The sequence below is a fragment of the Niveispirillum sp. GW835-FHT14G11 genome, from assembly GCF_058793615.1.
Genome location: NZ_JBXAFZ010000007.1, coordinates 57,672 through 166,940, shown reverse-complemented (window position 1 = coordinate 166,940; position 109,269 = coordinate 57,672). Strand labels below are relative to the sequence as shown.

Below are 109,269 nucleotides of genomic sequence, written 5' to 3'. Positions count from 1 at the left end.
CCCCCCCCCCCCCCCCCCCCCCCGCCCTACGGCACCAGCGCCAGCAGCCGCCCTACCCTGTACCGCTCCCACAGCGTCAGGAAATTCGTCAGCATGTGAAGCTGGACCCGCGCCGTCTCGTTCTGCCGGAAACAGGCATCGAACCGGTCGACGGACGGGTTCAGGTCGGGCAGTTCGCGGCAGATCAGGGCCGGGGCATCCATGAGCCAGGCCAGGCCCATGAGGGAGACATAGAGCAGCATCTGCTCCCGCAGCGCCGGCACTTCGATCTGCCCGCCCCCCGCTGCCGAAAATTCCGTCACGAACAAGTCCAGCAGGCCATCCAGATGGTCGGTGATCATGTCCGGTTCGGCGGCACTCAAGGCGCCCCACAGCGCCTGTGCCACCGGCATCCGCCCCACCCGCCCCCAATCCATCAGGCCGCAGCGCAAGCTTCCGGCATCGTCGTGCCAGAACCAGGCATTGTCGATATTGCCATTCCAGTGGCACAGCGCCACATGGGCCCCGTCAGCGTAGAGGACCCGCCGGACGTCCCCCTGTCGCGCCACGAAAGCCGGCATGTCCAGGTAGAACCAACAGAGGAAGGCCGGCGACACGACCCGCCCCGGCAATAATTTTGGATATTTGCGGGCAAAGGCCGCCAGCTTCTCGATCCGTCGTCGCAGCTGGGGGGCATCATACCGGATCGGGTCTCCGGCCACCGTCTCATAATAGGGAAACGCCGCCGCCACGGCATCGGCCAGCGGTGCCGCCCGCGACGCGCCCGCCAGCCGGGCCAGGGCCGTGATGATCGCCCGGTAATGCCCCGGCGCATCCGGAACCAGATAATCCAGGCACTTGTCATAATGCGGCTCGATCCCGCCAGTACCGAACCCGATGCGCTCGGTGATCAGCAGCCCCGTGCCGGATGCCCCCTGATAATCCGCGAACAGGGTGCGGGGCACCGCGATGGGAAAGGCCGGATGGCGCGACAGGGCCGCCAGCCGCACCTCCGGCAGAAGCTGGTCGCGGTTGCGATCCCGGATCGGATCGTTGAAATCCCGGGAGAATTTAACGAACAGGTCGTTCGGCAGCCCCGCCTCCGGCCGCTCATAGGCCAGTGTCAGGAACAGCTTGGCGCCCGTGCTGCCGCCGGGGCAATCCGTGATCGCCTCCACCAGCATCACCATATTGTCGGGCGAAAGGGTGCCGGCGGCGTGGAAGGCGCGGGTCAGGAAGCCGGCCCCGCCTTCAACCAGGGCTTGTGGATGGGCGGGAATGGACAGGCCGGTCTGGTCGCCAACAACCCAGCCCGGACCGCCATCCATCCCCGCCACCACCCGACCCATCACGCACGGGTCAGTTCATAATCGCCGGCATCGTCAACAATGGCCTGCCAGCCGGGATAAACCACGATGGTGGTGAAGGTCTCGTCGATGATGGCGGGACCCGTCACCACGCTGCCGGGCTGCAGGTCCGCGCCCAGGAACACGTCCGTGACCTGGAACCCGTGACCCAGATTGGCCCGGCGGCTCTTGGCCGGCACCGGCACCACGCGCAGGGCCGTGAAGCCCTGCGCCGCAACCGGCGACGGTGTCGCCACATGGGTTGCCAGCCGCACGCCGATCACCTCCGGCACCTCGTGCGCGCGGATATGGTTGTATTCCTGCATGTGGCGTTCATTGAACAGGGCGATGGCATGCGCTCCCAGACCGTCATCCACGAAGGACAGGTCGCCCAGCCGGCCATCCGGCTTCACATCGAAGGTGAGGGCGAAATTCTGGCCCGGATAGCGCATGTTGAACTGGTAGCTGGCCACCACATCGTCGCGCCTGAACCCGGCATCGGCGAAATATTTCTCCGCCCGGCCCGCCAGATCCGCCCATAGCGTCTTCAGCCGTTCCAGGTCCAGCGCCGTGGCCGGGGCCATACAGGACCGTTCCTCATCAATGCTGGGATTGGCAACCAGCGTGCCCAGGGCGGAGAAGGTGGGCGAGGCCTTGGGCACGAGCACGCGGGCAATGCCCAGATCCTCCGCCTGGATGCCGGCGAAGGCCGCACCATTGCCGCCATAGGCCAGCATCACCAGATCGTCGGGTGCGATGCCCTTGCCGGCCGTGGTGCGGCGCACCCCCTGGCTCATATTGGCATTGACCACACGCCAGCAATCAAACGCCGCCTCTTCCGCCGAATAGCCCAGCGCCGAACCGATCTCCGCAAACGCCTCCTCCACGCCGGCCCGGCTCAGGCGGAAGCTGCCGCCCGCGAAGCCTTCATCGGTGGACAGAATGCCCAGCATGACCAGCGCGTCCGTTACGGTGGGGCGAGAACCGCCACGGCCATAGCAGATCGGCCCCGGTTCCGACCCGGCCGATTCCGGGCCGACCTGCAGCACCCCGTCCTTGACATGGCAAATGGAACCACCACCCGCACCCAGCGTCTCCACCTTCACCATCGGCACACCCACCAGATAGCGATGGTGCATGTTCCAACCGGCCTCGGCCGGGGCGGCGCCGTTGATCACCAGCGACATGTCATAGGACGTGCCACCCATATCGACGCAGAGCAGGTTGGGACAGCCCTTGGCCGCCCCAACATGGGCAGAGCTGACCACGCCCCCGGCCGGGCCGGAGGCCAGGACGCGGATGGGCGAGCCCTCGATATATTCCTTGGTCATGACGCCGCCCGACGCCTGCATGACCATCAACTGGTTGCGGTATCCGGCCGCTTTCAGCCGGGTTACCAGGCTTTCCAGATAGGCGGTCACGCGCGGCGCCACATAGGCGTTCACCACGCAGGTGCTGGTCCGATCATATTCCGGGGAACGCGGCAGTACCTGGTGTGATAGGGAAACGGGCACGCCCGGCAGTTCCTCCGCCACGATCTCGGCCGCCCGCTTCTCATGCGCCGGATTGACGAAGGAGAACAGGAAGGAGATGGCGATGGACTCCACCCCCTGCTTGCCCAGCTGGCGGCAGGCCGCGCGCACCGCCTCCTCATCCAGCGGCTTGTGCACCGAGCCATCATGCAGCACACGTTCCGGCACGGTCAGGCGGCGACGGCGCGGCGTGATCTGCTTCGGCGGCTCCAGCCGCACATCCCAGATGCTTTCCTTGAAACCGCGGCGATATTCCAGCTCGTCCCGGAACCCCTCGGTGGTGATCAGGCCGGTGACGGCGCCGTTCATCTCGATCAGCGTATTGTCGGCCACGGTCGTGCCATGGACGATGGCATCGCAGCGGGACAGGAAGTCGGACAGTTCCAGCCCTTCCTTCGTCGCCAGGGTGGAAAGCCCGTTCATGACGCCGACGGACCGGTCCTCCGGGGTGGACAGGTTCTTGTGCAGCACCACCTCCGCCCCCTTCAGCAGGGCGAAGTCGGTGAAGGTGCCGCCAATGTCGATACCCACGCGATAAGTCATTTTGTATCCCCTCAGGCGGCACGCATCTGGGCGCGCAGCGCCTGGGTGGCGGCCGCATCGACTGCCAGGTCGTAATTTTCCAAGCTGCCGGTCAACACGACGCCGTACTTCTCCCGCGCGGCAGACAGGCTGACATATTCGTCAAGCACATCCTCCTTCACCGCGTCAGGATCACGGTCCAGCGCGGGGCCGAAGCCCGCACCGCCACCATGCTGGTAAGCGATGGTGGCACCGGGCGGCAGCTGTGCCTGGGCCGTGCGCTCGATCTTGTATTCCTCTGGCGAACCGACCAGGAACCGGTTGGCATAGGGGATGGCGTCATCACCGCCGCACATGCCGCGCAAGGGGTGGTCGGCCGACACCATCCAGGCCATGGCCATGGTCGGCGCCAGCACCTGCTTGACGTTCAGGCTGCCCGGCGCGCCGCGCCATTGCCCGGCCCCGCCACCATCAATGGTCATCTCGCGGCTGATATTCAGGATGGGGAACCGAGCCTCGGCATCCTCCGCCTCCGACAGGATCAGGTTGCCCAGTGCCACCGGGCATGACCCCCAGCCGTCGATCCCTTCCACCGCCGACACATCCATGGACCGGCAATCCACGCCCTGGTCCATCCACATGGCCCCGTTCTGGTCAAAGCCAATGACGGCGTTGGGCATGCCGATCTTGTAGAGCTGCGGGGCCGACCGCGCCGGCACCACCTTGGACAGCGCCAGACAGACGGCCTCGGTGATCTCGCAGGCCGGGTGGAACGACCCCAGTGCGGCCGGCTTGTTGGGCGGCGGCTGGGCAATGCAGCCCTCGGGGATGATGATCTCCACCGCGTTGAACATACCTTCGTTCTTCACGATGTCGGGGCTGACGGCCACGCAGACCTGGATCATCACGTAGGATCGGCTGTTGGCGAAGGTGTTCCAGACGCCGACCAGATTGGGCCGGTCGTCCGTGCCCGTCAGGTCCACGGTCAGCTGGTCGCCCTGCACGATGCATTTGGCATGCACCTTCACGTCGCGTGTGCCGACCGTGTCATGGTCGATCAGGACGGTGGCCTCATAGGTGCCGTCGGGCCAGGCGGCAACCTCTTCGCGCACCTGCCGTTCGGTCTGGTCGATGGACAGGTTGATGGCGGCTTTGACCTTGTCGGAACCATAGCGGCCGATCAGGTTCTGCAATGACAATGCCGCCTTCTGTACCCCGCCCACCATGGCGGCCAGATCACCGGCAAAGGTGGCGAAGCGGTTGTTGCGCTCCACCATGCGGATAATGTCCATCCGCTTGACGCCCCGATGCACCAGCTTCACGCAGGGGAACGACACGCCTTCGGTAAAGATGTCGGTGGCTTCCAGCGTGAAGCCGCCGGGATCCTTGCCGCCTGTGTCGCCCTGGTGGGCCTGAAGGGTCTGGAAAAGGATCAGTTCACCCTCGTCATCGAAGACCGGGGTATAGACGCAATAGTCGGGCAGGTGCCCGCCGCCATGGTCGGGATCGTTCGACAGCAGCACGTCGCCGGGGCCGATATCGTACTCCTCCATGTTCATCAGCGCCCAGCGCACCATCATCTGGTTGACGAAGGTCAGATGCGGCGTACCGATGGACCCCATGGCCAGGCGGCCATTGGCATCGACGATGGCGGCATTGCGCTCGTTCGACTGGTTGATGATGGGGGAGGAGGCGGCCCGGCCCAGATATGTAGCGGCCTCGAAGCACACCGTCTCGAATGCGCCACGGATGATGGCGGCGGTGACAGGATCGATCTCCACCTTGGTGGGCAGCGGCGGCCGCCTCGCGGCGAGCTTCCGGTTCAGCTCAAAGGACATGGGCTTGCCTCCACTTCGCTCTATCGCATCAATGTTCGGTCACGTCGGGATCGGCCAGGGACAAGGCGGCCGGCTCGGCGCAGGGCGGGCGGCGATGGGTGGGATAGACCGTGACGGCCATGCCGACATCCATCTCCTGCCCGTCGCGGACGACCCCGTCGCCGGCCTTGCTGGTGATGCGCGGGGGCCCCGCATCGGGGCGCACGGGGCGCTGTCGCATCACTTCCTCCAATCGCCCCTTGGCGTCCTGTTTCGCGAACCTGTTCCCTATTGGCTAGGCGCGCCGGTCCGCACCCGCAAGCGCCCCTGGGCCCTACTGCAACTCGCGTCAATCATCGGATCATCAAGAGCACAGAGGCCCCTCGCACCGGATCGCCCGCGCGATATCGACAGGAAAGGACAGCGATCGCCCGGATCGATACAGTGAATTATGATACACAATAGATCATAAATTCACCCCGATCCGGAGAATTGAGCCCGTGAATGGCCGCCCATCCCTGCTGATTGCCTGCACCGCCCTGATGCTGCCCCTCGTCACCGCACTATCCGCCCTGGCCGGCGGCAAGGTGGGCGCGGGTGCCGACTGGCCCCACCATGGCGGCGGGGCGGATGAAAGCGGCCATAGCCGGCTGGACCGCATCACCACCCGCACGATCGGCAAGCTGGGGCTGGCCTGGTGGTTCGACCTGGGCGAGGAGGTGACGCTGGAAGCCACGCCGCTGGCCGTGGACGGCGTGCTCTATTTCACGGGTAGCCGTTCCGCCGTCTATGCCGTGGAGGGGGGATCAGGCCGGCTGCTCTGGAAATACGATCCGGAGATCTGGAAGCTCAACCCCGCAAAGCTGGGCCACGGTCTCAATGTCAACCGGGGTGTCGCCTATGACAAGGGCAAGGTGTTCGTCGGCGTGCTGGACGGGCGGCTGGTGGCGCTGGATGCGAGGACCGGCGTTGCGGTCTGGAGCGTGCAGACCCTGCCGCCCAATACCATCCACACCATCACCGGCGCGCCCCGCACCTTCAACGGCAAGGTGATCATCGGCAATGGCGGGGCCGACGCCAATATGCGCGGCTTTGTCACCGCCTATGACCAGGAAACCGGCCAGCAGGTCTGGCGCTTCCACACGACACCCGGCAAACCGGCGGAGAATGCCGGCGACCCCGTCATGGAGATGGCGGCGAAGACCTGGGGCGGAGAATATTGGAAGGCTGGCGGCGGTGGCGGCACCGTCTGGAACGACATGACCTTCGATCCGGAACTGAACCGGATCTACCTGGGTACCGGCAATGGCGGCCCCTACAATCCCCGCCTGCGCAGCCCCGGCGGCGGCGACAACCTGTTCCTGGCCTCCATCGTGGCCTTGGACGCCGATACCGGCAAATATCTCTGGCACTATCAGCAGAATCCCGGCGAGGGCTGGGATTACAAGTCCACGGCCAACATGATCGCGGCCACCATCCGCATCGATGGCACGCCGCGCAAGGTACTGATGCAAGCCCCCACCAACGGCTTCTTCTACGTGCTGGACCGGGAGACGGGAAAACTGATCTCTGCCGAGAAAACGGGCAAGGTGACCTGGGCAGACCGCATCGACCTGTCCACCGGGCGCCCGGTGGAAGCGCCTGACATCCGGTATGAGAAGGGCGAGAGTATCCTTTATCCCAGCATGTTGGGGGCCCATAACTGGCAGGACATGTCATACAGTCCGGATACCGGGCTGGTCTATATCCCCCACATGCAGATGGGTGCCCGTTATTCCGCCAAACCGGACCCTAACGGGGTTTTCGTCGGAGGTGTCTCCATCCAGCCTTATCTGGCCGACAAGGATGATGGCAAGGGCGCCTTGCTGGCGTGGGACCCGGTGCGGCAGAAGCCGCGCTGGAAGGTACCGCAGGATACGATCTGGAATGGCGGCGTGCTGTCCACGGCCGGCGGACTGGTGTTCCAGGGCACCGGCGACGGCTGGTTCAGCGCCTATGACGCCAAATCCGGCAAGCGTCTCTGGCGCTTCAATGCCGGGCTGGGCATCGTCGGTGCCCCCATCAGCTACGCCATCGGCAACCGGCAATATGTCTCTGTCCTGACGGGATATGGCGGGACCACGGCGGCGCTGTCCTCCGTGCTGAATGCCGGCTGGAAATATGGCGGGCAGACGCGCCGCCTGCTGACCTTCGCGCTGGGCGGACGCCAGCTTCTTCCCCCCTCCCCACCCGCCGATTTCACGGTCAATGCCGTGGACGACCCATCCTTCATGCTGGACGAAAAGGCGGTGGCCAAGGGCAAGGCGTTGTCGATCATGTGCATGGCCTGCCATGGCGCCGGCATGAAGGGCGCCGGCTCCCCCGGCCCGGACCTGCGCGAAAGCCAGGTGCCGCTGTCGGAAGATGCGCTGTGGGCCGTGGTGCATGACGGCGTCCTGGCCGAGCGCGGCATGCCCCCCTTCCCGCATCTGACCCGCGACCAGGTACGCAGCCTGCAGGCCTATATCCGTGCCACCGCGCGCGAAGCACTGGGCGGCCGGCCCGCCGATACCGCCCCTGCCCGTTTCTGACCCCATCCCAACCTTGAAGGATGATTTCGAGATGAAGAAGATTCTGTCAGCCATGATCCTGGCTTTCATCCTTGCCGTTCCGGCGCTGGCCGGCCAGGCCTTTTCGACGGCGGAGACCGATATCGGCACCCTGCTGGACAATCCGGAGACCAAGGCCGTGCTGGTGAAATACATCCCCGACACGGTGGCCGACCCGCAATTCGATCTGGCTCGCGCCATGACCCTGAAGCAGGTGCAACCCTATGCGCCGGAGAAGTTCCCCGACGAACTGCTGGCCAGGATCGATGCGGAACTGGCCAAGGTGCCGGCGGCGAAGTGAGGCGCCCGCCATGCCGACCCGCTTCCGCGTGAATGGCAAGCCGGTGAGTGTGGAGGCCGATCCCTCCACGCCGCTGCTCTGGGCCTTGCGTGACCATCTGGGCCTGACGGGCACCAAATATGGCTGCGGCGTCGCGCAATGCGGGGCCTGCACCGTCCATCGGGATGGGGAAGCCGTGCGTTCCTGCCAGGTACCGCTGTCCGAGCTGGAGGGGGCAAAGGTCACCACCATCGAGGGCCTGTCCCCCGACGGCGATCATGTCCTGCAGCGGCTCTGGGCCGACCTGAATGTGCCCCAATGCGGCTATTGCCAGTCGGGCATGCTGATGGCGGCGGCGGACCTGCTGGCCAAGGTGCCCGACCCGACCGACGCCGATATCGACGCGGCCATCACCAATCTCTGCCGCTGCGGCACCTATCCGCGCGTGCGGGCCGCCATCCACCGCGCAGCTGGGGCCAAGGGAGCGAAACATGGTTGAACAGACCCGCCGCGCCTTCCTGCTGTCCGTCGCGGCCACAGGCGGCGGCATGGCGTTGGGCATCCGGCCGGCCGGGGCAGGGTCGCGCGACGGAGCGGAGCTTTCCGCCTGGATCGAGATCACCCATGACGACCACGTCATCCTGCGCGTACCGACGCCGGAGATCGGCAATGGCGCCATGACCCAGATGGCCATGAATATCGTGGAGGAACTGGCCTGCGCCTGGGGCCAGGTGCAGGTGGAATGGGGTTCCATCCAGCGCGACGTCCTGGAAAAGGGCGTGTACAGCGCCGGCATGTTGCCTTTTTTCGGCGGCCATTCCACCAACAAGGCCCGGATGCAGCACGCCCTGCAACTGGGCGCCAGTGCGCGGGAACGCCTGAAACAGGCCGCCGCCGAACGCTGGAAGGTGCCGGCGATGGAGATCGTGGCGGCCAATAGTGTCCTGACCCATGGCCGCCGCCGCCTTCGCTACGGTCAGGTGGCGGCGCAAGCCGCCAAGCTGGTGCTGGCCACCGAACCGGCGCCGAAGCCGGAAGCCGAATGGAACCTCATTGGCAAGGCCACGCCGGCAAAGCTGACCATTCCCGATATCGTGACCGGCCGCCTGACCTATGGCATCGACATGAAGCTGCCGGGCATGCTGCATGCCGCGTTGGTGCAGTCGCCCGTACAGGGCGGGCGGCTGAAAAGCCTGGATGCCGACGCCGTGCGTCATATGCCGGGCGTGCGGGCCATCGTCATGATCGACCCGGCGCGAACCAAGGGCGCGCCGGTGAAGCCGCGCGCCACCTTTGGCCTGGGGGACAGCACCGCGCAATGGGGCGTGGCGGTCATCGCCGACCATTACTGGCAGGCGAAACTGGCCCTGGATGCCCTGCCCGTCACCTGGGAGGACACGGCCCCATTGCGAAGCCTTGACCAGATCGGCACCGCCGTGGCGGCGGAGCTGGACAAGGGGGCGGGCCGCACCCTGCGCAAGGCAGGCGACCTGGCTGTCGCCAGGGGAGGTCGCGCCGTGGCGGGTGAGTATGGCACGCCTTATTGCGAGAACGCCGCCCTGGAGCCGCTGAACGCAACGGCGCTGGTCATGGACGATGGCGCGGAGATCTGGTGTCCCACCCAGGACCGGCAGCAGGCCTTCTGGGTCGCCGTCGATGAGACCGGCCTGCCCCCGGAAAAGGTGGTGCTGCACCAGACCTATGTGGGCGGCGGTTTCGGCCGGCGCACGCAGGGGGATGATGTGCGCATGGCGGTGGCGATCGCCCGCGCCATGCCCGGCGTGCCGGTAAAGACCATCTGGTCGCGGGAGGAATGTTTCCGTCAGGGCCGCTACCGCACCCCCATCACCACCCGGCTGCGCGCCGTGCTGGATGATGTGACGGGCCTACCGGCCGCCGTGGAAGGGGAAGCCTGCTTCACGGGATCAAAGCCTGCCTTCCACCTGACGTTCGGCTTCGACGACATGCCCTATTTCACCAGCGGCATCATCCCCAACCTGCATCTGCGGGCCAGCAAACTGCCTGTGCATGTGCTGAACGGCGCCTGGCGCGGCCCCTGCTACAATTCCCATGCCGTCATCGTGGAAACGTTCATCGATGAATGCGCCCATGCGGCCGGGATCGATCCGCTGGAATACCGGCTGCAACTGCTTAGCCGCTGGGAAAAGCCCTGGGCCGACTGCCTGCGCGTGGCCGCCACCCATGCCGGCTGGGGTCGTACCCTGCCGGCGGGCGAAGGGTTGGGCATCGCCATTTCCGCCTGGCCGCAGGCAGCCCAGCGCAATGTCGGTACCATTGTCGCCACCGCCGCCCATGTCGCCGTCGGTCGCGATGGCATGATCCGGGTGAAGAAGCTGGACGTGGCCTTCGACTGCGGCCGCGTCGCCAACCGCGATGCCGTGGCGGCCCAAATGGAGGGTGGCACCCTGTTCGGCCTCAGCGCCGCCCTGCATGAGGGTTTGACCCTGGAGGATGGAAGGATCGCGGAGACGAATTTCGACACGTATCCGCTGCTGCGCCTGGCCGATACCCCGCCCGTCGCGGTGCATTTCGAGGCCCTGTCCGGCCATGCACGGATGGACATCGTGGGCGAGGCACCGGTCGGTCCCGTAGCGGCTGCCGTGGGCAACGCCATCTTCCAGGCCACGGGCAAGCGTCTGCGCACCACCCCGTTCATCCGGCATGATCTGCGCTGGAACTGACCAGACAAGCCCGACTGCGCGTGGCGTCATTCAGCGTCCGGCGCGGCGATGCTACCAACGATCCGGTCGCCAGCAGCAAGGATGACAAGCGATGAGTGCAGCAGGTTTCGTCCGCGCCCTGCCGGTCGATGACGTGACGCCCGGTATGAAGAAATCGGTGGAGGTCGGGGGCAGATCCATCCTGATCTGCCATTCGAACGGCATGCTGCATGCGGTGTCCAATATCTGCTCACACGCGGACGAGAAGCTGGAATGCGGGCGCATGGGTAATGGCTGGATCGCCTGCCCGGTGCATGGGGCACGATTCGACCTTGCCACCGGCAAAGCCAAGAACCCACCCGCCAAGCAGCCCATCGCCGTCTATGCCACCCGCATCGTGGATGGCTGGATCGAGGTGGAAGTTTGAGGCGGTAACGGTCCCGCAGCCGTTACATATCGCCTTGGCGATTCCGCTGTTCCCCACCACCGATCCGGCTTGTCCGGGCCGGCCTTACCCCTAATCTGCCAGGGACCGGAAAGGTTCCCGTAGAGGAGAGGGGGAGGATATGCCTGTACTGGCCTTCGACATGACCACGGCGAACCACGAGGTCCGCCGCCATGAATTCCGCGGCAAGAACAACGCCAATTATTATGAGGGCGAGTTGCGCCCCCTGTCGACGCGTGAGGTCGACATGCGGATCGAGAAGAGCGGGGCCGGTGAATATGGGCTCTACAAGCTGACCTCCCGATCCGGCCTGGCCTTCCGTCGGTCCTGGGCGCATATCCGCAGCGACAAGACCAATGTCACGGTCTTCTGGTTCGTGCGGCGCGGGCAGCTCATCGTCTCCTATCCCGGTGCCAAGCACTTGATCAGCCGGGATGAATGCACCATCACCCGGTCCTGCCGCCCCTTCTATATGGAACTGATACCCGACGAGGGCGGGGTGCTGGAGGTGATGCATGTCGTCATCCCCTCCCACCAGCTCTACGCCCTGATCCCGGAAGGGGTGGAGGCCGGCAAGCCGTTCCCCGCATCCAAGGGCGACCTGTTCCTGGCCGAACGCATCCTCTCGCTGCTGTTCGAGGAGGATGACCAGATCGATCCCCAGATCGCCGAGCAGCTGGTCCAGACCCTGTTGACCGGGGCCGGCCGCAACATCACGCGCGCCGCCGGCGACACCGCCCAGCGTTCCTCGATCGCGGAAAAGCGGGTGTCCGACATCACCCGCTATATCAATCAGCATTTCGCCAACCCGGATCTGAATGCCAAGATGGTGGCGGATCGTTGCGGCATCTCGCTGCGTTATTTTTGCCAGATCCTGAAGAAGAACGACCTGTCCTTTTCCAATCTGGTCTGGGAGCGAAGGGTGGAGATGGCCCATGCCTGGCTGCGGGATCCGGCCATGAAGAGCTATCTGGTGTGCGAGATCGCCTATCTGGTGGGCTTCAAGAGCAGCGCCCATTTCAGCCGCATGTTCAAAACCCGCTTCGGTGTGGCCCCCCGCGAATATCGCGAGCAGCACTTGGGCAAGGCGGCGTGATCGTTTCCCACAGGACCCACGGGCCGGGAGGCAGACGCTTCCCGGCCCGCAGCCTTCTGTTCAGGAAAACGCGGTCAGCGCGGCAAGATTGGCAGCCACCTGGCGCGTGAAACGCGCCGCATCCGCGCCATTAATGACCCGGTGATCGTAGCTGAGTGACAGCGGCAGCGTCGGCCGCCAGTCGATGCCGCCATCTGCCCCCCTGGCCGGCCGCTCCACCAGTCGCGTCACGCCCAGAATGGCCACTTCCGGAGCATTGATGATGGGCGTGAAATTGGTACCGCCGATATGGCCCAGCGAGGTGATGGTGAAGCAGCCGCCCGTCATCTCGCTCATCGGCAGGCCCTTGGTCCGGGCCTTTTCGGACAGAAGCGTCAGTTCGGCGGCGATCTGCGACCAGGGCTTGGTGTCACAGTCGCGGATGACGGGCACCAGCAGGCCATTGGGCGTGTCGACAGCGACGCCGATATGGACATATTTCTTCAAGATCAGCGCCTTGCCACCCGGCTCCAACGAAGCGTTGAACTGCGGGAAGGTTGTCAGCGCTTCCGCCACCGCCTTGATCACCGGCACCAGCAGCGTCAGCTTGACCGTCGGATGGTCGGCGTTCCAGGCCTTGCGCGCCGCCTCCACCGATGTCACGTCCGCCTCATCATGATGCGTGACATGGGGAATGGCGACCCAGTTGCGGCCCAGAAAACTGCCTGTCAGTTGCTGGATGCGGTTCAACGGCCGGCGCTCCACCGGGCCGAATGCGCCGAAATCCACCTCCGGCCAGGGGGCCAGGCCATCCAGCAGACCGGGTTTACCATCACTCATCATTGTCATCCTCGCTCTGGATATAAATCGGGCCGGCCAACATCGCTGGCCGGCCCGTCAGGGAGTTGCTTGGGGGTGGCGTGGAACGGATCAGCGCGATCCGAACGCGTAGCGCAGATTGATGCCGAACACGCGCGGCTGCGTGGTCGTGACGCTGGTATAGGTGCTGTTGGCCACCGATGCCTGGGTCCCGAAGGGGACACCGGTGGTGGTGGTTTTCAGCAGGGTGTAGGACGTCGCCAACGGACCATTGCTGCGCGACAGAACCGTGTTCTCCTTGGTCAGGTTCTTGGCGAACAGCGACAATTCCCAGGCCCCATCGGGATCGCGCAGGCCGAGATAGACATCCAGCAGCGCATAGGAACCGACATCGTCATAGGCGTTGGTCGGATCGTTCCGCGACTTTCCCTTCCAGGTGACCAGGCCCCGGACAAAGCCGTCGAAATTGCCGACTTCCTGGGAATATTCGGACTGGATGGTGCCGTTGAACGGGGCCGCGAAGGAGGAACGGTAGCTGACATTGCACGAGGCAACGTTATTGGCACCAACCGCGGCCTGCAACTGCGCCAGGGTCGGGGCAGCGGTCAGGTTGGCGTCCGGCACACCGTCCTTGTTCAGATCATTGCAGGGGATGGCGCCATCGCGGATTTCACCCTTGGCATAGTTCAATGTACCGGCCAGGAACCAGTTCTCCACCGGGCGGTAAACCACTTCGGTTTCCAGGCCATAGACGCGGACAGGAACGGCACCGGCGAAGTTGAACTGCGCCACGGCTTGGGCCAGACGCGGGGCCGTCGCCGTGCCGACATTGCTGGTATTGATGAAATACACACCATCACCGGCAACACGGTACGGATAATTGTCGAAATCCTGACGATAGGCCGAGGCATTGAAGGTCAGTCGCCGCTTCAACAGGTCGGACTTGAACCCGACCTCATAGGATGTGGACGTCTCCGGCGCCAGACGGACAAAGCTCTGTTCCAGGGCCGAGGGTGCCAGGTTGAAATCACCCACCACGAATACGCCGGGGCGCCAGGAGCTGGCGACACTGGCATAGGCCATGAACTCCTGGTTGAAGCGGTGCTTGGCCGAGGCGCTGAAGATGGTCTTGGTGAAATCCTCGTCACGATTGGCGAACGGGATCAAGGTCCCGCCGACATTCATCGTGGCCTGGTCCTCGTATTTGATCCGACGCAGACCGCCGGCCAGTTCAGTACCCTGACCCAGATGCGCCGTCAGATTGCCGAAGAAGGATGTTTCCTGGTTTTGGCTGGTGCGGATGATGGTGGTGGGAACCAGGCGCGAGCCGCCATTGATGAAGGCGGTACCGGTCGTGACCGGATAGACGCCGACAACCAGCGCTGTGGAACGGACAACGGTGGTCGGCGCATTGCTGCTGCGGGTGAAGTAGCCGGCGACATAGTCGAACATGTCGAAGAGACGTTCTTCGTTCTGCAGGCGGAATTCGTGGCTTTCGTTCTTCTGACGCGCCGCGACGGTCTGACCAAAGGTCAGATCGCCGACCGGTGCATTGTTGATGCCCAGCGTGTTCTTGCCGTCGAAGAAGTTCGCATAATCGTAATTCTCGACATTATCCAGCTCCTGCTTCACCCAGGAGCCGACATAGCTCAGGCGCTGTTCCGACAGTACGGCCGAGGCCTGCCAGTTGAAGATGTCGGTGGTCTGGTCGATATCGTAGGGCGCGTCGTAAATGGAACGGCGGTCGGACCCTTTAAGGGCCACCGGGCTGGCGGCGGCCGTGGCGGAGACGACGTTGAAGCTCTCATTCTGGATGAAATTGACCGTCTTATTTTCCATCCGCTGGTAACTGCCGTTCAGCTCCAGGAAATCCGTCGGTTCGGCCCGCAGGCTGACGCGGCCGCTTTCGGTGCGCGATTTCGGCTTGACCGAACTGTTCAGGCTGGTGACCTCGTTGGCGTCATTATCGTCATAGACACCGGCCACGCGCAGGGCCAGCTTATCCTCGATCAGTGGAACGCTGACACCGCCCTGGGCATTGTAGCTGTCACCCGTTGTGGCCGTCATGTTGACATAGCCGCCAACCTCGCTCAGGTCCGGCTTACGGGTGGCGATGGTGATGGAACCCGAAGGGGAGGCACGACCGCGCAGCGTGCCCTGCGGCCCGCGCAGCACCTCCACCTGCTGGATATCATACATCGACGCAAAGATGATGTTGGACGAGACCGGCGCATCGTTGAGATAGAATTCGACGGTGCCGTTATTGCCGCTGGCCACAAGATCATAGTTGACGCCGCGCATGGAAGCGGCAGCGCCCAGACCGTTAACGCTCTGGGTCATGGTCAGACCGGGTACGACCTTCTGAATGTCCGCTAGGTTGGTGACATTCAGCTTGTCCAGCGTTTCAGAGGTCAGCGCTTCCACCACCAGGGGGACGTCCTGGAGGGATTCGAACTTGCGCCGAGCCGTGACAACAATCTCTTCCAACGTGAAGGCGTCACTGTCGGCCGGCGGCGGGGCCGGCGTGTCGGCGGCATGGGCGATATCGGAATGGGCCAGCGCGATCAGGCTGACGCCCAGGCAAGCTTGGCGAAGATGACTTCCCCTCACGTTTTCCTCCCCCTAGAAGGCAATGATTTTGCAGAGGCCGTGACGGCGCTCTTGTTTTGTTGGCCAGTGAAGCATTGGCCCGGCGACCCTGCCCGGGTCAAACCCAATTGCCGGCTTCGCGGCAGCACCGCCTGGATATCGCGACCGCGATTTAAAGGCTTTGAATGCCCCGCACAGGTCCAGTCAAGCGGGCCTGCACCTGGAGGAATGCCGGACCATTTCCGACATATCGGGGCAGCGATATAAGGATGCCGGCGCGCCCGCCGGTCCCTTGGCAGGTGATACGGATGGGGCACGATGCTATGACGATGCAGCAACGGATATCGTGGCCAGCGACAGCCCGGCCACCGGAAAGGGAGAGTTTGGAGTGCCGACCCTGATTGTCACCACGCTCGACGGCACGAACCATTGTGTGGAGGCCGCGGCCGGCCGGCCTGTCATGGAGATCATCCGAGACAACGGGTTCGATGAGATGCTGGCCCTGTGCGGCGGCGCCCGGTCATGTGCGACCTGCCATGTGCATGTCGATCCCGCCAAACTGCCCCTGCTGCCACCCATGTCGCCGGACGAGGATGAGTTGCTGGACAGTTCCAGCCACCGACAGCCCAATTCCAGGCTTTCCTGCCAGATCATCTTCAAGGATGCGCTGGACGGTCTGCGCGTCGCCATCGCGCCGGAAGATTGACCATGACCCGGACCTTCGACACCATCATCGTGGGCGGCGGCCATGGTGGTGCCCAGGCAGCGGCGCTGCTGCGCCAGCAGGGTTTCACCGGCTCCATCGCCATCATCGGTGACGAACCCGAACTTCCCTATGAGCGGCCGCCGCTTTCCAAGGAATATCTGTCGGGGGAGAAGACCTTTGCCCGCATCCTGTTGCGGCCAGAAACCTTCTGGACGGAGCGCGACATCACCCTGCTGACCGGCACGCGGGTAACATCCATCGATCCGGTGGCCAGGAGCGTTACCGCCAATGGGGAGGCCATCTTCTATACCCACCTGATCTGGGCCGCCGGCGGCCGGCCACGCCGGCTGACCTGTGCCGGCCATGATCTGGCCGGCGTGATGACGGTGCGTACCAAGGCGGATGCCGATGCGATGAAGGCGGCGCTGGAGCGGATCGATGCCGCCGTCGTGGTGGGTGGCGGCTATATCGGGCTGGAGGCGGCGGCCGTCCTGACCAAGAATGGCAGGAAAGTGACGGTGCTGGAGGCAATGCCCCGCGTCCTGGCGCGCGTGGCGGGTGAACCCTTGTCCCGCTTTTACGAGGCCGAACACCGGGCCCATGGCGTGGATATTCGCCTGAACGCGCGCATGGACCATATCCTGGGCACTAATGGCCACGTGACGGGCGTGCAGATGGCCGACGGCGAGGTCATCGCCTGCCAGCTGGTCATTGTCGGCATCGGCATTATCCCGTCCGTGGAGCCGTTGATAATGGCCAGAGCGGCGGGGTCAAATGGTGTCGATGTCGATGCCTTCTGCCGGACCAGCCTGCCCGGCATCTACGCTATCGGTGACTGCGCCGCGCATGAAAACCCGCATCTGGACGGGCAGCGTATCCGCCTGGAGTCGGTACAAAATGCGAATGACCAAGCGGCGGTAGCCGTGAAGGCCATCCTCGGCAATCCTGTACCATACGAGGCAACACCATGGTTCTGGTCCAATCAATATGATCTAAGGCTGCAGACTATGGGCCTGTCCAGCGGCCATGACGATCTGGTGGTACGGGGCGAACCGGCAAGCCGCAGTTTCTCCATTGTCTATTTCCGACAGGGTCGGGTGGCAGCGCTGGATTGCGTGAATGCCACCCGCGACTATGTTCAGGGCCGGAAGCTTGTGGAATCACGGGCCAAGCTGAACAAGTCTGCCATTGCGGACGCTCGCATCGCTCTCAAGGACATCGCCGTCGCACCCTAATTCAGACGAACCGGCTACGCAATCAGGCAAAATTAGTGCCGAAGAGAGATAGAAAATTCTGGCAGAAGAACCAAACCCCCGCGAGTAATTACCTTGCATTGGTTTGGACCAGTGGCTTATCATTGTATTGTAAGTGGATTGATGTTTAATGATTGCGAACAAATACTTGAAATGCTCGCCTCGACCGATGGCATGACAATTTATCCATGAACATCTAACTTCGCAATTCCCTACGGCAAGGGACGCTTCTTCCCGTCCTATGGCCGAGAAGGGCTGGAAGCGGACGGGCGGTTTCCCCCAGGTCGCGGACAAACCAGCCGTGTTGTCACCTGTCCATCAACTCTTTGACTCCCCTCCCTTGGAGTGGTTTAGGAGCGCTTTCGTCAACCTGGCCGGTTCAGGTCGAGCCCACGTGAATTGTCGTCCGACTTGCGGTCCAGCATCATGCCGTGGGGATCGACCGCGACGCGACTGGGACGCGACCTGACATGGACAATGATGCGCTGCTCACCGTCGGTCAGCCAATGCCTGTCGGCATGCAATGTCCGGCCATCCTCGCCATAGACGACGATATCGAACGGCGCGTGCAAGGGGGCAGCGAATTCCAGGCCCGCGTCATCGACATGGAATTTGCGCCCGTTCACATTGATCCCCAACGCATAGCCGTCGGCCGTCCTGTGACTTTCCACCTTGGTCACTGCGACATCGTAAAACGTGATCTTCTCGAACAGATCGGTGATCAGTGGCTGATATTCGGGGCCTGCGACGGCTCGTAGTTCGCTGACCAGGGCCCGGGTCGTCGGCAAGGGTGGAGGGCGATTTCCATACTTGATGAGAAAGGCCTTGAGGGCGCTGTTCACGGGAGCCGCCCCGATGACGTGGCGCAGCGTGTAAAGCGCGATGCTGGCCTTGCCATAGGCGTCCAGCGAGGATTCGGCCCGGATCACGGGGCGGGCTTGTGGCACTGCGCGGCTGTAGCCGTCGAGATACTGGTCCCGTTGACGCGCCACATAGGATAGGGCGGCCTCCCTTCCCTGCATATGTTCGACGAGCATGAAGGATGAGAAGGTAGCCAGGCCTTCATTGATCACCTGCTGACCCTGGATACGCGGGCTACGGACCTGGCCGCCCCACCACATATGGGCCAGTTCATGGCCGGTGACGATGTCGGCTTGACCAGGCTGGAAAGCCAGCGTGAAGCCGGCCGTTTCAGGGTAGGAGACTGCGGCCGCCATGGCATGGACACGCTTGGAGTGACGAGGGTACTCAGAGATCCTGAACGTATCCGCAGGATAGGGGCCATATTCCCGGCTGTAATAATCGAGCCCGCGCTTCATCGTGTCCATGATCGTGGCCGCCGACCCGCCATGCCCGGGATCGTGGAACAGCTCCAGAGTTACCCCGTTCACCATGTCGCGCAGCACCTGATAGCGGGCCGAGGCAAAGGCGAGATAAATCGGGAAGAAACCTTCGTACCGGAAATAACGCCGGTCATCGGCCCGCCATTCGCCGGTCAGTCTGCCGGATGTCACCGCTGTCTGGTCGTCGGATGTGCTCAGCACGGCGGTGAAGTGCGCGGGAGCAAAGGCGTTTCCCGGATCATCCTGCGCCGCCCTGTCGTCAAGCGATGGTAGCGGCCTGGCCGGCGGCAGACCCTGCCGGGCGCGGGCGTCGGGATCGTCAAGCTCCCGCGCATGCAGATAACCCAGCATGGGCAGGATGTCTTCCCCTTCCACATTGCTGCCGTTCCCGGCGACGGCATTGCTGTCGATCGCGTTCACGAACCCGTCATTGCGCCAGGTAAAGTGCCATCTCCCGGTGATCGTCCCGCCAGCGGGCAGCGGCGTATCGAGTTGATAGCGCCGCACGCCAAGCACTTCGTCGCTTTCAATCAGTCGCGCGCCGTCCAGGTCCAGGCTGTCGACCGTGAGCAGGGGGTTGAAGGACAGGAACAACGTGGAGATCGGCGTTGCAGAGCGGTTCTGGAGTTCCATCGTTCCCCGGCTTTCAACGCGCCGCCTTGCTGGGAAGAAATCCACCGCGACGTCCAGGACGGTCAGCGTCGGGGAGGGCAGATCGGCATAGTGCCGGTATTTCCGCTCATGGTCGGCCGCCCGGACCTCCATGTCCTGGCTCGTCCGGTAGGGGTTAAGGATGTGGGTATTATAATAAATCCAGCTGCCACTGAGAAAGACGCCTGCCAGGACCAGGCCCCCGGCCAGCCGAAGGAGCCGCGTCAGCCGCGCCATACCGTCACCAAACCATCCGTTGTGGTGGCCGCGCGGTGCGACCATGACCGCGACGATCGCCAGAAGCGTCATGATGGCGGTCCAGTAGGCCATGAGCGACAGATGCCGTAAGGCAAAATGCCCGAACCCGTTCATGTCGGAATAAACGGGCATGGCAAGCCGCACATTGTAGAGGATGTTCTCCAGGCCCAAGGGCCGCAGGGAGACGCTGGCCACCACGGCGAAAAGGAACAGCAGCATGCCCAGCCAGCGGTTCGCCACCAACAGATGGATCAGCAGCGCCGGCACGATCAGCGTATAATGGTTGAAGCCATAGACGAAGAGGCCCTGCAGATAGAGGCTGGGCTGCAGGTCGGTAAACCCCTGTGCCAGTTGCAGGACCATAAAGGTACCGATCGCCGTGGTGAGCAACGCCGTGACCATCAGCACCATGGCCGCCAGCTTGGCGAACAACAGGGTCCCGGTCCGCACCGGGGAGGCATCGATAATGTCCGCCGCACGGGCCTGACGGTCGCGATGGGTCAGCAGGCCGGCATAATAGGCGATGGCCAGCACCATCTGCATGAACAGCCCCGTATCGAGAAAACCCACCAGATTGCTGGTCAAGGGGAGCTGCGGCCTGTCATAGGCGAGGGGCGACGGCGCCTGGAACCTGTCGACACAAGCGGCGATGATCAGAAGGGCTACGGCATGGAAGGGGGCTGAGCGCAGGATCGCGCCCATATCCATGCGCACCTGTGACAGGAACTGTCCCCAGGTTCCCGCGGCATCGAACGACCGCGTGAGGGGGACGGGTTTTATGGCGGGCAGGTTCGTGGGTCGGGAGCGTGGGGCCCGTTGCCACTGCCGGCCACCCGTTGAAAAGCGGAAGCGGATCAACGCCACCGTCAGCGCGCAACCTGCCAAGCCCAGCCACAGCAACCGGTTGATCCAGAAATCGCCGCCGGGAAGCCCGGACACCAGTTCCTGACGCGTCCAGAAGCGGGTGATATCCACGATGGCCACGGCACCGAACGGATCCAGCAGGCCGGGCCAGCCGGTGCCATCGGGTCCTGAATGCTGCAGACCGGTGATCGGGACCAGCAGCATGACCAGAGCCACGCAATAGGCGGCTGCCATGGACCGCGCGACCAAGGCGGTCGCACAGATCAGCGCGCCGACGATCAGCATGTTCGCCATGGCAATGGCAAACAGCGCATAGAGCCAGGGGGCGGCGGAAAATGGCAGAAGGCGCGCACCATCGACACCGGGCAGGACCAGACCGGCCAGAGCACCTGCCAGACCCGCCAGGATGGTGACCAGGGCCAGCATCATGCCCCCGGCGAAGCGTCCGCCGGCATAGGCGACAGGCGGGATGGGTTGCGTATGGAAGAGAGGGACCATCCTGCGTTCCCGGTCGCGCGTCACCGCACCGGCGACCAGTGCGATGGCAGGAAAGATCGAGAACAGGCTCAATGTCAGCGCGTTCTGGATGATGGCCAAGGCCGAATTATATTCCAGACCAGCCGCATCCTTGGCGGTCCCCAGGCCAATATCGATACCCCACTTGCGCGCGGTACAGAAATGAATGAAGGCCGTAATCACGGTCAGGCCCGCGAACAGGGCGGAGCGCCCCTGGAACCGCATCTCGAAAGCGGCGATGTCGATGAAGGCTCGCATGGGTCTACTCCGCCTGGATATCGAAGCCATGGTCGATCAGGGTCTTGAAATAAACATCCTCCAGCGTGGGCGCTGCCGCCGTGAAGCCGGCCGGCGCCTGGCCTGCCAGGATCCGCATCTCTGTGCGGCCCGCGAAGCGGCGGGTGGTGATGACCTGATGGCTGGCGCCCGGAAGGTCGGTCCCACCCTTGTCGACGATGCCGCTCCACAGGCTCCCCCGCAGTTCCGCCGTCAGGTCGCGCGGGTCACCCGTCTTTAGGATGCGGCCGCCGGCCATGATGGCGACGCGGGGGCACAGGGCCGCGACATCCTCCACAATATGCGTGGACAGGATCACGACCACATTCTCCCCCACTTCGGAAAGCAGGTTCTGAAACCGGCGGCGCTCCACCGGGTCAAGTCCCGCCGTGGGTTCGTCCACGATCAGGAGGTCCGGATTGCCCAACAAGGCCTGGGCGATGCCAAAACGTTGCCGCATGCCGCCGGAGAATGTATCGACGCTGCGCGTGCGCGCCTCCCACAGGTTGGTGCGCATCAGCAAATCATCGACGATGGCGCGGTTTGCTGCACCATGGATACCCTTCAGGGCCGCGAAATGGCGCAGCATCACCTGGGCCGATATCTTTGGATAGGTGCCGAATTCCTGCGGCAGATATCCCAGACGCCGCCGCAGGGCCATCCTGTCCTTGAACGCGTCGATGCCATCGAACCGGATCGTCCCGGCATCGGCATCCTGCAGGGTGGCAATCGTGCGCATCAGTGTCGATTTGCCGGCACCATTGGGGCCCAGCAGACCGAACAGGCCCCGCGGAATGTCGATGTCGATGCCATCAAGCGCGCGCACGCCTCCGGCATAGGTCTTTGACAGACCCGTGATGGTCAACATGGGGATGGTCCCTTCAGAGTGTGAGGATGAAGCCCGCCTGGGCTGCCGCCGCCAGCAGCGCAGTTATCCCAAAGGCAAGCCGCGCGGCGCCTTCTCTTCGCGGCACATAATGCAGCCACAAGACCAGGATGCTGCCCGCCGCGACAATGACACCCAGAACGGGGACCATCGGCCACAGGACCCGTTCATCCAGGTGATCGGGCGACCAGCCGGTCAGCGTCAACATCACGGACAGGATGATCGCGTTCAACAAAGCCACCGCCAGTCCCAGAACGCCGGCATCAAGCAATCGTGTTGTCAGGGCAGCGACAGCGATGATCGGCAACGCCATGATGACCGCCCTGCCGTGATCGTTGAGGAGCGGCGGCAGAAGGGCGCTAGGCCCGACACCAGCGATCACGCCGTGAAGTAGCTCGACGGCCATCGATGGCAGCAGCAGGCAAACAGCCAGGAAGCCCAGCTTACCGACCAGCAGCGTGGCGGGCGCGATGGGCCGTGTCCGCCAGTCGAGACGGATACCCGATGGCGCATCCAGTTGAATGGCCACGACGATCAGGATGATGTTCGCCCCGATGGAAAGGGTTTCCACAAGCCGGCCTGCCGGTCCCGGCAGACCCGCCCGCAGGAGAAACAGGGCGGCGCAGACCAGCATGAGTGGCCAGAGCAGCCGCACATCCTTGATGAAAATCGCCCGCATGGCGATGAACGGTCTGATCATTGCGCGAAATCCCCCCGTTGCGCCCGTATCAGGGGCACGGCCATATCACGCAGTGCCAGGGGGCGGATATCCAGCCCACCGATGCCGATGCCGCAGGCCGCCAATTGCTCCCGGAGAACCACCTCCGACACGAAACCACTGTCGATGAAACCCAGCGTGCGACCGGTACGGGTCGGTGTCAGCCAGCTTTCCGGCAGATTGCCCGGCATGTCCTGCATCTCACCCACCTGGACGCGCACATCGCGCATCCGGGCGGCAAGCGCGCCGGTTTCCTCCTCAAACAACAGCCGGCCATCGGCCATGAAGGCGACATGGGTGGCGAAACGGTCGATATCCGTGATCTCCTGCGTCGCCATCAGGATCGTGGTGTCGCCCGCCCGGTCGATCAGGATGTCCAGTACCTGTTCCCGGACATCCTGATCAAGCCCGCCCAGCGGCTCGTCGAGAATGAGCAGGGCGGGACGGAAAGCCAATGCCGCTGCAAGCTTCAGCTTCATGGCCGCACCATGGGACAGATGGTCGATCCGCTGTTCCATTGGCAATCCGAAATGCCGGCGAAGTTGCTGCTCCAACGCCCCGTCCCATCGCCCATAAAGGGGGCGGAGATAGTCGAAATAGGCCGAGACGCTCAGCCGGCCCGGCAGTATCTGGCTTTCTGCGGCATAGCCGATCCTCTGGAAATCCGCGGGCCCCAGGCACCGGCTGTCACGACCGAGTAATCGGGCCTCGCCCTTTGACGGCCGCAGGATATTGAGCAGCAACCGCAGCAAGGTGGTCTTGCCGGCACCATTGGCCCCCAGGAGGACCATGGCGGCGCCCGAGGGTACCTGCAGGCTGAAATCGCGAACCACCTCGCGTCCCGCGAAAGAGTGCGACAGGGCTGTTGTCTCCACGATCATCAGCGGACCTCCGTCTTGTCCAGTGCCGCCCAGCGCTCCGCGAGCACGCGTTGCAGATCATCCAGGGAAATCCCGGCACTCCTGGCCTCGACGACCAGGGGGTCGACCTTGTCGTTCAGCAGCCGCCAGGGATCGCCACCGGCCGGGGCCACGCGATGCGCGACAATGGTTCCGATACCCGGATGCACCTCAAGCCATCCCTCCCGGATAAGGGTCTGCACCGCCTTGTGCGCCGTGTTGGGGTGGATGCGCAGCGCCGCCGCCAGGGCGCGCACCGATGGAAAGGCGTCCCCTGGCAATATCTGCCCGCCGACAAACGCCCGGGTCGCGGCAAACACGACCTGATCGACGATGGGCTGGCCCGGTTGGAATTCAATTTGAAATGGTGTCATAAGCGAAATGTGACACATGTGACACCGAAGTCAAGAGATGAAATGGCGGTGCCAACTGGCCTACTTGGTTGGCGCCTTATGATGTTCGCGCACCCACGCGCGCATGGGCTTTCCGGACAAAGCGTTCGGCGAAATGGAAGGTTGGTTGTACCTTAGCCGTGGTCATCGACCTCTACTCCCGTCGTGTCGTTGGCTGGGCGGCCAGCGACCGAATGAAGAAAGATCCGGCGATAACAGCTTTGCTGCGCGCCATCGCCACTCGCAGACCAAATCCCGATCTGCTTCAGCATTTGGACATAAATGGACAATACCGTAATGATTAAGATCAAGAGCGAGATATTATTCAGTATATTGAAATCTTAACTGATCTTGAGAGCAGTTTTTTATCGAGATAACAGGCCGAATGTGCGATTGGCACTGTTATCCGGCGTGGAAAAGTGCCTCCACTAACGGGGCCACTTTTCCACGCCGGATAACACCACCCAACATGGTAAGCCTCAGAAACGGACCTTCGCGCCTGCCGTGAAGTAGCGGCCCCTGGGATCATCGCCCAGTGCGAAACCGTCACGCAGACCGGCGCGCGTCCCGTTGCCGGAGAAGGCACCGATCGGCGGCTTGGCATCGAACAGATTCTGGACATTACCGTAGATCTGCAGATTGCCGAACGCAGCCTTGGTATCCCAAGCCACATTGAGGCCAGTGGTGGCGAAGGAGCCGATATGGTTCTTCACCCAGAACTGGCTGGCATCGCCACCCAGCTTCATGGCATTGCGCCAGCGCTGAGAAATATCCAGGGTGACATTCTCCACCGGCTGGAACCGGAAGAAGGCGGAGAGGCGTATTGATGGCGTAGCCGCCATGCCCAGCGGACCAAAGGCAACCCCGCCCTGATCCAACGTCGCCACGTTGGGCTGCCGATAATAGACATGCGGCTGCCAAGCGGCCAAAACCCGGAACATCATCGGCCGCTCAAACAGTTCGGCCAAATAGTTCAGCTCCGTGTCGATGCCCCAGGTCTCGATCTCCGACAGGTTGATGTTCTTGGTCAGCCAACGGGTGACCGCATTGGCGGCAGAGCGGTCGGAGAAGCCATTGGGCCGTTCCTGCAGCAGGCAATAGGGCGAGGTGCCTCCACTGGCATAGCAGGCCTGTTGGTAGGCTGGGGTGGAGCCGGCGATTTGCGTCACTGCATCGGAAATGCGGATGCGGTAACCGTCCACCGCGATGTTCAGATCGGAACTAGGCTGCCAGACGATGCCGGCCGTCACGGTATTGCCGATCTCCGCCGTCAGGTCCGGATTGCCTTCATCCACCTGCGGCGTCGTCGGGCTGAGCCCCGTCAGCAGGTCGGTAGGGCGCACAGGAATGATCGTGGTGGGGGAGAACAGGTCGTAAAGGGTGGGTGCCCGGATATCGCGCGACCGCGTTCCACGCAAACGGACCTCATCCGTCACATGCCAGTCGATGCCCAGCTTCCAGGTCCAGTAGGTGCCGCTTGTATCATAATGGGTGTAGCGGGCAGCACCATTGACGTTCAGTGATTTCGCCAGCACGCTGTCCACCAGTAGCGGTGCATCGAACTCCACCGCGGCCTCATACACGGTCTGGCTGACGCCTGCCGTTTCGCCGAACACGGATTCCGTCAATTGTGTACCGGCGGTACAGTTGAAGCGGACACCGGTACAGTCCACCACATCGCCGGGCGTGGCGCCGCTTTCGGAACTGAAGGAAACCTTGCGCCATTCCGCCGACAGGGCGGCATTGAAGGGGCCGGCCCAGGTATCAAGGGGGCTTCCACCCACCTGACCGGCAATGTCGTCCATCACTGTTTTGGAATGGTATGCGATCGTATCGGTGACATAGCCGATTGCCTCCGCCGACGCCGCATTGGGGCCGAAGACATTCAATGGCACACACCCATTGGCCAAGGCCGGATTGGTCAATGTAATATTGCAAACCGTCTGGCCATTGGCTGGATTGACGACAGCATCCAGCGCCGACCAGAGCTTCTGTCGGTTAATGACATTGTTCAGGCTGGTGTCCAGCACCGCCTCGCCATGGGTATAGTCGACGGCCCAGTTGAAGCCCCCGGCCCGGCCATCGAAACCGCTCGCAGCGATAATTTGTTCCGAATCCGAAACGGCCTGGATACGCGGCACATCCGCCATGAACTTGCTGAAACGGAAGGTTGGCTGGCTGGCCGGGATCAAAGCCTGGATCTGGGGCGACAGGAAGGCATTGGTCCGGCTGATGGCAACGCCATTCAACTGGTTCGTTTCGGCATAAGAACTATTGGTCTTGAACGTCCCGGACAATTGCGCATAAGCATGGATGTCGCCGGTGACGTCGTAATCCAGACGGCCGAAAAGCTGATGACCTTCCAACTGCGCAATCAGGCCGCTATCCCAATAGCCACCATCGCCACCGATCTGGATGGCGGAAGTGCCGGTCGCCGTTCCGGCGACGAAAGGCGACAGAGTACCGTTGGTCTTGAACACCTGGCCCGCCAGAGCACCCGTGGTGATCAGACCGCCGAAGGGAAAATCCTTCTGCCGCAGGTTGGTCTGCAAGACATAGGGGCTGGCTGCGGTGCCCGCCCCCGTAACACCGACCTGATTCAGCCAGTCACGGTCGGTCCGGTTGTCGATCCCGCCCTCGTCGCGATACTCGTAACTGAACTCGACATGGGCTCTGTCGTTGATATCGGTGCCATAGGCCATGGCCGCGTTGAACTTTGTAGCGTCACCCTGTTCGGACACGCCATAGGAGACATCGGCGCGCAGCCCCTGGAGCTTGCGGTTGATGACATAGTTGACGACGCCGGTCATGGCATCGGAGCCATAGACGGCGGATACGCCGCCGGTCATCACATCCACCCGTTCCACCAGCAATTGCGGGATGATGTCGACATCCACCACACCATTGAACAGCGTTGGCGGCACGCGCTTGCCGTCCATTAGTACCAGCGTACGGGTGGGGCCGATATTGCGCAGGTTCAACTGATTGGCGGAACCATTGCCACCGGCGGCACTGCCAACCGTGGTCGGATTGCTGGCCGATCCGCGTGAGCCGGAGAAGACCGGCAGGCTGTTCAGCGCTTCTGCCAGGGTGGCCCCGGGCTGCGTGGTCAACAGATCGTCGGTACCGATTACAGTCACCGGCGACGGGCTGTTGGCGCCATCCTTGATGACGCGGGAGCCGGTGACGATCACCTCTTCCAGAATCTCAGCTGGACTGGTTGCCGTCTGGGCCGCGACGGCTTGAGTGATAATGAGCGCGCTTGCACCGGACAGCAGCGCAGAGGCCAGGAACCGCATCGACATCTCCTCCAGGATATTTGTTTTATCCGCCAATCATCTGTCATCATGCAGAGGCGGTTATGCGAATACGGCCTTATTATTTTCTCTGGCCGTTTCATCAGCTGTAACTTTATCTAATCCTAAAAATCAGCTTTGGCTGATCGATTTGGTTGTACAGCTTATTGGTTTAGTGACATCGGGGATGGCAGCCCATACCCGATGTCACCTTACGTCAAATGCACCGGTCCCTCGCCTGGGATCCGGGGCGCCCATTCAGCGCGCAGCAGGAAAACCACCGTCAGCGCGCCTAAGACCAGAAAGGCGAAGATCAGGGTCATGGGGGCCGCAAAAGATCCAGTCGCGTGCAGCAGCCAACCCGTCATCAAGGGGGAAACGATGCCCGCCAGAGCAACCGCAACATTCTGGATACCCTTCACCCGCCCCACAATGGGAGCCGGAATCAGGGTCAGGCTGCACAGGGCCAGATTATTGGCCGTCGTCAGGCCCAGGCCGGACAGGGAGGCCACATTCCAAAACAGCGCCTCCTCGACACTGTCGGCATGGGCACCCAGCAGAACCGTACTGGCCATGGCAAAGCCAGCGACGACAAAGACCTTGCGGATCAGAACTGTACGCCCATACCGCTTGATCAACTGGTCGGCGGCCCAACCCGACACCAGGGCCACAATGGCAATGCCCATGAAACTGAAGAAAGTGTAAAGCCCCATCTCCTTCAGCGACAGGCCCCTCTGTTCAACAAGATAGGCCGGCATCCAGGTCATGCAGAAGAAGGTAAAGTAATTGTAGCAGAAATAGACGACCAGCGTGCTCCAGATCAGAGGACTGGACAGGATGGATCGGAAGGGAACATCGGGGCCCTTCTTCTGCGACGGCGTCGCCGCCTCCGCCTTCCTGCCATCACGGGCCAGCAGCAGCCAGGGCGCCAGCCATAGCAGACCGCTCAGGCCGGTGATGATAAACATCAGTTCCCAATTGAAAGTAACGATCAGCCAAGCCGCCAGCGGCGCCCCGATGGCCGGCCCGAATTTCGCCCCCAGCATATAGAGCCCGACGGCCGTCCCGCTGTTTTCCGCCGCGAAATTCGTGCGGATCCAACGATAAGAAGCCGGGACCACCACCGCCTCCGCCGCCCCGATGATCAGGCGCATCAGGATCAATCCCCAGAGGGCCGGCATCAACCCGATCAGGGCCGAGGCCACGCACCAGACGGCGAAGCAGATCGCATAAGGCTTCTTCACGCCAAACCGGTCCACCACCCAGCCCATCGGTACCTGAAACAGGGCGTAGGACCAGAAGAAGGCGGAATTTATCCAGCCGCGATCCACGTCGGAAAGCTGAAAATGCTGTTTGAACGGCTCTATCGTCAGAGCAGCCGAAATGTTGATGCGGTCAACAAACGCAATCAAGGCGCCAAAGGCCAGAAGAGCCAGAATTATCCACTGCCGCATTGGGAACGCCTCGCCCTTGCCGGGTGGGGTCCTCTTTATATCTTCCAATTTCCTTCTCCCTGAACTGCTGGTGCAATCCTCCCACGAACCGGCGGAACAGGTCATCAGGCCTGTCCCGCCATCACGCCAAGCAATGATCAGAAATCCGCGCCGATGGTCAGACCAAAGGTGCGCGGTGCGCCGGGCGTGCCATTGTCGCCGGAATTGGTGGCGCCGATCTGGGCGAAATAGTGGGAGTTGGTCAGGTTCTGGGCCCAGAGCTTCACGAAATAGGATTTCGTGGGGTTGTGCCAGGTCACAGAACCACTGATCAAATCATAGCTGTCCTGGACGACACGCTCGTCGGCGGTCCCGACATAGCCGTCATTGTAATAATAATTGCCCGAGAAGGTGAAGGATCCGATCTCCGTCGGGATCTCAAGCGATCCGCCGAAATTGGCCGTGATCGCGGGCGTATTCTGCAACTTGTTGCCACTGGCATCACCGATGATCAGACAGTTGCCGCCCAGCTGAGTCCGGGGGTTGCCGAACGTACCGCGGCAGGTCTGACCAGAGGGAATGACGAAACTGGATGCCAGTGGATAGGGTACGGAGATGATGGCGTTGGTGAAATCCGTGTAGCGCGCATGGGTATAGCCCAGACCGCCAAAGACACGGAAATTGTCTGTGACCTGTACCGTCAGGTCAGCATCCACGCCATAGGTCTCAGCCCCATCGGCGTTATAGATGCTGTTGGTACCGGAAATGACCTGCTGAACCTGCACGTTCGTCTGATCATAGAAATAGGCGGCGACGTTCAGGCGGGCGATACCGTCGAACAGATCGGTCTTCAACCCAACCTCATAGGCATCGACCACTTCCGGTTCCAACACGATGATCGGGTTGGCCTGCGGAACGAAGGTACCGCTGCGGAAACCGCGATTATAGCTGACATAGCCCATGACATCGGGCGTGAACTGGTGATCCAGCGCCAAGCGCCAGGTCACCTTGGAGAAGGTGCGGCTGTCCGATTGGAGGGCACCGCGCGTCGTGGTCCGCGTATTGCCGTTATATTCGACGCTATAGGCTTCGAACGTGCGCTCATCATGGGTATACCGCAGCCCCCCCGTAATCTTGGTATCGTCGCTCACGGCGTAGGAAGTCTGGGCGAAACCGGAGATCGAGTTGAGGCGCACATCGGTCATCACATCGCTATAGCCGTTGCCGCCGAAGGTCAGCAGCCCGGTGGTCCGTCCCGGCTCCTGCCCCGCCGAGTTCCACATGTAGAATCCACCCAGCACCCAGGTCAGCGGGCCATCATCTGTGGACAGCAGATCCAGTTCTTGGGTGAACTGCTCATCAAAATTGTGATTGTCGATGCGAAGGCGGGCCAGCGCCGTGCCATCGGGATCGAACAGGGTGCGCAGCTTTGTGTCGCGGTAGGCCGTGATACTCTTCAACTCCACACCACCGAAATCATGGTTGATGGTGACGCTGCCGCCCTTCTGACGGGCCGTCAACAACGGGTCCATATCGCTGTAAGTGTCATTGGCAGGGTCACCACCCGCATTGATGATCAATTGCGGGATGTTCTGCCCCAGCGTATTGAGCCCGAAATTGCGGAACGCGGGCTCAGAGGCGTCGCGCCCCATGAAATCGGCCGACAAAAGCACCGTCGTATCCTCGGTTGCCAGCCATTTCAGCTTGAGGCGTCCGGCCCAAGTATCACCATCCTGCACTTCATTGCCGGTCACGACATTGGTGCCAAAGCCTTTATCACGCTTTTCGTACTGGCCCGACAGGCTGATGGCCAGCGTATCGGTGATGCCGCCCGTCACGAAGGCTGCACCGCGCTTCGTGTCATAGTTGCCATATTCCAGGATGGCCTTGCCATGCGGGTCGAAGCCAGGCTCATAGGTGGTGACCTGGATGACGCCGCCGGTGGCGTTGCGGCCGAACAGCGTGCCTTGCGGGCCCTTCAGCACAGCCACCTGGGCTGTGTCGAACAGTGATTGCAGCACGCCGAAGGCCGCGCCGTGATAGACGCCATCAACCACGACGGCTACCGGATTCTCGATGCCCGGCCCCTGGCCGGAGGCGCCGATGCCGCGGATACGCGGCAATCCGAAGCCACCAACGCCTGTGGTAATGTTGAGCGCCGGAACGACATTCTTCAGTTCCACCGTGCCGGAGGCGCCGGCATCCCCCAACATGTCGGTGCCGATCACACTGATGGCAATGGGGACTTCCTGCACATTCTCGGCGCGCTTCTGCGCCGTGACCACGATTTCCTCCAGCACGCCGGGGGCAGCCTCTGCATTGCTGCTGGTATCGGCCAGGGAAGGCGACATCCAGCCCGACGTCAGGCACGCACCGGCCAGCATCAGGAAACGGTATGACGTGCGCGCGGCGACGCGGCGCCGACGATGCTGCGAATTCATTACTTTCCTCCCGATTGTCTTTTCTTGAAGACTTCATGTCGGGCTGTGGAACCTGCGTCCCGCGCCGACCCTTGCTGATCGCTCCCATGAAAATGGTCTGTGGGAAATCCGGGCTACGGTGGTTGAAACCCGCCCCTTGCGACGTCTTGACCATAGCTGGCGGGCAGGCCAGCAAGGGTCATCAATCCATGTTCGGTATGATAAGTTTTAGGACGGCGGGTGAACGGTTCGGGTGTGCAAAAGTCCCTGGAGCCACTGTCCACAGACAGCCCGAAAGCAAACCGCCCTCCCGATCGAATGCCGGGAGGGCGGGGCGATAAGTTCAGCGATGCCAGAACGTTAACGTGGCTGTGTAATCGTGCCGTTGGGCACGTATAGCGGCATGCTGTCCTCCCACTTGCTGTCCGTCACGATCTTCTTGTCAGTACCATCGGCGTTCATCACGTAGATTTGGCCATACTGCTGGAACGTATTGTCGTAAAGCGGGGCTTCGTCGCGGAAACCATGCTGCGAACCGCTCCAAAGGATACGACCATCATTGGACCAGACAGCGTGGCCATCGCTGGAACCGTGCGTGGTGGCACGGAACAAATCGCTGCCGTCGGGGCGGATGGTGTAGATATCGAAATTGCCGTCATCTCCCTTACGGGTAAACACGATCCGCTTGCCGTCGGGCGACCAGCCGGGCAGGTTGTCATAACCTTCGGTCAGCAACCGGATTTGGCGCGTCTCCAGGTTCAGGATACGCAGGCCCTTTTCCTTCTCACTCCACACCCGGAAAACGATCTCCTTGCCATCCGCCGAATAGCTGGGAAAGCCGGAATGGATGGAACCGTCAGTCAGTTGTTCAGCACCCGATCCATCGCGGCGCACACGCCAGATGGCAGCCGTTTCCCGGTCACGCTGTGCGAACCAATAGCCAAGGCCGAAGGCAATCCATTCACCATCCGGCGACCAGCAGGGCTGAAACGCCCCGGCAAGGCCCTTGCGCACCCGGTCCGCATCCAGGCCACGGTTGCGGCTGTCAAAGACCATGCGCTTTTCCGACCCGTCGGGCCGCATGATCAGAACAGCACTTTCGCCCAACTGCTTCTCTGTAAAGACGATCCAGCCGTCACGCGACATCAGGGGGAAGACGTCAACATGGCGGTATTCCCAATCCTTGTCCCAACTGTAGAGCGGCTTGAACAGGGGTCGGACAGGATTGAAGCTGGTTTTTTCATAGAGGACGGACTTGCCATCAGGCGACCAATGGGGCGCACGCAGGAAGCGCTTGAGGCGCGGACGGTCGGACGTATAGGCCAGCCCCTCCTCCTGCGTACCCTTGATCAGGTAACCGATCTCCCTGCTCGACAGGAATTGTGGGTTCAGTTTCAGGCCATTGCCCGTGGTATGCTCCACCCGCTCACCGGTTGCCACATCGACAGAGACGATCTGGGAATGCACCTTTCCGGTATATTCCGGGCGGCGGGCGCCCCAGGTGTCCTCTGTCGTCATTTCATAGAACACGACGCGCCGACCGTCCGGCGACCATTTCGGCGATCCCAGACAGAAGTCCGGCTTCGTTGCCAATTGGCGCAAGCCGGTACCATCGGCCTTAATCACATAGATGCTCAATTCCTGGGTATGTTCCCAGCCGCGCCCGTCATGATGACCGCGCCAGGGGGTGTCGCGGTCGCTGGAAAAGGCAATCCATTGTCCGTCCGGGGACCAGGCTGGACGGAAATAGCAATCGGGCAGACCATCCTTGCCACGCACCTCCTTAGTGCCGGTCAGTTGCCGGACCTTGCCACTGGCAATATCCAGCACCCAAAGATTGGCGCGGTAGCCATTGCGCGTGGATACGAAGGCCAGCTTCGATCCGTCGGGCGACAGAACGCCGGCATCATCCACGGACGGCGTCACCATCAACGGCCGAACGCCAGTGCCATCGGCCTTGGCCACAAAGATATCCGACTGCCCGTCGCCATTGCGTTCGGATGTAAAGACAACCAGATCGCCACGCGGGCTGAACATCGGGTTGTAATCGTAGGCGGAGTCCGCCAGAAACTTGCGCTCATTGCCACCATCAATGTTGGCAATGAATAATTCGGAAACGGAAGGGGCGATGCGGTTCATCAGCATTACACCTTTTTTTCCACCAGTAGCCGCCATTACCGCCGATGCCTTCGCAACGACCGTACCTGCCAGCATTCCTCCCAGGAAGTTTCTTCTATCCATTATCCCGCTCCTGTTGCGACTGACGTCATAACTTGCAGAACATCACCCTATCCAATGCGAGAACCGGCGTGTTCTGTATGTGCGTTCGGGGTGATTGATTTTGAGCAGATGGGGAGGAGCAGAAACAGGCGAAAGGAACCTGTCAGGAGACGCAACCCAAAACCAATCCATTGAAGCACAGGTTCAATCACCCGGCCGTGGGAGGGGCCGCGATATAGCTGTGAGTCCGCGCCGCCGGGAAAGGCCGCGCCCGCCTGCGCGGTCTTGTCCTTACCCGACCTCCGTACCGCCCAAGCGCGACCACCCTCCCAGGGATAAGAGTGCCGACGATGAATGAGTTGACAGGTGCGGAAGCCGCCGTGCGGATGCTGCAGGCCCACGGGGTGCGGCATATGTTTGGACTGTGCGGTGATACCAGCCTGCCCTTCTATGACGCGCTCTGCCGGTTGGATCATGGCATGACGCATGTGCTGACGCGGGATGAACGCTGCGCTGCCTATATGGCCGATGCCTATGCGCGCGTCACAGGCCGACCCGGCGTGTGCGAAGGGCCCAGCGGCGGCGGTGCGACCTATATTCTACCGGGTGTGGTAGAGGCGAATGAAAGCTCCATCGCCCTGCTCTCCATCACCTCGGATATTCCGGTCGGTGGACGCGGGCATTATGCGCTGACGGAGTTGGACCAGAAGGCCCTGTTCGCGCCCTTGACCAAATGGAACGCCGTGGCCGACCGGGTGGACCAGATCCCCCACCTGTTCCGTACCGCCTTCCGGGCCATGACCACCGGCCGGCCGGGGGCCGCCCATATCGGCCTGCCCTATGACCTGCAAAAGCAGACATTGGATACCGGCCTGATCTGGGCACAGGCTGAACATGCCCGCTTCCCGGCCTTCCGTGCCGGTCCGGATCCGGACGGGGTGGCCGCGGCGGCGGATGCGCTGCTGAAGGCCAAGGCCCCCTTCTTCCTATGCGGCGGCGGTGTCGTGATTTCCGGCGCGCAGGGCGCATTGCGCACCTTGGCAGAACTGCTGGACGCTCCTGTGGCCTCCACCATTTCCGGCCATGGCGCCATCGAGGACGATCATCCGCTGGCGGTCGGCGTGGTCGGCACAAATGGCGGGACGGAAGAGACGCGGGCTGCGATCCAAGGGGCCGACCTCGTCGTGTTCGTCGGCTGCCGCGCCGGCTCCACCGCTACCGAACATGGGCGCGTGCCGGGGCGCGATATTCCCGTGATCCACATCGATGCCGACCCGATGGTGGCCGGAGCGAACTATCGCTACGACGCGGCCCTTATCGGTGACGCGAGACTATGCCTGGAGGCACTGGCCCGGGAGATTACCCGACATGCCGGCCCGCGCAACAGCGGTATCCGACAAAGGCTGGCCGGCCTGAAAGCCGCCAAACGGGAACGGTTCGAGATGCAGGCCCGATCACCCGATCTGCCCATTCGCCCGGAACGGGTCGTGGCCGCCCTGCAGCGGCATTTGCCGGAGGATGGGATCATCGTCGCCGATCCCGGCACCCCTTGCCCATATTTCTCCGGCCATTTTGAGATCCGCAACAGGTTGACCCGCATCATCACCAACCGGGCCCAGGGTGCATTGGGCTATGCCATGTCGGCTGCGATCGGCGCCTGGTACGGTCGGCCAGAGGCGAAAGTCGTGACCGTGATGGGCGATGGCAGCTTCGGCTTCACGGTGGGCGAGCTTGAAACCATCGTGCGCAAGCGGGTGCCATTGACCATGATCGTCATGTCCAACGCCTCCTATGGCTGGATCAAGGCCAGCCAGAAGACCGGCTATGGCGAGCGTTATTTCTCCGTCGATTTCGACCGCACCGACCATGCGCTGGTGGCGGAAGCCTATGGCATCAAGTCCTGGACAGTCCGCGACCCGGCGGAACTGGATGGCGTGATCCGCAAGGCGCTGTCCTTCGGTGGGCCGACCCTGATTGACGTGATCGCCCAGCCGCTGGAACAATCCAATGTCCCCGTCAGCCAATGGATGGGCTGAATTGATCCCCCTTCCCCTGCGGCATCGTCGTTTCCGCTGGTTCTTCGCGGCACGGTTGCTGACCATGCTGGCCCACAGCGCCACCGTCATCTGCCTGGGCTGGCTAGTCTATGATCTGGCCCGCCAGACCATGGATGTACGCGCTGCGTCCCTGCGCCTGGGTCTGATCGGGGCCGTACAATTCCTGCCCTTCCTGCTGTTCAGCCCGTTCGCCGGCTATGTCGCCGACCGCTTCAATCGGCGGCGGGTGGTCATGCTGTCCTTGACGGCACAGATGCTCAGTATCGCGTCGGTCGGGCTGCTGGTCTGGAGCGGCAGAGCCACCTTGCCGGCGCTCTACCTCCTGGCCGGTTTCATCGCAGCAGCCCGATCATTCTACATGCCGGCCAACAACGCCCTGACACCCAAGCTGGTGCCAACGGAGATCCTGCCCAACGCCATTGCACTCTATGCGATCTCCGGCCGCGTCGGCGCCATTATCGGGCCTGCCTTGGGCGGGTTCATCTTCGCATTTTCGCCCTGGGGTGCCTTCGGCTTCAGCGCCGTCCTGCTGGCCCTGGCCGTCACAGGGCAATTGATTGTCGGCCCCATCGAACAGCAGCCAGGGACTGGTCCGGCAAAGCCGTTGGGCATGATCGCGGACGGGTTTCGCTACGTTCGGTCCAACCGCATGCTGCTGGGTGCCATCAGCCTCGATATGTTCTCTGTTCTGCTGGGTGGGGTCACGGCCATGCTGCCGGTCTTCGCCCGCGACATCCTGCAGGCCGGACCTGAGGGGCTGGGCCTGTTGCGGACAGCACCCTCCATCGGGGCTGTGCTGACGGGTGTCTGGCTGTCGGTATGGCCGCTGCGCAGCGGCGTTGGCGTGAAGATGCTGCTGGCGGTCGGTGTCTTCGGCGTCTGCACCATCATCTTTGGCCTGTCCACGCACCTCCCGATATCCATCGCCTGTCTGGTGGTATTGGGGGCGGCCGACATGATCTCCGTGAATGTACGGCAGTCGCTGGTCACAATCGCCACGCCGGATGCCATGCGCGGGCGGGTCGGAGCCGTGTCCACCCTTTTCATCTCCGCTTCCAATGAGCTGGGGGAGATGGAGTCGGGCGCCCTGGCTGCGGCCATCGGGCCGGTGGGATCGGTGGTGGTGGGTGGGGCCTGTGCCGTCGGGATCGCGGCGGCCTGGGCGAAGCTGTTCCCGGAGCTTCGGCACGCGCGGGATTTCAGCCCGCCTCAGGCAAATTCCTCGGTATCCACCCCGGCCTGAACATCCGCGGGATAGCGGGGACCGCTGACGTTCGCCGGATCGAACAGCCAATCGATCCGCGCAAAGACATCGTCGGGAAGGTCCACGGCCTGCGCATTCTCTTCCAGATGCGCCAGACAGGTCGTGCCCGGAATGGCATGCACATGCTCACCCCGCGCCAGGACCCAGGCCAGCGATAGCTGGGCCGGCGTCACGCCATGGACATCCGCCAGCAGCGCAAACTCGCCCGCCAGGTCGCAGTTGGCCGGCCAATGCTCTGGTGCAAAGCGCGGCATGTAGCGACGGATATCAGTGCGATCCAGCCGGGCCGGATCGTCAACCCGCCCCGCCAGCACGCCACGGCCCAGCGGTGAAAAGGCCACGAAGGCCGTTCCAAGGCTGCGACAGGCGTCCAGGACGGCGATTTCCGCATTGCGCGACCAGGGGGAATATTCCGTCTGCAGCGCCGCGATCGGATGCACATTGGCCGCACGGCGCAATGTGGCGGCAGACGCTTCCGATAACCCGATGGCGCCGATTTTTCCGGCATGCACCAAGTCAGCCAGGGCTCCCACGGAATCCTCAATCGGGACCGTCCGATCCAGCCGATGAAGGTAGAACAGGTCGATATGGTCAATGCCCAGGCGGGCGAGCGAGGCATCGCAGCCGGCCCGGATCGTCTCCGGCCGGCCATCAATGCCCCGCGCCGCACCTCGGGCAAACAGGCCGACCTTGCTGGCAATCAGCACGCGGTCGCGCCTGCCCGCAACGGCGCGGCCCAGGAGCGTCTCGCTTTGCCCCCCGCCATAAAGCGCCGCCGTGTCGAAATGGTCATAGCCGAGATCGATGGCGCGGTGCAGAAGCCGCACGGCATCACTCTCGGCCATGGCGGGCCCATAGGCCCAACATATCCCCATACAGCCCAGGCCGACGGGCTGCACCCGCCGTCCAGCCAGAAGTCGCGGGCTCATCAGCCCAGCGATCCCGTCACATCATCGAACAACTCATCCACCGACAGACGGCGGGGGATAATCTTCTGTTCAAACGACCAGTCGATGGCCAGTTCCAGACCCTTGCGGTTGGCTTCCAGCCCCATGGGCGGAAACGGATCGGGCAGCCCACCAGCAGTCATGGCGCGGCTTTCGCCGATCATGCGGTAAATCTCCCGCACGACGTCGGGACGTTCGCGTGAAATGCTCTCATGTACCGCAAAGATATGGTTGATGGGCACCACACCGACACGGGCGAACCAGTCCTTGGCAGCCTTGAACGGTTCCGGCACCAGATACTGGACGCGGGGGTCCTTGGGCAGATCCACGCCCTGCAAGGTGGCGGTCAGTTCACCATCCAGCATCATCTGGCCGATGTCAGAGCCCTTGGGCAAGGGAATGCAGTTGGGCGGATCGGCATATTCGGCCAAGTGCCCTTCCCCCACCGTCATCCAGGTGACCTTGTCCAGATCCACGCCATATTCATGCTGGAGCACGCCCCGGATCCACAGTCCCGTCGTTTGGGCATAGGTGCGCACACCGACCTTTTTTCCCTCTATATCCTTTGGGTTGATGTGGCCCAGTTCCTTGTTGAAACCGGCGCAATGATGCTGGAAACGGCCTGAAATGGGGGCCGGCAGCAGGACATAGGGCTTGTTGTAGGCCTTGGCCTGCAGATAGGTGACGATGGCCAGTTCGCCGCAATCATACTCATTGCGACGCACCATGGCCTTGAAGCCGTTATGCGCCTGTTCCGGCCCGCAATAGTTCAGGTCGACAATGTCGGATGTGACGCGGCCATCCTTCATGGCCAGGGTCTGCGGATAATCGGCCAGGTTGGTGCGCAAGGTCAGCTTTTCGGCGGCCATGGCGGCGCTCCCCATTATTCGGTTTGGTTCAAAGACGGACTTCGATCAGCGAGGGACCGGGTGCGGCATTGCAGCGACCCAGTGCATGGAAAAACTCCTCGGCCGTGCCGACGCTGACTGACGGCACACCCATGCTCTTGCCCATGGACAGCCAGTCGATGGCCGGTTTGTCGATATCGATCATGGCCAGCGCCTGAGGGCCGGGCGCGCCGAACCCCATATTGGCATATTCGGCCTTCAGGATCTGGTAGGAGCGGTTGGCGAAGATCACCGTGGTGACGTTCAGCCCTTCACGCGCCTGGGTCCAGAGCGACTGGATCGTGTACATGGCCGACCCGTCCCCCACGATGCAGACCACCCGTCGGTCGGGGCAAGCCAACGCCGCCCCGGTGGCGACCGGTGTGCCATAGCCGATGGAACCGCCCATGTTCTGGATCGTGTCATGCGGCACGGCACCCGCCGTGTGGCCCATCGTCTCCCGCCCTGTGGTCAGGCTTTCATCGACCAGAATAGCGTTGTCGGGCATGGCCGAGGCCAGGGCATGAGCGATGGACAGCGGGTTCAAGGCACCCGATGGCGCCCCCTTTTCGATGAAGGGCTGACGAACCGGATCCAGGGTCCGGGCACCGACAGCGTCGGCCAGCATCTCCAGCGCGCACGTGCTATCCTCATCCGCGGCGGCCAGACGGTGGACCTGACAATCCGGCTGCTTCAACAGACTGGGCTTGCCGGGATAGCTGAAGAAGGCCACCGGCTCGCCCGTTTCGACCGTGATGATATGCTTGAAGGCCTTCAGGAACTCCACCGCCTGCGGCACGGCATAGGGCAGCCGTTCCAGGGGGACACGCCCCGCCCCGCGTTCAATGCGGGAGGTGAAGAATTGCGTGCCGATCCGCGCCCCGGTCTTGGCAGCCACCTTGCCCGCCCAGTCCAGGGCTGGGCCGAAACAAGCAGCACCCGCCAGGATGATGAAGGTGGGCTCACCAGAGCGCAGGATAGCAGCAATCCGCTCCACCGCCGCCGCGTCGGGGACACCAGCCGCCGGCACGCCGCTGCGCGCAAACGACCCGGCAGGCACCGTAACCTCACCCCAAGAGGTGTCCCCCGGCAGGATCAGGGTGGCGATCTTGCCCGGCCGGGCGCTGGCCTGCTCCACCGCCGCCACCGCATCACCGGCCAGCGTGTTAGAGGAAATGGTGCGGCGGACCCAGTGGCTGAGCGGCCGCGCCAGCCCCTCGATATCGGACGCCAGCGGCGCATCATATTTCAGATGCGCGGTGGCATGTTCACCGATGATGTTGACCATGCCACTGCCGGCGCGTTTGGCATTGTGGATGTTGGACAGTCCATTGGCCAGGCCCGGCCCCAGATGCAGCAGCGTGGCGGCAGGTGTCCGGCGCATGCGGTACCAGCCATCGGCCGCCCCGGTGGCCACCCCTTCATAGAGGCACAGGACACTGCGCATGCGCGGGTTTTCCAGCGCCGCCAGGAAGTGCATTTCCGACGTGCCCGGATTGGCGAAGCAGATATCCACCCCTTCATCCACGAGCGTGTTCACAAGGCTTTCAGCGCCGTTCATGGGTGTTGTCCTTGACATATCGTAGCGCGGATGAGCGACGGGGTACCCCGACCTCAGTAACCGGCGATTTCTCGGCCCTGGCCGACAACGCCATAGCTGCGCTGAGGTGCCGACATCAGGAAGCGGTAGCCTTCGCCGATCAGGCGCTCGACATTCTTGGCGGTCACGTGCGGGTGGCCGACCACGACATTGTGCTTCTTGCAGGTGGCCACCACCTTGGCCATGGCGTCCAGCACCTCGGGATGCTCATACTGACGCGGCAGGCCCAGTTCCTGGGATAGGTCGCCCTCCCCAATCAAACAGAAGCCGATGCCCGGCACATTGGCCAGCATGTCGTCCAGATTCTCGATGGCCTCGACACTCTCGATCATCAGGCCGACCAGCAATTCGCCATGCGGGGCCAGCGGCCAGACATCGGCTGCCTTGTAATAATCCTGCTGCGACAGGCCCCAGTAACGGGCGGCTGTGGCCGGGCCGTCCCCGCGCACGCCCTTCGGCTCGTAAAGCGGCGCGCTCTTGGGCCTGGCATAGCGACAGGAGGCGACAGCGTTATAGGCCTGCTCGACATTCTTCACATGCGGCCAGACCACGCCATAGACGCCACGGTCCAGGGCCTGCTTGGCCTCGGCCTGGTTCATCTCCACCCCGTTGGACGGGATGCGGACGATGGGGGTCACGGCCGGGGCCAGGGTGGAGGCGCTCTGGATCTGTTTACGGTTCAGCAGATATTGCAGCGCGTCGCCCAGCGCCAGCATGTCGAACGGATTATGCTCCATCTCGAAGACCAGCGCGTCATAAGGGCTGTCGGAGAGGTCGATCGCCGTCTGCTTGTCCGCCTTGGCGAAGCAGGAAAAGGCGGGCTTGCCTGCTTCCCAGGCGCGGATGATGCCGTTGAGCCGGTTGCTCATGATACTTCCCTCTCTCAGGCCTTATCCGTAGACCAATACATGAAGCCCATGCCCTCGCCCGTACCGGCGGCGGTGCGATATGACGGGACGTAATCGACCAGCGTCATCCTGGCACCGGCATCCTCCAGCGCCTTCAGCACCGAGACATAGAGTTTGATCTCCGATGTGCCAGACTGGTAGGCACGTTCGCCTTCGGCGATCAGTCCCTCGTAATCGAAATTGCGCAATTTCTCGATGACCCGGCGGTCGAATTCTTCGTCACAGACGAAGTGGGTCAGACCGCCCGAAGCGATGATGGCGACCCGCGCATCGCTCTTCCAGGCCTTGACCGCGCGCAGAAGCGCCTCACCGAACTGCACACAGCGCGCCATCGACGGCTGTGTGGGTTCATAGAAGCAATTCATGATGATCGGCACGTTGGGCGGCGGATTATTGCCCATGATCTGGTGATAGACGAAGCTATAGGCATGCGGGACGATGGGGCCGGTTGGCTTCATCCAGACATTGTCCGGCCACTTGAACAGGTCCGTCAGGTCGAAACCATCGGCCTGCAGCGACTTGACCAGATGCAGCGCCAGCTCCGGATGGCACTTGTGCGTCACGGCGTGATCGGGCGCATAGACGGGGCGCTGCGGCGGGCCATTATAGGCCTCCTCGCCCGTGTAGATGGCGATCGAGGGCGAAAAATCGATGAAGATTTCCTTCTGGTCCTTGCCCAGGATGATAGCCACATCGACGTCCGCCGCTTCATAGGCGCGGCGCATTTCCGCCAGGGCAGCCTTGTTACGGGCCGCACGGGCCGTGCGCTCTTCAATGGTCAAAAACGGGGCATAGGCCGCCTTGCGCTCCGCCTCCAGTTCCGGATAGGTCCAGGTGCGGTTGCGGTACCAGAGCTTGGGATTGTTGCGATCCCGCTCACCATTGTTGAGCCAGTCTTCCGGCGCCTGACCCAGCATGCCGCTGTGGGGCACCGCCATTCCGAAGACGATCTTGGCCATCGTGACCTCCCGTTTCACATGTTCAGTTGGTTGCCGGCAATTTCGGCGCGTATTTCGGGCGCAGCAGAACGACAGTGGTCACTGCGCCAATGATCAGGAAAACCAGGATGACCTGCATGGGCAGGGCGTAGGAGCCGCTGACCTGCAACAACCACCCCGAAAGGCTTGCCGCCACGCCGCCCGACAGGCTGGTCGCCACCTGCTGTACCCCCGTGGCCAGACCGACCGCCGGAGCGGGGATCAGGGTCAGGCGGCACAGGGCCAGGTTATTGGCGGTGGCCAGCCCCAGAAAGGACAGCGAGGTGACGTTCCAGAACAGAGCCGCTCCCAGACTATCCGCCGTCACCCCCAGCAGGACAGTGCAGGCGCCAAGAAAGCCGGCGATGACAAAGGCCTTGCGAACAAAGACAGGGTCCTTGCCACGAGCGATGATCCGGTCTGCCGCCCAGCCGGCGATAGCGGCCACGATGGCGATACCGGCAAAGCTGAAGAAGGTGTAGAGCCCGCTTTCCTTCAGTGAAAGACCACGCTCCTCCACCAGATAGGCCGGCATCCAGCTCATGCAGTAGAAGGTGAAATAGCCGTAGCAGAAATTCACGATCATCGTGCCCCAGATCAGGGGGCTGACAATAATGGTGCGGAACGACACGGCCGACGCCCGTCGACGAATCTCCGGCATTTCAGACTTCTTCGGCAAATCGCTTTTGACCAGGAACATCCAGGGCACCAGCCATACCAGACCGACCAGGCCGGTGATGACGAACATGGCCTGCCAGGAATGATGCACGATCAACCAGGCGGCAACCGGCGCACCGATGGCCGGGCCGAACTTGTTGCCCATGGCGAAAATGCCGACGGCCGTCCCGTTCTGTCCTTCCTTGAAATTGTTACGGATCCAGCGATAGCTGGCCGGCATCACCACGGCTTCAGCCGCACCGACAATGATGCGCATGATCATCAGGCCCATGAAGGCCGACATCATCCCGGTCAAGGCCGTGGCCACGCACCAAAGGATGAAGCAGAGCGTGTAAGGTGTTTTCACCCCATACCGGTCCACGATCCAGCCCATGGGAATCTGGATCAGCCCGTAAGACCAGAAGAACGCGGCATTCACCCAGCCGCGCCCCGTGTCCGACAATTCGAAGTGCCGGACGAATTCGGCATCCGCGACGGCGGAGGAAATGCTGGTCCGGTCGACGAAGGCGATCAGCACCCCCAGCGCCAGCAGCAACAGAACCGTCCAGCGCTTGAACGCTACCTGACGGTCAGTGAGCACGGGGCCGAAAGCGCCCGTATCCGTGCTGGCCATGGTTCCTCCCATTGTGAATGTACTTGTGAAGTCAATCGGCCAGCGTCGGGTAGAGCTTCGCCGCGGTTCCGCCGAAGATCCAGGCGCGGTCTGTGTCGGAAAGGCTGGCGAGGCCAGCCTCCGCTTCCGCCTTGATCTCAGCCAGCGTGCCGGGAGAGGTGGGGAAGTTGGAGCCCCAGGCCAGACGGTCGGCGCCGAAGGCCGCAACCACCTTGGGGAAGAAGGTCTCGGCGCTAGCCTTGCCCTTCTTGACGTCGCCGAAGATGCGAGGCGTCAGCTTCAGGAAGATGTTGGGCAGGGAAGCCAGTTCGAACAGGCTGGCCGCATTGGCATAGGGCGGGCCGTCCAGCACGTCGGGCCGGCCCAGATGGTCCATGATGATGGCGACGTTGGAGAAACGTTTCGCCAGCATCGTCACCTGCGGCAGACCGATGGGCCCTGTCTGGATGCACATGGGCAGGCTCAGCTCTCCCAACAGGTCCCAAGCCTTGAAGGCGCGCGGATCTTCCAGTTCGGCCGGATCGAAATCCTTGGTGGACCCGCCGGTGAAGATGCGCAGCCCCTTCAGCCCCTTGCCGGCCCAGGACCGGATCACCTCACAGGCATCGTCGGCCATCATGTCCACCGACCCGACCGCCACCAGCCGGTCCGGATACTGGTTACAGCCATCAACGACATAGGAATTGTCGAAGCCGTAGGTGGTGGAGGAATGGACGACCGCCGCCTTGGCAACACCCGCCGCGTCCATGGCGGCAATCAGGCTTTCCACTGTGTTCGGCCGCTCCTGCGACCAGTCGGATCGCTTGCCGAACAGCGGGGCCGGCGGATAGCGGCTTTCATCGTCGGAGATGATGTGGGGATGGATATCGAAATACTGCATTTCTTGTTCCTCTCCCGGAATTATTGCCCGCGTGCCTTCAGCAGCGCGTCGAGGCGCGGATAGACGCGCCGGGCGTTGCCTTCGAAGATTGCGTGGCGGTCAGCGTCGCTCAGGTCCGGGCAGGCATCGACATAACGCTTGGTGTCGTCGAAATACTGATCGGTGTTGGGATCCTTGCCACGCACCGCACCGATCATTTCGGAGCCGAACAGGACGTTGCTGGACGGCACGACGGTCGTCAGCAACTGCACGCCCGGATGGTGATAGACACAGGTGTCGAAGAAGACATTGTTCAGCAGCCCTTCCAGCGGGCGCTTGGCGATCTCCAGCGACATGCCGCGGTAGCGGCCCCAGTGATAGGGAACCGCCCCACCGCCATGCGGGATGATGAAGCGCAGAGTCGGGAAATCCTTGAACAGATCGGCCTGCAGAAGCTGCATGAAGACCGAGGTGTCGGCGTTCAGGTAATGGGCGCCGGTGCCATGGAAGTTCGGATTGCAGGAGGCCGCGACATGGATCATGGCCGGCACGTCGAGTTCGCACAGAACCTCATAGAGCGGATACCATTCCCGATCGGTCATGGGCTTGCCGGTCCAGTAACCACCTGTGGGATCGGGGTTCAGGTTGCAGCCGACGAAGCCCATCTGCTCCACGCAGCGGCGCAGTTCGGGGATGGAGTTCTTCGGCGGAGCCAGCGGCGATTGCGGCAACTGGCACACGGGCACGAAATTGTTCGGATAGATATCGCAGACCCGGCGCACCAGATTATTCGACACCTCCGCCCATTCCAGGCTGGTACGCTCATTGCCCAGATGGTGGCTCATCAGGCCCGCGATGGGGGAGAACAGGGTCAGGTCGCTGCCGCGTTCCTGCTGCAGACGCAATTGGCCACCACCGACCCCTTCATGGATCTGCTCGTCCGTGACGATACAGTCGGCGACCTTGGGAGCATTCACCGGATCGTCGGCGAATTCGACCTGGCGCGAGCGCCAGTCACGGAAGGACTGGGGCACCGTAGTGAAATGGCCATGGCAATCGATGATCATGGGAACTCCTTGATTTCCAGCACGGGCACCAGACGGCTAAATCTAATTTGATCAATTAGATAGCGTGGCCGAACGGCCGCTGCACATTGATATTGACCTGGGCCGTATAAGACTTGTCGTGCGACGATTCTCGGGGGAAAAGCGGGTCCACCGGCAACGCCGGCGGACCCAGTGCCAGCCGTAAGGGAGAGGGATCACACCTTGGCCGGATCAAAAAACAGGTCGTCGATGGACATGCGGCGCGGGGTCAGTCCCTGCTTGAACGCCGTTTCCTCCAGCGCCTGGATGGTCTTGATGTTGGCATCGATGCCATAGGGCAGCGGATCGTTGCCGACCAATTGTTGGAGCTTGCGATAGCGCTTATCGGATGCACTGTTGGCTTCACCGCTGTTCAACTGGGCCAGCCAGCCTTGCTTGGCCTCATCGAACGCCTCATAGATGGCCTTGGCGACCCAGGGATTTTCCGTCAGCACGCTTTCGCGCACCACGATGGTGCCGTGCATGGGATAGACGCCCGTCCGACGGTAGAAATCCCATTCCAGCTCCTCGGCATTGGGCAGAAGGTCGGGGAAATCGACCTCCACTTCCTTCCAGCCGCCGGTGGGATTGCCGGTGCGGCCGACACCGGCATTACCGGCAAAGCCCGCAGACAGTTCACCCGCATTCATCATGTCATAGAGCGAGCTGCCAGCCCGTACATGCTCGACATTGCCGGGCAACTTCAACTGGGTCACATGCTCCTCGTCATCCACGACCCAGGTGACCTTGGCGCAGTCCACCCCCAGATCTTCCATCAACGCCTGGCGGGTCCAGGCGCCGGTGGTGACGGAATAGGCGCGCACGCCGACCTTGCGGCCCTCCAGGTCCTTCGGCTCTCTGATGCCTGCGTCGGGACGAACCAGCAGACCGGAATGGTGGAACTTGCGCAGGACGAAGATCGGCAGGGCCACAAAGGGCGCACCATAGGCCCGGGCGATGATATAGGTGGTGGGTGCCAGTTCGCAGACATCGAATTCGACATCCCGGACCATGCGGCGGAAGGCGGCGATCTGCGGATGGATGGTCAGGTAGTTGCCCTCCACCCCGTCAACCTGGATGGACCCGTTGCGCACGGCGGACGTGTGCGGCATCTCGGCGACGGCGAAGGTCAGCGGCAGTTTCTTGGTCACGGGGTTCACTCCCTTGGGCAACAATATGATCACTTCGGATTTCTTGACGCCATTGTCGCGCCGGATCGGGGGCGGGCGTCAATTCGCTGGGCAGAGTTCCTGTCGTGCCCGGCACGTTTTCAATCAGCGGCAGGTGCGCGGCAGGTTCAGCGGGTTGGCGCCGTGCAACTCTACGGGCAGCAGGATGTCCGGCGTGTTCTGGTAACAGACGGGCCGTAGGAAGCGGGCGATGGCCATGGACCCGACAGACGTTGTCCGCACATCGCTGGTGGCCGGGAATGGTCCGCCATGCACCATGGCGTCGCAGACCTCCACCCCCGTCCCGAACCCGTCGAACAGGATGCGCCCTGCCTTGCGTTCCACAAGCGGCAGCAACCAGGCCGCCTGTGCCTGATCATCGGCCCCCTCGGCATGAATGGCGATGGTCAATTGTCCTTCCAGGGCGGCCAGCACGGTGCGCAATTCCACGACATCACGGCAGCGGACCAGCAACGAACAGGCGCCAAAGACCTCTTCATGCAACTCCGGATGGGCCAGGAAGTCGCGCGCCGAGACGGTGAACAGCGCCGTTTGGCAAACCCAGCCATCGCCGGCAGCACCCTGGGCCAGGGGCGTCACGGCCGGATGGGACGCCAGACGGCGCACACCCGCGCAATAGGCACGATGGATGCCCTGGTTCAACATGGTGGCGGGCGTAGTGGCGCGGATTGCTGCTGCTGCGCTAGACACGAAACTGTCCAGCCCCTGCCCCTCCACGGCCAGAAGCAGGCCGGGATTGGTACAGAACTGCCCCGCCCCCAGGGTGAGGGCGCCGGCAAATGCCTTGCCGATGGCATCGCCCCGCTGTTCCAAGGCACCCGGCAACAGCAGCACCGGGTTGATAGAACTCATTTCTGCATAGACGGGAATGGGCTGTGGACGGGCCTGGGCAACAGCAATCAGTGCTGTTCCGCCCGCCCGTGACCCCGTGAAACCCACGGCTTGAATGCGCGGATCGGCGACCAGTCCGGCCCCGATATCCGCCCCGTTCCCAAACAGCATGGAAAAGACCCCGCCGGGCAGGCTGCTCGCCGCCACGGCACGGGCCACCGCCTTGGCCACCAGTTCGGACGTGCCGGGATGGGATGAATGCGCCTTTACCACAACGGGGCAGCCGGCGGCCAGGACCGACGCCGTGTCACCGCCGGCCACGGAAAAGGCCAACGGAAAATTCGACGCACCGAATACGGCGACGGGGCCGACCGGCACCATTGACAGGCGGATGTCAGGACGGGGTGGGGTGCGGTCCGGCAGAGCCTTGTCGATCCGCACATCCAGGTAGGCACCTTCCCGCAGGACGCGACTGAACAAGCGAAGCTGGTTCATCGTACGCCCCAATTCGCCCTCCAGTCGCGGACGCGGCAGGCCGGTTTCCGCCATGGCACGTTCCACGATGGCGGCCGCATCACCGGCCAATTCCTCTGCGATCCGGCCCAAGAACAGGGCGCGGTCGGTCGGGCCCAGGGCGCGGAACGGTGCGAAGGCATCATCAGCCGCAGCGCAGGCACGTTCCAGATCGTCACGTGTCGCTGTCATAAAATCCGGCGCGATGGTCGCACCCGTAGTCGGATTGGTGGCCACGAAGGCTGCCCCCGCGCCCTGTACAGGACGGCCAGCCAGGATCATTTCACCAGATACGGACATGGTGGCTCCCTTGGGATTGTCGTTCCCGTTCACCGGCCCTGGCTTACGCCGGCTTCATCCCTGGAGCCCCCCAGGAAGAGTGAAGGGGGTGATAAGTTTTTTGCAAAGCGCATATGGCAGCGCGGCAGAGGCAAGGACGTTCCCCAGGTTTTGGCGAGACCGGATTGTGCAAGCGGTTTCGTTGGGGAAATTCCGGAACATCAAGGAGTTGTCCTCCATCAAGGCCTGGAATTCTGCCATTGTAACGATGTGAGCCTCCACGGAAGACGAGGGGCAGAAGCACCGTCTACACCCGTTTCGCCATACTGCAACGCAGCATCGAAAATGCGTTCCCACCCTATAAGAAATTCAATATGGTGACATTCAGGGAGGACAAAATATGCAAGAGACATTGTCCCAACGCCTTGATGCGATCAGCTTTCGCCAACTGCGTCTGTTCGAAAGCGTCGGCCGCCTGAACAGCGTTCGCCGGGGGTCGGAAGAATGCAACCTGTCACAGCCTGCGGTAACCCAGGCCCTGGCGAAACTCGAGCAACTGATCGGCGTCGAACTGTTCGAACGCCGGGCCAGCGGCAGTTACCTGACCGCTTCGGGCGATATCCTGTACCGGCGCGTCATCCGTATGTTCAAGCAGTTGGTCGATGCACTGTTCGAACTGGAGGTTCCTGGCGGGCAGGTGGGGGCCGAAGCGGTTATGCATCGCCTGACCCGGTCGCAGGTACGCAGTCTGGTGGCCCTGATCGAACATGGCACGTTCGCCACCGCGTCACGTGCTCTGCAGATCACCGAGGCGTCATTGCAACGCGCCGCCCGCGACCTGGAGGGCAATCTGCGCAAGACCATCTTCTATCGCTCGGCCGAGGGGGTGATGGTCACGCCGGCCGGCATGGCCTGTGGTCGCCGCATGAGTCTGGCGTTGCAGGAGATCGACTGGGCCATCAATGAAATCGACGTGGCCCGCGACATGGGCGAAAGCCGCATCACGATCGGCGCCCTGCCGTTCGGGGGCAGCGTTTTACTGGCGTCCGTCCTGGACGAATTCCTGGCCAGCCAGCCCAAGGTGGATGTGCGCATCGCCAATGAGAGCGCATCGGAGATGATGCAGCGCCTGCGGGAGGGCAAGGTCGATCTCGTCGTTGGGCTGACACAGGAAACCATAGGCGATGATCTGGTCAGCCAGACCCTGGCCGAAACGCCGTACGAAGTCGTCGGTCGGCGCGGCCATCCGTTGCTCGAACATGGACGCGTCTCCAATGCCGACCTGATCCGATATGAATGGGTGGTGGGCACGCCGGGATCGAACCGGCGCAACTGCTTTGACGGTCTGTTCGCGGGCGGCCCGAAGCCGCGCACCCCCATCGTCACCAGCGCCCTGCCCGTCATCCGCCATCTGGTGGCCGGCAGCGACCGGCTGACCCTGATGACCTCTTATGAGCTTCAGTATGAAAGCCTGCTGGTGCGGGTGCCGATCGAGCAGGCGCTGCCCTGTCCCACCATCGGCATCACCACACGCGCCGACTGGCTGCCGACGGCGCTGCATAAGGATTTCATCAATATGGTGAAATCCCGGGTCAGCACGCGGAGCATCCTGGCAGCCAGGCGGAACGCCGCGTGACACCCATCACCATCAGCGCGCCAGGAACGCCACGCTGGTCGGCAGGTTGATGGACAAGGGTTGGCCGGCCGGTTCCAGCTTTCCGCTACGCGTGTCGCGCCGGAACAGGGTCACGCTATTGCTGCCCTGATTGGCAACCAGCAGCCATTTGCCCTTGGGATGCAGGCGGAACGACCAGGGCAGCTTGCCGCCACTGGGTACACGCTGTACCTCCTGCAAGGTGCCGTCGCGCCGCACGGCATAGACGCCGATCGTGTCCTCCCCGCGGGTGGAGGTATAGACGAAGCGTCCATCAGGGCTGATGGCGATCTCAGCCCCCTTGACCGTATCGGCTTCGTCATCCGTTCCGGTGGCGATGGATTGCAGCAGCTTCAGGCCGCCGGTCTTCACGTCCTGCTGGTATACCCAGATGACGGGGCTGAACTCCGACATCAGATAGACATAGCGTCCCTTTGGATGCAGCGCGACATGGCGGGGGCCGGTACCGGGTGGAAGGCTGACCGACGGTTCGGCAGCAGGGACCAGACTGCTCTGATCCGCATCATAGCGATAGACGAACAGCTTGTCCGCCCCCAGGTCGGGCACGATGAGATATTTGCCGTTGGCATCCAGCGCCACACCATGGGCATGCGGCGATGTCTGACGCGGCTTCGGGCCCGTGCCGACATTCTGCACCGTAGATGTTGGCGCCGACACCGTGCCATCCGACGCGACGGGCAAAACGCCCGCCGTGCCCGAGCGGAAATTCGCGGTGAAGATGGCCTTGCCCTTGGCATCGAAGGTCAGGTGGGTGGCACCGGCCCCGCCGGAATCGGCGCTGGAAATCACCGTCATTCGGCCTTCATCCCCGGCGGGGCGCAGGACCAGGACACGGCCGCGCGTCTCGTTCGCGGCCTTGTCGTCGCTGGCGGCATAAAGCAGGGGCCGGGTCGGATGCGCCTCGATCCAGGTCGGTCGTTCCAGTTCGGCTGCCAACCCCACCAGGCAAAGGTTCCCTTGCCGCTCATCCAGGCGGGCGGCAAAGACACCCTGGCCCTGCCCGCTGCCCTGGGTACCAATATAGAAATCCGTGCCCTCGCAGGACTGCGCACCCGCCGGCCCTGCCAGAACCAGCATTGAGAGCAGTCCGGCGCGCCAATGGGCGCCCATCCTTGGACTTATCATCAATCCCCTCATCAATCCCCCCGATTCATTGTTATTCATGCCGCGTTATAGAAACTCCGCCCGAACAAGGCCAACAAGGTCTGCCAATGATGTTCAGCTTCCGCCGGGTCATGGACCGGCGTATCGTCGGGGACCCAGCCATGGCGGGCAGGACGGGTTTCCACGACATGATCAACACCAGCCTCGGCCAGCGCCTGTGCCAGTCGCTGCTTCTGATCGTCGTCGAAATTCGCATCTTCGATGGCGCCGGCAACATAGACGCGGGCCTTGATCCGGGGGGCTAGCAGATGCGGGCTGCCAGGCGCCTCATTGGCCAACCCGCCCCCATGATAAGATGCTGCCGCCGCGATCCGGTCTGGAAAGGTCGCCGCAGCGATCAGCGCCAGTCGCCCACCCATGCAGTAACCGACAACGCCGATCGGGCCTGCCTTGATATCCGTCCGCGTCTCCAGGAAAGCCAGCAATGCCTCTGTATCGGCCATCACGGCCTTTGGTGTCACCGGCGCCATGTATTTTTCGCGGTGCGCCTGACGCCGTACGGGATCGGTGAAGGTGATCTTGGGATCAACCGGTTCATAGGCGCCCGACCGGTAGAACAGGTCGGGAAGCAGAACAGCATATCCGGCTTCGGCCAGCCGCCGGGCCATCCGGTGGAGTGCCGGACGGATGCCCGGTCCATCCATGTAGAGAATGATCGCGGGCCACGCCCCGCCCCCCCTGTGGCAGATGCAGCCAGGTGGGACATAATCCGTCCCGCGTCTGAATATCCACACATTGCATTCAATGCCACCTTCTCAAGACAACCAAAAGGCGCCCGCCCGGCCGCCACAGTAGCGCTCCCGGCCGTGAGGGGGCGATTGGAGTTGGGTTTCCTGCGATTGATTGGCAGGGGGCGACCTCGAAGGCCCCTTTGGTTCGGGAAATAACGACCGCTCCGGCCGCAGCGGATTGGGGCACCCATAACTTATTCATCACCACCCAAAACCAATACCCCCCTGAACACCGATGCATGCAAACCATGGGCAGAAGCCTCAAATTCCTGCGGACTGTCACCCTTATCGGGGGTACCGGAGCCGCAGGCCCAGAAGAATAGCCGGGAAGAAACGCTATGAAGTCCACGACATTTCTATCCAAGCTGCTGCTTGGCGCGAGCGCCCTTTGCCTGTCACAGACGGCCATCGCACAGACCGCCACCAGCAGCGCTGGTGAAGCTGGCAAAATGTCGGGCGACGACGCGCTGGTGCTGGAAGAGATCGTCGTCACCGGCTCCCGCGTGATCAGGGATGGATCGGCCAGCCCGACGCCACTGACCACCATCGATAGCAGCGCCTTGTTCGCGGCCGCGCCGTCAGGGTCGATCTCCGATGCGCTGAACAATCTCCCGGTCTTCTCCGGATCCCGCAATTCGTTCAGCAACCCCGGCAGCAATGCCACCGGCGTCCAGGGTGGCAATGGCAATGCCAATGTGCTGAACCTGCGAAACCTGGGCGCCTATCGCACGCTGGTGCTGTTCGACGGACATCGGGTGCCGCCGACCCTCTATAACTCCGCCGTCGATGTGGATATCATCCCACAGGCCCTGATCAAGCGCGTTGATGTGGTGACCGGGGGTGTATCGGCCGTCTATGGCTCCGACGCCGTGTCTGGCGTCGTCAATTATGTGCTGAACCGGAATTTCAACGGATTCCAGGCCAACGCCGAAACGGGGATGTCCCAGGAGGGCGACGCCAAGACCCGCAATGTCGCGGCCGCCTTCGGATTCGACATCGGCAGCAATGGCCATTTCGAGGCCAGTGTGCAGCGGCGTGAGAATGACGGTATCCTGAACCGCGCCTATGACCGCGACTGGAACAATCTGGTCGCCCTGCAGGGAGCCGGCACGGCCGCTAATCCCTATGTTCTGAACAGTGATGTGCGCTTGCGCACCTTCAGCTTCGGCGGCCTGATCACGTCCACCGGCCTGTATAACGGCCAGCATTTCGAAACCAATGGCGTGTTGACCACCTTCGACCGGGGCACCAGCACCGGGTCGAGCTGCTGTCAGATCGGTGGCGACGGCGCCTATCAGAACAGCTCGATGGTTTCCCCATCGGAGGGAACGCAGCTTTTCGGTCGCCTGGATTACGATCTGACCGAGAATGTGCATTTCTTCGCCCAGGCCTCGGCCAACCTGAAGGAAAATACCGGCTATACCGGCTGGAACCAATTGACGGGCCTGACCATCAGCACCGCCAATCCGTTCCTGTCGGCCGAATATCGCAACGCCTTCGCGGCGGCGGGCCGGACGACCTTTACCATGAATAAGATCTGGCAGGACGCACCGCGCCTGGAAGCCGTCGCCAAGACCGACCAATATTACTATATCACGGGCCTGGAGGGTGATCTGGGTGGCTTCAACTGGAATGCCAGCTACAGCCATGGCAGCTCCCGCCTGGACACCACCGTCAACAATTTGCCCAACGCCCAGCGCCTGTCGGCCGCCCTTGATGCCGTGGTCAATCCGGCAACCGGCAACATTGTCTGCCAAGCCAGCCTGACCAATGCCTTCTATGCCGGCTGCGTGCCGCTGAACCTGTTTGGCCCGACCTCCTCCAACCAGCAGGCCCTGGATTACGTGCTGGGCAGTGTGAATTTCCTGACCCATACCAAAATGGATGCCGGCGATTTCGCCATTTCCGGGTCGCTGTTCGACAATTGGGCCGGCCCGGTCAATGTGGCACTGTCGGGTGAGGCGCGGCGCATTTCCTTCGATGCGTCCAGCACCGCCTCGCCCACCGATCTCGCGAACTGTGCGGGCCTGCGCTACAATTGCACGGCCACGACCACGCTCTATCCGACCACCTACCCGCGCAGCGGCAAGGTCACGCAGAGCGTGAAGGAAGCGGCGATCGAGGTTGAGGTGCCGCTGCTGGCCGATATGGCCTTTGCCAAGGCCCTGAACCTGAACGGTGCCGCCCGCTATACCGATTACAGCACCAGCGGAAGCTATGGCACCTGGAAGGTTGGCGGCGTCTGGGAAGTGGATGACGCGTTGAAGTTCCGTGGCACGGTGTCCCGCGATATCCGCGCGCCGACCCTTTACGACCTATTCCAGCCGACAACCATCATCAATGGCAATTTCGTCGATGCGCTGACCAACACCGCCGTGTTCGTGCCATCCATCAATGATGGCAACAAGGATCTGTCGGCAGAGGTCGGGCGGACCCATACGATCGGCGCCGTCTATGCACCGGAGTTCCTGCCCGGCGCCACCTTCACGCTGGACTATTACAAGACCGTCGTGAATGACGCGATCACCATCGTGCAGGGCTTCAACGCAGCCATCCAGAATGCCTGCTATGGCAGCAACGGCACGTCGCCCTATTGCGCGCTGATCCAGCGCAATGCCGCCGGCACCGTCACCGCCTTCTACAACAAGCCGCAGAATATCGCGCGGGTGCGCACCTGGGGCCTGGATGCGGAGTTCGGGTACAGCACGGAGGTTTTCGACCGGCCGCTGGGCCTGCGCGTCATGGCGAACTACCAGCCGCACATCTATTACGAACAGCCGGGCATCGCCACCATCGACCAGGGCGGTGCAGGCTGGGGCCAAAATGGCCTGATGCCCAGCCCCAGCGTTCAACTGTCGGCCTTCCTCAGCTATCAGGCGACCGACGAACTGAAGGTGGATGTGTTCCAGCGCTGGCGCAACGCCTTCAAGCGCAGCGGCGTCGAGAGCCAGGTCTTCGCTGACCCGCATGTCAGCCCCTATGGCACCACCAACCTGACCTTCACCTATGACACGGGGTCAGCCTGGAAGATCAACAGCAGTTCCATCTACCTGTCGGTCACCAACGTCTTCGACGCCACTCCGCCGCTGAGCGGCTATTACAGCGGTACTACTTCTGCCGGTCAGTCGTTCGAATTCTCCGACGACCCGACAGGCCGCGCCTTCCTGATCGGCTTCCGCATCCGGGGCTAACCCGGCCGTGTATTGCCGACAGGAAGCCACCATGTCCGTGTTACGCACCTTGTCGTCGGTTGCCGCCCTGTCGGCGCTGGTCCTGCTGGGTATCCAGCAGGCACCGGCGCAAACGGCGGCGCCCCCCCGTACCAGCTTCGTTCCGTTGGCGCGGGGTGTTCCGGGAGTGCTGTATGAACCGGCGGTTATCGGCCCCAAGGCCGGGACCGCCATCTTCATCATGCATTCTGCTGCCGACTATCTGAGCTTTCCCGGCTGCACAGAGCTGTCACAGCGGGGATATCGCGTTCTCTGCGCCAATAACAGCAGCAGCAAATCCGGCATCTCCAACGACGGCATGCTGGATCAGGTATTGATGGAGGCGAAGGAAGGTGTGGCCTGGCTGCGCCGCCATCCCGGCGTGAAGCATGTGGTTCTGCTGGGCCATAGCGGCGGCGGCACGGTCATGAGCGCCTATCAGCTCATCGCCGAGAAGGGGACCGGGATTTGCCAGTCGGCGGAGAAGATCTGGAAATGCCCAGACAGCCTTGCCGGTCTGCCGGCCGCCGACGGCCTGATGCTGATCGACAGCAATTGGGGCCTGGGCGCCATGACGCTGTTCAGCCTGGATCCCGCCGTGAAGGACGAAACGGCGGGGATGGAGCTGGATCCGGCGCTGGACATGTTCAACCCGGCCAATGGCTTCACCCCGTCAGGCTCCAGCTACAGCCCGGAATTCACGGGTAAATTCCTGACGGCCGCGGGGCAGCGGAACAACGCCCTGATTGCCAGGGCGCAAACGGCGCTGGCCGACATTCAGGCGGGCAAGGGGCCATTCACCGATGATGCGCCCTTTGTGGTTCCGGGCGCCATCCTGCTGGGCAGCAATAACAAGCTATTCGCCCAGGATGTCCGCCTGATGTCGCGGACCCGCAAACCCTGGCCCCTGATCCATCCCGGCGGTCGTGTGACGACCGGGGTCGTAAAGACTGTCCGGGTGCCGGAAAACACCCGCAACAACTCCCCCTCCCTGATCAAGGGGGCGCTGAAGACGACGGTACGCAACTACCTTAACAGCTATGCCGTGCGCACCCTGCCCGACTTCAGCTATGATGAAAGCGGTGTCCAGGGCATCGACTGGACGTCCACCTATGCCAGCCCGCCGGGCAACGTGCAGGGGGTGACGGCGCCGCTGCTGGTCATGGGCATGACAGGCCATTGGGAGTTCCTGGCCGCTGAAACCATCTATGAACAGGCGCAAAGCCCGGACAAGACCATCGCCTTCGTCGATGGGGCCACCCACCTGTTCGATACCTGCAAAGCCTGTGAGCGTCAGCCCGGCGAATTCGGCGACACGCAAAAAGCCACCTACGACTATATCGATGCCTGGCTGGCAAAGCCCGGCCGCTTCGGTGGCCGTTCCGGTGGATGAAGGAGGACATGAAAATGCGCTTCACCACGGGCCGCCGCGCCCTTCTCACCACCTGTCTGCTGGCCATCTCCGTCTCCGGTGCCCTGGCGCAGCCGATGCCGGGCAGTGTCGGTCACGACCGGCAATTGCTGGTCAATGCCCTGCCGGCTTCGACCAAGCTGACGGTGACAAGCCCGGGTTTCGTCCAGGGTGACGACCTGCCCTTGTCCGCCACACAGTACGGTGAGAATCTGTTTCCCGGTTTGAGCTGGTCGAAAGGACCGGCCGGAACCCGCTCCTACGTCGTGGTCATGCAAGGGACGCGCGGACAGGAAGGATCAGTCGACGCCGGCACCAGCATCCATCTGACCTTGTACAATATTCCGGCCAACACCCTGTCCCTGACGCCCGGCCACCTGACCGCCCCTGAGGGGGCCGGTTTCGGCCCCAATGTGCATGGTCCTGTCGCCGGATATGCCGGCCCCCACCCGCATGATACGCGCCGCCATGCCTATCATTTCCAGGTCGTGGCGCTGGACACCTTGTTGCCCCTGTCCGGAGAGGTTACGTTCGCCGCCCTGCAGGACACCATGAGGGGCCATGTGCTGGCCAGTGGTGATCTGGTGGGCTATGCGGCCGGTCCGTCGCAGAAGGCCGGCATTGCCGCCACTACCACACCGGTGACGGTGGAGACAGGTCTGCTGACCGGGGCCACCGGCCGGAATCCGGACATCGCCGTCTATCGCGGCATCCCCTATGCCGCACCGCCAGTCGGTGACTTGCGCTGGCGGGCACCGGCAGCCCCCCTGGCCTGGGATGGTGTGCGCAAGGCCGACAGTTTCGGTCCTGCCTGCCCGCAGCCCGGCGGCGACATGGCCGGTGGCCTGCCGCAAAGCGAGGATTGCCTGACGCTGAATGTCTGGACCGGCGCCCAACCGGGCAGTCAGCAGAAGCGCCCCGTCTATGTCTGGATCTATGGTGGCGGCTTCATCGGCGGCACGGGTGCGAACCCGGAATTCGATGGCGAAGGTCTGGCCGCCAAGGGCGTCGTCGTCGTGACCTTGAATTACCGTGTCGGCGTGCTGGGCTTCCTGGCGACCCCGGAGCTGAGCCGGGAGTCTGGACACAACGCCTCGGGCAATTACGGGCTGCTGGACGATATCGCCGCGCTGCAATGGGTGAGGCGCAATATCGCGGCCTTTGGCGGTGACCCGGAACAGGTGACGATCGGCGGACAATCGGCGGGCGCCGGCTCGGTAGGGTTCCTGTCCATGTCGCCGCTGGCCACCGGCCTGTTCCGGGCCAGCATCGGACAGAGCCATGCCCGGTATCCGCGTGATACGGAGCTGCGGTACCTGTCCGTCTCCTGGCGTGCCAAGGACGCCGCCGAGACGGCGGGAAGCGCGTATATTGCAAGATATGGCACGAAGACGCTGGCTGAGCTACGACAGCTCCCATGGCAGACCCTGATTGAGGGCTCCAACACCATTGATGCCAACGTGGAGACGGGCAGCGACGGCAAGCCGCCCCTGTTCCGCCCCGTGATTGATGGCTGGATCATTCCGCAATCCTATTGGGACACCTACCAATCGGGCACCCAGAACAAGGTGAAATATGTTGCCGGCAACAACAAGGATGAGACGGGTGCCGTGCCCGAAACGGCGGTGCCTGCCATCCGGGCCAGCACGACCCCACCCCGTCCCGGCATGCCGCAGACCAATGTGACCCTGGCCCAGTTCCAGGCAGCCGCAAAGCGCAAGTTCGGGCCGCTGGCGGATGAATTCCTGAAACTCTACCCCGCCACGAATGATGACGAGGCAGCACGGCAGAACAACATTGCCGCGCGCGATAATTCACGCATCTCCACCTGGATGTGGGGCACCTTGTGGACCAAGGCCAACAAGGTTCCGGTTCATACCTATTTCTGGACCCATGCGGTCCCGGGTCCGACACAGGCGACCCGCGGTGCCTATCACGGCTCCGAAATTCCCTATGTGTTCAACAGTCTGGACAGGCTGGACAAACCCTGGACCGCCGAAGACCGGCATATTGCGGATGTCATGTCGTCCTACTGGGCCAACATCATCAAGAAGGGCGACCCCAATGCACCGGGTCTGCCGGAATGGCCGGCCTATAGCGCGCAGGTGCCGCAGGTGATGGAACTGGGCGACAATTTCCGCCCGATCCCGGTGTCCAGTTCGGAACGGGCCGACTTCTGGAAGCGCTTCTACGCCACCCAGCCGGCCTGGTGACCCATTTCAATGATCGGGAGACAGTGAGAACTCAATCGGAACGTGCCGAAACCCGCCAGAAGAAAAGCCGCCCCTTGATCGCCGATCTGGAGCAATGGCTGCGCACCAGCCGTGCCCGCTTGTCGCCCAAGTCGGATCCTGCCAAGGCCATGGACTATGCCCTGAACCGGTGGGATGCCATGACCCGATTCCTGGAGGACGGGCGTATCTGCATGTCGAACAAAGCCGCCGAACGCACCCTGCACGGCATCGCCGTCGGAAGCCGGAACTGGACCTTCTGCGGCTCCGATGTCGGCGAGGCCCAGCCGCTCGGAGTATCGGATGGACAGATATTGGCTGCCCCGGTCCGAATAGTGGACCAGTCCAGATTTTCCGGCCGGCCGGCGCTGATGCAGGGCCTGCTCCAAGGCATCCAGGACAAAGCCAGCGTCGGCCGTGCGGGATACCCGCCATCCGACGATCCGCCGGGCAAAGGCATCGATGATGAAAGCCACATAGACAAAGCTGCTCCAGGTGGACACGTCGGTGAAATCGGACAGCCACAGTTGATCGGGCCGGTCGGCCCGGAACTGCCGGTTCACCCGGTTCAGCGGACAGGGTAAGGCCTTGTCGGCAATGATGATTTTCACCGGCTTGCCGCGGATGGCACCCCGAAGGCCCATCTCCCGCATCAGCCGCGCGACCGTGCAGCGCGCCACCTGGATGCCCTCGCGCTGCAACTGCCGCCACACTCCGGATCAGGTCCGGGGCAGGCTTTTGCGCACCCCATAGACCTGGAAATTCTCGTCGAACACCCGCCGGATATCGGCCTTCAGACCGGTATCGCGCTGATCGATTCAGGCCTCGCCCGCTGTCAGGGGCGCAGCACGGCCGCGCCCCTGACATGTCCGGCTCGGAGATCGTCGAGCGCCCGGTTCGCTTCGGCAAGCGGATAGAGGGTTACATGGGTCGTGATATCGACCTGCCGTGCAACCCGTATAAAGCCGGCGGCGTCGGCTCTGGTCAGGTTAGCGACCGACATGATCTGGCGCTCGCCCCAAAGCCAGCGATAGGGAAATGCTGGGATATCCGTCATGTGGATGCCGGCACAGATCACGCGGCCGCCCTTGCGGACGGCGCGCAACGCCGCCGGAACCAGGGCGCCGACCGGCGCATAGAGGATGGCGGCGTCGAGCGGTTCCGGCGGCATCTCTGCCGATGAGCCAACCCAGTCCGCCCCCAGCGAGCGGGCAAAGGCCTGGGCGTCCGTGTCGCCCGGGCGGGTGAAGACGAACACCCGCCGCCCCTGCCAGCGGGCGACCTGCAGGATGATATGCCCGGCCGCACCGAAACCGTAGATGCCGAGCCTGGGCGCGTGGCCGGCCATGACCAGCGACCGCCAGCCGATGAGGCCGGCGCAAAGCAGGGGCGCCACGGAGGCGTCGTCATCCTCCAGCCCCTCCAGGGGGTAGGCGTAGCCTGCATCCGCGATCATATGCGTCGCGAAGCCGCCATGCCTTGTGCAGCCGGTGAATTGCGGCCCGTCGCACAGGTTCTCGCGTTCGTCCCGGCAATAGGCGCAGCGGCCACAGGTGTGGCCCAGCCAGCCGACCCCGACCCGCTCGCCAAGCCGCCGCACCGTGACGCCCGGGCCAACGGCATCGATGGTGCCGACGACCTCATGACCTGGTATGATCGGCAGGCACGTCTCGGGAAGCTCCCCGTCCACGACATGCAGATCGGTCCGGCAGATGCCGCAAGCCGCGACCTTGATACGGACTTCGCCCGGTCCCGGTGCAGGATCGGGCCATTCGACCGGCTCCAGCGGACTGCCGGGCCGGCGCAGGAGCATGGCACGCATGGATGCTTCTCCCCGGAGAGTCTCGATCATGTGATCGTGATGGAACCCGGTATCAGTCCTGAAGCACATAGGTTCCCGGCGCGTCCGCCAGGGCTGGGAACCCCGCGGCGGGCGCCCCCGTGCCGGGCGGCGGCGTGGGCGGCCCGGACCGTTCCATCAGCCAGGCGAACCATTCCGGCCACCACGAACCGTGCAGCATGGGCTCGCTGTCGGCCCAGGCATCGGGGTGGATATAGGGCTGGGTGCTTGAGCGGGTCCTGATCTGGTAGCTGCGCCCCGGATGCCCCGGTTCGGAGACGATGCCGGCATTGTGCCCGCCGCTGGTCAGCAGGAAGGTCACGTCGGTGTCAGTCAGCAGGTGGATCTTGAAGGCCGATCGCCAGGGCGCGACATGGTCGGCCCTGGTCGCCACCGCAAAGATGGGAATGCGGATATCGCTCAGCGCCACCGGCATGCCATCGACGAGATAACGGCCCTCGGCCAGGTCGTTGTCCAGGAACAGATGGCGCAGATATTCGGAATGCATGCGGTAAGGCATGCGGGTCGCGTCGGCGTTCCAGGCCATCAGGTCGGTCACGGCTTCCCGCTCCCCCATCAGGTAGTTGCGGACCAGGCGGGACCAGATCAGGTCGTTGGAGCGCAGCAGCTGGAAGGCGCCGGCCATCTGGCGTGCATCCAGGAAACCCTGCTCCCACATCATATCTTCCAGGAAGGTGACCTGGCTTTCATTGATGAACAGCATCAGTTCCCCGGCCTCGGTGAAGTCGGTCTGCGTCGCCAGCAACGTGACGGACCGCAGACGCTCGTCCCCGTCGCGCGCCATTGCGGCCGCGGCGATGGACAGCAGCGTGCCGCCCAGGCAATAGCCGACCGCATGCACCCCTTCTCCCGGCACGATTGCACCAATGACGTCCAGTGCCGCCATCACACCCCGGCGCCGATAATCCTCCATGCCCAGATCCCGGCAGTCGGGATCGGGGTTTCGCCACGAGATCGCGAAGACCGTGAAGCCCTCATCCACCAGATGCCTGATCAGCGAGTTTTCCGGTGACAGGTCGAGGATATAATATTTCATGATCCAGGCCGGCACGATCAGCACAGGCTGTGGCCGCACCATCGGCGTGCTGGGTGCATACTGGATCAGCTCGATCAGCCGGTTGCGGTAGATCACCTTGCCTTGGGTCGCCGCGATATCCTTGCCGACCTTGAACCGCTCCGTTCCCACCGGCTTCTTGCCCGACACCGCCCGCTCCCAATCCTCGACCAGGTTCTGGGCGCCGCGCAGAAGGTTCATTCCGCCCTGCTGCACCGTGTGCTGCAGCAATTCCGGATTGGTGGGAAGGAAATTCGCGGGAGAGACCATGTCGAGGATCTGGCGGGACACGAACTCGATGACGCGTTCATGCTGCCGGCTGACCCCGCGGACGCTGGTCGATGCATTGTGCCACCATTGCTGGGTCAGCAGGAACGCCTGATGGATCATGTTGTAGGGCGGCTTCTGCCAGGCATCGTCGACGAAGCGGCGATCATGCGGCAGCGGGGTGATGCATCCACCGGCCTCATGCCTGCCCGCCGCGCAGTGTGCGGCATAGGTGCCAAGCCGCAGGGTTTTCCGGAATGTCTTGTCCAGGAGTTGCATCTGCTTACCCGGACTGACGGCAAGATGCGATGCCCAGTCCAGGTAGGCGCCCGCCAGGGCCGCCGGCGAAAGGCCGGCCGTGAAACGGGCGATGCCCGCATGCACGGCCCGGTCGGCAATGTCGCCGATGGCCGTCACCGCATAGGAGTCCCTGCCTAGCAGGCGCTGGGACGGTGCTCCGTCCCCATCGTCGGCCTGAAACACCGGAACCGGTAAAGGATGTCCCGGCCTGGGCCCTCCCTTCGGGACGGACGGGATGTCTTGGTTTTCGACGATCATGTTCATGTCCTTGTCGGCAAAGGTCGGCCGGATGGTCCCATCATCAAAGGCGCCGATGCCCGCTGCTGTCGTTGACATTGATCAAGTCTTTCAAGGACACCTGCGGTGGTCGACGATATTCTCGGAGTCCTGTCCGTCTTGGGCTCAACGCCATTGCAGCCGGTTGATGGCGGTGCGTAGGGGCCGTGCCGCCTGATCATAATCGTGCCAGACGGGATTGCCTTGCAGGAGGACAGGTACCGTGCGCAGGGTGAAACGGCCGGCCCCCGTCGGACAGGATGGGGAGACTTGTCGTCCGTCATGCTTCCACCTCGCCCGACGTCGATGAGCATCGCAGTTCATCGCGGCCACATTATGCCGCTGATCGATGACGGCCTTGATCTCCGTCATGTCGCGACGCGCGCAACAAAACTGCACCGAGCCGTTCATCTCCTCCTGACCGGAGGTCGATCATGTCCGGATGTTCACCCTGACCGGCACGCAAGCGGTGGGTATGCTGGCGGCGGCAGCCGGGCGGCCTGTTGGCATGGCCCGTGCCGAGAAGCGCCGCCGGACCGGCATGGCGTCCGGGCTGGTACTGGCGAAGCACGACCTGATACCGGCGGCACAGTTGCCGACCGATCTGCTGGTGTCTTGACCCGCCGGAGGCCGCGTTCCAGCTTCACCGCATCGGCGGTAGCCATGCGCAGATAGAGCCGGGCCTGGGCCCGCCATTTCTCCGGCAGGCGCGGCGTGGGATCCAGGAGGTGGGCGATGGCGATGCGGGCGCGCAATAGCGCCCGGAAACAGCGATAGAAAAGGAACAGCCCGTCGGCCGGATGCTCGCCCAGCCGGATCGCCAGCCGGCGGCGAAGCTGCGCGCCGACCCAATCGGCGCCAAGCCGGCGGCATTCCACGTCCAGGAACGCCAGTTCATCCAGTGGGTCCAGGGTCCGGAGAACGGCGGAGAATTCCAGCCGGTCGATGAAGGTGATCCTGCCGGACAGCCAGATATGTTCGGGCCGCAGATCGCCCTGGGCGTCGACGATCCGGTGCCGCCGCCGTCCCAGAACCCCGGCGTGCAGATACAGGAAGCGTCGCAGGACCCGGATGATCCGCTCCACGGCTCCATGATGCAGGCCGCAATGCCGGTCCAGCAGGATGCGCCGGTTGAAGACCAGGGCCCGTGCCCACGAGGCGGACTGCTGGCCGGGGTGCAGAACGATATGCGGGGCCGCTGCATAGAAGGCCGCCAGCGCCCGGGCGATCCGGTCCACCTCTACCGGTTTCAACCGGTGCGCTGCGATGACCGCCGCCAAGTTGCCGGCTTCCGGCAGCCGCCGCATCACCAGCAGCCAGTCCACGACAAGGCCCTGCCCGCCGATGGACAGTCCCGCCGGCGTGAGGACCAACGGCACCACGCCCAGATAGACATCCGCGGCCGTGCGCCGGTTGACGCGGAACTCCGTGCGGCAGGCCGTCGCCCGGCGATCGATGGTGGAATAATCGAGATAGGAGAAGCGTACCGGCTTCTTCAGCTTGTACACCAGATTGCCGGCCAGGAAGACCCAGGCCATGTGGGTTTCCAGCGCCTCGACGGTGGTGACGCCGGACGGGTAGCTGCCGGGGCGGCGTAGAAAGCCGACCTTGTCCTCAAGGCTGACAGCGGACGGATCGGAAAGGTACGGCCCCTCCATCAAGGATGCGCTCCTTGACGCCGGTCATTGAGACGGCCTCCGCCGGTGGTGCAGCATCGTTCCCCACATTCAGGCTGGAGAACGATATGCTGTTCCACGACCGATCCGACGCCGGGCGCCTGCTGGCGCAGGCGCTGAAATCCTATGAGATCCGGCGGCCGCTCATCCTGGCCTTGCCGCGCGGCGGCGTGCCGGTGGCGGCGGAAGTAGCGGCAGCCCTCAAGGCGCCGCTGGACCTGGCACTGGTCCGCAAGATCGGCCTTCCGGGCCAGCCCGAACTGGTCATGGGTGCCATCATGGATGGCGACCATCCCATCGTGGTGCGCAACGAGGCGGTACTCCGGCAGGCGGGCATCGATGAGGCCACCTTCGCCCGCCACGCCGAGGCCGAACGCATGGAGATCGACCGTCGCCGCCGGCTGTATCTGGGCGGACGGGCGCGCACGGACATCGCGGGACGGGTCGTCGTCGTCATCGATGACGGCCTCGCCACCGGTGCCACGGCCAAGGCCGCCTTGCGGGCCTTGAGGCTGCTCCACCCGGCCGAACTTGTCCTGGCCGTTCCCGTCGCCCCCCGCGGAGCGATAGCCGAACTGACAGCGGAGGCGGACAAGCTTGTCTGCCTGGAGCAGCCGCCGGTGTTCGCGGCCGTGGGCGCCTTCTATGAGGATTTTCATCAGGTCGGTGACACCGAAGTAGTGGCCATCCTCAATCGCTTTCCCGCCAATGGGGCTTGAGAGGGGAAGCGGACCCGTCACAGATGTCCCTCTTCGAACGGCAGGCAGGAGAGGCCGAACCGCGCCATTCCCTCCTCCAGGTAATCCGCCAGCAGCGGCATGCCCAGCAGGTAGGAGGCCGTCCGGTTGTTGTGCGCCCGGGCCGCTTCGGCCCGCAACTCTTTCCAGTCGGCCAGGTCGCCATCCCCCCGCCCCAGCCAGGCCAGCGCGACAAGATCGACCTGCTCGTCCTCGTTCAAGGACTGGATGCAGGCAGTGAGTTCGGTGCGCACCGGATCGTCGCGATGGTCCTCCAGCACGGCGCGCATCCCGTCGTCGCTGGCATTGGAACCGGGATCGGGGTCGGTGACGGCATCCTTCACATCATATTGACGCGCCTTGACGACGATGAAGCAGATCTTCTGCGGCGAGATCGACAGGCTGGGTGGCTGCGGCGCCATCGCTGTTTCCTCCGGAGGGGCAGGCTCCAGCCCATCCGGAACCGCTGCTGCCATAATCGCATCGGGAAACGCAGCCGCATTGCGCAAGATCAAGCCGCCCCCATGATAAGGGGCGGCGATGGCCGCAGGGATGTTGACCGCCGTCATGGAATGACACCGCCGCTTCATGAAAATGGCGATGTCCTTTTTCCACAAGCGGAGGTTTGTCATGGAAGCGGATCGCAAGATTCAACAGGATGTGATCGCGGAACTCGACTTCGACCCCAGCCTCGATGCCAGCCATATCGGTGTGGCCGCCTATGATGGCGCCGTCACGTTGACGGGGCATGTCGCCAGCTTTGCGGAGAAACTGGCCGCCGAGCAGGCCGCCTTCCGCGTGCGCGGCGTCCGGGCCGTGGCGCAGGAACTGGAAGTCCACCTGCCCAGTGACCGCAAGACCGCCGATGACGAGGTCGCGGAGCGGGTCGCGCGTATCCTGAAATGGGATATCGCCGTCCCGGACGACAAGATCCACGCCCGGATCGAAAACGGCATCGTCACCCTGACGGGCGAGGTCGCCTGGCAATACCAGCGGCGTGCCGCCGAAAATGCCGTGCAACGGCTGAGCGGCATCATCGATGTCATTAACCACATCAGGGTACGGCCGCTGGTCAATGTCGGCGATGTGCGCGTCCGGATCGAGGATGCGCTGCGCCGCCGGGCCGAACTGGATTCCGCGCGCATCCAGGTGGAGGCGACGAACGGCACGGTGACGCTGGAAGGCTATGTGCACGACCTTGGTGAGATCGAGGCGGCAAGCCGGGCCGCCTGGTCGGCCACCGGCGTCAACGCCGTGGTCAATCATCTGAAGATCCTATGAAATGGCGCCGGCCAGCGGAGCGCTCCGCTGGCCGGCATCTTTCCATGCGGCTTCGGTTCTGCCGCCTGCGTGGCTGCCATCATGGCCAGGCGGGCCTTCCTGTCCAAGGCAAGGCCGTACGGCCGGGCCACCCGGCCGGGTCAGGCGTTCGCGTTTCTGGTGGCATCGCCATCCTGCACCCCCGAATTCCAGAAGGGGCTGGTGATGGCGGCGAAATCGGATTCGAGGCGTTTCCTCTCTTCCTCCAGCCACGCACTCTGGATGTCCAGGGCGGCGCGGAGGTCGTTGCAGCCGTTGAGCTTTTTCAGGGCCTGCAGGGTCGATTCCGCGCCTTCATGCCGACGCTCCATCCAGCCGTTGGTAGCCGGCAGGGCGGCCCGCAACATGTCCAATTGCCATTTCATCCACATCTCCACGGGCCATGTCGCCCATGCGAGAGCTTGCCCGTCGAACCCGTTCGAAACGGGCAGCGCCCCCGGGCCACCCTTGACGGCGGAAGTCTTGCCAGTGTGCTTTTCCATGATTTCCTCCTGATCCCTTGCGTGGTGGGCCAACCGGCCGTCCGCAGCCCATGGCGCTGCTCCGGCCCGTGCCCGGTACATTCTCCAGGACGATAACGGGGAAGTACGGATACGCCTTTGATCGTGGTCAACAAGGGGTGGGTTTCCATCGAAAACCCGGTTGGTCAAAAGACTGCACCATCCGGCCAGACATTGTGTCGATGCCGTTGACCGGCATCAATGCCGGCCCCGCCTTCCTGTTCTGAGATTGAGTCCGCCAGCGGCCGATGCCGACATCGTCCAGGTCGGCACCATGGTGGCCGAGGCCGTCGCCAAGGTCGGCCGGGAAGGTGCGGTGACCATCGATCCGGCTAAGGTCATCCGGCTGGCGCTGCAGGATGCCGCCTCGGTGGCGGGCCGGCTGCTGACGACGGAGGTGGTCATCGCCGAACGTCGCGAGACCGGCAGGCGCGCCCGCGACGGATTACCCCATGGAATGAACGGTTGAAAGGAAACGGACCATGAGCAAGCTCAACCTTTGGGCCCTGGTGATGGACGGGGCGCACGCGCTGTTCTTCGCGCGCGACAGCCTGCTGGAGCCCTGGCAGCCCCTGTCGTCCATCGATCAAGAAATCCCTCCCGAAAGGGAACTGGCCAGGGAGCCTGGCCGCAGCTTCGAGAGCGTGGGTGGCGCCCGCCACCGGATGGGCGATGACGGCAGTGAGCGTCGGGCGTTGAAGCGGCATCTGGCCGAGCGCGCCGTGGAGCGGCTGGAGCAGGGCCGCCGCGCCGGTGCCTTCGAGCAGTTGCTGGTGGTGGCACCGCCGGCCGTGCTGGGCGACCTTCGCCAGTTGATGGGGCCGCAACTGACGGCCTGCGTCCGGGCGGAGAATGCGCTCGACCTGACGGGACTGCCGCAGCATGAGTTGCTGGCGCGGCTGGACGGAATGCTGGCCGCGTCGGCGGGCGTGTCATGACGCGCCGGCAGCCGTCCGGGGATCCGCTGTTCAATGATCGCGGCGAACTGAGCGGGCGCTGGCATCTGGCCATCGCCCGCCGTCTCGACGCCGGCGGCTGCGCGGACCTGCCCTCGCGGTGCCGGCTTCTCGCTGGTCTCATCAATGTCGATGACATGGCGGTCTGGGCCATGATCATGTGGAACACGCCGGCCAGCACCGACATGGCCGACAATCTCCGCGGATGGGTGCGGGCCGGCATGCCGCTTTGCGCCGGCAGGAACCATCCGGTATCCTAAGGGGAACCGGCCTCGTCATGCAGGATGGGGATGGGCAGCCCCGCCCTGGATGCCATGACCTCGTCCACCAGGTCCCAGTCGATGCGCCGGTACTCCGGACCGGCAGCGTCGGCGATCATCGAATAGAGACCCGGCACGGTTTCCGGCTCGAAAACGCCCGCCTGCTCGACTTGATCGGCCTGATGCCGGCTGGGATGGGCTTCCAGATAGAGCTGGTCATCCACCCAGCCGACTTTGACCGGCTGGTCGATGATGCTCACGGCGGTGCCGACAGGCACCTGGGGGTAGAGCCGGGCGATATCCTCCGGATAGAGGCGGATACAGCCATGGCTGACCCGGCGGCCGACACCGTCGGGCTTGTTGGTGCCATGGATGGCGTAGGCCGGCCAGGAAAGGTCCAGCGCGAATGCACCCAGCGGGTTGTCCGGGCCGGGGCCGATGGCGGCGGGCAGGTCCGGCCGTTCCCCGCGCACGGTGGGTGGCGGCACCCATACCGGGTCCACTCGCTTGCCCCGCACGCGGCCTTCCCCCATCGGTTGCGGATAGGGATCGGCGGCAATGCCGATGGGCATGCTGAACGGTTCTCCCCGGCGTGGGAAATAATAGAGACGGAAATCACCCAGATTGATCACCAGCCCCATCCGGGGGGCCGCCGGTATCAGGTGCCCGGTGGGCAGGATCACCAGCGCGCCGGGACCGGGCCGCCAAGGGTCGAGGTCGGGATTGGCCGCGCGCAGTTCGACATAGCCAAGGTCGAAGCTGCGGGCGATGTCGAGCAGGCTCTCATCGCCCGCCACCCGATAAGCGGCCGTGTCCCCGATCATTCCATCGGCGGCCGCCGGCGGGGTCGCGGACGGCACCTGGAGCAGTATCCACAGCCCCGCCAGGATTCTACCCGCAGCGTTCACTTCCGCAGATTGCGATTGAATATCTTCTCGACCTTGTCAGCGGCGGCACCAGCCTTGGCCGCCGCGTCCTGTGCGGCCGTCGCGGCATCCCGGGCCGCCATGGCTGCGTCGGTCGCCGCGGCCGATGCCTTGTCGGCCGATGCCTTGGCCGCGAGGGCCGTTGCCTGTGCCTGCACGGCCGTGGCCTGCGCCCGGTCGGCCGTGGCATTGATGCTGTTCAACAGTGCCTGATCCTTGTCGTTCAGCGACTGCGTGCAGCCGCCCAGCAAACCCACTGACAGGATGGCGATCGAAAGGGCCTTCAGCATGGATTGTCTCCTTGAGGGAGGGGCCGCTGCCTTTGCTGCGGTCCCGATACCTGAACCGGCGGCTGCCGGTTGCGCATGGCAGGACGGCCAGAAATCGCGGAGAGCGAAAAGCGACCGTCCCTGGAAATATCCCGTAGACGCCGACCGGTGGCCTTGACGCCGGTCAAGACGCGCGATTTCAGGCATTCCCGTCGCTGTCGGTCGATCCCGTGGACGGGCCGGCCAGGCGGTCAGGGAGGGTCTGCGACATCACCTGTCGAATTTTCTCGGGCAGCTTCCTTTCTGAAAACCCGGCAAGGGTCAGGGTGAACGCGTCCCCGATCCGCGCCCGCAGCATCGCTGGTGCCTCCTGCCGCATCAGGTCGAGGATGTGTTGCGCGGCGAAGACGTGCAGGCGGATGAAATCGCCGGCCATGCGGTGCGATTCGAGCAATGCCACCACTTGTCCGATGAACACACGCTCGTCGTCCTGCAAAGGATGGGCGTGATGCCCGCCGGCCGGCGACCGGCGGGGTGCCGGCCGATGCTCCGGACCGCCGGCCATCATGGCGCGCAGCCTTTTGCCCGGGGCCCGCATCACCAGTTCCGGTTCCACCGCTTCGCCCGGCTCCGGCAGCGAGCGCAGGATGCGGGCACGCGTCGCGGTGACCACAAGGAACCAATCCACATTGTTCTGCATGCTGTCATATCCTCCAGGCGGAGAAAATCCTGCGGAGAACAGTCATAGCAACAGGAAGAGCGGACGGTTCATTTCGATAGCAGGACCGGAATTTCCGCCTTTTCCAACAGCATGGAGGTCACGGCGCCGATGACGAAATCGAACATCCGCGAATGGCCGAACGCGCCCGTGGCCAGCAGATCCGCCCCCTGTTCGAAGGCCGTCCGCAGCAAGATCTCGCCCGCTGTCCCGGAATCCCCGTAGCGGTCCAGCAGGTTGACCTGGAATCCGCGACGATTGAGACTGGCAGCAAGGTCCTGGCGGAAATCCAGGACCATCGGCTCGGGCCGCCCGCTGCCGACCGACAGAAGATCGATCTTCGCACCGGGTTGCAACAGCGCCAGCACGTCATGGGCGGCCCGTGCCGCCTCTCTTGTATTGGCGACACCGATCACCACATGTGTGGCGGCGGCTGCCAGGCAGCGTTTCTCTGGCAGAACCAGTACGGGCCGCCCCGATTGGCGGATCGCTGTTTCCTGGAACCGGGCGCCTTCGCGCAGCCAGCCATCCCGGTCGCTGCGGGCCAGAAGCACGATATCTGCCGCCCGGATGCCGTCCAGCAGATACTCCTCGGCCTCGATCCCGCCCCCCCTCTGCGCCCTGAATTCCGCCGAGATCCCTTCAGCTTTCGCCGCGGTATCGAAGATGTTGTAGATTTCCTCGACCTCCTTCCGCTGCCATTCGGTGAATCCGGCGATCGCGGGGGCGGCTTCGCCGGGATAGGGTGTGATCGGCTGCGTTGCGTGGATACCGGTCAGGTGGGCATCGAATTCACGGGCCAGCGTGCAAGCGGCGGGCGCCAGCCAGCGTGCCTCCTGCACGGTGAACATCCCGACGGCAAAGGTTTTATCCGGCATTTGGACCTCCATGGTTTCAAGGCAGTCTGCCCCCTGGCCACGGATGCGCATTGATTGCCGTCAATACCCGATGGAAATGCCCGATCACGGGCAGGATCACCGAAAGCCGGACACCCGATCCGGAACGACAAGTTCCTGGCCGGCGGCCCGGGCCAGCCCCGGCAGGTCGATGATCAGGAACGTATCATTGTCGCCCATCCTGATCAGCCGGTCGCGGGCCAGCCGGTGCAGGGCCCGGCTCAATGACTCGGGCCGGATGCCAAGGCAATGGGACAGGGCGGTCCGCCGGACCGGCAGATGCACTTCAATCGGGCCGGGGCTCCTGCCGTTCGGCGGCGGGAGCTTGCGCCGCATGAGAAACAGCAGGAAGGAGGCGACCCGCTCGATGACCTTTTTCCCGTTCAGCAAAAGCACCCATTCGCGTGCCGCGTCCAGTTCGTCCAGTATGGAGACGAGAAATATGCGCTCGACTTCCGGTGTCTCGGCCAGGATGGCCTCGAACGGTTCGCGTTCAAAACAGAGCAGGGTCACATCTGTCAGCGCCTCGATCCGGAAGCCGACCGGCCCGTTGAACAAACGACCATACATGTCGTTCGCCATCAGCAGGCCGATGATGTGCTTCCTGCCATCCGGCAGGGACTTCACCATGCCGAGCGTGCCGGAGAGCACATATCCGAGTTCCCTGTTCTCGGTGCCTTCCTCGACGACCACATGGCCCTTCGGCAGCGTTTTGACCTCGACACATTGCGCGATCCGTTCCCGGGCCATTGATGCCAGCGCCTCGAACATAGCCACAACATGCGGATGCCCTTGCGGGATCAAGGAGAGAATCTCGCCGAACGAAGGATGCCTCATAGTCGCCTCTCTCGATCTGCGCTGCTGTCATGTCCCCGGGATGCTTCTCCCGGCTCTGCCGGAACGACGTCGTAAGTGCGCGTTGATCCCGGTCAATGTGTGCAACCGCAAAATCAACGAAACTCGGTCCGCCGACATACCTGAATAGGTGGGGATGGGGATGATGCACGGACCGCATGCTTCACCGGGTTGCCTGAAAACCCCAACGAACCCAGTGCCATATGACCAGGGTGAGACTATACCGGCATCCTGTTACACATGTAGTGCGCGTGTCACGGGGTTTTGCAACGCATTGACCGGAAGTACACATGCCAGACTGGCCAATCGTCAGTCCTGGCTCGAATTGCCGGCGAATCAATTCCTTTCATGCGAAAATCCGTCGGGAACATATGCCGGTGTCCTGGTCCGCGGCTATCTGCGGGTCGTTCACTATACCGAGGATGGCGGCAGGCAAATTGTCGATTTGAGATGCCCCGGCGAGTTCATCGGTTTCAGAGGACTCAATTCCGATCTTCTCACCCTGGAAACCGCCACGAAAGTGCGCATCTGCCGCTTCGACGACAATGAATACAATCGGATAATTTCGACCCGCCCGGAATTCCGTCGGTTTATCTATGCACAGGTCAAATCGGAGATCGACAGGCTGCGTTATTTTACATGGTCGCTTGGCGCCCTTGATCCCAAAGCGCGGCTGGCGGTCTTCTTCTTCATGGCTGTGAGCTTCATGCCATGGCGGCCATTGCCGAACGGCGGCGGCATTCTGACCCTGGAGCTTCCCCGAGCCGATATTGCGGACTTGCTGGGCACCACCATTGAATCGATCAGCCGGATCACGCAGAAGATGGCCCGGGACGGGCTTATCCGCATTCACGATCCGAAACATCTCGAAATTCCCGACCCGGGAATGCTGGCGCAGCTTGGCGGCCTTTCGGACGATGAAGCGATCGGAAAATTCGGCGCGTTCCACAGCGCTTCGTGCCGCCTTGATGACGACGGTCAATGAAGGCGCCACATCCGGGCCTATCTTCAGGAAACCGACAAGCAGGGGACGACCATGCTGCGCCCACCGCAGCCGCTGCGCCCCCAGCCTTCCCTTGCGCGCCGGACGAACCATCGGGGGATATTGCTGCCGGAATCGGCCGTCCCCCGATGGTTCCGCAACCATCGGAGAAACCCATGAACGACAAAGCCTCTACCGCAATTGACGTCAAGCGCGAAATCCGCCCGCCCGCGCCCCACGACCTGTTCGGGACGCTGCGGCAGGAAATCGACCGCCTTTTCGATGATTTCTCCTGGCCGACTTTCGGCTGGCCGGCACACCGTCAGGCGGTGCGTTCGGAACCCGCCCGCGAATGGGCGCCCTTCTTTTCGGCTTCGCCGGCAGCGGATTTCATCGAGCGCGACGGCGCTTATGAGCTGTCGGTGGACCTGCCGGGCCTGGACGTGAAGGATATCGAGGTCCGCATGACCGACGGTATTCTCACGGTCAAGGGCGAAAAGACCCTGGAGAAGGACGAGGAGCAGGGCGACTACCGCCTGCGGGAGCGCTCCTACGGCTCGATGCAGCGCTCCATCGCCTTGCCCGTGGGGGTGGATGTGGACAAGGTGGCGGCGACCTATGAGAACGGTGTCCTGAAGGTCGCCTTGCCGAAGACGAAGGAAGCCCGAGAGAAGGAGCGCACGATTGAGGTGAAGGCCGCGTAACCTCGACGCGTGCCAGCTCGATTGTGCGGCATGTATCTCCCCAGACCGGAGACGGTCAGCTTCATCAGCCACGATCAGCGGGCTCGATGGAGCTGGCCGGCGGTTACGTTCATGGCGCTCCCACGGCGTGAAGCTTCTGCTCAAGCCGACGATGAGGAGCACGGCGATCAATTCCATCGCCGACAATGGCATGAAGCCGAAGAGCCCGTTCGCGGGGCCGAGCGCTGCGATGGCAGCGGCACCCTCCTGACGGACCATTGCCCCCTGCCGGGATTACAGTTCCAAATTTATTCTAAGATGAGTGAGCCTTGCTTCCCTGCCCTCTCCTGATGAGACCGTCCGTCGTGATTCCATGATAACAAGGTGAACCCTCCATCAACCCCTATCATGTTATGTCCGCTTCCAGTTGCTATCATCACGTCTTTAAACAACCACAATGAGGCGCAAAGCCGCCCCTGCAACCAGCTGCTGACATTCCACCTATCCTATGCCATAATTTTTCCATCAACAGCACCACCATGCCTTCACCCCAGGCGCGACCGTTCCGCGTCCGGAAAACCAAGTGCGCATTCGGAGCCGGCTAACCCACCGCTCTGAAACACACCCCTGTTTCATGTTGCATCTGGTTGCATCCGCAGCCTGCATTCGGAGTGGCCCTCGCCAGCACTCTGAAACACCCCCCGTTTTATGTTGCATCTGGTTGCACGGGACGGCGTCCGTTCAGGGTGCTTGAACCGGCTCCTCCGAATTCGCGGTGGCCGGATGGGGTGCGAACCGGAAATCCGCGTCCGCCCGCCCGCAGCAACGGCCGGGAGGGTTCCGGGGGCGTTCGCGCCGCGGGGCATTCCTTCACACCCCCTCAGCCCCCGAACCGGGCCGGCGACACTGAGGGTAGCCAACCGGCGACGTCGAAACCGGGATCGGTGCCGGTGATCAGCGCTGCCGTCAGGGCGGCCGCTGCCGGTGCCGTCTGGATGCCGAAGCCGCCCTGCCCGGCCAGCCAAAACAGGCCCGGCACCAGGGGGTCGAAGCCGATCACGGGCTGTTCGTCGGGCGCGAAGGTGCGCAGGCCGGCCCAGGTGCGCTGGACGCGGGTGACCGTCCGGCCGGTGACATTCTGGAAATGGTCGGCGGCGATGGCGATCTCCAGGTCATCGGCATAGGCATCCGATGGCGGCACCGGTTCCGCCTCGGCCGGGGACAGCATCAGCTTGCCGCCCTCCGGCTTGACATAGAACCGGCCCGCCATGTCCGCGACCATGGGCCAGTGTTTGACGTCCAGGCCCGCCGGCCCGTCGATGATGGCGGCACTGCGCCGCTTGGGCACCAGGCCGGGATCGGTGGCGCCGAGCAGCCCGGCCACCGGGCCGGCCCAGGCCCCGGTGGCATTGACGATGATTGGCGCCTGGAACGTGCCGGCCGGCGTATCGACCTGCCACACAGTGCCCAGGCGGCGCGCGGTGCGGACGGCCGCACTGGTGAACAGCCGCCCGCCCTGGCGGCGCAACTGCCGCAGATAGGCGGACTGCATGCCGTGGACATCCATATCCTGGGCCGTCGGTTCGTGATAGGCCCCGCACATACGCTCCGGCTTCAGAATCGGCAGCAGGGCCGTCACCGCGTCCGGCATCAGTCGCGGCAGATAATCCAGTTCGGCAAAGGCCGCCGGCGCCGGATCATCGAAGGTGACGTAAAGCAGGCCGCGCGGGCTCAACAGCCCTAAATCCACGCCGGGCACGGTGCCGCGCGCGAACAGGACACGGCTTTGCGCCGTCAGGGCGCGGATGGGGCCGGTGCCATAGCTGTCCACGAAGATCGCGGCCGACCGCCCGGTGGCGTGATATCCGGGATGCTCCTCCTGCTCCAGCACGATGGTGTCGCCATGGGCGGACAGCACGGCGGCGGCCGACAGGCCGGCCATGCCGGCACCGATGACCAGGAAATCGCAGGTGAATTGGCTCATGATGGTCGCATGCCCTTGGCAAGGGGGTGGAACCGTCCCGGCGTGGTGCAGGAGCGGCTTGACAAAAGGGTTATTTAAATATGATCTCATACTCAGTTTTTTGAACCACACAAGCCCCTTCCAACAAGGGGGGCAGCCCGAAGGCGAAGACAAATGACGATCAAACCATTCCTGCCCGCCGTTCCCCCCCTGTCGCGCCGCGCCCTGCTGGGCATGACGGGGGCGGCGGCCCTGGCCGGCGCCGTCCCAGCGACGGCGGCCAACGGCACTGCCATCGACATGTCGGCCGCCATCGACGCCATCATTGAAGACGCCATGCGCAAGGGCGGCTTTCCCGCCATGGTCGTGGCCGTGGAAAAGGCCGGACAGGTGGTCTATCGCCGCGCCTTCGGGCTGGCCGATATTGAGAACGGCGTGGCGGCGACGCCGGATCACGTCTTTCCCATCGGGTCGGTGACCAAGACCATGACGGGGCTGGCCCTGATGCAGCTGGTCGCCGCCGGCAAGGTGAGGCTGGACGATCCGGTCGGCCGGTATGTAGACGGGCTGCCGCCGCCCGTGGCCGGGCTGGCCCTGCGGCATCTGGCCGACCATACGTCAGGCCTGGTCGGCTATCTGGACGTGCCGGGCTTCCCGCGCGACAGCCAGAAGCCCTTCACGCGCGAGGAGGTGGTGGCCGCCTTCAAGGATCTGCCCCTGCAATTCACGCCGGGCACGCGCTGGAGCTACACCAATTCCGGCATCTACCTGCTGGGGCTGGTGATCGAGAAGGCATCGGGCCTGCCGTATGAGGAATATCTGGCCCGGAACATTTTCACGCCGTTCGGCATGGCGCACAGTTCCATGGCAGGCTGGGGCACGGTGATCAAGGGCCGCGCCCATGGCTATATGCCGGGGCGCGGCGGGCTGCGCAATGCCCCGCGCCACGACCCGCTGCTGCCGTTTGCAGCCGGTGCGGTGCTGTCGACCGTCGATGACATGCTGCGCTATCGGCGCGGGGTGTTCGGCGACGGGCCGACCAGCGGCCAAGTGCGTGACCTGATCTTGCAGCGCGAACGGCTGTCCAGCGGCACCCTGCTGCCCTATTCCATGGGCTGCCTGGCCGTCACGGATTTCGAAGGCCACCGCAAGCTGGGCCATCCCGGCGACATTTTCGGCTTTTCCTCACAATATGCCTATTATCCCGACGATGACGTGACCATCATCGTCCAGTCCAACCTGCAGGGCGGCCCGCTTTCCATCGTGTCGGTGGAACAGAAGCTGGCGCGCGCCGTGCTGGGCCTGGCCCAGCCCGTCGCCATCGACAAACCGCTGACGGAACGGGAGGCCGCACGCTTCAACGGCCGGTATGAAGTGGGCGAGTTGCGCTTCGCGGTGGACCAGTTGCGCTTCTTCTTCCGCGACGGCACCCTTTACGCGGTGTTCGGCGCCAAGGCCGGGGACGAGGAAGGATTGCCCCTGCGCTACCAGGGCGGCGATCTGTTCGTGTCGGCCCTGGATGACGAGCACCGCTTCCGCTTCCAGGGCAAGGGTGCCGGGCGGCAGGTGCTGATGTCCTATTACGGCAGCGTGTTCACGGCGTCGGTGGTGTAAAGGGGTGGGCGCGGCAGGCTATTGCGACCGGCCGCGCCCCGTCACCGGCCAGATATCGACCAGCCTATCCCCGCGCACGACATGCAGATGGTCATAGAGATTGACCGTCGGGTCGCAATGCGGGGTCATGCAGGTCAGCACGGCGCCGATGGGCAGGTGGTCGCTCGCCTGCGCAAACGTCACCCGCCCCTGTTCATCGCCGAAGAAGGCGTAGCGGGCGCCTTCGGGCGCACCCTCCACAATGCGCGGCGCCCCGGCTTCCGTTGCAAACGCCTTGCAACCGGCGTCGGTCGTGCACTGCCCCCGGATATTGGCGCTGACCACGCTGGTCTGCACGAACAGAGCGGTCTGGAACGGCACAGGCTCGTCCTTGTCCGTCCAGATATCGGCATATTCGCGGTCCATGAAGATGTAGGAACCGACCTGAAGCTCCGTCAAAACCTGGAAGGACGGGTCGAGGTCGAAGCTGCCGGTGCCGCCGCCCGTGACGATGCCCGGCGCCAGCCCCGCCGCCGTCAACGCCGCGCACAGCTCACCCGTCAGGCCCAGCGCCTCGGCCAGCACCTGCCGCCGCGCCGCCCGCCCGGACACATGCATGGCATGGCCGGCATAGGCCTGCACGCCGCGGAAGGTGAGCGACGGTGCCGCCGCGATACACCGGGCCAGATCCAGGCCGGCCGCGATAGAGGTGACGCCCGTCCGGTTCAGCCCGACATCCAGATCGACCAGCACGCCCAGAGACAGGCCGGCCCCGGCCGCGGCATTGGCCAGGGCCGTGACATTGTCGGGATGGTCGGCGACGACCATCGTCTCCGGCGCCCGGCGCAACAGCGCTATCAGCCGGGCGATCCCCTGCCCCTTCACCACGGGCGAGGTCAGCAGCAGGCCGCCGATCCCGTGATCAGCCAGGGCCTCGGCCTCCCCCAGCTTGGCGCAGCATTGGCCAATGGCACCCGCCGCCAATTGCCGCCGCGCGATTTCGGCACTTTTGTGGGTCTTGGCGTGCGGGCGCAGCGCCACGCCCTCCCGACGGGCCGCCACGGCCATGGTCTGGAGATTGGCCTCGAACCTGTCCAGGTCCAGCACCAGGGCCGGCGTGTTGAGCCGCCGCCGCGATCCTGGCTGCCCGATCAGCCCGGCATTGACGGGACCGCTCATGGCGCGGTCGCCAGGCGGGCAAAGGCCAGGAACATCAGGAAGCGCGACACGGCCAAGATGTCGATGGCGTGATAGCGGATGGCATAGGCACCGCGCCGTTCCACCTCCGGCAGGTAAGACAACCATTCGGCCACGAACCGGGTGCGCAAGGCGATGTCCAGCTCAATGGGACCGTCGATGTGATATGGCTGGACCGCCCCCACCAGGGCCACCGCGTCAGCCGTCGCGGCGCGTAGGCGCGACAGGGCCACGGGCAGCGACGGGTTCAGCGCCGAATAGCTGCCATAGGCCTGCTTCAGCACGGCTCCGGCCAGGGGATCGCCCAACTGGGCCCGCATTTCCGCCACCCCGACATCGTCGCTGGCCACCATCAGCACCGGCACGCCATGGGCGCCGGCCAGGGCGGCGCTGATCACCGCCTCGCTGGCCACGGCCCCGTTCAGGCGGATCTCATGGATGAATTCGCTACTCATCGTGTGTGACAGCACGCCGTCCGGGTTGCTGCCGCCGGCATGGTAGCCCACCAGGAAGCAGCCATCGAAACGCCCGACCTCGATCCCCTGCATCATGCCCAGCGGCCGGGGCCAGGATCGCACCAGCTGCACATAATCGGGCAGCGCTTCCATGCGGATGTTCTGGCCGTTGCCGTGGCTGTCGCTGACAATCACCTCCGTGGCGCCGGCCGCGTGGGCGGCCTCGCAAACGGCGATGGTGCTCTGTGTCATCCAATCGCGCGCCGCGTCATACTCAAAGCCACCTGGGCGGGTATGTTCCCGGCTGACAACGCCGCAGATGCCCTCGATATCGGCGGAGACATGGAATCTCATGACGGTCCCCGGCCGGATTTCGCGGGCGCCAGCCATTCGGCAAAGCGCGTCACCGCCTCGGGCAGGTCGCCGGGCGGCCCCTGGTCTGGGTGCAGTGCCCGCAGCCAGATCAGGCTGACCGCATCGGCCACGCCATCATCATCCATCCCCAGCCCGGTCAGCAGCTCATGCAGCTCCGGGTCGGGATAGATCACCAGCCGGCGCACCAGCTCATCCATCATGCCGCCCAGGAAATAGGCGGCCAGCATGGCGTTACCCGTTTCCTCCCCGCGCCGCCGGCGCACACCCTCGGCGATGCGGCGGTACCAGGTGCTGTTGGCCGCCTGCGACAGGCGGGAGAATTCCGGCGCCTCGTCCCCCACCTGCAGGATGCAGCGCATCAGGCCGGCATTGGCCCGGCAGACGGCGATCCAGCGGCGGTTGGCCAGCTGGATGGACTGAAACGCCGACCGGCTGCCCCCCTCGCGCGGGGCCTCCAGCTTGAAGAAATTGTTCAGCAGGTCGGTCAGGACCGTCAGGGTCACATCCGTCTTGTCCTTGAAGTAAATATAGAATGACCCCTCGGCGATTTCAGCGATTTCCGTGACATCGGAAACGCGCATCGCATGATAGCCCTTCTTCTCAAGCGCCTTCGCCGTGGCAATCTTGATTCTCTCGCGCGTTCTCTGCCCTTTTTGCTTGGGAGGGTTATCACGATAGGCGGCTTCCAGATATTCTATATAGGATACGGACATATTTTTCTTTGCCGGCGCGCGCCTCGGCAATCCTTCGTGATTGACACCCGAAATAAATGAGGCCAATCTCATAAAAATTCAAGCCATAATGAGACCGTGATGAACGACGCTCCCGCAACTGCCGGGCCCGACTTCCTGACCCCGGGCGCCGAACTGGGTCCTTCAGCCTGGATCACCATCACCCAGGAGATGATTAGCCAGTTCGGCCGGACCACCCTGGACCCCGACCCGATGCATGTCGATCCGGACTGGGCACGGGCCAACGGCCCCTATGGCGGCACCATTTCCTTCGGGTTCCTGACACTGGCGCTGCTGACCCACATGCTGCACGACGCGGCAGGCACAGCACCCCAGGCCGAGCAGCGCCAGGATGGCCATTTTCTGAATTACGGCTTCAACCGCCTGCGCTTCGTGGCGCCGGTGCGCTGTGGCGAGCGGGTGCGGGGTCATTTCAAGGTGACGGAAGCCGGCTATGACAAGCAGGGGCGCTGGCAGACCGTCATGGCCTGCGAGGTGGAGATCGAGGGACAGGAACGACCCGCCCTGGTGGCGGAATGGCTGTCGATGCATCTCGCCCCTGAACAGGATTGACCCCATGCCACCGGCATCCTCCGCCTTGCGGGGCACAGAGATCGGCCTTTACGCCGCGGGTTCGCTGGGCACCGGCATCTTTTCCACCGTGCCCTCCGTCCTGCTGCTGTATTTCTGCACCCAGATCCTGGACATCCCGGCGGGAATCGCCGCCCTACTGGTCTTCGCGCCCAAGGTTCTGGCCCTATTCTGGGACCCGTTCGTGGGCGGATGGTCGGACAGCGCCACAACAAGCTGGGGACGGCGGCGGCCGTTCCTGCTGGTGGGTGCCCTGGGAACGGCGGCGGCCTTCATCGGGCTGTTCTCGCCCCCGGACCTGCCGCCCGCCTGGATGATCGCCTGGGTCGGCGGGGCCTATCTGCTGCTGGTCGCCCTTTACGCCTTCTTCGCCGTGCCCTATGTGGCGCTGCCGGCGGAATTCGTGCCGGGCGCGGATCAACGGGCGCGGCTGGTCGGTTGGCGCATGGCCGTCGTCATGGTCGGCGTGCTGGCCGGCGCCGGGCTGGCCCCGATGCTGGTGGCAATGCTGGGCGGTGGCCGCGCGGGCTATGCCGGTATGGCGCTGTGGATCGGCGGGGCCAGCGCCCTGTTCATGCTGTGCCCACTGCTGTTCCTGCGCGGACGGGACGGACCGGGCCGCAAGGCGGGTGCCCGCGCCAACCCCGGGCTGCCCCCCTTCACCCTGGTCTGGCGCGACCGGCCGTTCCGCCGGCTGCTGGGGTCCTATGTGCTGATGCTGACGGCGGCGTCGCTGCCATCGGCCGCCACGCCCTATTTCATCACGGGGCCGCTGGGCCGGGGTGAGGGGGATATCGGCACGGCGCTGGGCCTGATGCTGGTGGCCGGCAGTCTGGCCGCCCCGCTGCTGGCGCGGGCCGGACGGCGCTGGGGCGACGCGACCATCCTGCGCAGATCGATCCTGGCCTATCTGGGGGCCAGCGTCCTGATCGCCGGCGGTGTCTGGCTTTCCGGCGGTTGGCCGCTAATCCTGGCGGGCTTCGCAATGGCGGGACCGGCGTTCGCGGGCCAGCAGGTCCTGCCCTACACCATGGTCAGCCACCTGATCCATGACCGCGCCAAGCACGGCGAGGCGGAGGAAGGGGCGCTGATGGGCCTGTGGACGGCGGCGGAAAAGCTGGGCCTGGCACTGGCGCCGCTGATCACCGGCCTGCTGCTGTCGCTGGCCGAAGGGGAGATTGCCGGAAGGCTGGCGCCCCTGATCCTGGTTGCCACCTTCCTGTTTGGCGGATGGTCGCTGTTCCTGTTGCGCCCCGGCACGAACGATAACCCCGACCTGACGGGAACCGGAGAGAGATGACCCACCCCCTGCCCCCCTTGTTGCCCCGGATCAGCGATTACGTGATCTGGCAGACCGAACAGCGGCCCGATGCCGTCGCCATGAAACTGAACGGCACCGCCACCACCTATGCCGCCCTGGCCCAACAGGTCGACCGGCTGGCCCGCGCCCTGCTGGCGGCCGGCGTCGCCAAGGGCGACCGGGTCGCCACCTTGCAGCCGCCCAACCCGCAATATCTGGTCGACTTCCTGGCTGCCGCCTCCATCGGCGCCATCTGGGTCGGGCTGAACCCACGCTATCAACTGGACGAGTTGCGCTATGTCGTGGCCGATGCCCAACCGCGTGTCCTGCTGGGGCGGCAACGGATCGGCGACCGGCACTATAACGCCGACTTGACGGCGCTGGCCGCCGGCTGTCCCTCCCTGACGCATCTGGTCCTGCACGATGCCGATGCGCCGCTGGTGGGTGCCGTCACGCTGGAGGCGTTCCTGGCGGCGGGTGCTGCGGTGATGGACACAGCCCTTGCAGCCGCGCGGGCCGGGTGCGGCGGGCGCGATCCCTGCCTGATCGTCTATACATCCGGTTCCACGGGACGGCCAAAGGGGGCACTGCTGCATCATGATGGCCTGGCCCGGTTCAGCCTGGGCCAGAACCGCCTCTGGCCGCTGGACCCGCTGCGCGTCGTCAACTATTTCCCCATCAACCATGTGGGCTGCGTGGCCGACTGCACCCTGCCTTGCCTGATCGCCGGCGGCACGCTGGTGTTCATGGAAAAGTTCGACGCGGGTGAATGCCTGCGCCTGATGGCGTCGGAACGGATCACGCTCTGGGGATCGGTGCCCAGCACCTTCTCCATGCTGCTGGACCATCCCGACTTCGCAGCGACCGACCTGTCATCGGTCCAACTGATCGTCTGGGGCGGGGCTTCCATGGATGGGGCGACCATCGCCCGGCTGGGCGCGGTCCAGCCCCGCATGGCCACCAATTACGGCATGACCGAAACCACCAGTGCCGTCACGGCGCTGGAACCGGTCACCGACCCCGACCTGCTGACCCAATCCGTCGGCCATGCCTTCGAAGGGGTGGAGATCCGGCTGGCCGATGCCGACGACCGGCCCGTGCCCGATGGGGAGCCGGGAGAGGTCCAGGCACGGTCGGCCCTGAACCTTCTGGGCTATTGGCGGCAGCCCGACGCCACCGCAGAAGCTTTCACCCCGGACGGCTTCTTCCGCACCGGCGACTTGGCGGTGCGGCGACCCGACGGGCGCTACCGCATCGTGGGACGCATCAAGGAGATGTACAAATCCGGCGGCTACAATGTCTATCCGCGTGAGGTTGAGGCCGTGCTGCGCGACCATGGGTGCGTGACGGAGGCCGCCATCGTCGCCATTCCGGATCCGGTCTGGCAGGAGGTCGGGCTGGCCTATGTCACCGTTTCCGCAAAGGTGGAGCCGGCGGCGATCCATGCCTTCCTGCGCGACCGGCTGGCCCATTACAAGGCCCCCAAGCGAATCATCGTGCTGGACGACATGCCGCTGCTGCCCATCGGCAAGATCGACAAGACGGCGCTGAAACGCCGCGCCCTGGCCGACCTCGCCCAGGGTTGACCGCGCCGTCAAGAAAGCCTCCGGCCCGCGAAATTGTGCGCCGGAGGCTTTGGTATGCCCGCGCGAAACCAGCCTTCATGTGCCCTCGGCATGGCGAATTAACAAAATTGAGATCATACTCATTTTTTCTTGACTGGTGCCGCGCTTCGGCATTCGATCAGGGCAACGACGCGGATGGAGCAACCATCACCGACCGGCCGGGGGCCGTCGGAGGCGCTGTCGGGAGCTTCACCTTTCTTCCTGGGGGATCACAGATGAACAAGCGAGTGATGCGTGGCATCGGCCTTTCCTGCGCGGCCATTGCCTTCCAGACCGCCCTGCCGGCCATGGCGCAGCAGACGGACGGCGTGGTGCTGGAGGAGATCGTGGTCACGGCCCAGCGCCGGGCCGAAAGCATGCAGGACACCGCCGTCTCGATCAGCGCACTGACGGGCAGCGACCTGAAGGATGCCGGCATCGGCCGGCTGGAGGACGTGTCCAGCGCCCTGCCCAACATCTATATCGGGCCGCGCGACCTGCGCACCACCTCCATCACCATCCGCGGCATCTCCGCCGACCTGAACAATCCCGGCCTGGACCAGAGCGTCGGCGTCTATGTCGACGGGGTCTATATGGGCCGTGCCGCCACCATCAATTCCAACCTGTTCGACCTGGACCGGATTGAGGCGCTGCGCGGGCCGCAGGGCACGCTGTATGGTCGCAACACGGTGGCCGGTGCTGTCAATTTCATCACCCGCAAGCCGACATCCACCCCGCGCACGGCCGGCAGCCTGTCCGTCGGCAATTACAGTGCGGTACGGGCCAACGCCGTTACCTCGGGCGCCTTGACCGATACGCTGTTCGCGTCCATCTCCGCCTCCTTGGACAAGCGTGACGGGCTGGTCGACAATGTCGCCACCGGCACCGACCTGGACAATGTCAATGGCGCCGGCGGGCGCCTGACCCTGGTTTATGATCCGGGCGGGGATTTCGACCTGACGCTGCGGGCCGACGGGTCGCGCGACCGCACCAATGCCGGCGCCTTCGACGTGCTGGCCAACGGCGTCATGGCCGGCACACCGCTGGCCGATGCCGATCCCTATGACCGCCTGGTCAACCAGTCCACCGACACCACGCAGCGGCGCGACGTCTATGGCGCCTCGGCGGAGCTGAACTGGCGGGCCGAAGCCGGCACCCTGACCGCCATCACGGCCGGGCGGGGCTACAAATGGGACAATATGCAGGAGAATGACTACACGATCCTGGACATGCTGGACACGGGCATCAAAGAGAAGCAGAGCCAGTTGTCCCAGGAGGTGCGGTTCGCCAGCGACGCCGCCGACCGGTTCAGCTATGTGATCGGCGCCTTCTATTTCGACCAGCAGCTCGACACCAATTCCAAGGTGCAGGTAGGCACCGATCTCGGCATCTATCCGACCCGCGTGCCTGTTTCGATCTATGCCGATGTCGGCACCCGCAGCTATGCCGCCTTCGGCCGCGCCAGCTATCGTCTGACCGACAGCATCAACATCGCCGCCGGCCTGCGCTACACCTATGAGGAGAAGGACGTCGATTTCCACCAGGATGGCGACCCGTATGGGGCCATTGCCGGCTCCATCGCCCGCCGCCTGATCAAGGGGGACGAGGACAAGATCTCCCCGTCGCTGACTCTGGAATACCGGCCGCAGGACGATCTGCTGACCTATGCCAGCTACAGCCAGGGCTACAAGTCGGGCGGCTTCAACATCTATTCGATCACCGCCACCGACGACGCGGGCTATGATCCGGAAACGGTGGACAATTACGAGATCGGCGTGAAGAGCGAGTTCCTGAACCGGCGCCTGCGCTTCAACGCCTCGGCCTTCTTCATGGATTACCGCGACCTGCAGCAGAACCAGTTGATCACCACGCCGGGCGGCATCTCCCGCTTCCAGACGGCCAACGCCGCCAAGGTGGAAAGCAAGGGTGTGGAACTGGAGCTGACCGCCATCCCCCTGCCGGAGCTGCAGGTGACGGCCAGCTACGGCTATGTCGATGCCACCTTCACCTCCTACCCCAACGCCACGGCGGCGGGCGCGGATTACACGGGCAACCACCTGGCCCTGGCACCGGCCCATACGTTCAGTGCGGCGGCGGAATGGACCCAGCCGCTGACGGGTGAGCTGGAGCTTTATCTGCGCGGCGAGGTCAGCCATCGCAGCCGGATCTATTTCGCGTCGAACAACACATTCGGCGACCCGGCCCTGACCCTGCTGAACGCCCGCCTCGGCATCGGTCCGGAGACGGGTGACTGGCGGGTGACCCTGTGGGGCCGCAACCTGACGAAAGAGACCTACGCCATCAACCGGTTTGAGGGCGCTGTCCTGGCTGGTCAGGTCGTGCATGCCCTGGGCACGCCCCGCACCTATGGGGTGGAGATGTCGTTCCAGTTTTGATCTTCTCCCACCTCCCCCGTTTCTACGGGGGAGGTGGGCAGGGTCCCCAAGCCCTTAGAGACGCTTCACGATATCCCGCGCGATGACTTCCTTCATGATCTCCGACGTACCGCCATAGATGCGTTCGATGCGCGCGTCGACATAGGCACGGGCGATGGGATATTCCATCATATAGCCGTAGCCGCCATGCAACTGGACGCATTCATCCACGATGCGGCCCAGCATTTCCGAATGCCACAGCTTGCCGGCCGCCGCGTCCACCGCGCTCAGCCGTTTTGACAGGCACGCCATCACCAACTGATCGCAGAAGGCCCGCCCGGCCATGATCTGCGCCTGCATTTCCGCCAGCTTGAACCGCGTATTCTGAAAGTCGATGATCCGCTGGCCAAAGGCCCGGCGTTCGGCGGTATAGGCGATGGTTGTGGCCAGGGCGGCCTCTGCCCGGCCCTGGCAGAGCAGGGAGGCGACCAGCCGCTCCTGCGGCAGGCCCTCCATCATATATTTGAAGCCCTTGCCAGCTTCCCCCAGCAGGTTCTCGCCCGGAACGATGACATCGTCGAAGAACAGTTCGGCCGTGTCCTGGGCATGCAGGCCCATCTTGCGCAGGTTGCGCCCGCGGGAGAAGCCGGGCACATCGCCTTCCACGACGATCAGCGAGATGCCATGCGCGCCCTTGCCCGGATCGGTGATGCAGGCGACGATGATGATATCGGCATTGTGCCCGTTGGTGATGAAGGTCTTCTGGCCGCTGATCCGCCAGCCGTCAGCATGGGGCACCGCCACAGTGCGGATGCCCGCCAGGTCGGAGCCGGCACCGGGTTCCGTCATGGCGATGGCGCCGATCTTCTCCCCCGCCGTCATGGCCGGCAGCAGGCGCTGCTTCAGGGCATCGCTGCCGAATTCCGCGATATAGGGCGCAACGATCAGGGAATGCAGCGGAAAACCGGGACCGGTGGCCCCGATCCGCGCCAGTTCCTCGCACACCACCAGATCGAACCGGATATCGGTGCCGGTTCCGCCATATTCCTCCGGCAGCAAGGCGCAAAGCAGGCCCAGCGCCCCCGCCTCGCGCCAGATGGCAGGCGGGACCCGGTGTTCGTCTGCCCAGGCCTCATGGTTAGGCGCCACCCGCTCCTCACAGAAGCGACGGACGGTGGCGCGGAAGCTTTCATGATCCTCGTTGAAAATCGCCATTCGTTCCATGGCCTGTTCCTTGCTTTAAATGGGGGTGGGGGAAGCCCACCGGTCAGGGTCGCGTCCCGAAGGACGGACGGCCGAGCATCTCCGGCAACAGGCGATAGGCATCCTTCACCCAGTCGCACAGCAGCGGCCGCGTCTCGCGCGGGTCAATGATATCCTGCACGCCGAACCGTTCCGCCGTGCGCAGGGGCGAGGCGATGCGGTCGAGCTGCCGTTCGATAGCGGCGATGGCGGCAGCGCGGTCGGGGGCACGGTCGAGTTCGGCACGGAATGCCGCCTCGATCCCACCCTGTTGCGGGATCGATCCCCATCGCGCCGATGGCCAGGCCCAGCTGCGGCCCGCCCGGTGGCGGTTGACGATGCCGGCACCGCCGACGCCGAACACCCGGCGCAGGATCACCTCTGCCTGCGGCACGGTCGCCTGGTAGAGGGCGGTGATGGCCCGTGCGCCGAACCGGATCGTGCCGGCCCGCTCCGCCGCCGATCCGATGGCCATGCCCGCCTGGTCGGTCAGGCTGACGATGGGCAGGTGGAAGGTCTGGCACAGATCGACCAGCCGGGTGACCGCCATGGCGCCCTGCGCCGTCATGGTGGCGCCCTTTTCAGGATCGGTGGCCAGCAAGCCCACCGGATAGCCGTCCAGCCGGGCCAGCGCCGTCAGGGTCGACCCGCCATATCCCGCGAACCGGAACACGGAGCCTTCGTCGAAGATCGCCCGTAATATCGGCTCGATCCTGTAGGTCCGGCGCTCGTTGCGCGGGATCGCGGCCGCCAGTGCCTCCTCCTGCCGCTCGCATGGATCCTGCGGGACCCGACGCGGCGGCAGCTCGAACACGCTGGATGGAAGGTAGGACAGGAAGCACCGGATGGCCTCGAACGCGGCCGCCTCATCCGCCACGATGCGTTCGACCATGCCATTCTCGGCATGGATGGCCACACCGCCCAGCTCCTCCTTCGACAGATCCTCCCGCGTCGCCGATTTCACGATCGGCGGCCCGGCCGTGAAGATCTGCCCGATGCCGGCAACCATGACGGAGAAATGCGACATGGCGAGCCGTGCGGCACCCAGGCCGACGGTCGGCCCCAGGCAGGCGGCGGCGACAGGGATCAGCGACAGGTTCTCCACCACCGCATCCCAGCCGGGATTGACGGGCAGGTAATGGAACCCCTGTTCCAGCGCCATGGTGACACTGCCGCCGCCGCTGGCCCCGTCCAGCAGGCGCACCATCGGCATGCGCATTTCCCCGGCATGGCGCTCGACGAATATCTGCTTCTCGTGGATGGCAGCGTCGCCCGACCCGGCGCGCAGCGTGAAATCATCGACGCCCAGGACCAGCTTGCGCCCGTTGACCCGGATCGTGCCGCCGATGAAATTGGCGGGAAGGATCGACCGGATGTGCCCCTCCGCGTCGTAATCGGTAAACGCGGTCAGCGCACCGATCTCCGAAAAGCTGCCCGGATCGCCGAAGCTTTCGATGCGTTCGCGGGCGGTCAGCTTGCCGGCACCCCGCTGGCGCGCGACCTTGTCGGGCCCGCCCATTGCCTGCGCCATCACCCGGCGGCGGCCGATCTCCGCAATGTCGGGCCGCCAGTCATCCCCCTCGCCCTCAGGCGCCGGCAGGGGTGCTACGCCTTCGCCCTCATCGGGACGCAGCAGGATCAGCGGCGCCCCTTCGACCACCGCCCCCTGCGGGCCGGCCATCACTGCCATGACGGTGCCGGCGCAAGGCGCGGTCAGTGGATGCTCCATCTTCATGGCCTCGACCACCAGCAGCGTCTGCCCCCGCCGCACGCGGTCACCGGGAGCCACCGACAGCAGGATGATCGTGCCGGTCATCGGCGCGCGCAGGGCGACCGCACCATTTTGCGCGACGGGATCGTCGGGAACGGCGGGGACCTGCCCGATATCGGATAGCAGTTCCGCCAGATGCAAGGCGATGAAGCCGGTATCGAACCGTCCGGACAGGAAGGCGCCATGGTCGAGGATGGCGGCGATGAACGGGATATTGGTTTCCACCCCGTCGATGCGAAACTCCCGCAAGGCCTGGCCCACGCCCCGTGCGGCGGCCAGGAAGGAGGGGCCGCGCACGATCAGCTTGGCCAGCAGCGGGTCATAGCGCGTGCTGGTCACGTAATCCCGGCAGCCCATGCCGTCGACGCGCACATTCGGCCCGGACGGCGGCTCATAGGCGTCAAGCCGCCCGGCGCGGGGCACCGCCGTGCCATCGGGCAGCATGGTCTCCAGGTTGATGCGGGCCTGGATGGCCCATCCCCTGACGGCCGGCGGCTCCAGCAGGCCCAGTTCCGCCAGCGACGCGCCGAAGGCGATGCACATCTGTGCCTGCACCAGATCGACCCCGGTGACCTCCTCGCTGACCGTATGCTCCACCTGCAGCCTCGGATTGGCCTCGATGAACCAGAATTCCTCGCCGGCTACCAGGAACTCGAACGTTCCCAGCCCCTGATAGGCGACATTGCGGGCCAGGGTCAGCGAGGCGTCGATCAGGCGCTGGCGAAGACCCGCGTCCAGCAGGGGCGCCGGCGCGATCTCGATCAGTTTCTGGTGCCGCCGCTGGATCGAACAATCGCGCTCCCAAAGATGCCCAACCCGGCCGCTGCCGTCGCCGACCACCTGCACCTCAATATGGCCGGCAGCCGGCAGCAGCCTTTCCACATAGAGATCGCTTCTGCCAAAGGCCTTCAGCGCTTCCGACGCGCAGCGCTCATAGGCGTCGTCCAGGGTGTCGATATCCTGGACGACGCGCATCCCCCTGCCGCCGCCACCGGCCACCGCCTTCAGCATGACCGGCCCGTGGGCCGCCGCGAAGGCCCGCGCCTCGGCAAGCGCGGTCGGCCCGTCGGTTCCGGCGGCCACGGGCACGCCCAGCCGGGCCGCCAGGGCACGCGCGGCGATCTTATCGCCGAAAAGGTCGAGCGTTTCCGACGACGGGCCGATGAAGACCAGCCCCTGGGCGGTGCAGGCCCGCGCAAAGCCCGCATTCTCGCTAAGGAAGCCATAGCCGGGATGGATCGCGGTGCATCCTGTCTGCAACGCGATCTCGATGATCGCCGCCTGGTCGAGATAGGCGGCCGGCCCGCTTTCCCGCAAGGGCCGGCTGTCGTCGGCGTAGCGTCGATGCAGGGCATCCGCCTCGTCCGTCGCGTGGATGGCGACGGTGGCATGGCCCAGCGCCCGGGCGGCGCGCACGATCCTGATGGCGATCTCCCCCCTGTTCGCCACCAATATCCTTTCCATCGGTCTGGACATGTCCATCAGTACAGCACCTCGAACAGGCCGGCGGCACCCATGCCGCCGCCGACGCACATCGTCACCACGACGTGCCGCGCGCCCCTGCGGCGCCCCTCAATCAGGGCATGGCCGACCATCCGGGCGCCGGACATGCCATAGGGGTGGCCGATGGAGATGCCGCCGCCATTGACGTTCAGGATGTCCGGCGGAATACTCAGCCGGTCGGCGCAGTAGAGCACCTGTACCGCGAACGCCTCGTTCAGCTCCCAAAGGCCGATATCCGAGACTTTCAGGCCGTGCCGCCCCAACAGCTTGGGCACGGCGAAGACCGGCCCGATGCCCATTTCGTCCGGTTCCGTGCCGGCCACCGCCATGCCCAGATAGCAGCCCAGCGGCCGCAGCCCCCGCCGCTCGGCAAGGCCATGGTCCATGATGACGCAGGCCGAGGCGCCGTCGGAAAGCTGGCTGGCATTGCCGGCCGTGACGGTCCCGTCGGGTCCCATGGCCGGCTTCAGGGCGGCCAACCCTGCAAGGCTGGTCTCAGGGCGATTGCCCTCGTCCCGGGTCATGCGCTGTTCACGCAGGATCATCTGGCCGGTCGCCTTGTCGGCAACCGCCATGCGGGCCGTCACCGGCACGATCTCGTCATCGAATGCCCCCGCCGCCTGCGCCCTTGCTGTGCGCTGCTGCGACAGCAGGGCATACTCGTCCATCCGATCCCGGCCGATACCATATCGCCTTGCGACGATCTCGGCGGTTTCCAGCATCGGCATATAGGCGGTGGGCACCATCGCCAGCAGTTCCGCATCGGGGTCGCCGCGCATGGCGGGCGTCTGTACCAGGGAGATGGATTCCACCCCCGCCGCCACGCAGATATCCATCTCGTCAACAATCACCTGCTTGGCGGCGGTGGCGACCGCCATCAATCCAGACGCGCATTGGCGGTCGATGGACTGTCCCGCGACCGACACCGGCAGACCGGCGCGCAAGGAAGCGTTACGGCCAATCGCCACCTGCGACCCTTGCTGCAGCGCGGCACCGACCACCACGTCGTCGATCTCGGCCGGCGCCACCCCCGCCCGCTCCACGGCCGCGCGGATCGCATGGGCAGCCAGGGTCGGCGCCGGCGTGGCGTTGAAACATCCCTTGAAGGCACGGCCAATTGGCGTGCGCGCCGTGGAGACGATCACGGCTTCGCGCTTGCTCATATTTTCTCCATTGAAACGAGGTGGAACGCCCCGCCTTGTCTGCGTCAGAAGGCGACTTTCAGTTCCAACCCATATGTGGCCGGCGCGCCCAGCGTGATCAGCTTCTGCCCGTTCAGCGTGTTGTCATAGAGATCGAACAGGCGGGTCATGTAGGTCCTGTCGAAGACGTTCTTGCCATAGAGTGCCACCCGCCAGCGATCCTCCTCAGAGGCGAGAGCCAGGCGAAGATTGACCAGTCCATAGGCCCCCACCCGCCCGTCCGGATCGTTGTTGGTGGTCAGATAGGTGCGACCCCGCAGCTGATATTCCGCCTGCAAGGACAGCAGGCCCAGCGGCGTCGGCACGGTGTAATCGCCCTCGATCAAACCGGTATAGTTGGGCGCGAAGGGAATATGGTCCAGCGGCCTGCCATTGGGCAGGCTGCCCTGGTCATAGGCGGCGTCCTGGACCGACAGGTTGGCACTCAGGCGCAGTTGCGCGTTGACGCGGGCCTGCGCCTCCACCTCAATGCCACGGCTATGCGCCTTGCCGGCATTGAGGATGATGGGGTTGTAGAAGGTGGTCGCCGGGTTCTGCGCGGTGATCTGGATCTTGTCCCACTCCATCGCGAACAGCGCGACATTGACCGCCAGGCGCCGGTCGAACATCTCCGCCTTCACCCCCGCCTCATAGTTCCACAGCGTCTCCGGCCCGAAGGCGATGCCGTTGGCGTCGCCCAGCGCGTCATTGAAGCCACCGCTCTTGAAGCCCTTGGCGGCACTCACATAGGTCATCACCGCCGGATTTATCCGGAACCGGACATTGGCATTTGGTGTGAAACGGCCCCACTCATCCTTGGCCTTGATCGCCGTGGAGCCGCCCAATATCTGGTAGGGATCGACTTGGGCGTAATCGATGCGCTTCTTGTCATGGGTGTAGCGGCCGCCCAAGGTGACGTCGACGCGGCTGTCATCGGACCAGGTGGCGCTGGCGAAGGCCGCCTTGCTGACCGTGGTCATCCGGCCCGTCGAACCGATGACCAGGCCATCCATCGCCGGCACACCGAACAGATCGGCCGTGGCCGAGCCCAACTCGATGAAGCTCTGATTGTCGGCCTTCTGATGGAAATAATAGAGGCCGGTCAGCCAGGACAGCGACCCCGCCTTGCCACCGATCCGGAATTCATTGGACAGGCGCTTCACCTGCTCCGGATCACCATCATAGCTGAAGGAAAGCTGGCAGCGGCAGGTGTCGGTATTGCTATCATAATCGTGCTGGCGGTAGGAGAAGATGTTGACGATTTCGATATCGTCCAGCGCGGTCCGGAAATTGGCGGCATAGCCGTCGGCATTCAGCGTTTCCTGGCTGACCCGGTTGGCGTTCACCTTGCGATCGAACGGATCGGTGTTGAGCGTGAAGCCGGATGCCAGCAGCATCTGGGTGGCGATGGCGGTCGGACTATATTTCAACGTCTCGAACACCAGCGTTTCCTGATCGGCCTGCGCATGGTCGGCGGTCAGCAGCAGTTCGGTGTCCGGCCCCGGTGTGAACAGCAATTGCGCCCGGCCCGACCAGGTGCGGTGGTCGTTCACGTCCCGGTCGAGCAGCAGGTTATGTTCATAGCCGTCGCGGTGATCGCGGATGACCGCGACCTTGGCGCTGACCAGCCCGTCGACCAGGGGGCCCGACAATGACGCACCCAGCCGGCGCCGCTGGTAGTTTCCGATATCGGCGGTGACCGATCCCTTGACCTCGTCGCCCGGCCGTTCCGTCGTGATGGCGATGACGCCGCCGATGGTGTTGCGGCCATAGAGCGTGCCCTGCGGCCCGCGCATCACCTCGACCTGGGCGATGTCGTACAGGTCCAGGTTGGCACCCGGCCCCTGTCCCACATAGACCTCGTCGACATAATAGCCGACGGCGGGGTCCGCCCCGGCCGAACCCGCCGACCCGACCACGCCGCGCAGCGAGGTGGGCGAGAGCTTGAGGTCGCCGAAATCACCATAATTGAGCCCGGGCGTCACCTTGGCCACGTCGGCCAGGCTGTCGATCCCCCGGCGTTCCAGCGCATCGCGGTCGATGGCGGTGATGGAGATCGGGGTATCCTGAAGCCGCTCCGTCGTCTTGCGTGCTGTCACGACAATCTCTTCCAGCACGACAGTTTCGTCGGCCAGCAGGTTTCCGGCCGTCTGGGCCCATGCCCCGCTTCCACCCAGCGCCAGAACCGACGCGGCACCCCACATCCATCCCCTGCAACGCATCGCACACCTCCCTATTTATTAAATATGAGATCATACTCATATTATTCCGTCTGAAAAGCGGATTTGTCAATTCACCAGCGGTCAGCCTGCCCAGCGGTGCCGGCAGCTTCTCTAGAAACAGAGGCGCATCATGCGGACGGGGCGCCACAGGAGCCGCGCGGTGCATGTCGGTGGCTGTACCGCTTTCTTGGAGGGTGAAACTGGCGCATGGGCAATATCAACCCCTCCTGCGCCAAGGGTGAGCACCTGTTCCATCACGAATATGGAGCGGTGACCGACTTCGGATGCTGCGTCGCCGTGCGGCGATACAGGGTATGGGCGATCCCGAGCAGTCCGATCCCGATGGAGCAGAAGACCAGATCGAACGACAGCATCAGCCAGTCATCATCGGCCAGGCCGCTGCCAAACTGGTGGAAACGGATGCCAAGATCGACCGGGGGCAGCGATAGATAGAGAAGACTGGCAAGGGTGAACCCCTCCACCCAGGCGCGTCGCGCCGGGCGCAGCAACGCCAGCAGATACATGAAGCCCCAGACCCAGAAAGTGGCCGCCACTTCCATCCCCGCACGCCCGGTGAGCCCGGCAGGCAGCAGCCGGTTGGCCAGGAAGAAGCACGCCATACCGGCCGGTAGGCCGGTGATGGTGCCGATATTCAGGATTTCCACCAGCCGCTGGTCCAACGGCAGCCTGCCCGATGCCGGCACGGATGCGCACCGCTTCATGGCCCACAGCACCCAGCCCGTGCCCACCATGGCCGTACCCATCGACCCGGACAGGAAATAGAGCCAGCGCAGCATCGGCCCGGCGAACCAGCCCACATGCAGCCCCACCATCACCGACCCCACTGCCACCGCCGGTCCCGGCGGCTCGGGGTTGGAAATCAGGCGGCCGTCGATGCCACCATAGACCAGGGGCGCGTTCCATACCCCCAACTGGCCGCTGGCTTCGCGATAGAGGGCGATGGTTGCCGCACCATCGCCGGGATGGAACACCACGACCCGGCCGGCGCCGACCCCGTCCCATCGCCGGCGCGCATCCAGCAGCAACGGACCGATATCGGTCAGCGGCACCCGCACCCCCGTGGCCACGACCGGTGGCGGATCGCGGAACGTCTCCCGGGCATAATCATCCGGGTTCGGGTAGTTGGCCAGGATGCCCCAGGGCATGTAGAGCACGACCAGTGTCACCAGCCCCGTGTAAGAGATCATGGCGTGGAAGGGCAGCGCCCACACACCGGCGATATTGTGCGCATCCAGCCAGGACCGCCGGCCCTTGCCCGGCCGGAACGTGAAGAAATCGGCGAAGATCCGCTTGTGGGTGATGACACCGCTGATGATGGCGGCCATCATCAGCATGGCGCAGGCCCCGGCCAACCAGCGGCCCCAGGGGCGAGGCAATTGCAGTTGGAAATGGAAGCGGTAGAAGAATTCGCCGCCCCGCGTCTCCCGCACCGCAACCGGTGCCCCCGTGGCCCCGTCCAGGGTGACGTCGCTGAACGCGCCCTTCGCATCGCGCCAGAAGGCATGAATGCCGGAGCCGCGGCCATCGGGGACCATGATCGTCCATTGCCGTGCGTCCGGTGCGGCCCCGGCCAGATGGTTCAGCGCCGCCGAGAAGGCGCGGTCGGGATCGGCGGCGCGGGTCAATTCCGGCTGCATCCAGGCGGTGATCTCCGGCCGGAAATAGCTGGCCGTGCCCGTCAGGAACATGGCGAACAGGATCCAGCCCGCCAGCAGACCCGCCCAGGAATGCAGCCAGGCCATGGATTGGCGCAGAGTGTTCTTCATGGCGTGTGCATCCCCTGGCCCAGATTGACGAACAGGGTCATGGCGCCGGCCAACGGCAGGATGATGGCCCAGACCCGCACCACACTGCGCGCCGCGAATGCCCAAAGCGCCACCATGACGAACACCAGGAAGGAGGACAGCATGGCGGCATTGGTCGCCTCCACCCTGGACAAGGGCAGGACGCGGGCAAGGAAGGCGGTTGAGGCGGCGGCCATACCATAGCCGCCGGCAATGGCGGCCAGTGCCCGCAGGGCCACGTCGATCCGATGTTGCGGGGTGGGTTTGACGGCATTTCTGGCCATGAGATGCTCGCCTTCCAATAATTAACATTTTCATGATAATATTGTATGTGAAAGTTTGACCACCCCTATCCCCCGCCAGATTATGCAATGGATGGGATGCCGTAAATCGAATAGACATTATCACCATAATGCGCAAAGATCGCTAACCGAGCCATAATCGCCGACGGCATGTCACGGGGAACAGGGAAAGAATGGGTCAGCAGACAGCGACTGTTTCAACATCCGCGAAACCCCGATCGGCGATCAGCAATACCGGCTTCTTCGTGCTGGCTTTCGGCAGTATCGTCGGGTCCGGCTGGGTCGTGGCCATCGGTGAATGGCTGCACGCATCGGGGCCGCTGGGGACTGTGCTGGCCTTCCTGGCTGGGGGCCTGCTGATGGCGCTGGTGGCAGGGGCCTATGCGGAACTACTCGCCCGGCTGCCACGATCGGGGGGCGAGTTCTATTTCGTGCAGAACGGCATCGGGCCGCGCGCCGGCTTCCTGGTCGGCTGGTTCACCCTGCTGCACATTATCAGCTTCACGGGGTTCGAGGCGTTCGCCTTGTGCTGGTTCCTGGAAAGCCTGGTGCCGGCCCTGGGCGGCGTGCCTGTACTTTACCAGTCCATCGGAACCCCGGTCACCGCCGTGACGCTGGCCGTTGGCCTGACGGGGATCGCCACCATCACCTGGTTCAATTGCCGGGGCGCGCATCTGGCGGTCGGGCTGCAGCGTGTCATCACGTTCGGTTTCATCCTGATGTCGATCGTGCTGATCCTGATCGGCTTCATCTATGGTGACGCCCGCAATCTCCAGCCAATGTTCGCGGCTCCGGTGGAAGGGGCCGTGCTGCCGGGCATGTTCTGGACCTTCGCGACATCGCTGCTGTTCCTGTCAGGCTTTCAGGGCACTGCCAACGCCATCGAGGAGCGGCGCCAGGACACAACCATGGCCAGCGTCGCCCGTGCCCTGATCGGCAGTGTCCTGGCCGCCGCCCTGTTCTATGCGTTGATCGTGCTGGCCGTGTCACTTCTGCGCCCCTGGCCGGAGCTGGTGGGGGAGACGCTGCCGGCGGCGGCGGCCTTTCGTGACGTGCTGCCCGGTGGCGGCGTGGCAACGCTGGTGCTGGTCGCAGCCATGATCTCCCTGGTCAAGACCTGGAACGCCCTGCATCTCAGCGCCTCGCGCCTGACCATGGCCTTGGCGCGCGACGGGCTGCTGCCCACGGGGCTGGCCAGCATCGACCCCGTTACCGGCGTGCCGCAACGGGCCATCCTGGCCGTGGCCCTGGGCACCACCCTTTGGTTGGGCATGGGGCGCGGGGCCATTCTGCCCATCATCAATATGTGTACCATCTGCATCACCATCATCATGATCCTGTCGCTGATCGCGCTATGGCGGCTGCGGGGCCGACAGGCGGAGAAGCCGGCCTTTGTGCTGCCCGGCGGCAACTTGGCGCTGTTGGTTGCCATCGGCGTGGCCGGCCTGTCCGCCGCCATCGCCATCGGCGCCGTTTTCGACGGCAAGGGCGGTTTTCCCATCGAGATTCTGCTGCTGATCGGCTGGGCCGTCGCCGGGATCGTCACGTACCGCTTGATGAGGCATCGGCATGTTTGAGACTGCACGGCGTCCCGGTGCACCGGAGATGTTCGGTCACCCGAAGGGGTTGACCATCCTGTTCCTGACCGAAACGGCAGCCTATTTCTCCGCCTTTGGCATGCAGGCGCTGCTGGTGCTTTACATGGTGCAGTCGCTGGGTTTCGCGCCGGGCAAGGCGTCGATGATCTTTGGACTTTATGTGGGTTGCGCCAACCTGACACCGCTGCTGGGTGGCTGGATCGCCGACCGTTTCATCGGTCAGCACCGGGCCGTCACCGCCGGCGCCCTGCTGATGGCGGCCGGGCATGGGGTGATGATCTGGGATACGGGCCTTTATCCAGGTCTGGCGCTGGTAGCCCTGGGCAACGGCTTCTTCGCCACCTCCCTGGTCAGCCGCATCGGCGCGCTGTACGCCGCCGACGATCCGCGCCGCGACCGGGCCTATATGCTCTATTATTTGGGCATCAATGTCGGCGGCTTCGCCGCCCCGCTCTGCTGCGGCTGGCTGGCGCAGCATTATGGCTGGCATGCCGGGTTCGGGGCCGCTGCCGTCGCCATGGTGCTGGGGCTGGGCTTCTACCTCACCTTCCAGCGGCTGGTGCCGCGCGGGGGTGATGCCTGTGATCCGGCGCGGCCCGATGGGAAAGATGGCAACGGCGCGGCGAGGCAGCGCGGCGCGATGCTGTTCCTGGCCGCCATCCTGGCCCTGGTGGTGCTGTTCCGCCTGGGGTACGAACAGATGGGCAATTCCATCGCGCTGTGGATCGACCGCGATGTGAACCGTGACCTGGGGGCGATGCTGGTGCCCACCCCCTGGTTCCAGTCCCTGAACCCGTTCTTCATCTTCCTGCTCTCCCCCCTGTTGGCCTTCTATTGGCGCCGGCGGGACGAAGCGGGACGCAGCATCGCGCCGCTGGCCAAGATGGCCATGGGTGCCGGCTTTGCCGCTTCTGCCTTTCTGGTGCTGGCCATCGGAGCCGGCACCGGACCGGCCGTGCATGTTGGCTATGTACTGGGCTATTTCCTGCTGATGACCATTGCGGAACTGCATGTCTTCCCCATCGGTCTGGCTTTGGTTGCGCGTTTCTCCACCGACCGCAACCGGTCGACGATGATCGGCCTGTGGTATTTCGTGAAGTTCCTGGCCAGCATGGCGGCCGGCACGTTTGCGGCCCTGGGCGGTCAGGTGCCGGCCGCAGCCTTCTTCTCGGCCAATGTCGCGCTGGCCCTGTTGGTGGCCGGCCTGATGGTGTGCTTGTACCGGACAAAGGCCGCACGTGGTGGCCTTTCACCCCGATGATTATTATCACGGGAATGCCAAGATAACTGGGGATCTGCCATGGATGTGTTGACCGACGATTACCGGATCGACAGTGAGGCGGAGCTGCGCGCACTGTATGGCGAGCCCGACGAATTGCCCATCCGCAAAGTGCTGCCCAGGCTGGACCTGCATTGCCGGCAATTCATTGCGGCATCGCCGTTCCTGGTGCTGGCCACCCATAATGGTGAGGGGCGATGCGACGCGTCCCCGCGCGGCGATGCGCCGGGCTTTGTCGAGATCATTGATGATAGTCATCTGTTCATGGCCGACAAGCCGGGCAATGACCGCATCGACAGCCTGATGAACATCCTGCGCGCCCCCGATATCGGCCTGCTGTTCCTGATCCCCGGCGTGCGGGAGACATTGCGCATCAATGGCATCGCCCGGATCACCCGTAACCCCACCCTTCTAGCCAAGCATGTGGAGAACGGGCGGGCGCCCAGGACGGGCCTCGTGATCGAGGTGCGGGCGGCCTATCTGCATTGTGGGCGGTCGCTGATGAAGGCCAACCTCTGGAACCCGGAAACCTGGCCCGACCGCAAGGTAGTGGCCAGCGCTGGCCGGATCTGGGCCGACCACATCGCCCTGTCCAGGCATATCGGGGAAACATCGCGATGAAATGCTTCTATGCGCCGGAACAGGTGCTGCATGCGCCCGCCAGTGAGTTGAACCGCGGTACCATGGGCCCGCCGTTCGAGGCGGTGTCGCGGGCGTCCACCGTGGCCGATGCGCTGACCACCGCCGGCTTCGGCCCGCTGGCCCCACCCCCGGCCTTTCCCGACGCGACCGTGGCGCGCGTGCATGATGCCGCATTCCTGGATTTCCTGCGCACCGCCCATGATGAATGGCGGGCACTGGGTCGCAACGGCGATGCACAGCCCATGTGCTGGCCCGGCACCACCATGTATCCGCTGCGCCCCGGTGCATCGCTGGACGCAAGGCTGGGCCATTATTGCTTCGACATCATGACCCCGATCACGGCGACCAGTTGGGTTGCCGCACGAGCATCGGTGAATACTGCCCTGGCAGGGGCGCAGGCGCTGATCGGCGGCGGGTCGAAGGGGGCCTTTGCGCTGTGCCGCCCGCCCGGCCATCATGCCGGCATCGCCGCCTATGGCGGATATTGCTTCCTGAACAGTGCTGCCGTCGCCGCCCAATATCTGCGCGACAATGGCGCCCGGCGGATGGCGGTGTTCGATCCCGACTACCATCACGGCAATGGCACCCAGCAGATTTTCTATGATCGGGACGACGTGCTGTATGCCTCGATCCATGCCGATCCGCAGACGGATTTTCCATTCTTCAGCGGCTTTGCCGACGAGGTCGGGATCGGGGCTGGCGAAGGCTTCAACCTGAACCTGCCGCTGCCCCGCGGTGCCGGTTGGCCGCAATGGCAACAGGCGCTGGAGGCAGCACTGACCGCCCTCACCCGCTTCAACCCCGACGCGCTGGTCGTGTCGCTGGGCGTGGACGCACTGGAGGGCGACCCGCTCTGCCATTTTCGCCTGCACAGTGACGATTTCGCCCGGCTGGGCCAGCGCATCGCCCGACTGGGCGTGCCGACCCTGTTTGTGCTGGAGGGGGGCTACCAGTTGGATATGATCGGGCAGAATGTCGTCCGCACCTTGCAGGGGTTTCTGGACCGATAGCCCCGCCCTCTCACACCGGGGGTCGCCGCTGGCTCCAAGGGGATGCCTCCTCCAGATCCGCTGCCAGGCGCAGCAAGGTCTCGTCACCGCCGAACGGGCCGGACAGCATGGAGCCGACCGGCAACCCGTCGGGCGTCACCTGCAGGGGCAGTGAGATGGACGGCGTGCCCGACAGGTTCTGCAGCGGCGTATAGGCGATGTAATCGAACATATCGGCGAACAGCGCGTCGAAATCACGCGTCCCGGCCAGATGGCCCAGCAGCGGCGGCGGGCTGGCGACCACAGGGCTGAGCAGCAAATCGCACCGCTCGAAGAACCGCTCCACCGCCCTGGTCACCGCCCCGATGCCGGCATAGCATTGGCCAAGCTGAACCGGGTCCATTGCCGCCGCCCGCTCCGCCAGCCCCAGCGCCCAAGGCTCCAGCCGGCCTGTCAGGTCACCGCCCCCTGCCGCCACCCGGCAATGTTCCACCCCGTCGCGGGCCAGGAACTGCCACAGCAGGCGGAACAGGTCCCCCGCCGCGCAGAGATCGGCCGGCAGATGGTCGATCTGGTCGACATAATGGCCCAGCTCTGCACAAAGCTTTGCGGTGTGGTCGATGGCGTCGGCCACCGCCGGGTCCGGCAGGGCGCCATTCATGCCGCGATTGCATTGGATGACGCGCAGCTTCCCCGGTTTGGCCTGCTGCCGCACGCTCTCCGGCCGCAGCCAGCGGGCGAACCAGGCGGTGTCACGCACCGACCGTGTCAGCATGGCGTCGCCGACCAGCACATCCTCCAGCAGATGAAAGCCACGGGCCCGCAGATTGGCACCGCGCGACGGCTTCAGCCCCACGACCCCGCAGCAGGATGCCGGAATACGGATGGATCCGCCGCCATCGGCGGCATGCGCCACTGGCACCATGCCGGATGCCACCGCCACCGCCGCGCCGCCGCTGGACCCGCCCGCCGACCGGGTGCGGTCCCAGGGATTGGCGGTCGGGCCCAGCAGGGCGGATTCCGTGGTGGGCAGCAGGCTGAATTCCGGCACGGCACTCTTGCCCATCAGCAGCAGCCCGGCGGCGTCCAGCCGGTCGGCCAGCGGGTACTGTGACTTGGCCACAGGGGCATCGGCCAGAAAGCGCGACCCGCAGGACAGGGGCAGGCCGGCATAGGGCAAGCTGTCCTTGACCAACCAGGATATCCCCTCCATCCGCCCTGCCCCGCGCCGCACCCCCGTCTGACGGCGCGCCAGATCGAAGCTGCGATGGCTGACCGCCGCCAGGCCGGGATCGATCGCCTCAATCCGCGCGATCGACAGTTCGCGCAGTTCCTCCACCGTCAGGTGCCCGTGCGACAGAAGTTCGGCCTGCGCATGCGCATCCAGAAAAAGAATATCGGCCCCATCGACCATGGGCTGTCCCCCTGTATCCATTCCGAAGATTCATAATTCACATTACGGTGATAATTGTTATACGTGATGGAAGCCGGGTGTCAACGCCGCCAGCGGAACCGGTTCCGTGTCAGGTTTTGAGCCCGCCGGGGAGATGAGGGGAGAAACATTGATCATGCGATGCAAGGCAAAGTTCCTGGTTCTGGCCCTGGCCGCCGCTCTGTCGCTGAGCGGTGCCGGGGTAGCCCCGGTACAGGCGGGAGCGGCGGAAATCCGCTGGGACGAATGGGACGTGGCGCATATCAGCGCCCCTGACGATGTCGCGGCGATGCGGGCCCTGGGCTGGGCGCAGATGCAGGCCCATGGCAATCTGCTGCTCTCCCTCTATGCCCGTGCCCGCGGACAGGCGGCCGAATATTGGGGGGAGGCCTGGACCGAATCCGACATCCGCCTGGCTACGGCCGGCATTCCCGATGCGGGGCGGGCCTGGGCGGCGCGACTGACACCCGTCGAACGCGCCCGGATTGCCGCCTTCATCGATGGCGCGAACGCCTATGCCAGCCGCCATCCCGACCGCATCACGGCGGAGAACAAGGCGATCCTGCCGCTGCGGCTATCCGACCCGCTGATGCATGTGTTGCATGTGGTGGTCGGCACCTATGTCGCGGGCGGGCAGGTGCAGAAGGCCCTGACCATGCCGGTGATCGCCAGGCCGGATGAACCGAAGGGATCGAACGCCTACGCGGTGGCGCCATTGCGGTCGGCCAGTGGCGAGACGATGCTGCTGATCAATCCCCACCTTCCCTGGGGCGATCTCTACACCTGGTTCGAGGCGCAGATATCGGTGCCCGGCAGCAGTTCTTACGGCGTGGCGCAGGTCGGCTCCCCGTTCCTGGGCATCGCCTTCAATGAACAGGGCGGCTGGACCCATACGGTGAACCAGTTCGACGGCGCCGATCTGTACCAGTTGACCCTGAATAGCGACCGCTACCTCATCGACGGACAATGGCGCGACCTGGAACAGGAGACGCGGACCCTCAAGGTGCGTGGCGCGGACGGGCGCCTGTCCGAGCGCACCATCACCCTGCAGCGCTCCGTCCATGGCCCCCTGATCCGGCGTGACGGCAACAGCGCCTTGGCCCTGCGTCTGGTCGGCCTGGATAGCTATGGCCTGATCCAGCAATATTGGGACATGGCCAGGGCCGATGGCGTGGACGCGTTTGAGGCGGCGACGCGCCGACTGCAGATGCCGTTCTTCAACACCATCTATGCCAGCCGCGCGGGCGACATCTATTACCTCTATGGCGGGCGATTCCCCAACCGGGCCCAGGGTGATCATGCCTTCTGGCAGGGGGTCATCCCCGGCAACCGCTCCACCTTTCTGTGGGACGGGTTCCGACCCTATGAACAGGTGCCGCATTTCCGCAATCCCCCCGGCGGCTTTATCCAGAATGCCAATGACCCGCCCTGGCTGACCAGCCTGCCGCAGGTGTTGAAGCCGGGTGACTATCCGGCGGATATGGCGCCGTTGCCGGCCCTGGACTGGCGGGCGCAACAATCGCTGCGACAGATCGCCGACCGGCAGAAAATCAGCTTCGATGATCTGGTTGAGATGGAACGCTCGACAAAGGTTGAATCCGCCGACCGGCTGCTGCCGGACCTGCTGTCAGCGGCGCAGACATCCGCCGATCCACTGATCACCCAGGCGGCAAAGGTGCTGGCCGCCTGGGACCGGCGCGGTGAGGCACAGAGCCGGGGGGCCATCCTTTACGGCATCTGGGCGCGCAAGCTGCTGGAACAGGAGCCTGGCCGGGTCTTCGCCGCGCAATGGTCGCCAGACCGGCCACTGACCACGCCCGGCGGGCTGGCCGATCCTGATCTGGCCTTGCGCCTGCTGGCCGATGCCGCCCGTGAGGTCCAGACCCGGTATCAGCGGCTGGACGTGGCCTATGGCGAGGCGGTGCGCCTGCGTCGGGGGCCGGTCGATCTGCCGGCCTCGGGCGGTGATGTCTATCTGGGCTCCTACCGGGCAAGCTGGCATGGCAAGGGGCCGGACGGGGTGAACCAAGTCCAGGGCGGCAATTCCTTCGTCGCAGTCGTCTCCTTCGGTTCCCGCCTGCGCGCCGTCGGGCTGCTGCCCTATGGCAATGCCACGGCGCCCGGATTCGACGGTTCGGCGGCGCAGTTGCGCCTGTTCTCCGATAACAAACTGCGTCCCATCCATTTCTACCCGGACGAGGTGGCGCAGCACACGGTGCGGACCGAAACGGTTCCGGCCGGAAAGGGCAAGTGATGATCCAGTTCACCGTCACCGTGGCGCCCGAACGGCGCCCCCTGGCCCGCCCGTTTGTCATCGCGCGGGGCACCATCACCGATGTGGAGTTCGTGACCGTCAAGCTGGTGGCCAACGGCCATACGGGCTGGGGCGAAAGCTGCCCCGTGCCCTATTTCGGGGAATCCGTGGCGGGCGTCATCGCCCTGGCGGGGCAGACGGGCGAGGCCTTGGCGCGGGGCGAGGACTGGCTGGACATCCATGACCAATGCCCCCCCGGCGCCGCCCGCAACGCGCTCGATTGCGCATGGTGGGACTGGCTGGCCAAGTCCAGGCAAACCGCTGCCTGGGAATTGCTGGGCCTGCCGCGCCCGGTGCCCACCATCACCGCCTTCACCATCGGCATCGATACGCCTGACATGATGGGCGCTCGGGCGGCAGCGGCGGCGGCGAGACATTCATTGCTGAAGATCAAGCTGGGCACGGCCGGCGGCGATGTCGAGCGTATCCGCGCTGTCCGGGCCGCAGCCCCGCGGGCCACCCTGATCGCCGATGCCAATGAGGGCTGGACGGTGGATGACCTGACCCGTGCCATGCCGGTTCTGGCTGATTGCGGCTTCGCCATGCTGGAACAGCCCTTCAAGGCGGGACAGGATGCGGCCCTGGCCGGGATCACCCGGCTGATGCCTATTGCGGCGGATGAATCCTGCCATGTCGCCGCCGATGTCGCACGGATCGCCCCCTTCTATGACATGGTCAATGTCAAGCTGGACAAGACCGGCGGCCTGACGGAGGCGCTGCGCCTGCTGGATGCGGCACGGTCGGCGGGCAAGGAGGCGATGGTCGGCTGCATGCTGGGCACGTCGCTGGCCATGGCACCGGCCCTGCTGCTGGCCGGGCGCTGCCGCTATGCCGATCTGGACGCGCCACTGCTGATGGGATCGGACCGGGAAGCGGCCCTGATCTATGACGGCGACCGGGTTCTTCCCGCCATTCCGGCCCTGTGGGGCTGAAGGAACGACAGATGAAGAAGATCATTCTCACCGTCGCCCTGACCGGCGGCCACGATGTCAGCCCGCGTTATCCGGCAGCGCTGGATTATCCGATCACGCCGGCCAGGATCGCGGCCGATGCCATCGCCGTCGCAAGGCGCGGGGCGGCCATCGTCCATATCCATGCCCGCGATCCGCAGACGGGGAAGCAGACGCGGTCCATCCCCATCTATCAGGAAATCTGCGACCGTATCCGGGACAGCGGCGTTGATGTCATCATCAACCTGACCTGCGGCCATGCCGCCTATTTCCTGCCCGACCCGGCCGATGAAAGCCGCGCCGCCCCGGGCAGCGATGTCGGCACGGTCGATGAGCGCGTGGCCCATATCGAGACCTGCCGGCCGGAGATCTGCACCCTCGACGTGACCACGGCCAACCAGGTCGATGGCGGCGTGGATTTCGTCTATCTCAACACGCCGCGCACGTTGCGCGCCATGGCGGAGCGGTTCCGCGCGGCGGGTGTGAAGCCGGAACTGGAGGTGTTCCAGGCCGGCGACGTGCTGCTGGCCCGACACCTGTTCGAACAGGGCGTGCTGGACGGGCCGCCGCTGTTCCAGTTCGTGCTGGGCGTGAAATGGGGGGCCCCGGCCACACCGCAAAGCATGATCTATATGCGCGACCTGCTGCCGGCCGGAGCCGTGTGGGCAGGGTTCGGCATCGCGCAACTGCAAATGCCGATGGTGGCGCAGGCGGCGCTGCTGGGCGGCAATGTGCGGGTCGGTCTGGAGGATAATATCTATCTTCGCCAGGGCCGCTTCGCCACCAACGCGCAACTGGTGCGGCGCGCGGCAATCATCCTGAACAGCATGGGGTACGAACTGGCCACACCGGCGGAGGCCAGGGTGATGCTGGGCCTGCCGCCGCGCTGATGAAGCTACTGGATGCGGACGAAATAGATCCGCCCGTCCGCCAGATGGCGGACATCGACATGCCGCGCGTAGGTGGGAAACTGCGCGCGGTAGCGTCGCCGCCACAGCCCGTCCGCGTCGGCATCCTCCTGCACCAGGGTGAAGCCGGTCAGGCTGTCGGCCTGCTTGGCATTCAGTTGCGGGACCACATGGTCGCGCCTGGCCACCAGATGCAGCGCCAGTTCCGGCGCGAAACCCGCCTGATCCAGCTTCTGTTCGCCACGGGTGACGATGGACCTGGCCATTTCAGTCATCGCCGGCGCCCTGTCGGCGATGGACGGCAGCGACAGGGGCGTGGCCCCGGCCGCATATTGTTCCAGCAGCCGCCAGGCGACGATGGACGCGGCCGGCGTGTCGGCATTGGCCACCGCCATGATCGACAGGTCGCGATGGGGGATACGGATATGCATGGTTCGGAAGCCGGGCACGCTGCCGCCATGATAGAGCAGCGTCCGGCCATCGGGCATCTGGTCCAACATCCAACCCAATCCATAGGGGATGGGCCGACCGGTCGAAAGACGCGCGGGCATGGCCATGGAGTCCAGGCTGGACCTGGAAAGGATCGCCCCGCCCTGCAGGGCGCGGATCCAAGGTGCCACGTCGCGCATCGACATCAGGATGCCGCCCGCCGCGACCGATGACACCTGACCACTCATGCGGGTCGCATGGGCATAGCGCCCGTCGGCCCAGGAATAGGGCTCGGCCCGGTCGGGGATGGGCAGGTCGGCCTGATCGACGCGGCTGTCGAACAGGCCATGGGGACGGAACAGATCGTCGCCGATGATACGGGCGTAATCCTTGCCGGCCAGGTCCTCCAGGATATAGCCGACCAGCACATAGGCGGCGTTGGAATAGTTCCAGGCCGTGCCCGCCGCGAACTCCGCCGGATATTCCCGCATCAACTGGAGGAACCTGTCCCGGCCAAACGGACGGTCCCATTCGATCCCCTCCCCATAATCGGGAAAGCCGCTGCTATGGTCCAGCAGGCTGCGGAACGGGCGGTTGGCCAGATGGGCGGGCAATTTCGGCGCATAGTCACCGACAGGCGCCTCCAGCGACAGCTTGCCGCTTTCCACAAGGCGCAGGGCGGCGGCGACGGTGATGTGCTTGCCGACCGAGCCGGTATGGAACAACGTCCGGTCGGTGACCGCGACTCCCAGGCCCAGGCTGGCCCGCCCGCGCGCGATGCTGGCGATGGTCCTGCCGCCCTGCACCAGGGTCGCAGCGATGCCTGGTGCGTGATGTTCCGCCATCACATCTCCGATCCAGTCCAGGTCGGCCATGGCGGCGGCGGTGGCAGCGGTGGCGAGTGCCAGACCAGTGCCGAATGTCCCCGTGAACAGGGTGCGTCGTGACAGGTTCATCGATTGCGTCTCCCGATTCGCCACCCTTGCCGACCGATTGATATTGTTCCCGCGATAATATGACCAACCCGGCATAGTCGTTATCCCGACAGGTTTCGGCGCCTTCCCTCGTTGACAAGCCGATCAAGGTTGTCACATGATTATCATCATGGCAATAATGTAATTATCGTCGCGATATCACCGGGGATGGCAGGATGATCCAGACGCCCCCATTGACCTTGATATCGCAAAGCTGCGCGCCAACACCGCGCGCACGGGACGGTGGAGCTGCAGCGCCATGCCCGCCCCGGGGCACAACATCAGTTGACAATATCACCATAATATTAAAAATAGCCTTGCCGGCCAGATCGGCACCACAACGATAAGGGGGAGGTTTTCCATGACGAGAACGAAGGGAGACATGTCGTGATGAAGAAGATGGGTTGGGCGGCGTCGGTATCCTGCGCGGCGTTGATGCTGGCAAACGCCGCATCCGCCCTGGCGCAGGACAGCACGGCCGCCAGAAAGCAGGACAAGGTGGAACAGTCCGAACCGGTGCTGGCCGAGATCCTGGTGATCGGCCGCAGGTCGGAGAGTTTTGCCGATGACAAGGCGCTGGCCAGCATCCGGGAGACACCCAGTTCCGTCACGCTGATCGACAGCGAGCGGCTGGAGAAGCAGCATCTGCTGACCCTGGACGATCTGCTGAAGCAGACGGCCGGTGTGACGGTGGTGCGCAATATCTCCACATATCCGCGTTTTTTCGCGCGCGGGTTCCAGATTTCAAGCTTCCTGATCGATGGCACCCCGCAGCAGGGTTTCGCCTCGGCCCCCTACTCGCTGCCTGACCTATTCCTGTTCGACCATGTGGAATTCCTGCGCGGCCCGTCGGCCTTGTTCAGCGGCTCCGGCAGCCCGGGCGGCAGCATCAACCTGGTCCGCAAGCGCCCGAAAAAGGAATTCGCGGTAAACGGGTCCATCAGCACCGGTTCCTGGGATTTCTACCGGGGTGAGATCGACATCTCCACGCCGCTGAACGATGACGGCTCCGTCCGTTCGCGCGTCGGCGCCATGATCCAGGACGCGGGCGAGTTCACCGACAATTACAAAAAGGACCGCCGCAACATCTTCGGCGCCGTCGATGTGGATCTGGGCGAGGATACGGTGCTCAGCGTCGGTGGCTATTACGACGATTACGAGACCACCCTGTCCACCGGTCTTCCCGGACAAACTGGCGTGGGCCTGCTGGACCTGCCGCGCGACACCTATCTGGGGGGCGATGGCAACGAGGCACGCACCAAGCTGGCCCAGGGCTATGTGCAGTTGAGCCATGATTTCGGCGACAGCTGGAAGGGCCGCGCCACGGTCCAGTACAACGACCTGAAGCGTGACGAATTCTACCTGTTCTCCCGTGGACCCGTGACGACAGCCAATGCCGGCACGCTGAACATGGAGACCTATGCCGGCACGCATGACGCGGACTCGCTGTCCGCCGATATCAGCCTGACCGGCCAGTATGAGCTGTTCGGCCGGCCCGCGGGCGTGATCCTGGGTGGCGACTACCAGCGTTCGGACTGGCAGTTCGCATCGAACTACGCCTATGCGCAGACGCCGCCTCTGCTGATCGATGTGTTCAACCCCGTGCCGCCGCCGCTGCCCAATTTCTCGGTCGGTCCCAACAGCCCGGATTATTACCAGGGCCGGGAGATCATGAAGCAGTACGGTGTCTATGGTCAGACCCGCATCCAGCCGATCGAGGATTTTACTGTCGTGGCCGGCGGGCGCGTAGGCTGGGTCACCTATAAGGCGCAGGATTTCGATCTGACGCCCAACGGCATCTATTCCGTCGATGGCAAGCTGTCGCCTTATCTGGGCCTGGTCTATGACATCACATCCGACATCGCGGCCTATGGCAGCTATGCCGATGTGTTCGAGCCGCAATCGGCCTTTGACCGCAATGGCGACCCGTTGGGCCCCGTCAGCGGCAAACAGCTGGAAGCCGGTATCAAGGCCAATGTGTTCAGCAACCGCTTCCTGCTGACCGCCGCCATCTACCGTATCCGACAGAGCAACCGCGCGGTGTCCGATCCGGTCGATGTGAATGCCTCCATCGCGTCCGGTCTGGTGCAGGGCA

General features: G+C 64.1%; 85 protein-coding genes, 1 tRNA gene and 4 pseudogenes (1 of these 90 cut by a window edge). 37 read left to right on the top strand and 53 right to left on the bottom strand.

Annotated elements, in window-relative coordinates:
• Window positions 1–26 precede the first annotated feature (26 nt).
• The 4 genes from AC1Q7F_RS14675 to AC1Q7F_RS14660 are packed head-to-tail and all read right to left on the bottom strand — an operon-like array spanning window position 27 to window position 5,437.
• On the bottom strand, window positions 27–1,307 hold the full coding sequence (locus AC1Q7F_RS14675; protein ID WP_492508061.1) for a hypothetical protein: 1,281 nt from the start codon (window positions 1,305–1,307) through the stop codon (window positions 27–29).
• Window positions 1,308–1,327: 20 nt separating this feature from the next.
• Window positions 1,328–3,400, bottom strand: a complete 2,073-nt coding sequence (locus AC1Q7F_RS14670; protein ID WP_492508059.1) for a hydantoinase/oxoprolinase family protein — start codon at window positions 3,398–3,400, stop codon at window positions 1,328–1,330.
• A gap of 11 nt (window positions 3,401–3,411) precedes the next feature.
• On the bottom strand, window positions 3,412–5,217 hold the full coding sequence (locus tag AC1Q7F_RS14665; RefSeq protein ID WP_492508057.1) for a hydantoinase B/oxoprolinase family protein: 1,806 nt from the start codon (window positions 5,215–5,217) through the stop codon (window positions 3,412–3,414).
• Window positions 5,218–5,245: 28 nt separating this feature from the next.
• Window positions 5,246–5,437 carry a hypothetical protein gene (locus AC1Q7F_RS14660; RefSeq protein ID WP_492508055.1) on the bottom strand — a complete coding sequence of 64 codons (192 nt, stop codon included), beginning with the start codon at window positions 5,435–5,437 and terminating at the stop codon, window positions 5,246–5,248.
• A gap of 259 nt (window positions 5,438–5,696) precedes the next feature.
• Between AC1Q7F_RS14660 and AC1Q7F_RS14655 the strand changes: the two genes are divergently transcribed.
• From AC1Q7F_RS14655 to AC1Q7F_RS14630, 6 genes are all read left to right on the top strand, one after another.
• A complete protein-coding gene (locus tag AC1Q7F_RS14655; protein ID WP_492508053.1) occupies window positions 5,697–7,766 on the top strand; it encodes a PQQ-dependent dehydrogenase, methanol/ethanol family in 2,070 nt (689 codons plus the stop codon).
• A 31-nt stretch (window positions 7,767–7,797) separates the two neighbouring features.
• On the top strand, window positions 7,798–8,085 hold the full coding sequence (locus tag AC1Q7F_RS14650) for a hypothetical protein (RefSeq protein ID WP_492508051.1): 288 nt from the start codon (window positions 7,798–7,800) through the stop codon (window positions 8,083–8,085).
• Window positions 8,086–8,095: 10 nt separating this feature from the next.
• Window positions 8,096–8,563 (top strand): (2Fe-2S)-binding protein, encoded by a 468-nt coding sequence (locus tag AC1Q7F_RS14645; RefSeq protein ID WP_492508049.1) that lies wholly within the window; start codon window positions 8,096–8,098, stop codon window positions 8,561–8,563.
• On the top strand, window positions 8,556–10,766 hold the full coding sequence (locus AC1Q7F_RS14640) for a xanthine dehydrogenase family protein molybdopterin-binding subunit (protein WP_492508047.1): 2,211 nt from the start codon (window positions 8,556–8,558) through the stop codon (window positions 10,764–10,766). The genes AC1Q7F_RS14645 and AC1Q7F_RS14640 overlap by 8 nt, the downstream gene beginning before the upstream one ends.
• Window positions 10,767–10,857: 91 nt before the next feature.
• A complete protein-coding gene (locus tag AC1Q7F_RS14635; RefSeq protein WP_492508045.1) occupies window positions 10,858–11,172 on the top strand; it encodes a Rieske (2Fe-2S) protein in 315 nt (104 codons plus the stop codon).
• 139 nt (window positions 11,173–11,311) lie between these two features.
• Window positions 11,312–12,286, top strand: a complete 975-nt coding sequence (locus AC1Q7F_RS14630; RefSeq protein WP_492508043.1) for a helix-turn-helix transcriptional regulator — start codon at window positions 11,312–11,314, stop codon at window positions 12,284–12,286.
• Between the two features lie 60 nt (window positions 12,287–12,346).
• On the opposite strand, the gene AC1Q7F_RS14625 is transcribed toward AC1Q7F_RS14630, so the two are convergent.
• Both AC1Q7F_RS14625 and AC1Q7F_RS14620 read right to left on the bottom strand, forming a co-directional pair.
• Window positions 12,347–13,105 (bottom strand): 2-oxo acid dehydrogenase subunit E2, encoded by a 759-nt coding sequence (locus AC1Q7F_RS14625; protein WP_492508041.1) that lies wholly within the window; start codon window positions 13,103–13,105, stop codon window positions 12,347–12,349.
• A gap of 90 nt (window positions 13,106–13,195) precedes the next feature.
• Window positions 13,196–15,694, bottom strand: coding sequence for a TonB-dependent receptor (locus AC1Q7F_RS14620; RefSeq protein ID WP_492508039.1), 2,499 nt, complete (start codon window positions 15,692–15,694; stop codon window positions 13,196–13,198).
• Window positions 15,695–16,061: 367 nt separating this feature from the next.
• Between AC1Q7F_RS14620 and AC1Q7F_RS14615 the strand changes: the two genes are divergently transcribed.
• Window positions 16,062–16,379, top strand: a complete 318-nt coding sequence (locus AC1Q7F_RS14615) for a 2Fe-2S iron-sulfur cluster-binding protein (protein WP_492508037.1) — start codon at window positions 16,062–16,064, stop codon at window positions 16,377–16,379.
• A gap of 2 nt (window positions 16,380–16,381) precedes the next feature.
• Window positions 16,382–17,614: an NAD(P)/FAD-dependent oxidoreductase gene (locus AC1Q7F_RS14610; protein ID WP_492508035.1), complete on the top strand. Its 1,233-nt coding sequence runs from the start codon at window positions 16,382–16,384 to the stop codon at window positions 17,612–17,614.
• Between the two features lie 383 nt (window positions 17,615–17,997).
• Here the strand turns inward: AC1Q7F_RS14610 and AC1Q7F_RS14605 are convergent, their stop codons facing one another.
• From AC1Q7F_RS14605 to AC1Q7F_RS14585, 5 genes are read right to left on the bottom strand one after another with little or no spacing between them, the layout of a single operon-like run.
• A complete protein-coding gene (locus tag AC1Q7F_RS14605; RefSeq protein WP_492508033.1) occupies window positions 17,998–21,522 on the bottom strand; it encodes a hypothetical protein in 3,525 nt (1,174 codons plus the stop codon).
• A 4-nt stretch (window positions 21,523–21,526) separates the two neighbouring features.
• Window positions 21,527–22,408, bottom strand: a complete 882-nt coding sequence (locus tag AC1Q7F_RS14600) for an ABC transporter ATP-binding protein (RefSeq protein WP_492508031.1) — start codon at window positions 22,406–22,408, stop codon at window positions 21,527–21,529.
• Between the two features lie 13 nt (window positions 22,409–22,421).
• Window positions 22,422–23,105: a hypothetical protein gene (locus AC1Q7F_RS14595; protein ID WP_492508029.1), complete on the bottom strand. Its 684-nt coding sequence runs from the start codon at window positions 23,103–23,105 to the stop codon at window positions 22,422–22,424.
• A gap of 17 nt (window positions 23,106–23,122) precedes the next feature.
• A complete protein-coding gene (locus tag AC1Q7F_RS14590; RefSeq protein ID WP_492508027.1) occupies window positions 23,123–24,025 on the bottom strand; it encodes an ATP-binding cassette domain-containing protein in 903 nt (300 codons plus the stop codon).
• Window positions 24,025–24,363: a GntR family transcriptional regulator gene (locus AC1Q7F_RS14585; RefSeq protein WP_492508025.1), complete on the bottom strand. Its 339-nt coding sequence runs from the start codon at window positions 24,361–24,363 to the stop codon at window positions 24,025–24,027. The genes AC1Q7F_RS14590 and AC1Q7F_RS14585 overlap by 1 nt, the downstream gene beginning before the upstream one ends.
• 187 nt (window positions 24,364–24,550) lie before the next feature.
• Between AC1Q7F_RS14585 and AC1Q7F_RS14580 the strand changes: the two are divergent.
• A pseudogene (locus AC1Q7F_RS14580) lies at window positions 24,551–24,728 on the top strand (DDE-type integrase/transposase/recombinase); the annotation flags it as partial.
• A gap of 186 nt (window positions 24,729–24,914) precedes the next feature.
• Here the strand turns inward: AC1Q7F_RS14580 and AC1Q7F_RS14575 are convergent.
• The 4 genes from AC1Q7F_RS14575 to AC1Q7F_RS14560 all read right to left on the bottom strand — a co-directional run bounded on the left by AC1Q7F_RS14575 (window position 24,915) and on the right by AC1Q7F_RS14560 (window position 33,723).
• Complete coding sequence (locus tag AC1Q7F_RS14575) at window positions 24,915–27,770, bottom strand: TonB-dependent receptor plug domain-containing protein (RefSeq protein WP_492508023.1); 2,856 nt, start codon at window positions 27,768–27,770, stop codon at window positions 24,915–24,917.
• 173 nt (window positions 27,771–27,943) lie between these two features.
• Window positions 27,944–29,185, bottom strand: a complete 1,242-nt coding sequence (locus tag AC1Q7F_RS14570; protein ID WP_492508021.1) for an MFS transporter — start codon at window positions 29,183–29,185, stop codon at window positions 27,944–27,946.
• A 137-nt stretch (window positions 29,186–29,322) separates the two neighbouring features.
• Window positions 29,323–31,605 (bottom strand): TonB-dependent receptor, encoded by a 2,283-nt coding sequence (locus tag AC1Q7F_RS14565; protein ID WP_492508019.1) that lies wholly within the window; start codon window positions 31,603–31,605, stop codon window positions 29,323–29,325.
• Between the two features lie 339 nt (window positions 31,606–31,944).
• Window positions 31,945–33,723 carry a hypothetical protein gene (locus AC1Q7F_RS14560; protein ID WP_492508017.1) on the bottom strand — a complete coding sequence of 593 codons (1,779 nt, stop codon included), beginning with the start codon at window positions 33,721–33,723 and terminating at the stop codon, window positions 31,945–31,947.
• Window positions 33,724–34,154: 431 nt separating this feature from the next.
• Here AC1Q7F_RS14560 and AC1Q7F_RS14555 point away from each other — a divergent pair, with 431 nt between their 5' ends.
• Both AC1Q7F_RS14555 and AC1Q7F_RS14550 read left to right on the top strand, forming a co-directional pair.
• Complete coding sequence (locus AC1Q7F_RS14555) at window positions 34,155–35,840, top strand: thiamine pyrophosphate-binding protein (protein ID WP_492508015.1); 1,686 nt, start codon at window positions 34,155–34,157, stop codon at window positions 35,838–35,840.
• A gap of 1 nt (window position 35,841) precedes the next feature.
• Window positions 35,842–37,104 carry an MFS transporter gene (locus AC1Q7F_RS14550; protein WP_492508013.1) on the top strand — a complete coding sequence of 421 codons (1,263 nt, stop codon included), beginning with the start codon at window positions 35,842–35,844 and terminating at the stop codon, window positions 37,102–37,104.
• Here AC1Q7F_RS14550 and AC1Q7F_RS14545 read toward each other — a convergent pair.
• The 10 genes from AC1Q7F_RS14545 to AC1Q7F_RS14500 form a co-directional block, all read right to left on the bottom strand.
• Window positions 37,071–38,054, bottom strand: coding sequence for an aldo/keto reductase (locus AC1Q7F_RS14545; RefSeq protein WP_492508011.1), 984 nt, complete (start codon window positions 38,052–38,054; stop codon window positions 37,071–37,073). The genes AC1Q7F_RS14550 and AC1Q7F_RS14545 overlap by 34 nt on opposite strands.
• Window positions 38,054–38,941, bottom strand: a complete 888-nt coding sequence (locus AC1Q7F_RS14540) for a hypothetical protein (protein WP_492508009.1) — start codon at window positions 38,939–38,941, stop codon at window positions 38,054–38,056. The genes AC1Q7F_RS14545 and AC1Q7F_RS14540 overlap by 1 nt, the downstream gene beginning before the upstream one ends.
• Before the next feature lie 28 nt (window positions 38,942–38,969).
• The gene (locus AC1Q7F_RS14535) at window positions 38,970–40,520 is read right to left on the bottom strand and encodes an acetolactate synthase large subunit (RefSeq protein ID WP_492508007.1); all 1,551 of its coding nucleotides are present in this window, start codon (window positions 40,518–40,520) and stop codon (window positions 38,970–38,972) included.
• 53 nt (window positions 40,521–40,573) lie between these two features.
• Window positions 40,574–41,428, bottom strand: coding sequence for an HpcH/HpaI aldolase family protein (locus tag AC1Q7F_RS14530; protein ID WP_492508005.1), 855 nt, complete (start codon window positions 41,426–41,428; stop codon window positions 40,574–40,576).
• A 14-nt stretch (window positions 41,429–41,442) separates the two neighbouring features.
• On the bottom strand, window positions 41,443–42,426 hold the full coding sequence (locus AC1Q7F_RS14525; protein ID WP_492508003.1) for a DODA-type extradiol aromatic ring-opening family dioxygenase: 984 nt from the start codon (window positions 42,424–42,426) through the stop codon (window positions 41,443–41,445).
• Window positions 42,427–42,448: 22 nt separating this feature from the next.
• Window positions 42,449–43,735, bottom strand: a complete 1,287-nt coding sequence (locus AC1Q7F_RS14520) for an MFS transporter (protein WP_492508001.1) — start codon at window positions 43,733–43,735, stop codon at window positions 42,449–42,451.
• Between the two features lie 31 nt (window positions 43,736–43,766).
• Window positions 43,767–44,615, bottom strand: a complete 849-nt coding sequence (locus AC1Q7F_RS14515; RefSeq protein ID WP_492507999.1) for an amidohydrolase family protein — start codon at window positions 44,613–44,615, stop codon at window positions 43,767–43,769.
• A gap of 20 nt (window positions 44,616–44,635) precedes the next feature.
• On the bottom strand, window positions 44,636–45,661 hold the full coding sequence (locus AC1Q7F_RS14510; RefSeq protein WP_492507997.1) for an amidohydrolase family protein: 1,026 nt from the start codon (window positions 45,659–45,661) through the stop codon (window positions 44,636–44,638).
• A 194-nt stretch (window positions 45,662–45,855) separates the two neighbouring features.
• The gene (locus AC1Q7F_RS14505; RefSeq protein WP_492507995.1) at window positions 45,856–46,830 is read right to left on the bottom strand and encodes an ABC transporter substrate-binding protein; all 975 of its coding nucleotides are present in this window, start codon (window positions 46,828–46,830) and stop codon (window positions 45,856–45,858) included.
• Window positions 46,831–46,953: 123 nt separating this feature from the next.
• Window positions 46,954–48,513, bottom strand: coding sequence for an aldehyde dehydrogenase (NADP(+)) (locus AC1Q7F_RS14500; RefSeq protein WP_492507993.1), 1,560 nt, complete (start codon window positions 48,511–48,513; stop codon window positions 46,954–46,956).
• Between the two features lie 379 nt (window positions 48,514–48,892).
• Between AC1Q7F_RS14500 and AC1Q7F_RS14495 the strand changes: the two are divergent.
• Window positions 48,893–49,339: pseudogene (locus AC1Q7F_RS14495) on the top strand (LysR family transcriptional regulator); the annotation flags it as partial.
• 189 nt (window positions 49,340–49,528) lie between these two features.
• Here AC1Q7F_RS14495 and AC1Q7F_RS14490 read toward each other — a convergent pair.
• Both AC1Q7F_RS14490 and AC1Q7F_RS14485 read right to left on the bottom strand, forming a co-directional pair.
• The gene (locus AC1Q7F_RS14490; RefSeq protein ID WP_492507991.1) at window positions 49,529–49,753 is read right to left on the bottom strand and encodes a hypothetical protein; all 225 of its coding nucleotides are present in this window, start codon (window positions 49,751–49,753) and stop codon (window positions 49,529–49,531) included.
• A 40-nt stretch (window positions 49,754–49,793) separates the two neighbouring features.
• Window positions 49,794–49,891: transfer RNA gene (locus AC1Q7F_RS14485), tRNA-OTHER, on the bottom strand.
• 15 nt (window positions 49,892–49,906) lie between these two features.
• Here AC1Q7F_RS14485 and AC1Q7F_RS14480 point away from each other — a divergent pair.
• Window positions 49,907–50,128 (top strand): hypothetical protein, encoded by a 222-nt coding sequence (locus AC1Q7F_RS14480; RefSeq protein ID WP_492507989.1) that lies wholly within the window; start codon window positions 49,907–49,909, stop codon window positions 50,126–50,128.
• Window positions 50,129–50,140: 12 nt separating this feature from the next.
• Here the strand turns inward: AC1Q7F_RS14480 and AC1Q7F_RS14475 are convergent, their stop codons facing one another.
• Together AC1Q7F_RS14475 and AC1Q7F_RS14470 are read right to left on the bottom strand one after the other, a co-directional pair.
• The gene (locus AC1Q7F_RS14475) at window positions 50,141–51,244 is read right to left on the bottom strand and encodes a lactonase family protein (protein WP_492507987.1); all 1,104 of its coding nucleotides are present in this window, start codon (window positions 51,242–51,244) and stop codon (window positions 50,141–50,143) included.
• Window positions 51,245–51,327: 83 nt separating this feature from the next.
• Window positions 51,328–52,065, bottom strand: a complete 738-nt coding sequence (locus AC1Q7F_RS14470; protein ID WP_492507985.1) for a dienelactone hydrolase family protein — start codon at window positions 52,063–52,065, stop codon at window positions 51,328–51,330.
• 335 nt (window positions 52,066–52,400) lie between these two features.
• Between AC1Q7F_RS14470 and AC1Q7F_RS14465 the strand changes: the two genes are divergently transcribed.
• From AC1Q7F_RS14465 to AC1Q7F_RS14450, 4 genes and pseudogenes are all read left to right on the top strand, one after another.
• Window positions 52,401–55,253 carry a TonB-dependent receptor plug domain-containing protein gene (locus AC1Q7F_RS14465; RefSeq protein ID WP_492507983.1) on the top strand — a complete coding sequence of 951 codons (2,853 nt, stop codon included), beginning with the start codon at window positions 52,401–52,403 and terminating at the stop codon, window positions 55,251–55,253.
• Window positions 55,254–55,284: 31 nt separating this feature from the next.
• Window positions 55,285–56,664 carry an alpha/beta hydrolase family protein gene (locus AC1Q7F_RS14460; protein ID WP_492507981.1) on the top strand — a complete coding sequence of 460 codons (1,380 nt, stop codon included), beginning with the start codon at window positions 55,285–55,287 and terminating at the stop codon, window positions 56,662–56,664.
• A 14-nt stretch (window positions 56,665–56,678) separates the two neighbouring features.
• Window positions 56,679–58,895: a carboxylesterase family protein gene (locus AC1Q7F_RS14455; RefSeq protein WP_492507980.1), complete on the top strand. Its 2,217-nt coding sequence runs from the start codon at window positions 56,679–56,681 to the stop codon at window positions 58,893–58,895.
• Window positions 58,892–59,131 (top strand): annotated as a pseudogene (locus tag AC1Q7F_RS14450) (IS66 family transposase); the annotation flags it as partial. The gene AC1Q7F_RS14455 and the pseudogene AC1Q7F_RS14450, both read left to right, overlap by 4 nt.
• Here AC1Q7F_RS14450 and AC1Q7F_RS14445 read toward each other — a convergent pair.
• The 5 genes and pseudogenes from AC1Q7F_RS14445 to AC1Q7F_RS14425 form a co-directional block, all read right to left on the bottom strand.
• Window positions 59,111–59,725, bottom strand: a pseudogene (locus AC1Q7F_RS14445) (IS3 family transposase); the annotation flags it as partial. The pseudogenes AC1Q7F_RS14450 and AC1Q7F_RS14445 overlap by 21 nt on opposite strands.
• 23 nt (window positions 59,726–59,748) lie before the next feature.
• On the bottom strand, window positions 59,749–60,735 hold the full coding sequence (locus tag AC1Q7F_RS14440) for a zinc-dependent alcohol dehydrogenase family protein (protein WP_492507978.1): 987 nt from the start codon (window positions 60,733–60,735) through the stop codon (window positions 59,749–59,751).
• Window positions 60,736–60,787: 52 nt separating this feature from the next.
• A complete protein-coding gene (locus AC1Q7F_RS14435; protein WP_492507976.1) occupies window positions 60,788–62,512 on the bottom strand; it encodes a PHA/PHB synthase family protein in 1,725 nt (574 codons plus the stop codon).
• Between the two features lie 285 nt (window positions 62,513–62,797).
• Entirely contained in the window at window positions 62,798–63,043 is a 246-nt protein-coding gene (locus AC1Q7F_RS14430) for a hypothetical protein (protein ID WP_492507974.1), read from the bottom strand.
• A 74-nt stretch (window positions 63,044–63,117) separates the two neighbouring features.
• Entirely contained in the window at window positions 63,118–64,329 is a 1,212-nt protein-coding gene (locus AC1Q7F_RS14425) for a hypothetical protein (protein WP_492507972.1), read from the bottom strand.
• A gap of 14 nt (window positions 64,330–64,343) precedes the next feature.
• Between AC1Q7F_RS14425 and AC1Q7F_RS14420 the strand changes: the two genes are divergently transcribed.
• On the top strand, window positions 64,344–65,066 hold the full coding sequence (locus tag AC1Q7F_RS14420) for a phosphoribosyltransferase (RefSeq protein WP_492507970.1): 723 nt from the start codon (window positions 64,344–64,346) through the stop codon (window positions 65,064–65,066).
• A 17-nt stretch (window positions 65,067–65,083) separates the two neighbouring features.
• On the opposite strand, the gene AC1Q7F_RS14415 is transcribed toward AC1Q7F_RS14420, so the two are convergent.
• A complete protein-coding gene (locus AC1Q7F_RS14415) occupies window positions 65,084–65,506 on the bottom strand; it encodes a DUF3775 domain-containing protein (RefSeq protein WP_492507968.1) in 423 nt (140 codons plus the stop codon).
• Window positions 65,507–65,714: 208 nt separating this feature from the next.
• Between AC1Q7F_RS14415 and AC1Q7F_RS14410 the strand changes: the two genes are divergently transcribed.
• Window positions 65,715–66,365, top strand: coding sequence for a BON domain-containing protein (locus AC1Q7F_RS14410; protein ID WP_492507966.1), 651 nt, complete (start codon window positions 65,715–65,717; stop codon window positions 66,363–66,365).
• Window positions 66,366–66,505: 140 nt separating this feature from the next.
• Here AC1Q7F_RS14410 and AC1Q7F_RS14405 read toward each other — a convergent pair whose 3' ends face one another.
• Window positions 66,506–66,886 (bottom strand): hypothetical protein, encoded by a 381-nt coding sequence (locus AC1Q7F_RS14405; RefSeq protein ID WP_492507965.1) that lies wholly within the window; start codon window positions 66,884–66,886, stop codon window positions 66,506–66,508.
• A gap of 247 nt (window positions 66,887–67,133) precedes the next feature.
• On the opposite strand from AC1Q7F_RS14405, the gene AC1Q7F_RS14400 reads away from it, so the two are divergent.
• Genes AC1Q7F_RS14400 through AC1Q7F_RS14390 form a run of 3 tightly spaced genes read left to right on the top strand, consistent with a single transcriptional unit; the run spans window position 67,134 to window position 68,120 of the window.
• Window positions 67,134–67,373: a hypothetical protein gene (locus AC1Q7F_RS14400; RefSeq protein WP_492508361.1), complete on the top strand. Its 240-nt coding sequence runs from the start codon at window positions 67,134–67,136 to the stop codon at window positions 67,371–67,373.
• Window positions 67,374–67,386: 13 nt separating this feature from the next.
• Complete coding sequence (locus tag AC1Q7F_RS14395) at window positions 67,387–67,842, top strand: host attachment protein (protein WP_492507963.1); 456 nt, start codon at window positions 67,387–67,389, stop codon at window positions 67,840–67,842.
• Window positions 67,839–68,120, top strand: coding sequence for a hypothetical protein (locus AC1Q7F_RS14390; protein ID WP_492507961.1), 282 nt, complete (start codon window positions 67,839–67,841; stop codon window positions 68,118–68,120). Before AC1Q7F_RS14395 ends, AC1Q7F_RS14390 begins: the two co-directional genes overlap by 4 nt.
• Here the strand turns inward: AC1Q7F_RS14390 and AC1Q7F_RS14385 are convergent.
• From AC1Q7F_RS14385 to AC1Q7F_RS14365, 5 genes are all read right to left on the bottom strand, one after another.
• Window positions 68,117–68,980, bottom strand: a complete 864-nt coding sequence (locus tag AC1Q7F_RS14385; protein ID WP_492507959.1) for a L,D-transpeptidase family protein — start codon at window positions 68,978–68,980, stop codon at window positions 68,117–68,119. The genes AC1Q7F_RS14390 and AC1Q7F_RS14385 overlap by 4 nt on opposite strands.
• 44 nt (window positions 68,981–69,024) lie before the next feature.
• Window positions 69,025–69,336, bottom strand: a complete 312-nt coding sequence (locus tag AC1Q7F_RS14380) for a hypothetical protein (RefSeq protein WP_492507957.1) — start codon at window positions 69,334–69,336, stop codon at window positions 69,025–69,027.
• 178 nt (window positions 69,337–69,514) lie between these two features.
• Window positions 69,515–70,015, bottom strand: a complete 501-nt coding sequence (locus AC1Q7F_RS14375; protein WP_492507955.1) for a host attachment protein — start codon at window positions 70,013–70,015, stop codon at window positions 69,515–69,517.
• A gap of 68 nt (window positions 70,016–70,083) precedes the next feature.
• Complete coding sequence (locus AC1Q7F_RS14370) at window positions 70,084–70,911, bottom strand: universal stress protein (RefSeq protein WP_492507953.1); 828 nt, start codon at window positions 70,909–70,911, stop codon at window positions 70,084–70,086.
• Between the two features lie 96 nt (window positions 70,912–71,007).
• A complete protein-coding gene (locus tag AC1Q7F_RS14365) occupies window positions 71,008–71,766 on the bottom strand; it encodes a Crp/Fnr family transcriptional regulator (RefSeq protein WP_492507951.1) in 759 nt (252 codons plus the stop codon).
• A 292-nt stretch (window positions 71,767–72,058) separates the two neighbouring features.
• Here AC1Q7F_RS14365 and AC1Q7F_RS14360 point away from each other — a divergent pair, with 292 nt between their 5' ends.
• On the top strand, window positions 72,059–72,769 hold the full coding sequence (locus tag AC1Q7F_RS14360; protein WP_492507950.1) for a Crp/Fnr family transcriptional regulator: 711 nt from the start codon (window positions 72,059–72,061) through the stop codon (window positions 72,767–72,769).
• Between the two features lie 173 nt (window positions 72,770–72,942).
• The gene (locus tag AC1Q7F_RS14355; RefSeq protein WP_492507948.1) at window positions 72,943–73,470 is read left to right on the top strand and encodes an Hsp20/alpha crystallin family protein; all 528 of its coding nucleotides are present in this window, start codon (window positions 72,943–72,945) and stop codon (window positions 73,468–73,470) included.
• 859 nt (window positions 73,471–74,329) lie between these two features.
• Here AC1Q7F_RS14355 and AC1Q7F_RS14350 read toward each other — a convergent pair.
• Window positions 74,330–75,433 (bottom strand): NAD(P)/FAD-dependent oxidoreductase, encoded by a 1,104-nt coding sequence (locus AC1Q7F_RS14350; protein ID WP_492507947.1) that lies wholly within the window; start codon window positions 75,431–75,433, stop codon window positions 74,330–74,332.
• A gap of 153 nt (window positions 75,434–75,586) precedes the next feature.
• On the opposite strand from AC1Q7F_RS14350, the gene AC1Q7F_RS14345 reads away from it, so the two are divergent.
• Window positions 75,587–77,026 carry a serine hydrolase domain-containing protein gene (locus AC1Q7F_RS14345; protein ID WP_492507945.1) on the top strand — a complete coding sequence of 480 codons (1,440 nt, stop codon included), beginning with the start codon at window positions 75,587–75,589 and terminating at the stop codon, window positions 77,024–77,026.
• A gap of 18 nt (window positions 77,027–77,044) precedes the next feature.
• Here the strand turns inward: AC1Q7F_RS14345 and AC1Q7F_RS14340 are convergent, their stop codons facing one another.
• The 3 genes from AC1Q7F_RS14340 to AC1Q7F_RS14330 are packed head-to-tail and all read right to left on the bottom strand — an operon-like array spanning window position 77,045 to window position 79,745.
• Window positions 77,045–78,184 carry a DSD1 family PLP-dependent enzyme gene (locus tag AC1Q7F_RS14340; RefSeq protein ID WP_492507943.1) on the bottom strand — a complete coding sequence of 380 codons (1,140 nt, stop codon included), beginning with the start codon at window positions 78,182–78,184 and terminating at the stop codon, window positions 77,045–77,047.
• On the bottom strand, window positions 78,181–79,011 hold the full coding sequence (locus tag AC1Q7F_RS14335) for a M55 family metallopeptidase (RefSeq protein WP_492507941.1): 831 nt from the start codon (window positions 79,009–79,011) through the stop codon (window positions 78,181–78,183). Before AC1Q7F_RS14335 ends, AC1Q7F_RS14340 begins: the two co-directional genes overlap by 4 nt.
• Window positions 79,008–79,745, bottom strand: a complete 738-nt coding sequence (locus AC1Q7F_RS14330; protein WP_492507939.1) for a TetR/AcrR family transcriptional regulator — start codon at window positions 79,743–79,745, stop codon at window positions 79,008–79,010. The genes AC1Q7F_RS14335 and AC1Q7F_RS14330 overlap by 4 nt, the downstream gene beginning before the upstream one ends.
• A 99-nt stretch (window positions 79,746–79,844) precedes the next feature.
• On the opposite strand from AC1Q7F_RS14330, the gene AC1Q7F_RS14325 reads away from it, so the two are divergent.
• The 4 genes from AC1Q7F_RS14325 (at window position 79,845) to AC1Q7F_RS14310 (ending at window position 85,654) form a co-directional block, all read left to right on the top strand.
• Window positions 79,845–80,336 (top strand): MaoC family dehydratase, encoded by a 492-nt coding sequence (locus AC1Q7F_RS14325; RefSeq protein ID WP_492507937.1) that lies wholly within the window; start codon window positions 79,845–79,847, stop codon window positions 80,334–80,336.
• A gap of 4 nt (window positions 80,337–80,340) precedes the next feature.
• Window positions 80,341–81,654 carry an MFS transporter gene (locus tag AC1Q7F_RS14320; protein ID WP_492507935.1) on the top strand — a complete coding sequence of 438 codons (1,314 nt, stop codon included), beginning with the start codon at window positions 80,341–80,343 and terminating at the stop codon, window positions 81,652–81,654.
• Window positions 81,651–83,240, top strand: coding sequence for a class I adenylate-forming enzyme family protein (locus tag AC1Q7F_RS14315; protein ID WP_492507934.1), 1,590 nt, complete (start codon window positions 81,651–81,653; stop codon window positions 83,238–83,240). The genes AC1Q7F_RS14320 and AC1Q7F_RS14315 overlap by 4 nt, the downstream gene beginning before the upstream one ends.
• Window positions 83,241–83,494: 254 nt before the next feature.
• Window positions 83,495–85,654 (top strand): TonB-dependent receptor, encoded by a 2,160-nt coding sequence (locus AC1Q7F_RS14310; RefSeq protein ID WP_492507932.1) that lies wholly within the window; start codon window positions 83,495–83,497, stop codon window positions 85,652–85,654.
• Window positions 85,655–85,708: 54 nt separating this feature from the next.
• On the opposite strand, the gene AC1Q7F_RS14305 is transcribed toward AC1Q7F_RS14310, so the two are convergent.
• From AC1Q7F_RS14305 to AC1Q7F_RS14280, 6 genes are all read right to left on the bottom strand, one after another.
• Entirely contained in the window at window positions 85,709–86,857 is a 1,149-nt protein-coding gene (locus tag AC1Q7F_RS14305) for an acyl-CoA dehydrogenase family protein (RefSeq protein WP_492507930.1), read from the bottom strand.
• Window positions 86,858–86,900: 43 nt separating this feature from the next.
• Entirely contained in the window at window positions 86,901–90,128 is a 3,228-nt protein-coding gene (locus AC1Q7F_RS14300; protein ID WP_492507928.1) for an acetyl-CoA carboxylase family protein, read from the bottom strand.
• Entirely contained in the window at window positions 90,128–91,312 is a 1,185-nt protein-coding gene (locus AC1Q7F_RS14295) for an acetyl-CoA C-acyltransferase (RefSeq protein ID WP_492507927.1), read from the bottom strand. Before AC1Q7F_RS14295 ends, AC1Q7F_RS14300 begins: the two co-directional genes overlap by 1 nt.
• Window positions 91,313–91,356: 44 nt before the next feature.
• Window positions 91,357–93,552, bottom strand: coding sequence for a TonB-dependent receptor (locus AC1Q7F_RS14290; RefSeq protein WP_492507925.1), 2,196 nt, complete (start codon window positions 93,550–93,552; stop codon window positions 91,357–91,359).
• Between the two features lie 254 nt (window positions 93,553–93,806).
• The gene (locus tag AC1Q7F_RS14285; protein ID WP_492507923.1) at window positions 93,807–95,339 is read right to left on the bottom strand and encodes a PepSY-associated TM helix domain-containing protein; all 1,533 of its coding nucleotides are present in this window, start codon (window positions 95,337–95,339) and stop codon (window positions 93,807–93,809) included.
• Entirely contained in the window at window positions 95,336–95,641 is a 306-nt protein-coding gene (locus tag AC1Q7F_RS14280) for an iron transporter (RefSeq protein WP_492507921.1), read from the bottom strand. The genes AC1Q7F_RS14285 and AC1Q7F_RS14280 overlap by 4 nt, the downstream gene beginning before the upstream one ends.
• A gap of 191 nt (window positions 95,642–95,832) precedes the next feature.
• On the opposite strand from AC1Q7F_RS14280, the gene AC1Q7F_RS14275 reads away from it, so the two are divergent.
• The 4 genes from AC1Q7F_RS14275 to AC1Q7F_RS14260 are packed head-to-tail and all read left to right on the top strand — an operon-like array spanning window position 95,833 to window position 100,188.
• Window positions 95,833–97,236: an APC family permease gene (locus AC1Q7F_RS14275; protein WP_492507920.1), complete on the top strand. Its 1,404-nt coding sequence runs from the start codon at window positions 95,833–95,835 to the stop codon at window positions 97,234–97,236.
• Window positions 97,229–98,518, top strand: coding sequence for a peptide MFS transporter (locus AC1Q7F_RS14270; RefSeq protein WP_492507918.1), 1,290 nt, complete (start codon window positions 97,229–97,231; stop codon window positions 98,516–98,518). The genes AC1Q7F_RS14275 and AC1Q7F_RS14270 overlap by 8 nt, the downstream gene beginning before the upstream one ends.
• A 39-nt stretch (window positions 98,519–98,557) precedes the next feature.
• On the top strand, window positions 98,558–99,157 hold the full coding sequence (locus AC1Q7F_RS14265; protein ID WP_492507916.1) for an MSMEG_1061 family FMN-dependent PPOX-type flavoprotein: 600 nt from the start codon (window positions 98,558–98,560) through the stop codon (window positions 99,155–99,157).
• On the top strand, window positions 99,154–100,188 hold the full coding sequence (locus tag AC1Q7F_RS14260) for a histone deacetylase family protein (protein ID WP_492507914.1): 1,035 nt from the start codon (window positions 99,154–99,156) through the stop codon (window positions 100,186–100,188). The genes AC1Q7F_RS14265 and AC1Q7F_RS14260 overlap by 4 nt, the downstream gene beginning before the upstream one ends.
• A gap of 10 nt (window positions 100,189–100,198) precedes the next feature.
• Here AC1Q7F_RS14260 and AC1Q7F_RS14255 read toward each other — a convergent pair whose 3' ends face one another.
• Window positions 100,199–101,581 carry an amidase family protein gene (locus AC1Q7F_RS14255; protein ID WP_492507912.1) on the bottom strand — a complete coding sequence of 461 codons (1,383 nt, stop codon included), beginning with the start codon at window positions 101,579–101,581 and terminating at the stop codon, window positions 100,199–100,201.
• Window positions 101,582–101,735: 154 nt separating this feature from the next.
• On the opposite strand from AC1Q7F_RS14255, the gene AC1Q7F_RS14250 reads away from it, so the two are divergent.
• From AC1Q7F_RS14250 to AC1Q7F_RS14240, 3 genes are read left to right on the top strand one after another with little or no spacing between them, the layout of a single operon-like run.
• The gene (locus AC1Q7F_RS14250; RefSeq protein WP_492507910.1) at window positions 101,736–103,853 is read left to right on the top strand and encodes a penicillin acylase family protein; all 2,118 of its coding nucleotides are present in this window, start codon (window positions 101,736–101,738) and stop codon (window positions 103,851–103,853) included.
• A complete protein-coding gene (locus AC1Q7F_RS14245) occupies window positions 103,853–104,845 on the top strand; it encodes a dipeptide epimerase (protein ID WP_492507908.1) in 993 nt (330 codons plus the stop codon). Before AC1Q7F_RS14250 ends, AC1Q7F_RS14245 begins: the two co-directional genes overlap by 1 nt.
• Window positions 104,846–104,856: 11 nt before the next feature.
• Window positions 104,857–105,753 carry a beta-keto acid cleavage family enzyme gene (locus tag AC1Q7F_RS14240; RefSeq protein WP_492507906.1) on the top strand — a complete coding sequence of 299 codons (897 nt, stop codon included), beginning with the start codon at window positions 104,857–104,859 and terminating at the stop codon, window positions 105,751–105,753.
• A gap of 5 nt (window positions 105,754–105,758) precedes the next feature.
• On the opposite strand, the gene AC1Q7F_RS14235 is transcribed toward AC1Q7F_RS14240, so the two are convergent.
• The gene (locus AC1Q7F_RS14235) at window positions 105,759–107,156 is read right to left on the bottom strand and encodes a serine hydrolase domain-containing protein (RefSeq protein WP_492507904.1); all 1,398 of its coding nucleotides are present in this window, start codon (window positions 107,154–107,156) and stop codon (window positions 105,759–105,761) included.
• A gap of 408 nt (window positions 107,157–107,564) precedes the next feature.
• Here AC1Q7F_RS14235 and AC1Q7F_RS14230 point away from each other — a divergent pair, with 408 nt between their 5' ends.
• Window positions 107,565–109,269 carry the 5' portion of a TonB-dependent siderophore receptor gene (locus tag AC1Q7F_RS14230; RefSeq protein WP_492507902.1) on the top strand. The gene runs 437 nt beyond the window's last position, so only the first 1,705 of its 2,142 coding nucleotides appear in the window; the start codon lies at window positions 107,565–107,567; its stop codon lies off the right edge, out of view.

Coding starts and splice junctions, on each gene's coding strand:
- AC1Q7F_RS14240 (WP_492507906.1), top strand. CDS start 104,857: ATGAAGAAGATCATTCTCACCGTCGCCCTGACCGGCGGCCACGATGTC.
- AC1Q7F_RS14465 (WP_492507983.1), top strand. CDS start 52,401: ATGAAGTCCACGACATTTCTATCCAAGCTGCTGCTTGGCGCGAGCGCC.
- AC1Q7F_RS14305 (WP_492507930.1), bottom strand. CDS start 86,857: ATGGAACGAATGGCGATTTTCAACGAGGATCATGAAAGCTTCCGCGCC.
- AC1Q7F_RS14340 (WP_492507943.1), bottom strand. CDS start 78,184: ATGAGCGGTCCCGTCAATGCCGGGCTGATCGGGCAGCCAGGATCGCGG.
- AC1Q7F_RS14530 (WP_492508005.1), bottom strand. CDS start 41,428: ATGAGCAACCGGCTCAACGGCATCATCCGCGCCTGGGAAGCAGGCAAG.
- AC1Q7F_RS14640 (WP_492508047.1), top strand. CDS start 8,556: ATGGTTGAACAGACCCGCCGCGCCTTCCTGCTGTCCGTCGCGGCCACA.
- AC1Q7F_RS14600 (WP_492508031.1), bottom strand. CDS start 22,408: ATGTTGACCATCACGGGTCTGTCAAAGACCTATGCCGGAGGCGTGCGC.
- AC1Q7F_RS14605 (WP_492508033.1), bottom strand. CDS start 21,522: ATGCGAGCCTTCATCGACATCGCCGCTTTCGAGATGCGGTTCCAGGGG.
- AC1Q7F_RS14490 (WP_492507991.1), bottom strand. CDS start 49,753: ATGTTCGAGCAACGGATGGCCGCGCCGACCGACGACTTCGTACGGCGT.
- AC1Q7F_RS14555 (WP_492508015.1), top strand. CDS start 34,155: ATGAATGAGTTGACAGGTGCGGAAGCCGCCGTGCGGATGCTGCAGGCC.
- AC1Q7F_RS14280 (WP_492507921.1), bottom strand. CDS start 95,641: ATGGCCAGAAATGCCGTCAAACCCACCCCGCAACATCGGATCGACGTG.
- AC1Q7F_RS14570 (WP_492508021.1), bottom strand. CDS start 29,185: ATGCGGCAGTGGATAATTCTGGCTCTTCTGGCCTTTGGCGCCTTGATT.
- AC1Q7F_RS14235 (WP_492507904.1), bottom strand. CDS start 107,156: ATGAACCTGTCACGACGCACCCTGTTCACGGGGACATTCGGCACTGGT.
- AC1Q7F_RS14425 (WP_492507972.1), bottom strand. CDS start 64,329: ATGGAGGGGCCGTACCTTTCCGATCCGTCCGCTGTCAGCCTTGAGGAC.
- AC1Q7F_RS14380 (WP_492507957.1), bottom strand. CDS start 69,336: ATGCTGAAGGCCCTTTCGATCGCCATCCTGTCAGTGGGTTTGCTGGGC.
- AC1Q7F_RS14245 (WP_492507908.1), top strand. CDS start 103,853: ATGATCCAGTTCACCGTCACCGTGGCGCCCGAACGGCGCCCCCTGGCC.
- AC1Q7F_RS14595 (WP_492508029.1), bottom strand. CDS start 23,105: ATGCGGGCGATTTTCATCAAGGATGTGCGGCTGCTCTGGCCACTCATG.
- AC1Q7F_RS14260 (WP_492507914.1), top strand. CDS start 99,154: ATGAAATGCTTCTATGCGCCGGAACAGGTGCTGCATGCGCCCGCCAGT.
- AC1Q7F_RS14275 (WP_492507920.1), top strand. CDS start 95,833: ATGGGTCAGCAGACAGCGACTGTTTCAACATCCGCGAAACCCCGATCG.
- AC1Q7F_RS14330 (WP_492507939.1), bottom strand. CDS start 79,745: ATGTCCGTATCCTATATAGAATATCTGGAAGCCGCCTATCGTGATAAC.
- AC1Q7F_RS14265 (WP_492507916.1), top strand. CDS start 98,558: ATGGATGTGTTGACCGACGATTACCGGATCGACAGTGAGGCGGAGCTG.
- AC1Q7F_RS14430 (WP_492507974.1), bottom strand. CDS start 63,043: ATGACGGAGATCAAGGCCGTCATCGATCAGCGGCATAATGTGGCCGCG.
- AC1Q7F_RS14415 (WP_492507968.1), bottom strand. CDS start 65,506: ATGGCGCCGCAGCCACCCAGCCTGTCGATCTCGCCGCAGAAGATCTGC.
- AC1Q7F_RS14405 (WP_492507965.1), bottom strand. CDS start 66,886: ATGGAAAAGCACACTGGCAAGACTTCCGCCGTCAAGGGTGGCCCGGGG.
- AC1Q7F_RS14660 (WP_492508055.1), bottom strand. CDS start 5,437: ATGCGACAGCGCCCCGTGCGCCCCGATGCGGGGCCCCCGCGCATCACC.
- AC1Q7F_RS14255 (WP_492507912.1), bottom strand. CDS start 101,581: ATGGTCGATGGGGCCGATATTCTTTTTCTGGATGCGCATGCGCAGGCC.
- AC1Q7F_RS14650 (WP_492508051.1), top strand. CDS start 7,798: ATGAAGAAGATTCTGTCAGCCATGATCCTGGCTTTCATCCTTGCCGTT.
- AC1Q7F_RS14565 (WP_492508019.1), bottom strand. CDS start 31,605: ATGAATTCGCAGCATCGTCGGCGCCGCGTCGCCGCGCGCACGTCATAC.
- AC1Q7F_RS14390 (WP_492507961.1), top strand. CDS start 67,839: ATGACGCGCCGGCAGCCGTCCGGGGATCCGCTGTTCAATGATCGCGGC.
- AC1Q7F_RS14295 (WP_492507927.1), bottom strand. CDS start 91,312: ATGAGCAAGCGCGAAGCCGTGATCGTCTCCACGGCGCGCACGCCAATT.
- AC1Q7F_RS14525 (WP_492508003.1), bottom strand. CDS start 42,426: ATGGCCAAGATCGTCTTCGGAATGGCGGTGCCCCACAGCGGCATGCTG.
- AC1Q7F_RS14535 (WP_492508007.1), bottom strand. CDS start 40,520: ATGAACGGCGCTGAAAGCCTTGTGAACACGCTCGTGGATGAAGGGGTG.
- AC1Q7F_RS14375 (WP_492507955.1), bottom strand. CDS start 70,015: ATGCAGAACAATGTGGATTGGTTCCTTGTGGTCACCGCGACGCGTGCC.
- AC1Q7F_RS14440 (WP_492507978.1), bottom strand. CDS start 60,735: ATGCGTGCCATGCTCCTGCGCCGGCCCGGCAGTCCGCTGGAGCCGGTC.
- AC1Q7F_RS14345 (WP_492507945.1), top strand. CDS start 75,587: ATGACGATCAAACCATTCCTGCCCGCCGTTCCCCCCCTGTCGCGCCGC.
- AC1Q7F_RS14310 (WP_492507932.1), top strand. CDS start 83,495: ATGAACAAGCGAGTGATGCGTGGCATCGGCCTTTCCTGCGCGGCCATT.
- AC1Q7F_RS14325 (WP_492507937.1), top strand. CDS start 79,845: ATGAACGACGCTCCCGCAACTGCCGGGCCCGACTTCCTGACCCCGGGC.
- AC1Q7F_RS14635 (WP_492508045.1), top strand. CDS start 10,858: ATGAGTGCAGCAGGTTTCGTCCGCGCCCTGCCGGTCGATGACGTGACG.
- AC1Q7F_RS14560 (WP_492508017.1), bottom strand. CDS start 33,723: ATGAACCGCATCGCCCCTTCCGTTTCCGAATTATTCATTGCCAACATT.
- AC1Q7F_RS14630 (WP_492508043.1), top strand. CDS start 11,312: ATGCCTGTACTGGCCTTCGACATGACCACGGCGAACCACGAGGTCCGC.
- AC1Q7F_RS14455 (WP_492507980.1), top strand. CDS start 56,679: ATGCGCTTCACCACGGGCCGCCGCGCCCTTCTCACCACCTGTCTGCTG.
- AC1Q7F_RS14410 (WP_492507966.1), top strand. CDS start 65,715: ATGGAAGCGGATCGCAAGATTCAACAGGATGTGATCGCGGAACTCGAC.
- AC1Q7F_RS14590 (WP_492508027.1), bottom strand. CDS start 24,025: ATGATCGTGGAGACAACAGCCCTGTCGCACTCTTTCGCGGGACGCGAG.
- AC1Q7F_RS14315 (WP_492507934.1), top strand. CDS start 81,651: ATGACCCACCCCCTGCCCCCCTTGTTGCCCCGGATCAGCGATTACGTG.
- AC1Q7F_RS14625 (WP_492508041.1), bottom strand. CDS start 13,105: ATGAGTGATGGTAAACCCGGTCTGCTGGATGGCCTGGCCCCCTGGCCG.
- AC1Q7F_RS14285 (WP_492507923.1), bottom strand. CDS start 95,339: ATGAAGAACACTCTGCGCCAATCCATGGCCTGGCTGCATTCCTGGGCG.
- AC1Q7F_RS14670 (WP_492508059.1), bottom strand. CDS start 3,400: ATGACTTATCGCGTGGGTATCGACATTGGCGGCACCTTCACCGACTTC.
- AC1Q7F_RS14545 (WP_492508011.1), bottom strand. CDS start 38,054: ATGAGCCCGCGACTTCTGGCTGGACGGCGGGTGCAGCCCGTCGGCCTG.
- AC1Q7F_RS14515 (WP_492507999.1), bottom strand. CDS start 44,615: ATGCAGTATTTCGATATCCATCCCCACATCATCTCCGACGATGAAAGC.
- AC1Q7F_RS14665 (WP_492508057.1), bottom strand. CDS start 5,217: ATGTCCTTTGAGCTGAACCGGAAGCTCGCCGCGAGGCGGCCGCCGCTG.
- AC1Q7F_RS14365 (WP_492507951.1), bottom strand. CDS start 71,766: ATGAGGCATCCTTCGTTCGGCGAGATTCTCTCCTTGATCCCGCAAGGG.
- AC1Q7F_RS14645 (WP_492508049.1), top strand. CDS start 8,096: ATGCCGACCCGCTTCCGCGTGAATGGCAAGCCGGTGAGTGTGGAGGCC.
- AC1Q7F_RS14320 (WP_492507935.1), top strand. CDS start 80,341: ATGCCACCGGCATCCTCCGCCTTGCGGGGCACAGAGATCGGCCTTTAC.
- AC1Q7F_RS14520 (WP_492508001.1), bottom strand. CDS start 43,735: ATGGCCAGCACGGATACGGGCGCTTTCGGCCCCGTGCTCACTGACCGT.
- AC1Q7F_RS14460 (WP_492507981.1), top strand. CDS start 55,285: ATGTCCGTGTTACGCACCTTGTCGTCGGTTGCCGCCCTGTCGGCGCTG.
- AC1Q7F_RS14350 (WP_492507947.1), bottom strand. CDS start 75,433: ATGAGCCAATTCACCTGCGATTTCCTGGTCATCGGTGCCGGCATGGCC.
- AC1Q7F_RS14300 (WP_492507928.1), bottom strand. CDS start 90,128: ATGGACATGTCCAGACCGATGGAAAGGATATTGGTGGCGAACAGGGGG.
- AC1Q7F_RS14355 (WP_492507948.1), top strand. CDS start 72,943: ATGAACGACAAAGCCTCTACCGCAATTGACGTCAAGCGCGAAATCCGC.
- AC1Q7F_RS14475 (WP_492507987.1), bottom strand. CDS start 51,244: ATGCTGGTTCTGGCAGGGCCGGCGGGTGCGCAGTCCTGCGAGGGCACG.
- AC1Q7F_RS14500 (WP_492507993.1), bottom strand. CDS start 48,513: ATGTCCGTATCTGGTGAAATGATCCTGGCTGGCCGTCCTGTACAGGGC.
- AC1Q7F_RS14510 (WP_492507997.1), bottom strand. CDS start 45,661: ATGATCATCGATTGCCATGGCCATTTCACTACGGTGCCCCAGTCCTTC.
- AC1Q7F_RS14540 (WP_492508009.1), bottom strand. CDS start 38,941: ATGGCCGCCGAAAAGCTGACCTTGCGCACCAACCTGGCCGATTATCCG.
- AC1Q7F_RS14335 (WP_492507941.1), bottom strand. CDS start 79,011: ATGAGATTCCATGTCTCCGCCGATATCGAGGGCATCTGCGGCGTTGTC.
- AC1Q7F_RS14610 (WP_492508035.1), top strand. CDS start 16,382: ATGACCCGGACCTTCGACACCATCATCGTGGGCGGCGGCCATGGTGGT.
- AC1Q7F_RS14395 (WP_492507963.1), top strand. CDS start 67,387: ATGAGCAAGCTCAACCTTTGGGCCCTGGTGATGGACGGGGCGCACGCG.
- AC1Q7F_RS14270 (WP_492507918.1), top strand. CDS start 97,229: ATGTTTGAGACTGCACGGCGTCCCGGTGCACCGGAGATGTTCGGTCAC.
- AC1Q7F_RS14675 (WP_492508061.1), bottom strand. CDS start 1,307: ATGGATGGCGGTCCGGGCTGGGTTGTTGGCGACCAGACCGGCCTGTCC.
- AC1Q7F_RS14370 (WP_492507953.1), bottom strand. CDS start 70,911: ATGCCGGATAAAACCTTTGCCGTCGGGATGTTCACCGTGCAGGAGGCA.
- AC1Q7F_RS14250 (WP_492507910.1), top strand. CDS start 101,736: ATGCGATGCAAGGCAAAGTTCCTGGTTCTGGCCCTGGCCGCCGCTCTG.
- AC1Q7F_RS14290 (WP_492507925.1), bottom strand. CDS start 93,552: ATGCGTTGCAGGGGATGGATGTGGGGTGCCGCGTCGGTTCTGGCGCTG.